Raw genomic sequence first — 113,988 nt, forward strand, 5'->3', positions numbered from 1 at the left:
AGCCCGCCGCGGCGACGAGCGCCCGCGACAGCGGCTGGCGGGTCTTGACGCCGGACTCGGCGCGCGTGGCGCGGCCCAGCTCGACCAGCCGCCGGACCAGCAGCATCTGCTGGGACAGCACCGGGTCCACGAGCGCCGCGTCGGCCTCCGGCCACGAGGTCAGGTGCACCGACTCCGGGGCGTCCGGGCTCACCGGGACGACCATGTCCTGCCAGACCCGCTCCGTGATGAACGGGGTCAGCGGGGCCATCAGGCGGGTGACCGTCTCGACCACGTCGTGGAGGGTGCGCAGCGCAGCCTTGTCACCCTGCCAGAACCGGCGGCGCGACCGGCGCACGTACCAGTTCGAGAGGTCGTCGACGAAGGCCGACAGCAGCTTGCCGGCCCGCTGGGTGTCGTACGCCTCCATGGCCTCGGTGACGTCCCCGACGAGCGTGTGCAGCTCGGAGAGCAGCCACCGGTCGAGCACCGTGCGCTCGGCCGGCGCCGGATCGGCCGCCGACGGCGCCCAGTTGGAGGTGCGGGCGTAGAGGGCCTGGAAGGCCACCGTGTTCCAGTAGGTGAGGAGCGTCTTGCGGACGACCTCCTGGATGGTGCCGTGGCCGACCCGGCGCGCCGCCCACGGCGAACCGCCGGCCGCCATGAACCACCGCACCGCGTCGGCGCCGTGCTGGTCCATCAGCGGGATCGGCTGCAGGATGTTGCCCAGGTGCTTGGACATCTTGCGGCCGTCCTCGGCGAGGATGTGGCCCAGGCAGACCACGTTCTCGTACGAGGACTTGTCGAAGACGAGCGTGCCGACCGCCATCAGCGTGTAGAACCAGCCGCGGGTCTGGTCGATCGCCTCGGAGATGAACTGCGCCGGGTAGCGCTTCTCGAAGAGGTCCTTGTTCTTGTACGGGTAGCCGTACTGGGCGAACGGCATCGAGCCGGAGTCGTACCAGGCGTCGATGACCTCCGGCACGCGGACCGCCGTGTGCGCGCAGCCCTCGGCGGTGCAGGGGAAGGTCACTTCGTCGATGAACGGGCGGTGCGGGTCGAGGCCCGAGTGGTCCCGGCCGGACAGCTCGCTGAGCTCCGCGCGGGAGCCGACGCAGGTGAGGTGGCCCTCCTCGCAGCGCCAGATCGGCAGCGGGGTGCCCCAGTAGCGGTTGCGGGACAGCGCCCAGTCGATGTTGTTGTTCAGCCAGTCGCCGAACCGGCCCTGCTTGACCGACTCCGGGAACCAGTTGGTCTTCTCGTTCTCCCGCAGCATCGCGTCCTTGACGGCGGTGGTGCGGATGTACCAGGACGGCTGCGCGTAGTAGAGCAGCGCGGTGTGGCAGCGCCAGCAGTGCGGGTAGCTGTGCTCGTACGCGATGTGCCTGAACAGCAGGCCGCGGGCGTCGAGGTCGGCGGTCAGCTTCTCGTCGGCCTTCTTGAAGAAGACGCCGCCGACGAGCGGGACCTCCTCGGCGAAGGTGCCGTCGGGGCGGACCGGGTTCACCACCGGCAGGCCGTACGCGCGGCAGACCGCGAGGTCGTCGGCGCCGAAGGCCGGGGCCTGGTGGACCAGACCGGTGCCGTCCTCGGTGGTCACGTACTCGGCGTTGACCACGAAGTGGGCCGGGGCCTCGAAGGGGACCAGCTCGAACGGGCGCCGGTAGGTCCAGCGCTCCATCTCCTTGCCGGTGAAGGTCCGGCCGGTGGACTCCCATCCCTCGCCGAGCGCCTTCTCCAGCAGCGGCTGCGCGACGACGATCTTCTCGTCGCCGTCGCCACCGGCGGGCGTCGCCACGACGTACGTGACCTCGGGGTGGGCGGCCACGGCCGTGTTGGAGACCAGGGTCCACGGGGTGGTCGTCCAGACCAGCAGCGAGGCCTCGCCGGCCAGCGGGCCGGAGGTCAGCGGGAAGCGGACGTAGACGGAGGGGTCGACGACCGTCTCGTAGCCCTGGGCGAGCTCGTGGTCGGAGAGGCCGGTGCCGCAGCGCGGGCACCAGGGGGCGACGCGGTGGTCCTGGACCAGCAGGCCCTTGTTGAAGATCTCCTTCAGCGACCACCACACGGACTCGACGTACTCGGGGTCCATGGTCCGGTAGGCGTCGTCCAGGTCCACCCAGTAGCCCATGCGGGTGGTGAGCTCGGCGAACGCGTCGGTGTGGCGGGTCACGGACTCGCGGCACTTGGCGTTGAACTCGGCGATGCCGTACGCCTCGATGTCCTGCTTGCCGTTGAAGCCGAGCTCCTTCTCGACGGCCAGCTCGACGGGCAGGCCGTGGCAGTCCCAGCCGGCCTTGCGGGCCACGTGGTAGCCGCGCATGGTGCGGAAGCGGGGGAAGACGTCCTTGAAGACGCGGGCCTCGATGTGGTGGGCACCGGGCATGCCGTTGGCGGTCGGCGGGCCCTCGTAGAAGACCCACTCGGGGCGTCCCTCGGACTGCTCCAGGGTCTTGGCGAAGGTCTTGCTCTCGCGCCAGAAGTCGAGGACTGCGTGCTCCAGGGCGGGCAGGTCGACCTGGGCGGGCACCGGGCGGTACTGCGGCGGGTTCGTCATGAGGCTCTTCGTCTTCCTCCGGCGGGCTTCGTCTCTCCGTCCGGAGGGACGAGAGCGCTGGGCTCCCGCGGTACCACCCTCCTTGGCCGCCGGACGGGTCCGGTGGCCCCCTCATTGGGGTGCGAAGCCGGTTCTACTGGCCCGGGCCGGGGCCCTGGGCGTTCTTCCGGCGGCTCCGGGGTGATCCTTCACGACGCGCTCGCCCCCGGGCTCTCACCGTCCCCGGGTCGCTCCTGGCTGCGTACGACGCTACTCGTCCCCATCCATGCCTTTCGCTGGGCTCAGTGTAAGGCCGGGGGGCGGGCCGGCCGACCTGTTTACGGTGACCCGAATGGTCCGATGCGCCCGAATGGTCTCGGTGTGCAGGCGAGTGGCGGAATACCTGGGCCGGGGCTGGGCACAACGGATGCAGGTTGGTCGCGGCGGGCGCGTACCCGTTGCCGCGGGGATGGAGTCGATTTATCGTCCCAGCACGATTTGCGTGCTAGATCACCATATGTGAAGGGGCCGCGGCCATGGTGGCGAAGAAGCAGGCGGTGGCCGCGACTGCGGCCGAGGAACCGGCCCCCGGGAAGGTGACGGCCGGGAAGGCTCCGGCGAAGGCCGCCGCGGCCGACGGGAAGGCGGCGGCCGACGGGAAGGCCGCTCCGGCGAAGGCCCCGGCCCGGAAGGCCGTGGCCAAGAAGGTCGCGGCCAAGAAGGCTGCGACCGGAAAGGCCGCCTCGGCCGCCTCGGCCGACCCTGGCGGCAGGGCGGCGGCGAAGAAGACCGGGTCCACCGCGGCCCCGGCGAAGAAGAACGGCGCCGGCAGGACGACCACGAAGAAGGCCACGGCCCCGACCGGTGCCGTGGCCGAGGGGGCGGCCCAGGCCGCGGAAGAGACGGGAGCCGGAACAGTGGTTGCCAAGAAGAGCACGGGCACGAGCAAGGCCAGGAAGACCGCCACGGCGGCCACCAGCGGGCTGCCCAAGACCCGTACGGTGGCAGCCGGCCGTGCGGCCGCAGCCCCCGGCGAGCTCGCGGTACGCCCCGGCGAGGAGCCCTGGACCCCGGCGGAGGTCGCGGAGGCCCGTACGGAGCTGGAGACGGAGGTGCTGCGGCTGCGGGCCGAGCTGGAGGCCTCCGAGCTGGCCATCACCGGCCTGATGCGGGACGGCGGCGCCGGTGCCGGCGACGACGAGGCCGACACGGGCAGCAAGAACATCACCCGCGAACACGAGATCGCCCTCGCCGCGAACGCCCGCGAGATGCTGGAGCAGACCGAGCGGGCCCTGGAACGACTGGACGCCGGCACCTACGGCGTCTGCGAGAACTGCGGGAACCCCATCGGCAAGGCGCGGATGCAGGCGTTCCCGCGGGCCACCCTGTGCGTGGAGTGCAAGGCGAAGCAGGAGCGGCGCCACTGAGGCGCGTCCGCGGTCGTGTCCGGAGCGGGGGACCTGGGGCCCCCGGTCCGCGCGCGGCTGACGTACTCTCGTCACAGTTGTCGAGCGAGTTCGAGGGACGCACGTGGCAGAGGCGGAGCGCATCATCGGTACGCCGGAGGTCGGGGACGACACGCAGCCGGAGCCCGCGCAGCCCAAGGGGCGGCGGCGGATCACCGCGCTGCTCGTCGTGGCCGTGCTGGCCTACCTGCTCGACCTCGGCAGCAAGATGCTGGTCGTGGCCAAGCTGGAGCACCAGCCCCCCATCGAGATCGTCGGTGATCTGCTGAAGTTCGAGGCGATCCGGAACCCCGGCGCCGCCTTCGGCTTCGGCGAGGCGTTCACGATCATCTTCACCATCATCGCGGCCACCGTGATCGTGGTGATCGTGCGGCTGGCCCGGAAGCTCTACAGCCTGCCCTGGGCCATCGCGCTCGGCCTGCTGCTCGGCGGCGCACTGGGCAACCTCACCGACCGGATCTTCCGCTCGCCGGGCGTCTTCCGCGGTGCCGTCGTGGACTTCATCGCCCCCGCCCACTTCGCGGTCTTCAACCTCGCGGACTCCGCGATCGTGTGCGGCGGCATCCTGATCGTGCTGCTCTCCTTCCGGGGTCTGGACCCCGACGGCACGATCCACAAGGACTGAGCCGGCCCCCCGCGGGTACAGTCGCGGGAACGGGGCGGAACAAGATCGAGAACGGGCCGCCACGCGAGTCCGGCATACTCGACGGGTGAGTACGATTCCCGAGATCCGCACCCTGCCCGTTCCCGACGGCCTCGAAGGCGAGCGCGTAGACGCCGCGATCGCCCGTATGTTCGGGTTCTCCCGGACCAAGGCGGCCGAGCTGGCCGCGGCCGGCAAGGTCGCGGTCGACGGCAGCGTCGTCGGGAAGTCCGAGCGGGTGCACGGCGGCGCCTGGCTCGAGGTCGAGATGCCCGCCCCGCCGCGCCCGGTCGAGATCGTCGCCGAGCCGGTCGAGGGCATGGAGATCGTCCACGACGACGAGGACATCGTCGTGATCATGAAGCCGGTGGGGGTCGCCGCGCACCCCAGCCCCGGCTGGACCGGCACCACCGTGATCGGCGGCCTGGCCGCCGCCGGGTACCGGATCTCCACCTCCGGCGCCGCCGAGCGCCAGGGCATCGTGCACCGCCTGGACGTCGGCACCTCCGGCCTGATGGTGGTGGCCAAGTCCGAGCGCGCGTACACCTCGCTGAAGAACCAGTTCCGCGAGCGCGTCGTGGACAAGCGCTACCACACCCTGGTCCAGGGTCACCCGGACCCGATGAGCGGCACGATCGACGCCCCCATCGGCCGGCACCCCAACCACGACTACAAGTGGGCCGTGATCCAGGACGGCAAGGCCTCCGTCACCCACTACGACCTCATCGAGGCGTTCCGGGCGGCCTCCCTGCTGGACATCAAGCTGGAGACCGGCCGCACCCACCAGATCCGCGTGCACATGTCGGCGCACCGGCACCCCTGCGTGGGCGACCTCACCTACGGCGCCGACCCGACCATCGCCAAGCGCCTGGGCCTCACCCGCCAGTGGCTGCACGCGGTGCGGCTCGGCTTCGAGCACCCGGCGGACGGCCAGTGGGTGGAGTTCGCGAGCCACTACCCGGACGACCTGCAGCACGCGCTGGACATGATCCGCGCGGAGAGCGAGTGACCTCCCCGGCGTCCGCGCCCGGGCCCGCGTCCGAGCCCGGGTCCGCGCCGTACGAGGTCCGGGTCGCCGTCGGCGAGGCCGACCTCGCGGCCTGCTTCGCCGTCCGCACCGAGGTCTTCGTCGTCGAACAGTCCGTGCCCGAGGAGATCGAGTACGACGCCTACGACGCGGACGCCGTGCACGTGCTGGCGACCGGCCCGGACGGCCCCCTGGGCACCGGCCGGCTGCTGCACGGCGAGGCCGCCCTCGGCAAGACCGGCACGCCGGGCGTCGGCTCGCTCGGCCGCCTGGCCGTCCTGAAGTCCGCGCGCGGCCTCGGCGTGGGCGCGGCCCTGGTCCGGGCGCTGGAGGCGGAGGCGGTCCGGCTGGGCCTGACCGCCGTGGACCTGGGCGCGCAGACGCACGCCCTCGGCTTCTACGAGCGGCTCGGCTACGCGGCGTACGGTCCCGAGTTCGAGGACGCGGGCATGCCGCACCGCGCGATGCGACGCACCCTTCCTTAACCGAACGAATCGGGCGCGCCTGGCAGGGTGGGGGAGTGGATCAGCTCCTCCTCCTCTTCGTGCTGCTGCTGGGTGCCGTCGTCAGCGTGCCGGTCGGGGACCGGCTGGGCCTGCCCGCGCCGGTCCTGATGACCCTCGGCGGCATCGTGCTGGCCCTGGTGCCGGTCGTGCCGAACGTGGACATCCCGCCCGAGTTCATCCTCCCGCTGGTGCTGCCGCCGCTGCTGTACGCCTCCGCGCAGCGCACCTCCTGGCGGCAGTTCGCCGCCAACGTACGGCCGATCCTGCTGCTGGCGGTCGCGCTGGTCTTCGTCACCACGGCCGCCGTCGCCGCCGTTGCGAACGCGGTGGTGCCCGGGCTGCCGGTGGCCGCCGCCGTGGCGCTGGGCGCGCTGGTCGCGCCGCCCGACCCGGTCGCGGCCACCGCCGTGGCCGGCTCGCTCGGGCTGCCGCGCCGCCTGGTGTCGATCCTGGAGGGCGAGGGCCTGTTCAACGACGTGACGGCCATCGTGCTGTACCACGTGGCGATCGCCGCCGCCGTCAGCGGCAGCTTCTCCTGGCCGGAGGCCACCCTGGAGTTCGTGCTGTCGGCGGTGGTCGCGGTGGCCGTCGGACTGGCCCTGGGCTGGTTGGCGAAGCTGCTGATCGGGCGGCTCGGCGACGCCACCCTGCAGATCGGTCTGACCCTGCTCCTGCCCTTCGTGGCGTACACGCTGGCGGAGGAGCTGATGGGCTCGGGGGTGCTGGCCGTCCTCACCACCGCCCTGTTCCTGGCGGAGTTCGCGAGCGACGCCGACGACGTCCTGGGCCGGCTGGCCGGGCACACCTTCTGGGAGGTCGTCGACATGCTGGTCACCGGGGTGGCGTTCGGGCTGATCGGGCTGGAACTGCACAACGTGTTCGGCACGGCCGCGGGCCGGTGGGAGCAGATGGCCGGCTGGGCGGCGGCCGTGGTCGCGGTGGTGGTCGGCGTACGGCTGGTGTGGCTGCTCCCCGCCTCGTGGCTGGCCAGACGGCTGCACGGGCGGCGCGACTACGACGAGGAGATCCCGCTGAGCTGGCGGGAGAGCGTGGTGATGTGGTGGGCCGGCATGCGCGGGGTGGCCTCGGTGGCGCTGGCCCTGGCGATCCCGCTCCGCACCGACTCCGGCGAACCCTTCCCGGCCCGCGATGAGATCGTCTTCATCGCCTTCGCGGTCATCATGACCACGCTGATCCTCCAGGGCCTGACCCTGCCCTGGCTGGTACGCCGGCTCGGCGTCCGGGCGGACACGGACGCCGAGCGGGCCTTCCGGCGGGAGTTGGCCCTGCGCGCGGCGAAGGCGGCGAAGCGCCGCCTCAGGGAGATCCAGGAGGTCGAGGAGCTCCCCGAGGACCTCCTCGAACAGCTCCAGCGGCGCGCGTACGACGTGGGCGCCCGGATCAGCCCCGACCTGGTCGACGAGGAACGCCGCGAGGCCTACGCGCAGCGGGTCTCGCGGCTCCGTCACATCCAGCACGTCCAGCGCGAGATGCTGTCCGCCGCCCGTCACGAGGTGCTCGCGGCGCGCAGCGAACCGGGCGCCGACCCGGAGGTCGTGGACCGTGTCCTGCGCCACCTGGACGTCCGCAGCCTGCGCCCGTAGCCCGAGCCCGTGGCGGCAAGGGGTGCGGTCAGAGGCCGGCGCGGGCCGCCAGGGCGCGCAGGAACCGCACGTACGGCGACCAGCGCGCCGGGCGGGCCACCCGTCCGGTGCAGGCGTGTTCGGCGCGGTCGAGGCCGTCCTCCAGGCAGGCGTCGTGCAGCGGCCGCCAGGCCAGCGGCCAGGTGAGGCGGGCCAGGCCGGTGGTGGACATCGTCAGGGTGTGGTGCAGCCGGGTGTGGTCCGCGTCCACCGGCAGCACGGCCAGCTCGTGATGGCCGTGGAAGCCGCGCGGCCCGGTGAACTCGAAGCGGATCCAGCGCCCCGGCGCGTACCCGGCCACGGTGTACCGCACCGGCCCGTGGCCCCCCGCGGCACCGGGTCCCAGCGGGCGGTCGAACTCCATGGGGGACCAGTCGCGGCCGGGCCACAGCAGGTCGCCCTCGCCGGTGGCCAGGCTGTCGATCAGTGCGCCCACCTCGCTCTCTTTCGCGGGCAGCAGGCGCTCGTGCACGTTGTGGACGCCCATGCGTCCTCCCCTCCACAGTATTGGAGACCTCTCTCCAATAAATTGGAGGGTACTCTCTGATTCATGGCGAGACCACCCCGCTTCGACACTGGCAAGCTCCTCGACGCCGCCGTAGCCCTCGCGGCCGCGGGCGGACCGGCGGCCGTGACCATGTCGGCCGTCGCCCAGGCCACCGGCGCGCCCAGCGGCTCGGTCTACCACCGGTTCGCCGGGCGCACGGCCCTGCTCGCCGAGGTGTGGCTGCGCACCGTGGAGCGGTTCCAGCAGGGCTACCTGGCCGTGCTCGACGGCGAGGCCGACCCCCGCCGGGCGGCGCGCGCGGCCTCCCGGCACGTGGTGGCCTGGTGCCGGGAGAACCCGGACGAGGCGACCCTCCTCCTCTACGGTGCCGCCGACTTCGGGCGCGCCGACTGGTCCGGGGAGCACGCCGCACGCGCCGACCTCGGCAACGGGAGGGTCTTCGCCCGGCTGGGCGGGCTCGCCGTATCACTGGGCGCCGGGGACGAACAGGCGCGGGACCGGGTCGCCCTGGCCCTCGTCGACCTGCCGCTGACCGTGGTCCGCCGTCACCTGCGCGCGGGCACCCCCCTGCCTCCGTACGCCGAGGACCTCACCGAGGAGTGCACGGAGGCGCTGCTGGGTTCCATGACGGCACCGTGACCGCCTGGCGGGACCATACCGTGCGGGCCGTCCGGGTGAGGGCGGATCGATTCGGCGGACGCGGGAGGCGGACCCGCGCGGGCGGCAGCTGGCGCGAGCGGCGGGGACGGGCCGTCCCGGCCGCCGGCGCGGCCCGCCCCGGTCAGGCCTGGCCGGATTCCTCGCCGGGGCCGGGGGCCGCCGGGGCGCTGGCGATGCGGGGCAGGGCGTAGGGGTGTTCCGCGGCGAGCCAGGCGATCAGGCGTTCGCGTACCGCGCAGCGCAGGGTCCACAGATCGTCGGAGTCCTTCGCGGTGACCACCGCGCGGACCTGGACGGTGTGCGGGGTGGTGTCGGTGACGACCAGTCCGCTCGACCGTCCGTCCCACTCCGGGAGCTCCTTGAGGATCAGTTCCAGCCTCTCCCGCATCAGCTGTACGGGAGCCCGGTGGTCCAGGTGCAGGAAGACCGTGCCCGTCAGCTGGGCGCCGCCGCGCGACCAGTTCTCGTACGGCTTCGAGGTGAAGTACGAGACGGGCATGGTGATCCGGCGCTCGTCCCAGGTGCGCACCACCAGGAAGGTCAGGGTGATCTCCTCGACCTGTCCCCACTCCTTGTCGACGACCACCGTGTCCCCGATCCGGACGGTGTCGCCGAAGGCGATCTGCAGCCCGGCGAAGAGGTTCCCCAGGGTGGACTGGGCAGCGATGCCCGCCACGATGCCCAGCACGCCGGCGGAGGCCAGCATCGAGGCACCCACCGCTCGCATGGCGGGGAAGGTCAGCAGCATCGCCGCGATGGTCACCACCACCACGACGGCGGTCACCACCCGGTGGATCAGGGTGACCTGGGTGCGGACCCGGCGGACCCTGGCGTCCTGTTCGGGGGCCGCGGCGGCGGCGTAGCGGGCGTACCAGGTGTCGATGACCGCGTCGGCGATCCGGACCAGCAGCCAGGCCGCCGCGCCGATGACCACCAGGGTCAGGGCTCTGCCCCACCAGTCGGCGGGACGCAGGAACGCCTTCAGCCCGACGGCGCAGAGCAGCACCAGGGACGGCGGCAGGCAGCGGCGCAGCAGCAGCGTACGGAGCGCGGTCTCCATGCCTTCGACCGTAGCGGACGGCCGTCGCCGGCCGCACGGTCGCCGGTGGCGGGATTGCCGGTGGCGGCTGGCACGATGGGCGCATGAACATCGTGCTCTTCCACTCCACGTACGGCCTCCGACCCGCGGTGAACGCCGCGGCGGACCGGCTCCGGGCGGCCGGCCACCAGGTCCACGTGCCGGACCTCTTCGAGGGCCGGACCTTCGACACCGTCGAGGAGGGCATGGCGCACCAGGAGGAGATCGGGCGGGACGAACTGCTCAAGCGGGCCGTGCTGGCCGCCGCCCCCTACTCGGACCGGGGCCTGGTCTACGCGGGCTTCTCCTTCGGCGGCTCGATCGCCCAGCACCTGGCCCTGCACGACGAGAAGGCGCGCGGCCTGCTCCTGCTGCACGGCACCTCCGACATCGCCGACGACACCTCGGTGGACGAGCTGCCGGTGCAGCTGCACATCGCCGACCCGGACCCGTTCGAGCCGCACGACTGGCTGAACACCTGGTACCTGCGGATGGGCCGGGCCGGTGCGGACGTGGAGGTGCACCGGTACCCGGGCGCCGGGCACCTGTACACCGACCCCGAGCTCCCGGACTACGACGAGGAGGCCGCCGAGCGGACGTGGACCATCGCGCTCGGCTTCCTGGACTCACTGCGGTAGTTGCCGTCCTCGCCCCGGTTGCCGTGGCTCCCGTCAGGAACGCCGGCAGCGGCCGCCGGGGGAGCCGGCCGGCGGGGTGCACTGGTACGCGTAATCGGCCCGGTCGTCGCTGAGGTAGCGGCCGATGCACCGGTCGGCGGTGGTCCGGCCCTTCTGCGCGCAGAAGGCGAGAGCCGCCCGGCCGTCGGAGAACGGGCCGGGGGCGTACACCACCCAGTAGCCGGGGTTGAGGGAGGCGTGGTCCCGGCTGCGCAGCAGCTGCGCCTCCGGGACCGTGGCGCGGATCTCGGCCAGCCGGCTGTCGCGGGCGGCGGTGCCGGAGCTCTCCGGCTCGGAGTACAGCTGGGCGATCCAGCGGCCGCCTTCGGGTGCCGGGCCGTCGCCGCCGGGGGCGGTGGCCGGAGGGGCGCTCGGCGGCGTGGCGGTCGGCGCGCTCGCCGTGGCCGTCGTCGCCGGAGTGCCGGTGGTGCCCGGGGCCGGGCCCAGTGGGGGTGCCGGGGGTGTCGACGGCGTGGCGGCGGTGCTGCCCGCCGGAGTTGCCGAGGGCGGGCCCGGGGCCGTGGAGAGGGCGGAAGCCGTCGGTGCGGTGGTGCCCTTGCCGTCCGCGCCGCCGTCCGCGCCCGGGTCGAACAGTGCGTAGCCGCCGATGCCGAGCAGTGCCAGGGCCATCACGGCGGCCGCGGCGGCGAGCGGGGTGACCTTCCGGCGGCGGTCCGGTGCGGTTCCGGGGGAGCTGCCGCCGGTCAGGGTGCCGAGGGTGGGCAGGGCGTCCCGGGGCGTGGCCGCGTGCGGCGGGAACGGCACGGGGGTGGCCTGTGGAACGGCCTGCGGTGTGACCGGAGGCGTGGCGGGAGGCGTGGCGGGTGATGCCTGCGCGGCCTGCTCCGGCCGGGGGGCCGGGCCCGGCGGCAGCGGGGGCGGCGGGCCGAACCGGCTCCCGGAGGGCGGGCGTCCGGAGGCGGAGGAGGGGTCGGGAGCCCGGTCGAGGCGGGTGGGTTCCGGCGGTACGGCGTCTCCGGCGTCTCCGGGGTCCCCGGCATCCCCGGTGCGCCGGGTGACGGCCGCCAGCAGCCGGTCCAGCCGCTCCGCGTCGGGCCGCGCCTCCGGGTCGCGGACGAGCAGCTCGGCCAGGACGGCGGCCAGCGGTCCGGCCCGGCGCGGTGCGGGCACCGGCTCGTCGAGGACCGCGGCCAGCGTGGCCAGGGTGGTGGCGCGCCGCATCGGGCTGACGCCTTCCACGCACGCGTAGAGCGTCATGCCCAGCGACCACAGGTCGGAGGCCGGCAGGTCGGCACCGCGGATCCGCTCGGGCGCCAGGTACTCGGGGGTGCCGATGACCTCCCCGGTCATCGTGAGCGAGGCGGCGTCCTGCAGGGCGGCGATGCCGAAGTCGGTGAGCACGGCCGAACCGTCCGTCCGCAGCAGCACGTTGGCGGGCTTCACGTCCCGGTGGTGGATGCCGGCCGCGTGCGCGGCCCGCAGCCCGGCGAGCACCTCGCGGCCGGTCCGGGCCGCCTCGGCCGGCGACAGCGGCCGCTGTTCCAGCCGCTGCTGGAGGGAGTGGCCGGGCAGCAGTTCCATCACCAGCCAGGGGTGTTCCCCCTCGTCCACGATGTGATGGATGGTGACCACGTTGGGATGGTTGATCCGGGCCTGGGCGCGGGCCTCGCGCAGCACCCGCTCGCGCAGTACCCGCCCGCGTTCCGGGTCGTCCCGGCCCGCGGACGCCCGTACCTCCTTGACGGCCACCTCACGGTGAAGGGCACGGTCCAGCGCTCGCCAGACCGTGCCCATCCCCCCGCTGCCGAGCCGTTCCAGCAGCTCGAACCGTCCGTCGATCACGTCCCCCGTGGCGCTCATGGCGCTAGGTTAGGGCAGCGGGGGACACCGTGACTCAGGCTCCGCGGTACGCCGTCCAGTGGCTGTTCATGCGGGCCACCTGGCCGGCGGTGAACTGGTACATGCACGCGTCGTACGTGTAGTCCATGAAGTTGTGGATCGGGTCCGTGCCGGCCTTGCTGGCGCAGGAGTCGCGGCCCTCGGGGCACTCGTACGCGGCGGTCTTCTCGGCCGGGGTGTCGGAGACGGAGTCGCCGCTTCCGTTACAGCCGCCCTGGAAGGTGTGGTACAGGCCCATCCAGTGGCCGACCTCGTGGGTGCCGGTGTCGCCCTCGTTGTAGTTGGCCGCGGCGCCGCCCGGCAGTGAGGAGTCGAGCAGGACCACGCCGTCCATCTTGGGCTTCGAGGCGTAGGAGCTCGGGAAGGTCGCCCAGCCGAGCAGGCCGCCGGACAGGTTGGCGGTGTAGATGTTCAGCGCGTCGGAGCCGCCCTTGCGCAGGGTGGTCTTCATGCTGGTCTCGGCCGCGGAGCCGGAGCCCAGGTTGTACCAGCTCGCGTTGTCCGTGTAGTCGGTCGAGACCAGCTGGAACTGGAAGTTGCTGTTCACGTTGCCGGTGCCCTGGCCGCCGAAGGCGGAGTTCAGGACGGTCATCTGCTTGCTGACGTCGGTTGAGGTCAGCTTGCCGGTGGTGCCGGAGTGGATGACGTGGAAGTAGACCGGGATGGTCTTCACGGCCTCGGCGGCACGCAGGCTGCGCTGCGGCTGGTTCTTGAGGGCCTTGTCCAGCTTCACCTTGAGGTCGGCGTCCATGGCCGCGGCCTGGGCTTCGCTGACCTCGTTCGGCTCGGCGGCCTTCGGGCCCTGCGGCTTGGCCACGCGGGCGTTGGCCGGAGCATCGGCCGCCTCGACACACACCTCGGCCGGGGTCTTGGCCGCGGCGACCGACGTGGGGCCGGCCAGCGGGGACAGTGCCAGGGCACCGGCCAGGGCGGCGGAGCCGATCAGACGGCGGCGGAGAGTGGGGGATATGCGGGCAACGGCGCGCACGTGTGCTCCTCGCGGGTGGTGGGGGGTTACTGGCCGGGAAAGATCTCCCGGTTGGCGCGAAGCTTACGTGTGCATGTCATCGAGACGTCAAGACGTCTGACGTAAAAGAATTGTTGCCGAATCCGCACAGCGGCGCCCGAGATTTTCCGGACGCCGCCGTCGGCCGCAAATTTGACGGGACGTCAGGATCAAGTGCCCGTCATGGGTATGTCAGGTCATTCCGGGTCATCGGACGGGCTGGTATACCCGCTCCACCTTCTGGGTACCGTTCATGGTCCGGTACGAGCGGGACCAGGACGATCCGGCGTCCGCCTTCTTCTTGTCGGACACCACGTAGTAGTCCATCTGGGACCGTTCGGCGGTCACGTCGAGGACGCCGTAGCCGTGGTCGTCCATGTCCAGCCACTTCACGTGCCAGTTCGCCGCCTTGATGGCGGACTCCGCCACCAGCGAGAGGGTGTTCGGCAGCACGTGGAGGAGGTCGTCGATGTTGTCCGAGGTCACCGAGGTCACGACGAACTCGGTGGCGGCGGTGCCCGAGCCCGGGTACGTCGCCATGTTCACCGGGACCTCGTTAGCCCACGCCATGTGGATGTCGCCGGTGAGGAACACGGTGTTCTTGATGTTCCGGCTCTTCAGGTGGCCGAGCAGTTCCTTGCGGTCGTCCGTGTACCCGTCCCACTGGTCCACGTTGATCGCCAGGCCGCCCTCGGGCAGTCCGAGCAGCTTCGCCAGCGGCGCCAGCAGGTGCGCGGGCAGCGAGCCGAAGGCCACCGGCGAGATCATCACCGAGGTGCCGACCAGCTTCCAGGTCGCGTCCGAGGCCGCCAGCCCCGACTTGAGCCAGTCCAGCTGGGCGCGGCCGGTGATGGTGCGCTCGGGGTCGTCCACCGAACCGCTGCCGACCTTGGTCTGCTGCGAGCGGAACGAACGCAGGTCGAGCAGGTGGAGGTCGGCCAGGGTGCCGAAGCGCAGCCGCCGGTAGACGGTGCCCGCGACGGAGGCGCGAACCGGCATCCACTCGAAGTAGGCCTGCTTGGCCGAGGCCGCGCGGGCCGCCCAGTCGCCCTCGGCGCCCGGGGTGTGGTTCTCGGCGCCGCCGGACCACGCGTCGTTCGCGAACTCGTGGTCGTCCCAGATGGCGATGACCGGGTGCGCGGCGTGCAGGGCCTGGAGGTCGGCGTCGGTCTTGTACTTGCCGTGCCGGGTCCGGTAGTCCGCGAGGGTGGTGATCTCGTGCGCGGGCTCGTGCCGGCGGACGGTGTACTTCGCCTCCGGGTAACCCCCGGTCTGGTACTCGTAGATGTAGTCGCCGAGGTGCAGGATCGCGTCCAGGTCGGCGCGGGCCGCCAGGTGGCGGTAGGCCGAGAAGTATCCGGCCTCCCAGTTGGCGCAGGACACCACGCCGAAGCGGACCCCCGGGGTGGTGGCGTCGTGCGCCGGGGTGGTGCGGGTGCGGCCCACCGGGGAGACCGTGGGACCGGCGGTGAACCGGTAGAAGTACGCCGTCCCGGGCCGCAGTCCGCGTACGTCGGCCTTGACGGTGTGGTCCCCGGCGGCGGAGGCGGTCACGCTGCCGCGCGCGACGATCCGGGAGAAGCCCTTGTCCTCGGCCACTTCCCAGAGGACCTGGGTGTCCGGGCCGTTGCCGGAGCCGGGGACCGCCTCGGGTGTGGGTGTGACGCGGGTCCACAGCAGGACCCCGTCCGGGAGCGGGTCGCCGGAGGCGACGCCGTGCAGGAACGCCGGGGCGTTCTCGGCCGCCTGCGCGCTTGCGCCGGTGAAGGCCAGCGGGGCGAGGGCGGCGGTGGCGGCAGCGGCCAGGACGACCGTGCGCCGGCGCGGCGAAGCCGCGGAATCGTGGGGGAGTTGACTGGTCACGGCCGGTCATATTACTGGCCAGTATGACGAATTTAACACCCCCTGAACGGCAACGGGCGGACGAACTCCAGGAGTCCGCCCGCCCGTTGGCAGGGGGTGACTTTTCGGTCCGTCAGGGGCGTACCGCCCCTTCCGGGATCAGCCGGTCAGCCGGTCGACGGGTCAGCCCTTCAGGGCCTTGTCGATGGCCTCGGTGAACGCCGCCGGCGTCTGCGGGATCTCGATCTTCTTGCCGTCCATCATCAGCGTCGGGGTGCCCTTGACGCCCGACGCGTCGAAGGACTTCGACATCTCCAGCGCCCACCGGTCGTAGGTGCCGTTCTTCACGGCCTGCTGGAACCCGGTGTTGCCCTTCAGCGCGGCCACCCCGTCGGCCACCTTGATCAGGTAGTCGTCCTTGGCGAACTTGTCGCTGGTCTCCTCGGGGTGGTTCGCCTTCGAGTACAGCGCCGCCTTGTACTCCAGGAACGCCTCGGGGCTGACGTTCAGCGCCGCGCCCAGCGCGCTCAGCGCGTTCCTCGATCCCTCGCCGGGGACGCCCTTGTCGATGAAGGTCGCGCCGACGTACCGCAGCTTGTACTTGCCGGCGTCCACGTCCTTCTTGACCTGGTCGCCCATGCTCTGTTCGAACGAGGCGCAAGCCGGGCAGCGCGGGTCCTCGTACACGTCCAGGGTCTTCTTGGCCTCGGGCTTGCCGATGACCACGGTGGTGCCCTTGTCCCCGGTGGCGTTCTTCGGCGTGACCAGGGCGGCGGTCTCGGCCTTCTCCCAGGCGTCCGGCTTGGTCATCTCCATGACCATCCAGCCGATGCCGCCGGCCAGCGCCAGCACTCCGGCGACCGAGCCGGCCACGATGGCCTGGCGGCGCGCCTTGTCCTTCTTGGCCTGGGCCTCGAGTTCCTGGCGCAGCCGCTCGCGGGCCGCGGCCTTGTTCGCCTTGTTGTTGCGTGCGCTCATGGTGGTACTCCGTGAATGAGATGTGCGGGGTCTCCCGGCGGGCGGGGCCCGGGGGAGGGTGAGGTGTCCTGCCTTGCGTCGCTCAGGCGCCGGAGGGCGCCGTGGCGAACGCGGGCGGACCCCGCCGTCCCACGGAGTGCACGGGGAACCGGGTCCGGGCCCGCGCGGCGGTACGCGCCGTGCGGACCGCCCGGCGGGCCGGCCGGGACACCGCCGTGACGGCGGCCACCGCCAGTGCCAGCGGACGGAAGGCCAGCACGGCCACCGTCCGGAGCAGTCGGCCCAGCGACCGCTCGCCCTGCCACAGCCAGAGCGCGGCCAGCAGGCCGACCGAGACGTGGGCGGCCAGCAGTAGCCAGGGGGTCCACGGACCCGCGGACGCGAGCAGGGCCGCGGCGCTGCCGGCCGGGCCGGTCACCTCGGCCAGCGGCCCGCCCACGGGGGTGCCGCCGCAGAGCTCCTCCAGCCCCAGGGCGCGCAGCGGCCCGGAGACGGGACCGCCCGCGGGGCCGTAACAGACGTGCTGTCCGGCGGTGAAGACGGTGTCGGCGGCGAGTTCCAGCGGCACCAGCAGCCCGGCGATCGGGCCGAAGCCGCGCTCGCGCCCGGCCAGTGCGTAGGCGATCGCGAACACGGAGACGAAGGCGCCGAGCACCAGGGACGGCGGCAGCGGCACGTGGGACAGCAGGACGTGGGAGCAACTGGAGAGCAGCACGACGAGCGCGCTGAACAGCGCTGCCCGCAGCCCCCTGAGCCGTGCTCCTGATATGTCCATCCCGGCGAGTGTGCCATGCGTTCCTGTGAAAAGAGGATTCGGTGGCGCCCGCGGCCGGATCAGGGGCGCAGATTGGCCAGCGCGCCCGGCGGGAGGTGCCGGGCCAGCACCTCCAGTGCCGCGGTGACCTCGCTCAACGCGGCTGCGTCGGCGGTGCCGAGGGCGGCGGCGAGCGCGGACTCGATCCGGGTGGCGCGCACCTGCTCGACCCGCTCGGAGACCTCCTCGGCCGGCCGGACCAGCAGACGGCGGCCGTCGGCGGGGTCGGGGGAGGTCACCACCGAACCGGCCTTCTTCAGGCGGGCGACCGCGGTGGAGACCTGGCTCTGCGGCAGCCCGGTGCGGCGGGCGATCTCACCGACCGCGCTGCCGGGGTGGGCGGTGACGTCGCTGAGGGCGATGAGCACCGCGCGGGCGCCCTGCGCGGCGGTGGGGCTCCCCCCGGCCCCCTCGGGGGCGGGCAGCGCCTCTTCGCCGATCTTCATCAGGGTCCGGCCGAGCAGGAAGAGCTCGACCGCGCTCAGGCTGTCGCTCACGGGGCCACGGTACATCGCGATGGATTCATCTTTTTCGATTCATCTCTCTTGATGCATCGAGATAGATGGATTACGGTGGTGGCATGACGAAGACGGAGAACACGACGAAGAACGCGAAGGGCGTGGAGGGCGTGCAGGACTGCGGGAGGCTCCCGGTGCCCGGGGCCGAGTTGCACTACGAGGTGCGGGGGAGCGGGCCGCTGCTGCTGATCGCGCAGAGCGGCGAGGGCAACGCCGGCCGCAGCGTCGACCTGGTGGACCGGCTGGCCGAGGACTACACCGTGGTCACCTATGACCGCCGCGGGCTGTCCCGCAGCGCCCTCCCGGCGGGACGGGGCGTGACGATGGAGGAGCACGCCGACGACGTGCACCGGCTGCTGGCCGAGCTGACCGAGGAGCCGGCCATCGTGCTGGGGCTCAGCCTCGGGGCCTCGATCGGACTGCACCTCGCCGTCCGCCACCCCCGACAGGTGTCGGTCCTGGTCGCCCACGAGCCGGTGACCCCCCGGCTGCTGCCCGCCGCGGAGCGGGACCGGCACGAGCAGGAGCTGAGGGACATACAGGAGCGTTACCGGCGCGACGGGCTGCTGCCCGCGCTGGCGGAGGTGGCGCGGGTGCTCGGCATCGACCCCGTCGCCCAGGACCGCGAGCCCGGACTGACCCCGCAGCCCGGCCTCGCGGAGCGCGCCGCCGACTTCGACTTCTTCCTCACCCGCGATCTCACCGCGATCGTCGAGGACACCTTCGACCCGGCGGACCTGCGGGCCCTGGCGGGCCCGGCGGAGCGGGGCGGGGCCGGCCCGCGGATCGTGCCGGTGACCGGCCGGACCACCCCGCGCACCGTCTTCGACCACCGGTGTGCCGAGGAGCTCGCGGCCTCGCTCGGCACGGAGACGGCCGAGTTCCCCGGCGGGCACAACGGCAACCTCACGCACCCGGCGGCCTGGGCCGCGCGGCTGCGCGAGGTGCTCACCGAGGCCACGGGCCGGAGCGAGGAGGCGGGCGGTGCGCGAGCGACTCAGGTCACGACGCGGGCATGATCCGGCCGTTGCGGAAGAGGTCCACGAAGATCTGGTGGTCCGAGCGGGCCCGCGCGCCGTAGGCGTGGGCGAAGTCCACCAGCAGCTCCGCGAAGCCCTCCTCGTCGGCGGCGATCGCCGCGTCGATCGCCCGCTCCGTGGAGAAGGGGACCAGCGACTGGCCGCTCTCGTCCTCGTCGGCGGCCGCGTGCATGGAGGCCGTCGCCCGGCCGAGGTCCGCGACCACCGCCGCGATCTCCTCCGGGTCGTCGATGTCGGACCAGTCCAGGTCCACGGCGTAGGGGGAGACCTCGGCGACCAGCTGCCCGGCACCGTCCAGCTCCGTCCAGCCCAGCCACGGGTCGGCGTGCGCCTGCAGGGCCCGCTGGGAGATCACGGTGCGGTGCCCCTCGTGGTGGAAGTACTCGCGGACCTCCCGGTCGGTGATGTGCCGGGACACCGCCGGGGTCTGCGCCTGCTTGACGTAGATCACGACGTCGTTCTCCAGGGCGTCGCTGTGCCCCTCCAGCAGGATGTTGTACGAGGGCAGGCCGGCGGAGCCGATGCCGATGCCCCGACGGCCCACCACGTCCTTCACCCGGTAGGAGTCCGGGCGCAGCAGGCTCGACTCCGGCAGGGTCTCCAGATAGCCGTCGAAGGCGGCCAGCACCTTGTAGCGGGTCGCGGCGTCCAGTTCTATCGCGCCGCCCCCGGCGGAGAAGCGGCGCTCGTGGTCGCGGATCTCGGTCATGGAGTCCAGCAGCGCGAACCGGGTCCGGGCCCGGGCGGAGCGCAGGGCGTCCAGCAGTGCGCCGTCGGAGGTGTCCAGGGTGAAGGACGGCACCTCGTCATGCTTGGTGCCGGTGGCCAGGAGGTGGATGCGCTCCCGGTAGGCGGCGGCGTAGACCCGCACGATGCGGCTGATCTGCTCGTCGCTGAGCGCCTTGGAATAGCCGATCAGTGCCACCGAGGCGGCGAACCGCTTCAGGTCCCAGGTGAAGGGGCCGACGTAGGCCTCGTCGAAGTCGTTGACGTTGAAGATCAGGCGGCCGGTGGAGTCCATGTACGTGCCGAAGTTCTCGGCGTGGAGATCGCCGTGGATCCACACCCGGCCGGTGCGGTCGTCCAGGTACGGCCCGGCCCCCTGGTTCCTGCCGCCCTCGTGCTCCAGGTCCGCGTAGAAGAGGCAGGCCGTCCCCCGGTAGAAGGCGAACGCCGAGGCCGCCATCTTGCGGAACTTCACCTGGAAGGCGGCCGGGTCCGCGGCCAGCAGCTCACCGAAAGTGGTGTCGAACACGTCGAGGATCTGCTCGGCGCGCTGCTCGTTCGGGGTGTCGGGGACCGCCATGGCGGGTGCCTCCTGGTGGCGCAGGCTTGATCGATTCCAGGACTCTTGTCCTGGCTGTGCAACGGGCGACGCTACTCCCGCGTGCCCGGTTCCCGGCACCCCCTCCGGCCGCTCGGATCGACGTAGGATTCAGAGCTGCCCCCCGCCCCCTCGTGCTCTGGAGCCTCCCGCCGTGACCAAGCCGCCGTTCACGCACCTGCACGTCCACACCCAGTACTCCCTGCTGGACGGTGCCGCGCGGCTGAAGGACATGTTCAACGCGTGCAACGAGATGGGCATGACCCACATCGCCATGTCCGACCACGGCAACCTGCACGGCGCGTACGACTTCTTCCACTCGGCGCAGAAGGCGGGGATCACGCCGATCATCGGGATCGAGGCGTACGTCGCCCCCGAGTCCCGGCGCAACAAGCGCAGGATCCAGTGGGGCCAGCCGCACCAGAAGCGCGACGACGTCTCCGGCTCCGGCGGTTACACCCACAAGACGATCTGGGCGGCGAACAACACCGGCCTGCACAACCTCTACCGGCTGTCCTCCGACGCGTACGCCGAGGGCTGGCTGACCAAGTGGCCCCGGATGGACAAGGAGACCATCGCCCAGTGGTCCGAGGGGCTCATCGCCTCCACCGGCTGTCCCTCCGGCGAGGTGCAGACCCGTCTCCGCCTCGGCCAGTTCGACGAGGCCATCAAGGCCGCCTCGGACTACAAGGACATCTTCGGCGAGGGCCGGTACTTCCTGGAGCTGATGGACCACGGCATCGAGATCGAGCGCCGGGTCCGCGACGGACTGCTGGAGATCGGCAAGAAGCTCGGCATCCCGCCGCTGGTGACGAACGACTCGCACTACACCTACGCGAGCGAGGCCGGCGCGCACGACGCCCTGCTCTGCATCCAGACGGGCAAGAACCTCTCGGACCCCGACCGCTTCCGTTTCGACGGCTCCGGCTACTACCTGAAGTCGACCGACGAGATGTACGCCATCGACTCCTCGGACGCCTGGCAGGAGGGTTGTGCCAACACCCGGCTGGTAGCCGAGCAGGTCGACACCGAGGGCATGTTCAAGTTCCGGAACCTGATGCCGAAGTTCGACATCCCGGAGGGCTACACCGAGGTCACCTGGTTCCGCGAGGAGACCATGAAGGGGATGCACCGCCGCTTCCCCGGCGGCATCCCCGAGGACCGCATGAAGCAGGTCGAGTACGAGATGGACACGATCATCTCGATGGGCTTCCCCGGCTACTTCCTCGTGGTCGCCGACTTCATCATGTGGGCCAAGAACCAGGGCATCGCGGTGGGCCCGGGCCGTGGCTCCGCGGCCGGCTCGATCGTCGCGTACGCCATGGGCATCACCGACCTCGACCCGATCCCGCACGGCCTGATCTTCGAGCGGTTCCTCAACCCCGAGCGCGTCTCCATGCCCGATGTCGACATCGACTTCGACGAGCGCAGGCGCGTCGAGGTGATCAGGTACGTGACCGAGAAGTACGGCGCCGACAAGGTCGCCATGATCGGCACCTACGGCACCATCAAGGCCAAGAACGCGATCAAGGACTCGGCGCGGGTCCTGGGCTACCCGTACGCCATGGGCGACCGGCTCACCAAGGCCATGCCCGCCGACGTCCTCGGCAAGGGCATCCCGCTCTCCGGCATCCTCGACCCGCAGCACCCCCGCTACGGCGAGGCCGGCGAGATCCGCGGCATGTACGAGAACGAGCCGGACGTGAAGAAGGTCATCGACACCGCCCGCGGTGTGGAGGGCCTGGTCCGCCAGATGGGCGTGCACGCCGCCGGCGTGATCATGTCCAGCGAGCGGATCACCGACCACGTGCCGGTCTGGGTGCGGCACACCGACGGCGTCACCATCACCCAGTGGGACTACCCGAGCTGCGAGTCGCTCGGCCTGCTGAAGATGGACTTCCTCGGCCTCCGCAACCTCACGATCATGGACGACGCCGTCAAGATGGTGAAGGCCAACAAGGGGATCGACATCGATCTCCTGGCCCTCCCGCTCGACGACCCCAAGACCTTCGAGCTGCTCCAGCGCGGTGACACCCTCGGCGTGTTCCAGTTCGACGGTGGCCCCATGCGCTCGCTGCTCCGGCTGATGAAGCCCGACAACTTCGAAGACATCTCCGCCGTGTCGGCCCTCTACCGGCCGGGCCCGATGGGCATGAACTCGCACACGAACTACGCCCTGCGCAAGAACCTGCAGCAGGAGATCACCCCGATCCACCCGGAGCTGGAGAAGCCCCTCGAAGAGGTGCTCGCGGTCACCTACGGCCTGATCGTGTACCAGGAGCAGGTGCAGAAGGCCGCCCAGATCATCGCCGGCTACTCGCTCGGCGAGGCCGACATCCTCCGCCGCGTCATGGGCAAGAAGAAGCCCGAGGAGCTGGCCAAGAACTTCACGATCTTCCAGGAGGGCGCCCGGAAGAACGGCTACACCGACCAGGCCATCCAGGCCCTCTGGGACGTCCTGGTCCCCTTCGCCGGCTACGCCTTCAACAAGGCGCACTCCGCCGCGTACGGCCTGGTCTCCTACTGGACCGCCTACCTCAAGGCGAACTTCCCGGCCGAGTACATGGCCGGACTTCTCACCTCGGTCAAGGACGACAAGGACAAGTCCGCGATCTACCTGAACGAGTGCCGGCGCATGGGCATCAAGGTGCTCCCGCCCAACGTGAACGAGTCCGAGTCCAACTTCGCCGCCCAGGGCGACGACGTGATCCTCTTCGGCCTCACCGCGGTGCGCAACGTCGGCCAGAACGTCGTCGACTCGATCATCAAGACCAGGAAGTCCAAGGGGAAGTACAGCTCCTTCCCCGACTTCCTGGACAAGGTCGAGGCCGTGGTCTGCAACAAGCGGACCGTCGAGTCGCTGATCAAGGCCGGCGCGTACGACGAGATGGGCCACACCCGCAAGGGGCTGGTCGCCCACCACGAGTCGATGATCGACACCGTGGTCGCGGTGAAGCGCAAGGAAGCCGAGGGACAGTTCGACCTGTTCGGCGGAATGGGCGACGAGGAGAGCGACGAGCCCGGCTTCGGCCTCGACGTCGAGTTCTCCGACGTGGAGTGGGAGAAGTCCTACCTGCTCGCGCAGGAGCGCGAGATGCTCGGCCTGTACGTCTCCGACCACCCGCTGTTCGGCCTGGAGCACGTCCTCTCCGACAAGACCGACGCCGGCATCTCCCAGCTGACCGGCGGCGAGCACAGCGACGGCGCGGTCGTCACCATCGGCGGCATCATCTCCGGCCTCCAGCGCAAGATGACCAAGCAGGGCAACGCCTGGGCCATCGCCACCGTGGAGGACCTGGCCGGCTCGATCGAGTGCATGTTCTTCCCGGCCACCTACCAGCTGGTCTCCACCCAGCTCGTCGAGGACGCCGTGGTCTTCGTCAAGGGACGCCTCGACAAGCGGGAGGACGTGCCCCGGCTGGTCGCCATGGAGCTGATGGTCCCCGACCTGTCCTCCGCCGGGACCAACGCCCCCGTGGTGCTCACCATCCCGGCCCTGAAGGTCACCCCGCCGATGGTCACCCGCCTCGGCGAGATCCTGCGCCACCACAAGGGCAACACCGAGGTCCGGATCAAGCTCCAGGGGCCGCGGACCACCACCGTGCTCCGGCTCGACCGGCACCGGGTGCAGCCCGACCCCGCGCTGTTCGGCGACCTGAAGGTGCTCCTCGGCCCGAGCTGCCTGGCCGGCTGAGGGCAGGAGCCTCCGTACGGACGCGAGGGCGCCCCCGGCCGTGTGCCGGGGGCGCCCTCGTCGTGGTGAAGCGGCCGCGAACGTCAGTTGTGGCCGAACTTCTTTTCCTTGCGCTTGTGGGCCATGTCCATCGGACTGGGCGCCGAGGTCGATGGCTCGGACGCGCTCGGCTGCGAGCCGGCGGGCTGCTGCGTGGAGCGGTCCTGCTGCTTCGCGGGCTGCTTCTGGTTCTTGTTCTTGGCCATGGTGAAGCCTCCATGTGGGGTGTAGGGGCCAGGGCCGCCTTCACCCTCACACACCCCCGGATACCGCGCATTTTGGATCATTACTGTGCGTAGTGGCCGCCCTTCGCGTGCCGATCGTGAGATCCGCCACGCCGATGATCGAGTTCCGGCCGTCAACACCCTTGCTGTCGGGCAGACTCGGTGGAAAGCCGAGCTCTCCCGGAAGAGGGTGGAAAGCGTGGACCGCTGCGTCGTCCTGGTGGACGCCGGCTATCTGCTGGGCGCCGCCGCGAGCCTTCTCGCAGGGGAGCCGTCCCGCTCCCGCATCACCGTCGACCACGCCGCCCTCATCCAGGGGCTCCGGGAAGGAGCCGAGGCCGACACCGCGCAGCCCCTGCTGCGCATCTACTGGTTCGACGGTGCCCCAGACCGGGTGCCCCAGCCCGAGCACCGCAGGCTCCGCGTGATGCCCCGGGTCACCGTCCGGCTGGGTGCCCTGACCCGCAGCGACGGCCGCTGGGCCCAGAAGGGCGTGGACGCGGCCATGCACGCCGAGCTCACCGAGCTGGCCAGAAACCGCGCATGCTCCGACGTGGTCCTCGTCACCGGCGACGGCGACCTGCTCCCCGGCCTGATGTCCGCCAAGGAGCACGGGGTCGCCGTCCACCTGTGGGCCGTACAGGCCGCCGACGGCGACTACAACCAGTCCGAGGACCTGGTCGCCGAGGCCGACGAACGCCGGGTCCTGGACCGGTCCTGGATCACCCGCGCGGTCCGGGCCAGGGACCTCACCGGGCTCTGTCCGCCGCCGCCCGCCCCTCGCCCCGAGATCGCCGCCATCCTCTCCGCGCCGCTGCCGGAGGCAGCCCTCGCCGAGGCCGCCCGCAACGGCGCCGTGCCGGCCGTGTCCGGCCTGGGCGGCCCCGCGGCCCCCGAGAGCCCCGCCGGGACGGCCACCCCCTCCGCCCCGGCCGTGTCCGGCCGGACCGTCCCCACGCCCAAGGACCTCGCCGGACTCCGCCCGCCCGCCGCTCCCGGCGGCACCGCCACCGTGCCCAGCCCGCTGCCCCCCGCCGGCAGCGCCCTGCGCTGGTCCTCCGACAAGGGCTGGATCGACCGGGGCGGCCCCCTCGGCGAACCCGCCGAGACCGCCTCCCTGCCCACCCTCGCCCAGCTCACCAGCGCCGAGCAGCGCTGGGCGGACCGCGAGGAGGACATCACCACCGTCGGCGGCGACCCCTTCGAGGTGGGCCAGGTCTTCGCCCGCCGCTGGATGGAACGCCTACCGGAGACCGTCCACCTGCAGAAACTCTCCATCATGTACCCGCGGATCCCGCACCGCATCGACGGCGAGCTGCTGCGCTACGCCGCCCGGTTCGGCCTGCTCGCCCACAAGGACGACCAGATCGACGAGCACGACCGGTACGCCATCCGGGCCGGGTTCTGGCGGGAGATCGACGTGCGCGCCGCCGCCTCCCCGGTCGCCGCGCCGGTGACCCCGGGGGTCGGGGAGGCGCCGTAACCCCGTAGGCTGCTCCCTCGTGAGTACGGGCACTGCAGAGGCGGAACACGGCACGGCGGGCGCCGCTGCCGCCGACCCGGTCTGCGTGGTGCGCGACCTCGTCAAGACGTACCCGGCGGTGCGGGGCCGGCGCGGAGCCCCCGCGCTGCCCGCCGTCCGGGCCACCGACGGCATCTCCCTGGACGTGCACCGCGGCGAGGTTTTCGGCCTCCTGGGCCCCAACGGAGCCGGCAAGTCCACGCTCGTACGACAGCTCACCGGTCTTCTGCGGCCCGACTCCGGCACGGTGCGGCTGCTGGGCCACGACCTCGTCGGCCACCCCGAGCGGGCCTCCCGCCTGCTGGCCTACCTCGGGCAGGAGTCCACGGCGCTGGACGAGCTGACGGTCGCGCTGGCGGTGGAGACCACCGCCCGGCTGCGCGGGCTCGCCACCGGCCGGGCCCGCGCCGAGCGGGACGCCGTCCTGACCGAACTGGACCTGACCGGCATCGCCGGACGCCCCCTGAAGAAGCTGTCCGGCGGACAGCGGCGGCTGGCCTGCTTCGCGACCTCCCTCGTGGGAGAGCGCCCGCTGCTGGTGCTGGACGAGCCCACCACCGGCATGGATCCCGTCGCCCGCCGGGCCGTCTGGCAGGCCGTCGACCGGCGGCGCGCCGAGCACGGTACGACGGTGCTGCTGGTCACCCACAACGTGATCGAGGCCGAGACGGTCCTCGACCGGGTCGCCGTCATCGACCGCGGCCGGGTGATCGCCTGTGACACCCCCGCGGGGCTGAAGGCACAGGTCGCCGACGAGGTGCGGCTGGAACTGGTGTGGCGCTCGGTGCCCCCGCTGGACGTGCCCGAGGTGGCCGGGCTGCGGCCGCTGGCCGCCGAGACCGGGCGCAAGTGGGTGCTGCGGATGGGCCCGGACGAGGCGCGGGCGGCCGTCGCGGCCGTGACCAGCGGTCCGGCCTTCGCTGCCCTCGACGATTTCACGCTCGCCACGCCGAGCCTGGAGGACGTGTACCTGGCCCTCGGCGGGCGGACGAAGGGGCTGGTGAAGGGATGACCGACGGGGCGACGCGGGCGCCGGCGGAACAGGTTCCGCTCGCGCCCCGGGCACGGTTCTTCCCGGCGCTGGCCGCGGTCTACCGGGCACAGCTCAGCCGGGCCCGGGTGGCCCGGATCCCGCTGCTGTTCGTGGCCACCTTCCAGTCCGTCGGGATCATGATCCTGATGCGCGGGGTGGTGGACGGCGGCTCGGAGGCCCGCGCCGTGGTCGCCGGTTCCTCGGTGCTGGTGGTCGCCTTCGTCGCGCTCAACCTGCTGGCCCAGTACTTCGGCCAGCTGCGGGCGAGCGGCGGGCTCGACCACTACGCCACCCTGCCGGTGCCGCCCGCTTCGGTGGTGCTCGGCGCCGCCGCCGCGTATGCCTCCTTCACCCTGCCGGGCACCCTGGTCACGGCGGTGTTCGGCTGCGTGCTCTTCGGGCTGCCGATGGGCGGCCTGTGGATCCTCGCCGCGGTGGTCCCGCTGGCCGGGGCGGCCCTGGCCGGACTGGGCGCGGCCCTGGGTCTGCTGGCGCCCCGACAGGAGCTGGCCACGCTGGCCGGGCAGCTGGGCATGTCGGCGGCCCTGCTGCTGGGGGTGCTGCCGCCGGAGCGGATGCCCGGGGTGATCGTGTGGGCGCGGGACCTGCTGCCGTCCACGTACGGGGTCGAGGCGTTCGCGCACACCTTCGCCCCGCACCCGGACTGGTCCACCGTCGCGGCCGACCTGGCCGTGTGCGGGGCGGTCGGGGTGCTGTCGCTGGCCGTGGCCACCCTGGCGTACCGGCGGGCAGCGGTCCGCTGAGACCGGCCTTCGCCCCGGCGCCCGCCCCGGCCGTACCGCCCGGCGGTGGTCCGGCGCGGCCCCGGCCGGTGCCACCTGGCACGATGTGAGGGTGACCGAAGCCGTGACCCCGCCGCCGCCCGCCGATCCGTTCGCGCCCGATCCGGAGCCCGGCCCCGACCCCGCAGGCCCGAAGAGCGGCATCACCGCCGCCGACGTCCGGGACGCGGCGGCCGTGACCCTGCTGGTGGGCGTGGCCGGGGTGCTGCTCGGCCTGCTGTGGGTGTGGCTGGCGCCGCGCGTGCAGTACGTGTCCAACGGTGAGGCGGTGTTCCTGCGGGACACCGAGAGCGAGGCCCGGATCGGCTCGGACGGCACCTTCTTCCTGCTGTCCCTGGGGCTCGGTGCGCTGAGCGCCCTCGCCGTCTTCCTGTGGCGGCGCGGGGGCGGCGTGCCGCTGGTGATCGGGCTGGCCGTCGGGTCGGTGTTCGCGGCGCTGGTGGGGTGGCGGCTGGGGCTGTGGCTCGGGCCGTCGCGGGACCTGGTGGCGGCGGCGAAGGCGGCGGGCAAGGGCGTGCCCTTCGACGCGCCGCTGCAGTTGCTGGCGCACGGGGCGCTGCTGGCCTGGGCGGCGGCCGCGGTGGCGGTCCACCTCGCCCTGACGGCGCTCTGGGGTCCACGGGACCCCGCCCCGGAGCCGTGGATCCCGGGGGCCCAGCCTCCTGCCCCACCGGGCCCCGCGGCGTAGCGGAGCCTGCGAGCGGCGCTCCGGCTGCGCCCCGCCAGGGGCGCGGGGAACTGCGCGACCGGCCACGGACGGCCGACAGACCCGGTACGACGGGGCCGCCCCGGACCGGGGCGGGGTCTGGGGCCGCAGGCCACAGTTTCGGGAAAGGGCGGGGTGGGGAAAGGCTCCGCGCAGCGGTCAGACGCGGGCCACCGGGGCGAGGACGGCCGAGGTGAGGGACGCCAGGTCGGCGGGGGCCAGCTCGACCTCCAGGCCGCGGCGCCCGGCCGAAACGCAGATCGTCGCGTGCGCCGAAGCCGACGCGTCCAGCACCGTACGGAGGCGGCGGCGCTGGCCCAGCGGGGAGATGCCGCCGCGCACGTAGCCGGTGGTGCGCTCCGCCAGCACCGGGTCCGCCATCGCGGCCCGCTTGCCGCCCACCGCCGCGGCCAGCGCCTTGAGGTCCAGCGAGCCGGACACCGGCAGGACCGCCACCGTCAGCGCTCCGTCGACGTCCGCGACCAGGGTCTTGAACACCCGGTCGGGCGACACCCCGAGGGCCTCGGCCGCCTCCTCGCCGTACGAGGGGTGCGCCGGGTCGTGGTCGTAGCTGTGCACCGTGTGCGGGACCCCGGCGCCCGTCACCACCGTCAGGGCGGGGGTGCCGGCACCGGCACCCGCGGCGGCCTTGCCGGCCTTGTTCTTCTTCGCCATGGCAGCGGCGGCCTCAGTTCGGGCTGGTCGGAGAGAATGTCAGGTCCACCGCCGGCAGCGACGGCAGGTGCCGGATCACCGCGGACTCCGTCCGCAGCAGCTTCAGCTCCTCCGACAGCCGGGTCGCCGTGTCCGGCGCCTGCAGCAGCCGCTGCTTCGACGGCACGTCCAGCACCGCCGCCGCCGCGACCAGGTACGAGACCACGGACGGGTCGTCCGGCAGTTCCGCACCCGTGTGGGCCAGCGACCGCTCCCGGGCGCCCGCGAGCCGCTTCTGGTAGTTCCGGAACGCCCGCAGCACCCCGTCCGCCAGTGCCCCGGCGCCCTCGCCCGGGTCCTCCGGCAGCTCCTCCAGCTCCGCCACCAGGAACGGGCCGGTGGCGTCGACCGACAGCAGCCGGACCCGGATGGTGCCGGTCGCCAGCACCTCGAAGCTGCCGTCCTCCCGCTCCCGGATGGTCGCCGCGTCCGCGATGCAGCCCACCCGGTGGAACGCCTGGATCGGGTCCGCCCCGAAGCCGGCCGCCGGTCCACGCTCCGGCAGGGCGGTCTCGTCCGGCATCCCCGGCGCGGTCGCGGCCACCTCCCGCCCGTCGCGGATGGCGACGACGGCGAAGCGGCGCGGTTCCTCGTCGCCGGCCTTCAGCAGCTCGCGCATCATGGCGCGATACCGCTCCTCGAAGACGTTGAGCGGCAGCACGAGCCCGGGGAACAGCACCGTGTTCAGCGGGAACAGCGGCAGGCGAACGGTGGTCACGAGCCACAGGGTAATGGCCCGGAGCCCGCCACCGTCACCCGCGGCGCAGCAGCCGGGAGGCCCCCGCCGCCACCGTCGTCGCCAGGATCCAGCCCAGCATCACCAGCGCGGCCGCCCCCCACTGCCAGCCGCCCTGCACCTTCCAGTGGCCCTGCTGGCCCAGATCCACCACCGGCAGCAGCAGGTCCAGGGCGTACAGCACCGCGTTCCACTGCGGGGACTCGCCCGCCTTCACCGGCGCCGGCTCGTGCCGGGAGAACACCGCGGCACCCGCCGCCCACAGCACCAGCATCCACACCGCCGCCCGCCCCGGCCGGTAGCCGTACGCCACCGTCCAGTCCTGCAGGTACCCCCACGCCCTGGCAGCGGGCGGCAGGGTCGCCCGGCGCCGCCGCTGCTTGGCCAGCAGCACCTCCCGGGCGTCCGCGTCCTCCCCGCCGGTCCGCAGTACCGCCGCCAGCCGCTCGTACGGCTCCGGGGAGTACTCCACGGTGGCCGCCGCCACCCACTCCAGCCGCCGGACCAGCGGGAAGTGCCCGCGCGGAGCCAGGTTCCCGTAGACGAACCCCTCCATGGAGAGGCGTCCCGGGCCCGGCCAGCTGGTGGACCGGTCGACCAGCTTGTCCACGCGCGCACCGGAGACCACCACCCGCCCGCGCTCAGGACGCTCCCCGACGAAGCGGAACTCCGGGGTCTGTATCCGGCGCAGCGACACCTCCTGCTCGTCCGCCAGCAGGAACCGCGCCCCGTAGAAATCCACCGCGTCCCCGAACCGGCCGTCGTCCAGCCGCAGTCCTCCCCGGCACTCGAAGTGCTGCGCCCGCCCGCCCCGGGTCGGGGTCTGGCCCATGCCGTACGGGGGAGTGGAGCCGCCGTCCACCCCGTAGTCCATGGAGATCGAGGTCAGGTAGAGGGTGCGCTCCACCGTCAGCTGCGGGGCGTTCAGCGCGCGCCGCCCCGTGGGATTGACCAGCTTCGCCCCGCGCATGCTCATGGACACGCCGATCTTGGCACCGCGCAGGCTGACCTCCCCGTACGCCTCCAGCAACTCCGCCTGGAGGTCCTGGGCCACCGACATCCCGTCGGCCGCGATCGCCCGCCCCTTGCTGTCCCGCTGCACCACCGCCTGGCTGATCAGCAGGTCCGTGCCGATCTGCGCGTCGGTGAGCCGGATGCCCCTGGCCACCCGGCAGCGCGGCAGGTGCAGGTCCCCCTCGGTGTGCAGCCGGGCCGCCTCCAGCCGGGGGACCGCGCACCGCACCAGCCGCAGGGTGCCGAACCGGGCCTCGGACAGCTGCACCTCGCTGTCGAAGCGGCACGCCTGGAGCTCCACGTACGGCTCCACCGTGCCGCCGGAGAGGTCCAGCCGCCCGGTGATCCGTACGCCCCGCAGCTTCAGCGAGGGCACCCGGCCCGGCACCGGCGGCGGGCCGTGCAGCAGCAACAGGGCGACCACCCGGGCGCGGACGCTGCGCTCCGGGCCCCACGCGCGCTCCCCGAACGGGTCGTCCTGCCCGGCGGCACGGGCACTCAGATCACAGACGCTGCCGGTGCGGAACGCCTGCCACATCCGCCGTTCGGCCGTGGTCAGGTCGTCCGGTTCCGTCTCGGCGCGCACCTCCGTCATGCGGTCCCCCTCCGCTCGCCCGTCCGCCCGTACCGGAACGCTATCGGCCGGGTGTGACATCCGGGACGTGTATCAGCCAGTGATACGGGCGGACGGCGGCGGGAGCGGGTCTGAGAGAATTGGGACGTGATCTCTCGAATCGACCTGCGCGGTGACGCCCTCCCCGAGGGTGCCGCCCTGCGCGATCTGCTTCCCCGTGCCGAGTTCGACGTCGCGGCCGCCCTGGACAAGGTCCGGCCGATCTGCGAGGACGTCCATCATCGTGGCACGGCGGCGCTGATCGAGTACGCGCAGAAGTTCGACGGGGTCACCCTGGAGCGCATCCGGGTACCCGCCGAGGCCCTGGAGAAGGCCCTCGCCGACCTCGACCCGGACGTCCGCGCCGCCCTCGAGGAGTCGATCCGGCGCGCCCGGATCGTGCACGCGGCCCAGCGCCGCACCGAGCACACCACCCAGGTGGTGCGCGGCGGCACCGTGACCGAGAAGTGGGTCCCGGTCGAGCGCGTCGGCCTCTACGCGCCGGGCGGCCGTTCCGTCTACCCGTCCTCCGTCGTGATGAACGTGGTCCCGGCCCAGGAGGCGGGCGTGGAGTCCGTCGCCCTGGCCTCCCCGCCGCAGAAGGAGTTCGGCGGGCTGCCGCACCCGACCATCCTGGCCGCGTGCGCGCTGCTCGGCGTGGACGAGGTGTACGCGGCCGGCGGCGCCCAGGCCGTCGCGATGTTCGCGTACGGCACCGACGAGTGCGCCCCGGCGAACATGGTGACCGGCCCCGGCAACATCTGGGTGGCCGCCGCCAAGCGCTACTTCACCGGGAAGATCGGCATCGACACCGAGGCCGGCCCGACCGAGATCGCGATCCTCGCGGACGCCGGCGCCGACCCGGTGCACGTCGCCGCCGACCTGATCAGCCAGGCCGAGCACGACCCGCTGGCCGCCGCCGTCCTCGTCACCGACTCCGCGGAGCTGGCCGAGGCCGTCGAGCGGGAGCTGGAGACTCAGGTCGCCGCGTCCAAGCACGTCGAGGACCGGATCAAGCCGGCCCTGGAGGGCAAGCAGTCCGCGATCGTGCTCGTACGGGACCTGGAGGACGGCCTGAAGGTGGTCGACGCGTACGGCGCCGAGCACCTGGAGGTGCAGACCGCCGACGCCGCGGCGCTGGCCGCCCGGGTCCGCAACGCCGGCGCGATCTTCGTCGGCCCCTGGGCCCCGGTCTCCCTCGGCGACTACTGCGCCGGGTCCAACCACGTCCTGCCCACCGGCGGCTGCGCCTGCCACTCCTCGGGCCTGTCCGTGCAGTCCTTCCTGCGCGGCATCCACATCGTCGACTACACGCGCGACGCCCTGGCCGAGGTCACCCACCACGTGGTGACGCTGGCCGAGGCCGAGGACCTGCCCGCGCACGGGGCGGCCCTCAAGGCGAGGTTCGGATGGAAGGTGCCCGGCAAGTGAGCAACACCAGCAACACCGGCAACATCGGCAGCACCGGCAGCATCGGCAACGCCCGCACCGTCGGCATCGACGACCTCCCCATCCGGGAGGAGCTCCGCGGCAAGACCCCCTACGGCGCCCCGCAGCTCGACGTCCCCGTCCAGCTGAACACCAACGAGAACCCGTACCCGCTCCCCGAGGAGCTCGTACGGCGGATCGCCGAACGGGTCGCCGAGGCCGCCCGCAACCTCAACCGCTACCCCGACCGGGACGCGGTCGAGCTGCGCACCGAGCTCGCGAAGTACCTCACCCGGACGGCCGGCCACCGGGTCGCCAAGGAGAACGTCTGGGCCGCCAACGGCTCCAACGAAGTGCTCCAGCAGCTGCTGCAGACCTTCGGCGGCCCCGGCCGCACCGCGATCGGCTTCGAGCCCTCGTACTCGATGCACGCCCTGATCGCCCGTGGCACCGGCACCGGCTGGATCTCCGGCCCCCGCAACGAGGACTTCACCATCGACCTCGCCGCGGCCGAGCGGGCGATCGCCGAGCACGCCCCCGACGTCGTCTTCATCGCCTCGCCCAACAACCCCACCGGCACGGCCGTCGAGGCCGCGACCGTCCTCGCCGTGTACGAGGCGGCGCAGGCGGCGAAGCCCTCCCTGGTGATCGTCGACGAGGCGTACGTGGAGTTCTCCCACCGGGACTCCCTCCTCCCGCTGATCGAGGGCCGCCCCAACCTGGTGATCTCCCGGACCATGTCCAAGGCCTTCGGCGCGGCCGGCCTGCGCCTGGGCTACCTGGCCGCCCACCCCGCCGTGGTCGACGCCGTCCAGCTGGTGCGCCTGCCGTACCACCTGTCCGCCGTCACCCAGGCCACGGCACTGGCCGCCCTGGAGCACACCGACACCCTGCTCGGCTACGTCGAGCAGCTCAAGGCCGAGCGGGACCGGCTGGTCGACGAACTGCGGGCGATCGGCTACGAGGTCACCGACTCGGACGCGAACTTCGTCCAGTTCGGCAAGTTCGCCGATTCCCACACCGCCTGGCAGCAGATCCTCGACCGGGGCGTCCTGGTCCGGGACAACGGCGTACCGGGCCGGCTGCGGGTCACCGCCGGCACCCCGGCAGAGAACGACGCGTTCCTGGAAGCGGTTCGCGCACTGAAGAAGGAGCAGCAGGCATGAGCCGCATCGGACGGGTCGAACGCACCACCAAGGAGACCTCGGTCCTGGTCGAGATAGACCTCGACGGCACCGGCAAGGTCGACGTGTCCACCGGCGTGGGCTTCTACGACCACATGCTCGACCAGCTCGGCCGCCACGGTCTCTTCGACCTCACCGTCAAGACCGACGGCGACCTGCACATCGACTCCCACCACACCATCGAGGACACCGCCCTCGCGCTCGGCGCCGCCTTCAAGCAGGCGCTCGGCGACAAGGTCGGCATCTACCGGTTCGGCAACTGCACCGTGCCGCTGGACGAGTCCCTCGCCCAGGTCACCGTCGACCTCTCCGGCCGCCCGTACCTCGTGCACACCGAGCCCGAGAACATGGCGCCGATGATCGGCGAGTACGACACCACGATGACGCGCCACATCCTGGAGTCCTTCGTGGCCCAGGCCCAGATCGCGCTGCACGTGCACGTGCCGTACGGCCGCAACGCCCACCACATCGTCGAGTGCCAGTTCAAGGCCCTGGCCCGCGCCCTGCGCTACGCCTCCGAGCGCGACCCGCGCGCCGCGGGCATCCTTCCCTCCACGAAGGGCGCCCTGTAGCCGTGACCGGCCTGTCCACCATCCTGATCGTCGTCGGCCTCTTCCTGGCCGGCGGCGTCTACTCGTTCCAGAAGCAGAAAATGCCGAAATCGGTGATTTTCCTGCTCGCCATCGGCTCCGCGATGTGTCTGCTCGCCGGAGTCCTGCGAATCCAAGGAATCTGGGGATGAGCAAGAAGAACGTCGTCGTCTTCGACTACGGCTTCGGCAACGTCCGCTCCGCCGAGCGGGCGCTCGCCCGGGTCGGCGCGGACGTCGAGATCACCCGCGACTACGACAAGGCCATGGACGCCGACGGACTCCTCGTCCCCGGCGTCGGCGCCTTCGCCGCCTGCATGCAGGGCCTCCGGGACGTCCGCGGCGACTGGATCGTCGGCCGCCGGCTCTCCGGCGGACGCCCCGTCATGGGCATCTGCGTCGGCATGCAGATCCTCTTCGAGCGGGGCATCGAGCACGGAGTCGAGACCGAGGGGCTCGACCAGTGGCCCGGCACCGTCGAACCGCTGAAGGCCCCCGTCGTCCCGCACATGGGCTGGAACACCGTCGACGCCCCGGCCGACAGCCAGGCGTTCGCCGGCCTGGACACCGACGCCCGGTTCTACTTCGTGCACTCCTACGCCGTCCGCGAATGGACCCTCGAAGTCGGCAACCCGAACATCCGAGCTCCCAAGGTCACCTGGGCCACCCACGGCGAACCGTTCGTGGCGGCGGTGGAGAACGGGGCCCTGTGGGCCACCCAGTTCCACCCCGAGAAGTCCGGCGACGCCGGAGCCCAGCTCCTCACCAACTGGATCGAGACCCTCTGATGCCGAACAAGCTCGAACTCCTGCCCGCGGTGGACGTCCGCGACGGCCAGGCCGTCCGCCTCGTCCACGGCGAGTCCGGCACCGAGACCTCCTACGGGTCCCCGCTCCAGGCCGCCCTCGCCTGGCAGGCCGCCGGAGCCGAATGGCTCCACCTGGTCGACCTGGACGCCGCCTTCGGCACCGGCGACAACCGCGATCTGGTCGCCGAGATCACCGGAGCCATGGACATCAAGGTCGAACTGTCCGGCGGCATCCGCGACGACGCCACCCTCGCCAAGGCCCTGGCCACCGGCTGCACCCGGGTCAACCTGGGCACCGCCGCCCTGGAGACCCCCGAGTGGGTCGCCAAGGTCATCGCCGAGCACGGCGACAGGATCGCCGTCGGCCTCGACGTGGTCGGCACCACCCTCAAGGGCCGCGGCTGGACCAGCGAGGGCGGCGACCTGTACGAGACCCTGGCCCGCCTCGACTCCGAGGGCTGCGCCCGGTACGTGGTCACCGACATCGGCAAGGACGGCACCCTCACCGGCCCCAACCTGGAGCTGCTGAAGAACGTCTGCGCCGCCACCGACAGGCCGGTCGTCGCCTCCGGCGGGGTCTCCTCGCTCGACGACCTGCGCGCCCTGTCCGGCCTGGTGCCGGCGGGCGTCGAGGGCGCCATCGTCGGCAAGGCCCTCTACGCCAAGGCGTTCACCCTGCAGGAGGCGCTGGAGGTGGTCTCCGCATGAGCGAGCGCACCGGCGAGGTCAGGCGCATCTCCTCCGGCGGCCCCTGGGAGGACGCGATCGCGTACTCCCGCGCCGTCGAGCTCCCCAACGGCATGGTCCTGGTCTCCGGCTGCACCTCCGTCGTCGACGGGGCCGTCGTCTACGGCAACCCCTACGAGCAGACGGTCAACTCCTTCGACGTGGCCCTCAAGGCCCTGGCGCAGGTCGGGCTGGGCGCACAGGACGTGGTCCGCACCCGCATGTACCTCACCCACGCGCGGGACGTCGACGAGGTGGGCCGCGCCCACAAGGAACTCTTCGACACCGCCCGCCCCGCCAGCACCATGGTCATCGTGGCCGGCCTGGTCGACCCCAACCTCGTCGTCGAGGTCGAGGTCGAGGCGTACCGGGGAGGTGCGGCATGACCCTCGCCGTACGCGTGATCCCCTGCCTGGACGTGGACAACGGCCGGGTGGTGAAGGGGGTCAACTTCCAGAACCTGCGTGACGCGGGCGACCCGGTCGAGATGGCCAAGCTCTACGACGCCGAGGGCGCCGACGAGCTGACCTTCCTCGACATCACGGCCTCCTCGGGCAACCGGGAGACCACCTACGACGTGGTGCGCCGCACCGCCGAGCAGGTCTTCATCCCGCTCACGGTGGGCGGCGGCGTCCGCACCGCCGACGACGTGGACAAGCTGCTGCGGGCCGGGGCGGACAAGGTCGGGGTCAACACCGCGGCCATCGCCCGGCCCGAGCTGATCCAGGAGATCGCCGAGCGGTTCGGCCGCCAGGTGCTCGTCCTGTCCGTCGACGCGCGGCGCACCCCGTCCGGCTCCTTCGAGGTCACCACGCACGGCGGCCGCAAGGGCACCGGCATCGACGCCGTCGAGTGGGCGCACCGGGCGGCCGACCTCGGCGCCGGCGAGATCCTGCTCAACTCCATGGACGCCGACGGCACCAAGGACGGCTACGACATCGAGATGATCGCGGCCGTGCGCAAGCACGTCACCGTGCCGGTGATCGCCTCCGGCGGCGCCGGCAGGCTCGCCGACTTCCCGCCGGCCATCGAGGCGGGCGCGGACGCGGTACTGGCCGCCTCCGTGTTCCACTTCGGCGACCTGCGCATCGGGCAGGTCAAGGACACCCTCCGGGAAGCCGGCCACCCGGTCCGCTGACCCGCTGCGCGGCGCCGCAGGTCCCCTGTCCCGTCGGGCGGGACACCCGCCCCGGCCCGGGACGCGGGTACGGCCGTTTCCGGGTCTGCGGCGCCGTCGTGGCCGGTCGCGCAGTTCCCCGCGCCCCTGGACATGCCGGCTCGGCCGGCGTCCGGGGCGAGGGGGCGCTCGGCGCAGCAGACCCGGGCCCGCGGCCGGTCAGAGGCCGAGCTTCGCCGTCGTCAGGGCGGCGATGGCCGGCTTCTCGCCCTCCAGGTCGATCTGCGCGGCGTCCTGCCGCCCGAAACAGAACAGGGTCAGCTCGCCGGGCTCCCCGGTCACGGTGACCACCGGCGTGCCCTTGCGGGCGACCGCCGTCCGCCCGTCCGGCCGCCGCAGCACCAGCCCGACCGGGGAACGGCGGCCGGTCAGCCGCGCCATCCTCTCCAGCCGGTTCCACAGCGCGTCCGAGAACACCGGGTCCAGCGCACGCGGCGACCAGTCCGGCTGGGCACGCCGGACGTCCTCCGCGTGGACGTAGAACTCCACCGCGTTCGCCGCCTCGTCGATCTGCTTCAGCGCGTACGGCGACATCTTCGGCGGCCCGGTGCGGATCAGCTGGATCAGCTCCTCGTACGGCTTGGCCGTGTACTCGGCCATCACCCGCTCCAGCCGCTCCTTCAGCAGGCCCAGCACCAGGCCCCCCGCGGCATCCGGCCGGCGCTCCCTCACCACCACGTGCGCGGCCAGATCGCGGCAGGCCCAGCCCTCGCACAGGGTGGGGGCCTCCGGTCCCGCAGCCTCCAACAGGTCCGCCAGCAAAAGACGTTCACGCTTCGCATGCGTCGACATGCGGCAAGACTACGGCGCGAACCTGACAGATGCCCGCCCATCAGGCGGACGGCCCGCCCGGCCCCGCCGACGCGCGCGGCACAATGGCACGCATGAGTACCGCCCCCCGCCCCAGCGACCTCGACCCGGCCATCGCGGCCCGCCTCAAGCGGTCCCCGGACGGCCTGGTGCCCGCCATCGCCCAGCAGTACGACACCGGTGAGGTGCTCATGCTCGGCTGGATGGACGACGAGGCCCTGCACCGCACCCTGACCACCGGACGCTGCACCTACTGGTCCCGCAGCCGCCAGGAGTACTGGGTCAAGGGGGACACCTCCGGCCACTTCCAGCACGTGAAGTCGGTGGCACTCGACTGCGACGCCGACACCGTCCTCGTCAAGGTCGACCAGGTCGGCGCCGCCTGCCACACCGGCGCCCGCACCTGCTTCGACGCCGACGTCCTGCCGCTCTCGCACAGGTAAGGTCCCAGAACATGGATCTTGAGACGTTCCGCAAGCTCGCGGACGACCGCCGTGTCATTCCCGTCAGCCGCCGCCTGCTGGCCGACGGTGACACCCCCGTCGGCCTCTACCGGAAGCTGGCCGCCGAACGACCGGGCACCTTCCTCCTGGAGTCCGCCGAGAACGGACGCTCTTGGTCCCGCTACTCCTTCGTCGGAGTCCGGTCCGACGCCACCCTGACGGTCCGCGACGGCCAGGCGCACTGGATCGGCACGCCGCCGGTCGGCGTACCCGTGGACGGCGACCCGCTGGAGGCGCTGCGCCGCACGGTCGACACCCTGCACACCCCGCGCGACCTCGCCACGGGTATGCCCCCCTTCACCGGCGGCATGGTCGGCTACCTCGGCTACGACATCGTCCGCCGCCTGGAGCGCATCGGCGAGCACGGCACCGACGACCTGAAGCTCCCCGAGCTGACCATGCTGCTCACCTCCGACCTGGCGGTCCTCGACCACTGGGACGGCACGGTCCTGCTGATCGCCAACGCCATCAACCACAACGACCTCGACTCCGGGGTCGACGAGGCCTACGCGGACGCCGTGGCCCGGCTCGACGCCATGGAGGCCGACCTCGCCCGGCCCGCGCCGTACGCGCCCGCCCCCCTGCCCGCCTCCGAGCTGCCGGAGTTCTCCGGCCTGTGGGGCGGCGAGAAGTACCGGGAGGCCGTCGAGGACATCAAGGAGCGGATCCGGGCCGGCGAGGCCTTCCAGGTGGTGCCCTCGCAGCGGTTCGAGACGCACTGCGACGCGAGCGCCCTGGACGTGTACCGGGTGCTGCGGGCCACCAACCCCTCGCCGTACATGTACCTCTTCCGGTTCGACGGCTTCGACGTGGTCGGCTCCAGCCCGGAGGCACTGGTCAAGGTCGAGGACCGGCAGGCGATGGTCCACCCGATCGCCGGCACCCGCCACCGCGGGGCCACCCCGCAGGCCGACCACGAGCTCGCCGAGGAACTGCTCGCCGACCCCAAGGAGCGGGCCGAGCACCTGATGCTCGTCGACCTGGCCCGCAACGACCTGGGCCGGGTCTGCGAGCCCGGGTCCGTCGAGGTCGTCGACTTCATGTCGATCGAGCGGTACTCCCACGTCATGCACATCGTCTCGACGGTCACCGGCCGGGTGGCCGAGGACAAGACCGCCTTCGACGTGCTGACCGCCTGCTTCCCCGCCGGCACCCTGTCCGGTGCGCCCAAGCCGCGCGCCATGCAGATCATCGAGGAGCTGGAGCCCACCCGCCGCGGGCTGTACGGCGGCTGCGTCGGCTACCTCGACTTCGCCGGGGACTCCGACACCGCGATCGCCATCCGCACCGCGGTGCTGCGCGACGGCACGGCGTACGTGCAGGCCGGGGCGGGCGTGGTCGCCGACTCGGTGCCCGAGGCGGAGGACAACGAGTGCCGCAACAAGGCGGCCGCGGTGCTCCGGGCCGTGGGAGCGGCCAACCGCCTCCACGGCTGAGACGGGCGTAGGGGATAGTGGGGTACGTGAGTGCCGTACCCCCACCTCGTTCCGATGCCTCCGACGCCGCCGGTGCCGACGCCCCGGCTGCCGACGGCCCCGGCCGTGCCGCCGGCCGCCGCAGCGTGGCGATCGCGCTGCTGCTCGGCGCCCTCGGCGCCACCGTCGTGCTGCTGGCCTCCGGCCGGGTCTGGGCCCGGGGCACCGCCGCGATCGCGGACTCCTCGCTGGCGCTGAGCGCCGAGGGCCGCGAGGTCACCGGTGTGCCGGCCGCCCTGGCCATCGTCGGCCTGGCGGCCCTGGTGGCCGTGTTCGCCGTACGGAGCAAGGGCCGGCTGGCGGTGGCCGCGCTGCTGGCACTGAGCGGCCTGGGCGCCGCCGCGTCCGCGCTGGCCGGTGCCTCGGACCGGGCGGCCCTGGACGACGAGGCCGCCCGTACCACCGCGGACACCGCGGCGCGGGTGGCCGGGCTCACCCACACCGCCTGGCCGTACGTCACCGCCGCGGGCGGGCTGCTGATCCTCCTCGCGGGGCTGCTGGCCCTGCGCTACGGGCGGACCTGGCCCGCGATGGGCGGCCGGTACGAGCGGGAGGGCACCGCCCGGCCCCGTCCGCGCCGCGCGTCCGCCGCGCCGGCGCCGGACCCCGACCGGCCCGAGGACCTCTGGAAGGCGCTGGACCGCGGCGAGGACCCGACCGGCTGAACCGGCCTCCCGCGGGGTCACCGGCCCTGCCGGGCCACCGCACCGGCCCCGGCGCGTCAACCGCGACCCGCGAACCCGGACCCGCTGAGGCCGGGTCACGCCCGGTGCGGGAGAATGATTCCCGAGCGTTCTACACAGCGCGTTCGGACAGAGCAACGAGGAGCAACTCATGGCGGGCAGCAGCCACGGACACACCCCGGCCGCCTGGACCGGTGTCACCATCGCCTTCATCGGTTTCTGCGTCTCCGGCGCCTTCATGGTGCTGGCCAACCCGCTCGGATTCTGGGCCGGCATGGTGATCGTCGCGATCGGTGGTGTCGTCGGCATGGCGATGCGTGCGGCCGGCATGGGCCAGAAGAAGCCGGAGCACGACGACCTGGCCGAGGTCATCGCCGCCAAGACCGCCTGAGCCTTCACGGCCCCGCGCAGGGCGCAGCCTCCCCGGGCTGCGCCCTTCGTCGTACCCACCCCTTGTGTGCGCAGGCGTGCCGCCCCGCCCCCCCGGTGTGGGCAGGCGTCCCGCAGGGCGATGGGGGTCCCCCCTGCTCGAGCGGAGTCGAGAGCTTGGGGGAGGGTGGGCACACCGGGACACCCGGCGCGGCTTCGTACCCCGCCCAGCCGGACGCGGCTGTGCGGGGGCAGCGGGATGCGGCGCGGCGGCTCCGGTGCCGTGTGCCCACCCGTGCCGCCCTGCGGCACGACTGCCCACACGGCGGCGCAGTGGCGCCTGCCCACGCCGCAGCCCTGCGGGACGCCTGCCCACGCCGCAGCCCCGCGGCACCGCCTGCCCTGCGGGACGACTGCCCGGGCCCGGGGGACAATCGGCGCATGGACGCTCTGCACCCGACCGCGCCGACGCCGGCGCCGGGGCCACGGCCCGGCCCGCTCCACCGGCGCCTCGCGGCGCCGGTCGTCACCGCCGCCGGGGTCGTCGCCGCCTTCGCCTACGTCGGCGCCGTCGACCCGAACGAGCCGGGCCACTACCCCGTCTGCCCCCTCTTCCGGCTGACCGGAATTCTCTGCCCCGGCTGCGGCGGACTTCGCAGCGCCCACGCCTTCGCACACGCCGACCTGATCACCGCGACGAGCGCGAACGCCCTCGCCGTGGCCGGCTATCTGGTCTTCGCGGCCTACATGGCCGTGTGGCTGAAACGTGCCGTCCAGGGTGCCCCCACCCCGCGCATCGCCTTGAAATCGCAGGCCTGGTGGGCCATCGGTATCCTTGCTCTGGCCTTCGCCGTTGTCCGGAATCTGCCCATCGGCACATGGTTCGCGCCGTGATCCGTCAGGTGCGCCTTGGATTCCGAATGTCCGGGTGGTGGGATGGCATCAACCGCATGCCGGGCGAGACGGCAGCTGCGGATACCATTTGATTGCTGACCATGAGGCAGTCGAACCGACCCTGAACCAGCCATCCGACCCGGAAGGGGGCCGCTCGCGTGAGTGTGCTCGACGAGATCATCGAAGGGGTCCGCGAAGACCTTGCCGAACGGCAGGCTCGCGTCAGCCTCGACGAGCTCAAGGAGCGTGCCGCCAAGGCGCCCCGCGCGAAGGACGGCGTCGCGGCCCTCCGCGGCGACGGCGTCAAGGTGATCTGCGAGGTCAAGCGCTCCAGCCCGTCCAAGGGCGCGCTGGCCGCGATCGCCGACCCGGCGGGGCTCGCCGCGGACTACGAGGCGGGCGGTGCCGCGGTCATCTCGGTCCTCACCGAGCAGCGCCGTTTCGGCGGCTCGCTGGCGGACCTCGAGGCCGTCCGTGCCCGCGTGGACATCCCGATCCTCCGCAAGGACTTCATCGTCACGGCGTACCAGCTGTGGGAGGCCCGCGCCTACGGCGCCGACCTTGCCCTGCTGATCGTCGCGGCCCTGGAGCAGGAGGCCCTGGTCTCCCTCATCGAGCGTGCCGAGTCCATCGGCCTGACCCCGCTGGTCGAGGTCCACGACGAGGAAGAGGTCGAGCGGGCCGTCGCCGCCGGCGCCAAGATCATCGGCGTCAACGCGCGCAACCTGAAGGACCTGAAGGTGGACCGCTCCACCTTCGAGCGGGTCGCTCCGGAGATCCCGGCGCACATCGTCAAGGTCGCCGAGTCCGGCATCCGCGGGCCGCACGACCTGATCGCGTACGCCAACGAGGGCGCCGACGCCGTCCTCGTCGGTGAGTCCCTGGTCACCGGCCGCGACCCGAAGGCGGCCGTCGCCGACCTGGTCGCCGCCGGCGCCCACCCCGCTCTGCGCCACGGCCGGAGCTGAACCACCACCGTGACCGCCACCAGCCCGCGCACCCGCCGCCGTCCCGAGGGCCGTTTCCGCCCCGGGCCGCGCGCCGGCGTGCCCGGGACGGCGGCGCAGGCCCGTGATCCGCACGCCCGCCTGGCCCGGGGCCGCAAGCCCCGCGGCTGCCGGGCCCCGGCCCGGCGGGTGCTCGGCCGCCGGGTGCGGTACGTGATCGGCTCCGAGCCGGGACAGGTCAACGGCATGCGATGGCACGCCGGGGGCGCGTCGTAGCGCACCCCCGGCAGGTACGCCCCCGCCGCGCGCCCTCCGCGCACGCCGGGCGCCCGTACCGTCCGCGGTGCCCTCCACTTGCCGCCGGGGCCGACCGGCCCGGCCGCAAGCTGCTCCGCCCATTCCGGCATGCCGGCGTACCCGCCGCGCCTGCCGCACCCACATCCCGTGACATCCGTTTACGGTGGTTTCACCCCGGTGTGGGCCGTTTGGGCCGACGGCGCAATACGTTGTTCCCAACCGTCGCTTCCGTAGGAGTTCTGGCCATGTCCAGCGAGCAGTTCTTCATCCCGGACCCGGAGGGTCACGTCCCCAACGCCGAGGGCTATTTCGGCGACTTCGGCGGCAAGTTCATCCCGGAGGCGCTGGTCGCCGCCGTGGACGAGGTCGCCGTCGAGTACGAGAAGGCCAAGGGCGACCCGGCCTTCGCGGCCGAGCTCAACGACCTGCTCGTCAACTACACGGGCCGGCCCAGCGCCCTCACCGAGGTGCCCCGGTTCGCCGAGCACGCCGGCGGCGCACGGATCTTCCTCAAGCGCGAGGACCTGAACCACACCGGCTCGCACAAGATCAACAACGTGCTGGGCCAGGCGCTGCTCACCAAGCGCATGGGCAAGACCCGCGTCATCGCCGAGACCGGCGCCGGCCAGCACGGCGTGGCCACCGCCACCGCCTGTGCCCTGTTCGGCCTCGACTGCACCATCTACATGGGCGAGATCGACACCCAGCGACAGGCCCTCAACGTGGCCCGCATGCGCATGCTGGGCGCCGAGGTCATCGCGGTGAAGTCCGGCTCCCGCACCCTCAAGGACGCCATCAACGAGGCGTTCCGCGACTGGGTCGCCAACGTCGACCAGACCCACTACCTCTTCGGCACGGTCGCCGGCCCGCACCCCTTCCCCGCCATGGTCCGCGACTTCCACCGGGTCATCGGCGTCGAGGCCCGCCGCCAGATCCTGGAGCGCGCCGGCCGCCTGCCCGACGCCGTAGCGGCCTGCGTCGGCGGCGGCTCCAACGCCATCGGCCTGTTCCACGCCTTCATCCCGGACGCCGACGTCCGCCTGGTCGGCTTCGAGCCCGCCGGACACGGCGTCGAGACCGGCGAGCACGCGGCCACCCTGACCGCCGGCGAGCCCGGCATCCTGCACGGCTCCCGCTCCTACGTCCTCCAGGACGAGGAGGGCCAGATCACCGAGCCGTACTCCATCTCGGCCGGCCTGGACTACCCCGGCATCGGCCCGGAGCACTCCTACCTCAAGGACTCCGGCCGCGGCGAGTACCGTGCCGTCACCGACGACGCGGCGATGCAGGCCCTGCGCCTGCTCTCCCGCACCGAGGGCATCATCCCGGCCATCGAGTCGGCACACGCCCTCGCCGGCGCGCTGGACCTCGGCAAGGAGCTGGGCAAGGACGGCCTGCTGGTCGTCAACCTGTCCGGCCGCGGTGACAAGGACATGGACACGGCAGCCCGCTACTTCGGGCTGTACGACGGCGAGAACGCTGAGGGGGAGTCGAAGTGAGCAACGGCAAGATCCAGCTGCTGAGCGACACGCTCGCCAAGGCCAAGTCCGAGGACCGCGCCGCCCTCGTCGCCTACCTCCCGGCCGGCTTCCCGACCGTCGACGGCGCCATCGAGGCGGTCAAGGCCGTCCTCGCGGGCGGCGCGGACGTCGTCGAGATCGGCCTCCCGCACAGCGACCCCGTCCTGGACGGCGCGATCATCCAGACCGCCGACGACATCGCCCTGCGCGGCGGCGTGAAGATCGCCGACGTGCTGCGCACCGTCCGCGAGGCGTACGAGGCGACCGGCGCGCCGATCCTCGTCATGACCTACTGGAACCCGATCGACCGCTACGGCGTCGAGCGGTTCACGCAGGAGCTCGCGGCGGCCGGCGGGGCCGGCTGCATCCTGCCCGACCTGCCGGTCCAGGAGTCCGCGCTGTGGCGCGAGCACGCAGCGAAGCACGGTCTGGCGACCGTGTTCGTGGTCGCCCCGTCCAGCAAGGACGAGCGCCTGGCCACCATCACGGCGGCCGGCAGCGGCTTCGTCTACGCGGCCTCGCTGATGGGCGTCACCGGCACCCGCGAGTCCGTCGGCAACCAGGCGCAGGAGCTGGTCGAGCGCACCCGCCGCACCACCGACCTGCCGGTCTGCGTGGGCCTCGGCGTCTCCAACGCCGTCCAGGCCAAGGAGGTCGCCGCCTTCGCCGACGGCGTCATCGTCGGCTCCGCCTTCGTGAAGCTGCTGCTGGACGCGCCGGACCTGCCGGCCGGGCTGGCCGCCGTACGCGCCCTGGCGGGCGAGCTCGCGGACGGCGTCCGCCGCGGCTGACGCACGCGTGTTCACACGACCGGGCACGGACGTGGTTCTGTAGCCCGATCGGGTGGAACCGGTCGCGGGGAGGCACTGGGGTGCCTCCCCGCTTCGTTTGCCGGGACGTGAGCGAGAAGAACGACGGTGCGAACCGCGATGCGAAACGATCGGCCCGGGAACGACTCCAGGTGGAGCGGGAACGGGAGAGGGGCCGGGAGAAGCGCCGGCGGACCCTCCTGGTGACCGCCGCGGTGGTCGGCGTGCTCGGCCTGGCGGCCGTCGTCGGCGTGATCGCCGCCAATGCCGGCAAGGACGACGGGGGCGCCGGGGCGGGCCCGGTCGTCGCACCGTCCGGGGCCGTCGGCAAGGACGCGCTCGCCATCCAGACCGGCCAGGACCCGGCCAAGTCCACCCTCACGGTGTGGGAGGACTTCCGCTGCCCGGCCTGCAAGTCCTTCGAGAACAACTACCGCGCGGTCGTCCACGAGCTGGAGAACAAGGGCCTGCTCAAGGCCGAGTACCACCTGGTCACGCTGATCGACAACAACATGGGCGGCAGCGGCTCGCTCAAGGCCGCCAACGCGGCGGCCTGCGCCCAGGACGCCGGCAAGTTCTCCCCCTACCACGACGTGCTCTTCGTCAACCAGCCGTCGGAGGTCGACGACGCCTACGGCAAGGACGCCAGGCTGCTGGAGCTCGCGGGGAAGGTGCCGGGGCTGGACACCGACGAGTTCCGCGCCTGCGTGGAGAAGGGGACCCACAACAGCTGGGTGGCCAAGTCCTACGACGCCTTCAAGGCGGGGAACTTCCGGGGCACCCCCACCGTCCTGCTCAACGGCAAGGACATCTTCGCCGACCAGGCGAACCCGATGACCCCGCAGAAGCTCAAGGCCGCCGTGGAACAGGCTGCCAAGGGCTGACCGCGGCGGAGCGGGGCCCCGCTCCGTGCGACGGTTTGGTTTCGGCTTGCCGGGCGGGTTGCGGTGCGTACCGCCCGGCAAGGTAGCGTCGGACCTGCCATGGACCTTGCTTACATCCCCAGCCCGTCGACCGGCGTGATCCATCTCGGACCGATCCCGCTGCGCGGCTACGCGTTCTGCATCATCATCGGCGTCTTCGTCGCCGTCTGGCTCGGCAACAAGCGCTGGATCGCGCGCGGCGGAAGGTCGGGCACGGTGGCCGACATCGCCGTCTGGGCCGTGCCGTTCGGCCTGGTCGGCGGCCGCCTCTACCACGTGATCACCGACTACCAGCTCTACTTCGGCGAGGGCCGGGACTGGGTCGACGCCTTCAAGATCTGGGAAGGCGGCCTGGGCATCTGGGGCGCCATCGCCCTGGGCGCGGTCGGTGCGTGGATCGGCTGCCGCCGCCGCGGGATCCCGCTGCCCGCCTGGGCCGACGCCCTCGCCCCGGGCATCGCGCTGGCCCAGGCGCTGGGCCGCTGGGGCAACTGGTTCAACCAGGAGCTGTACGGCCGGGCGACCGACCTGCCGTGGGCGCTGGAGATCAGCGAGGGCCCGAACCGGGTCGCGGGCACCTACCACCCGACGTTCCTGTACGAGTCCCTGTGGTGCGTCGGCGTGGCCCTGCTGGTGATCTGGGCGGACCGCCGCTTCCGGCTGGGCCACGGCCGGGCCTTCGCCCTCTACGTGGCGGCGTACTGCGCGGGCCGTGGCTGGATCGAGTACATGCGGGTCGACGACGCCCACCACATCCTCGGCGTACGCCTGAACGTGTGGACCGCGATCGTGGTCTTCGTCCTCGCGGTGGCCTACTTCGTGCTGTCGGCGAAGTTCCGGCCGGGCCGCGAGCTGGTGGTCGAGCCGAACGCGGGCGCGGACGCGGACGCCAAGCCGGCGGACACGGACACGACCGCGGAGGCGGAGGACATCAAGGCCGTGGTGGCGGCTGCGAAGGCGGCGAGTGCCGCCAAGAGCAGCGCGGTCAAGGGGGGCGCCGCCAAGCTGGAGAAGGCGGCGCCGGCCGGGCGCGCGGACGCGGCGCCGGCCGACGCGGCTCCCGCCGAAGCCAAGACCCCTGCCGAGGCCAAGGCCCCTGCGGAGGCCGAGGCCGAGGAAGCCGACGGCTCCGCCGAGGCGAAGAAGGCCTGACACACGTCCCGAAGGGGGTGCCGCCGACGCGGCACCCCTTCGGCGTGCTCCCCGCCCTCCTTCGCCGCCGGTGTCGCCCTCCTCAGGACGCCGGGGTGCAGTGCGGTGCCGCGGGCTCCCGCCGGGTGAGGGAGAGCGTCCGTTTGGCGGCGGCCACCACCGCCGGGTCGACGAAGCGGCCGTCCGGCAGGGCCAGTGCGCCCGGGGCGGCCGCCGCGGCCGTGACCACCTCGCGGGCCGCCGTGATCTCCTCGGCGGTCGGGAGGTACGCCCGTTCGATCACCGGCAGCTGGCGCGGGTGGATCGCCGCCCGCCCCAGGAACCCCAGGGCGCGGCCCCGGGCGCAGGACACTGCCAGGGCCTCCAGGTCGCGGATGTCCGGGAAGACCGACTGCGCGGGAGGGGCCAGGCCCGCAGCCCGGGCCGCGACGACCACGCGGGACCGCGGCCAGTCCAGGCCCGCGTCGGCGAGGGGGCCCGACAGGCAGAGGTCCGCGCGGAGGTCCGCCTCGCCGAGCGACAGCCCGCGCAGGGCCGGGTGCGCGCGGGCGATCTCGTACGCCCGTTCCACACCCAGCGCCGACTCCAGCAACGCGTACAGGGCCACCCCGCCGGTGCGGTGCGCGACCTGGACGATCTGCTCGGGTGCGGTCACCTTCGGCAGCCGCAGGCCCGCCAGGCCGTGCAGGCCCGCCAGGGCGGCGAGGTCCGCGCCCGCCCACGGCGAGTCCAGGGCGTTGACCCGGACGTGGACCGGCACCGGCGGCCGGGCCGTCAGCAGCTCCGCCGTCGCGGCCCGCGCGTACTCCTTGCGCGAGGCCGGCACCGCGTCCTCCAGGTCCACGATCACCGCGTCCGCGCCGGAGCCGAGCGCCTTCGTCACCACCTCCGGGCGGTCCCCGGGTGCGTAGAGCCAGGTCAGGATCACAGTGCTCCCTCATCCCGGAGGCGGGTCACGTCCGCCTCGGACAGACCGAGCTCGGCGAGCACGGCCCCGGTGTCCGCGCCGTGCGGGCGGCCCGCCCAGCGGATGCCGCCCGGGGTCTCCGACAGCCGGAACAGGATGTTCTGCATGCGCAGCGGGCCGAGTTCCGGGTCGTCGACCTCCGTGACCGTGTCCAGGGCCGCGTACTGCGGGTCGGTCATCACGTCCCGGACGTCGTACACCAGCGCCACCGCGGCCTCCGCCTCCTCGAAGGCGGCGAGGACCTCGTCCGCCTTGTGCCGGGCGATCCATCCGCCGACAGCCTCGTCGAGCAGCGGGGCGTGCTCGGCCCGCCCGGAGCCCGTCGCGAACCAGGGCTCGTCGACCAGCTCCGGCCGGCCCACCAGGCGCATCACCCGCTCCGCGACGGACTGGGCCGAGGTGGACACCGCCAGCCAGCGCCCGTCGGCGCTGCGGTAGGTGTTGCGGGGCGCGTTGTTCGTGGACCGGTTGCCGGTGCGCGGCTGGACGTAGCCAAGCTGGTCGTACCAGAGCGGGTGCGGGCCGAGCACGGTCAGGATCGGCTCGATGATCGCCAGGTCCACGACCTGGCCGCGGCCGGTCCGGTCCCGCCCTGCCAGGGCCGTCATCACGGCGTACGCGGTGGTCAGCGCGGCGATCGAGTCGGCGAGCCCGAAGGGCGGCAGGGTGGGCGGGCCGTCCGGCTCCCCGGTGATCGCGGCGAAACCGCTCATCGCCTCGGCGAGCGTGCCGAAGCCGGGGCGATGAGCGTACGGGCCGGTCTGGCCGAAGCCGGTCACCCGGGCCAGCACCAGCCGGGGGTTGGCCGCGCTCAGCTCCGCCCAGCCCAGACCCCATTTCTCCAGGGTCCCGGGCCGGAAGTTCTCGACGATCACGTCCGCGGTCGCGGCCAGCCTGAGCAGGGTGTCCCGGCCGCCGGACACGGACAGGTCGAGGGTCATGGTCCGCTTGTTCCGCCCGAGCAGCTTCCACCACAGCCCGACCCCGTCCTTGGCCGGCCCGTGGCCGCGGGACGGGTCGGGCCGGCGCGGATGCTCGACCTTGATCACCTCGGCGCCGAAGTCCCCGAGCAGGGTGGCCGCGAGGGGACCGGCGAAGAGCGTGGCGAGATCCAGGACGCGCAGGCCCTGGAGCGGGCCGGGGGAGGGCTCCGTGCCGGTGCCGGCGGGCAGGGTCGTGTTCACGAGGCGGTGTCCCGTCCCGACGGGGTCCCGGCGCCGTCCTGTTCCGCGAACGCGGTCGCGGCGGCGTCGATCTCGGGCCGCGACGGCATCGAGTCCTGGGCACCCGGCCGCTGCACGGACAGCGCGGCCGCGGCCGAGGCCCAGGCCAGCGCCCCGGGCACCGGCCGGCCCTCGCCGAGGGCGACGGCGAGGGCACCGGCGAAGGTGTCGCCCGCCGCGGTCGTGTCCACGGCCCGGACCCGCGGGGCCGGCACGGAGAGCGGCTCCCGGCCGCGCGCCGCGTAGAGCACCCCCGCCGCACCCAGGGTGATCACCACCTCCGGGACGTCCTGCAGCAGCGCACGGGCCGCCTGCCGGACGTCGGTCAGCCCGGTGAGCGCGGCCGCCTCGTGCTCGTTGGGCACCAACAGGTCGACGGCGGCGAGCAGTTCGGGTGGCAGCGGCTGCGCCGGCGCCGGCGTCAGCACGGTCCGTACGCCGTGCGCCCGCGCGGCCCGGGCGGCGGCGGTGACCGCGGACAGCGGCACCTCCAGCTGCAGCAGCAGGGAGCCGGCCGCCGCGATCCGCGCCTCGTCGCCCGCCTCCAGGCCGGTGACGCGGCCGTTGGCGCCGGGGATCACCACGATCGAGTTGCCGCCCTCGTCGTCGACCGTGATCTGCGCGGTGCCGCTGGCTCCCTCGACGGTGCGCAGGGCGTCCGTGTCCACTCCGGCCGAGGAGAGCGCCGCACGCAGCCGTACGCCGAACTCGTCGGCGCCGACTGCCCCGATCATCGTCACCGAGCCGCCGGCCCGGGCCGCGGCGACGGCCTGGTTGGCGCCTTTGCCGCCGGGGACGGTACGGAACTCCCGGCCGGTCACGGTCTCCCCGAGGCGCGGGGCCTTCGCGACGTAGGCCACGAGGTCCATGTTGGTGCTGCCGAGCACGGCGATGCCCGTGCGGGTGCCGTTGGCGTTGCCCGTCATGAGGGGGCTTCCTCCTGTGGGTTGACTGGTCCTGCGAGGGGTTCCGCGAGGGCCGCGGTGAGCCGGGCCAGGGCGTCGAATCCGATGCCGTCGAAGCCCGGCACGGTGGTGGCCAGCCGGTTCTTCAGGGGCGCGGTCCAGCGGTGCGGCAGCCGGTCCGGTGCGCCGGCCAGCAGCCCGGCGACACTGCCGGCGGTGGCCCCGTTGGAATCGGTGTCCCAGCCGCCGGACACCGCCCCGCACACGGAGCGGGTGAAGTCCCCGTCGGCGTGCGTGAGGGCGGCGGCGATCAGTGCGGCGTTGGGCACGGCGTGCACCCAGTGATAGTGCCCGTACCGCCGGTGCAACTCGTCCACGACCGGGCCGAAGTCCAGGTCCACACGGCGCGTCGCGGCCCCGATCCCGTACCGGACGGCCTCGGCGAGGCGCGACCCGGCCGGTACGACGGCCAGGCCGGCCCGGAGCGCGCCGTGCACGTCGGCTCTGCCGGAGGCCGCCTCGGCGATCGTCGCGGCGGCGAACCGGGCGGCGTGCAGACCGTTGCCGGTGTGGCTGAGCGCCGCGTCGCGGGCCGCCTGGGCGGCCGCGCGGGCCGGATCACCGGGGTTGGTCCAGCCGTGGACGTCGGCGCGGATGAGGGCGCCGATCCACTCGCGGAACGGGTTCCGGTGGGTGGCGGTGAGCGGGGGTTCCAGGCCGAGGAGCAGATTGCGGTAGGCGATGCGCTCGGCGGTGAAGGTCCGCCCGGCGGGCAGCTCGTCGAGCCACAGCCGGCCGACGTCGGCGGTGCCGAAGTCCCTGCCGTACCGCTGCAGCAGGAGGAGGTTGAGGAGGGGGTAGTTGAGGTCGTCGTCCTCGGGCATCCCGTCGATGTTCTCGGCGAGGGAGCAGGCGGCGGAACGGCGGTTCCAGGGGTGTGCGGCGAGCAGTTCCGGCGGGACGCCGCGCGCGGTGAACCAGTCGTCGAGCGGCCAGTTGCCCGCGGCGGCCGCCAGCGCCCGGATGCCGTGCAGCGGCAGTTTCTCGACGGGCTTCCCGAGCAGACAGCCCACGGCCCGCCCCACCCACGCGGCCTCGATGCGCGCGGCGAATGCTTCCCGGGCGCAGAGCCCGGCGCCGCCCTGCGGCCCGATGCCCTCGCATGCGGCGCCTCGGGCCGGGCGGTCCCCGGGCAGCCGGCCCGCCGGGCGGTCCTGCCGACGGCCTCCGCCCGGGCGGCGCTCCGGCGTAAGACCCGGGGCGGGCCCTGCGGGGGTTTCCCCCGGCCCGCCCCTTCCCGCTGTGCCGATGTGCGGCTCCGCCGCCTGGCGGGGCTGTGCCCCCGGCCCCCCGGCCACTCCGGCGGACCGGCCCGGGCCGGTGTCCCGGTCGCCCACGGGCCCGGCCGCGCCGCCGGGGCTGCGGCCCGGGGCAGGCTGCCCGGCCTCGGGGCGGAGCCCGGCACGGGGTTCGGGGCGGAGCCCCGGTGGGGGTGTGGGGGTGCCGTCCCCACAGGGGGCCGGGGGCGCAGCCCCCGTTCCGGGAACGCGCGGGGTGGGGGAAGGCCCCGCGGGGACCGGGAGGGCGGCCAGCTCGTCCAGGAGGCGTTCTGCGAGCGCGCGGAGGTGCGGCGGGGCCGGGTCGGGCGAGGCACCGGCCCGCTCCGGCGGGAGGCGGCCGCCCGCCGCGAGCCAGGCCCGCAGCTGCGCTCCGGCGTCCCGGCCGTCTTCCTCCGCCTGCCGCAGCTCGTGGCCCACCAGGTCCTCCGGCTGGACCCAGGTGAGCCGTACCCCCTGCGGGGCGCCCGGGGGGCCGGCCGCCGGAGGCGCCGCCGGGGCCGGGGACCCGCCGGATCCTGCCGGGGCAGGGGAGCTGCTGGATGCTGCCGGGGCCGGGGACCCGCCGGATCCTGCCGGGGCAGGAGAGCTTCTGGATCCTGTCGGGGCCGGGGAGCCGCCGGACCCCGCCGGGGCCGGGGCGTCGGCCGGTGGAGCCGGGGAGGAGGCGGGCCGTGCGGGGCCGCGAACCGTCATCGGGGCTCCGTCAGGGCCGCGAACGCGGCTTCGTGCCGGCGCCGCCGTGCACGGTCACGGGCGAACACCTCGCGCGCGACCCCCGCGACCGCCGCCGCCGGCGCGTGCAGGTCGAGCCGGCTGGCCTCGGCGACCTGCTTCACCCAGCCCGCCGGGACCACGGACTCTCCGCCCAGCGCTCCCGCGAGCGCCCCGGCCATCGTCGCGATCGAGTCGCAGTCCCGGCCGTAGTTCACGGATCCCAGCACCGCCGTGGTGTAGTCCCCGCCCGCGACGAGCAGCATGCCCAGCGCCACCGGCAGCTCCTCGATCGAGTGCAGCCGCGAGGGCCGCCGCGCTCCGAGCGAGGGGTTCCGGTAGTCCGGCCCGACCGAGTCGTACGGTTCCACCGCCGCCCGCAGTGGACCGATCGCCGACTCGAAGTCCCGGTACCCGGCGGAGACCCGGCCCGCCGCCGCCTCACGCACCGCCGCGATCGCCGCCCGCGTGCCGTCCTTCGCCAGCGCCAGCGCCTCCTCCGTCACCGACTCCGCCGTCGCGCCCGGCGCGCACGCCGCCGCGACCGCCGCCGCGAACACCCCCGCGGCCTCCCGCCCGTAGGAGGACTGGTGGGCGCCCGCGATCTCGATGGCCTCCTCGTACGCGCCCCGCGGATTGCCCGCGTTGACGATCCCGACCGGAGCCATGTACATCGCCGCGCCGCAGTTGACGATGTTCCCGGTGCCCGCCTCCCGCGGATCCGCGTGCCCGTAGTGCAGCCGGGCCACGATCCACTTCTCGGCCAGGAAGATCCGCTGCAGGGGCAGCGCCTCGGCCTCCAGCTCCGGGATCCAGCGGGGCGTGCCCATCAGGTCCGGGACCAGGTGGTCGGCGATGGCGTACGCGTCCAGGTGGTCCCGTACGGCCTGGTAGACCCGGACCAGCGCGTGGGTCATCAGGGTGTCGTCGGTGACGTGCCCGTCGCCCTTGTGGTACGGGGCGATGGGGCGGGCCGTGCGCCAGTCCTCGTACCAGGGACCGACGATGCCGTGCACCCGGCCGCCGTGCCGCTCCACGATCCGGTCCGGGGGCCAGCCCTCCACCGGGCCGCCGAGCGCGTCACCGACGGCGGCTCCGACCAGGCAGCCGGTCGCCTTGTCCTCCAGAGTGGGCGTCATGTGCGAAGGACTCCTTGTTCCTTGGGCGCGACGGGCGCGGGCGGTGTTTTGGGCGAGGTCAGTTCCGTACGGGCGAGCAGTGCGGCCAGCTCCACCAGGTCGGTGCCGGCCAGCCGCGGAAGCGCGCAGCCGGAGAGGGTCCGGCACGCCTGGCGCCAGGCGGAGGGGATGGCGCCGCCACCGCCGAGCGCGCCGGTGAGCGCACCGGCGAGGGCGGGGGCGGAGTCCGCGACCCGGGACAGACAGGCGGCGGCCGGCACGGCCTCGGCGGCCCGGCCGCGGGCGGCGGTCGCCAGGGCGAGGGCGACGGGCACGGTTTCGGCGGCGGCGATGCCGTAGCTGTAGACGTGGTCGACGATCTCGTGCTCGAGGGTGGGGACGAGGCCGAAGGCGCCCTCGGTGGCGTCGCGGGCGAGTTTCACCGCGTGCCGGGCGTTCCGGCCGATCTCGGTGGGGCCGGGGAGCTGCCCGAGGGCTTCGTCGACGGCGGTGTCGACATCGGCCCCGCCGAGCGCGGCGGCGACGGCGGCGGCCATGGCGCGGGCGCCGTGGACGCCGTCGCCGTCCTGGGTGTAGCGGGCGTCGAACTCGGCGAGGTCCGCCGCCGCGGCGGGGTCCCCGGGGTGGACGACGGCCAGTACGGCGGCGCGCACGCAGGCGGCGTCGTCGAAGTAGTGCGGGTTGTCGTGGCCGGTGGCGGGCGGGCGCAGGCCGGCGGCGAGGTTGCCGAGGCCGGCCCGTACGGAGATCCGGGCGCGCAGGGGGAGCACGGCGGACTCGACCTCGGGGGCGCGTTCCGCCGCCGCGGCGACCTCGGAGGCGAGGGCGTTCCAGGCCAGGTCGATGGCGGCCCGCATGCGGCGGGACCGGCTGAGGTCGCTGAGCAGGACGCCGGCGGCGGTCAGCACCGACTCGGCGGCGAAGGCCGCCCACTCGGCGTCGTCGGACGGGCCGAGGCGGAGCGGCTCGGGGGGCTGGTTGAGGGCGATGGGGACGGGGAGGGTGGTGGTGGCGTTCTGCTCGGCGAAGGTGTCGAGTTCGCGGGTGAGCCGGCGGGTCCACTCGGGCATGCGGATCGCCCGGTGGCGGGCGGCGGGCCATCCGGCGGCGTCCCCGGCCGCGAGGCCGAGGAGCAGGCCTTCGATCCGGCGCGATCCGGTGGCCTGCTCCGCGGCCGGTTCCGCCGGCCTGGCGGGCGCGGTACGGGACCGGTCGGTCCGTCCCGGGGCCGGGGGCGGGCTCCCGGACCGGCCGGCGCGCGGTGCCGTGCCCGCCGGGGTTTCCGGCCGGGGGCCGGTCACAGGCACGAAGGGCCGGCCGCCGCCCGCACCGCCGGCGGCCTCCGGCCGGGCCGTCTTCGCACCGGGTCGCAGCCCGTGCGCGCCCGCGGCGGCCTCCGGCCCTTCGGGCCGGGCTCGGTCCGGGCCTCCGGCGGGTTCCGGTTCGGTTGCCGTGCCCGGCTGCACCCGGTGCGCGTCCGGGGTGCTCTCCGGTCCGTCGGGTCGGGTGCCGTGCGGGTTTCCGGGGGATTCCGGCCCGGCCGCAGGTGCGGCCGCCGGTCCGGGGCGCGCCCCGTGCACGGTCAGGCCGGCATCCGGTCCGGCGGGCTCCGGCCGGGAGGCCGTCGGGGCGGGACGGGGCCGCAGGGGCGGTTCGGCGGGGTCGTGGAGAGCGGTCATGCGCGCGGCTCGCTTTCCGGGGTCAGGAGGTCCGCGACGTCCAGGACGTGGTAGCCGCGCATGGCCGGGAGGCAGGTGCCGCGGACCGGGCCGATGGCGGCGGCCCAGTCGGCCGGGATGGAGGCGCTGCCGGACAGGGCGCCGGACAGGGCGCCGGCGACCGCCGCCGTGGTGTCCGCGTCGCGGCCCATGTTGACCGCGGTCAGGACGGACGCGCGGAAGTCGCCGCCGGAGGCGGCGAACGCGCCGAAGGCCAGGCCGACGGCCTCCGGGGCCAGGTCCGTCCACGGATAGCCGCCGATGACCACCGCCGAGCGGACCGCCCGCTCGCCGCGCGGGGCGGCCGTCACCGCGCGGCGCAGGGAGCGGGCCGTCCACGAGTCGGAGGGGATGACCGACAGGGCGGCCGAGACCACCGAGGCGGGCGAACCGCCCGCCATCGCGGCGGCCACCCCCGCCGCCACCGCCTGGCCGCCGTAGATGCCCTCGCCGTCGTGGCTGACCGTCCCGTCGATCGCGACCAGCCGCGCCGCCTCGGCGGGCCGCCCGGCCGCGAAGACCCCGAACGGGGCGGCCCGCATCGCCAGCCCGTCGGACCACGCGTGCCGGTGCTGTGCGGAGATGGGGGCGGCGAGACCGCGCCGGAGGTTCTCCAGGGTGCCGCGCTCGCTGAAGCCCGCGCCGCGGAAGGGGCCCTCGTCGAGGTCCGCGATCCAGTGGTGCCAGGCGCGTTCGACGTGCGCGACGGTGAGCGCACTGCCGTGCCGGGCGAGCAACAGGCCCGAGAAGATGGCGTACTCGGTGTCGTCCGTGCCCGCCGGGTCGTCCTCCACGAACCCCTCGATACGGCCCCAGCGCGCACGGATCTCGGACGGCTTCATGTTCTCCGCGGGCGCCCCCAGCGCGTCACCGACCGCGAGGCCCAGGAGCGCGCCCCGGGCCCGTTCCAGAAGGACCTGCGGATCGCATGCAATCAGCTCCATGGCGCGCCTCTCCGACGTGTTGGGACCCATCATGAGCCCTTGGGGGATTTGTGCCATGGCATGTCGTTTGTCGGTTGTCGCGAAACACCCCCCGAAGCCGCCCGTCACCCGGTCGCCGAAGCGCAAAACCGCAGGTAAGTACGGCCTTCCTTGCTGGCGGCCGCCGGAAATCGTGCGTAGTTTCGAGGTGTTCAGGGGGGCCGGTCGGCCCGCACCGGGGCCGCGCACTTCGCGTGGTATGCCCGTATTTTGCCGTGCCCGTGTCCGGCGCGCCCGCATCCGGTCACGCATCCGAGGGAACCCGGGGGGAATCCGGGGGAAGGGGAGCAGGGCATGTCCATCATCACCACCGAGGCGCCGCTGCACGAGGCGCACCGCGACAACCACACCCACCGTGACGTCAACGGCGGATGGCTGCGGCCGGCGGTCTTCGGCGCGATGGACGGACTGGTCTCCAACCTCGCCCTGATGACCGGAGTGGCGGGCGGCGCCGTCGCCCCGCAGACCGTCGTGATCACCGGCCTCGCCGGACTCGCGGCCGGCGCCTTCTCCATGGCGGCGGGGGAGTACACCTCCGTCGCGTCCCAGCGGGAACTGGTCCTCGCGGAACTCGAGGTCGAGCGCCAGCAGTTGCGCAAGCACCCGGTCGACGAGATGGAGGAGCTCGCCGAGCTCTACGTGTCCCGGGGCGTCGAGCCCGCGCTGGCCCGCGAGGTCGCCATGCAGCTCTCCCGGGACCCCGAGCAGGCGCTGGGGATCCACGCCCGTGAGGAGCTCGGCATAGACCCGGACGACCTGCCGTCGCCGCTGGTCGCCGCCGTGTCCTCGTTCGGCTCGTTCGCGCTGGGCGCGCTGGTGCCCGTACTGCCGTACCTGCTCGGGGCGACCGCCCTGTGGCCGGCCGTGCTGATGGCCCTGGCGGGACTGTTCCTGTGCGGCGCGGTGGTCGCCAAGGTCACCGCGGCCTCGGCGTGGTACAGCGGGCTGCGCCAGCTCCTGCTGGGTGGCGCGGCGGCCGGTGTGACGTACATCCTGGGAACCTGGATCGGTTCGGCCGTAGGCTGACGCTTCCGGGAGTGAGACACTATGCGTGACCCCACATAAATAAAAGGTCGCATCTCGTCTGTTTCCCGGTGGTTTCGGTTCCGTGTCCACCGGGCATGAGACCGTGGCGGCGCGGGCAAGGATGCCCGCCCCGCGCCAGGGACCCTCCGGCCGTCGCCAACGACCCGCCGACACTCCCCGCGAAGGTCCCCTTTCTTTCTGCTTCGTGCAGTGTCCGCATGGTGAAACGTGATATCCGGTTCGCGGGATTGCCGTCATCATGTAACCTGCACGAAATTTCGCAGAGGGCCAACGTCGTCCCTCGGCACGCACCTATGCCACGACGACGACGGGAGAGCCGATGCGTTCCGCGTCCACGCACTCCGCGACCGGCCCCAGCAGCACCGCCTGGTCGCCCATGGACGGTCGCCCCGCCCCCCAGGGCATGTACGACCCGCGCAACGAGAAGGACGCCTGCGGCGTCGGCTTCGTGGCGAACCTCACCGGCGAGGCGACCCACACGCTCGTCGAGCAGGCACTGACCGTCCTGCGGAACCTCGAACACCGCGGAGCCACCGGCTCCGAGCCCGACTCCGGCGACGGCGCGGGCATCCTCTCCCAGGTCCCGGACGCCTTCCTCCGCGAGGTCGCCGGGTTCGAGCTCCCCGAGGCCGGCGCCTACGCCGTCGGCATCGCCTTCCTCGCCGGCGACGACAACGCACAGGTCGTCGCCGTCGAGCAGATCGAGGCGATCGCCGCCGAGGAGGGCCTCACCGTCCTCGGCTGGCGCGAGGTCCCCGTCACCCCCGACCTGCTCGGCAACGGCGCCCGCACCACCATGCCCGCCTTCCGCCAGCTGTTCGTGAGCAACGGCAACTCGGGCATCGAGCTGGACCGCAAGGCCTTCGTGCTGCGCAAGCGCGCCGAGCGCGAGGCCGGCACCTACTTCCCGTCGCTGTCGTCGCGCACCATCGTCTACAAGGGCATGCTGACCACCGGCCAGCTGGAGCCCTTCTTCCCGGACCTCTCCGACCGCCGCTTCGCCTCGGCGATCGCCCTGGTCCACTCCCGGTTCTCCACGAACACCTTCCCGTCGTGGCCGCTCGCCCACCCGTACCGCTTCGTCGCGCACAACGGCGAGATCAACACGGTCAAGGGCAACCGCAACTGGATGCGCGCCCGCGAGTCCCAGCTCGCCTCCGAGCTCTTCGGCGGCAAGGACGGCAAGGACCTCTCGCGGATCTTCCCGATCTGCACCCCGGACGCCTCCGACTCGGCCTCCTTCGACGAGGTCCTGGAGCTCCTCCACCTCGGCGGCCGCTCGCTGCCGCACAGCGTGCTGATGATGATCCCCGAGGCGTGGGAGAACCACACCTCCATGGACCCGGCGCGCAAGGCGTTCTACCAGTACCACGCGACGATGATGGAGCCGTGGGACGGCCCCGCCTGCGTCACCTTCACCGACGGCACCCAGGTCGGCGCGGTCCTCGACCGCAACGGTCTGCGCCCGGGCCGCTACTGGGTCACCGACGACGGCCTCGTCGTCCTCGGCTCCGAGGTCGGCGTCCTCGACATCGACCCGGCCAAGGTCGTCCGCAAGGGCCGCCTGCAGCCCGGCCGCATGTTCCTCGTCGACACCGCCCAGAAGCGGATCATCGAGGACGACGAGATCAAGGCGCAGCTCGCGGCCGAGGCCCCGTACGCCGAATGGCTGGAGTCCGGCGAGATCGAGCTCGAGGACCTCCCCGAGCGCGAGCACATCGTCCACACCCACGCCTCGGTCACCCGCCGCCAGCAGACCTTCGGCTACACCGAGGAAGAGCTCCGCGTCCTCCTCGCGCCGATGGCCCGCACCGGCGCCGAGCCGATCGGCTCCATGGGCACCGACTCGCCGATCGCCGCGCTCTCCGAGCGCCCCCGGCTGCTGTTCGACTACTTCACCCAGCTGTTCGCGCAGGTCACCAACCCGCCGCTGGACGCCATCCGCGAGGAGCTCGTCACCTCGCTGCGCTCCCACATCGGTCCCCAGGCGAACCTGCTGGAGCCGAGCGCCGCGTCCTGCCGCAACGTGATGCTGCCGTTCCCGGTGATCGACAACGACGAGCTCGCCAAGCTCATCCACATCAACGCCGACGGCGACATGCCGGGCATGAAGGCCGCGACCCTGTCCGGCCTGTACCGGGTCTCCGGCGGCGGCGAGGCCCTCGCCGCCCGCATCGAGGCCATCTGCGCCGAGGCCGACGCCGCCATCGAGGACGGCGCCCGCCTGATCGTCCTCTCGGACCGCCACTCGGACGCCGAGCACGCGCCGATCCCGTCGCTGCTGCTCACCTCCGCGGTGCACCACCACCTCATCCGCACCAAGCAGCGCACCCACGTGGGCCTGCTGGTCGAGGCCGGCGACGTCCGCGAGGTCCACCACGTGGCCCTCCTCATCGGTTACGGTGCCGCGGCCGTCAACCCGTACCTGGCCATGGAGTCGGTCGAGGACCTGCTGCGCGCAGGCACCTTCCTCTCCGGCCTGGAGCCCGAGAAGGCCATCAAGAACCTGATCTACTCCCTCGGCAAGGGCGTACTGAAGGTCATGTCCAAGATGGGCATCTCCACCGTCGCCTCCTACCGCGGCGCGCAGGTCTTCGAGGCCATCGGCCTGAACGACGAGTTCGTCGCGAAGTACTTCCAGGGCACCGCCACCAAGATCGGCGGCGCCGGCCTGGACGTCATCGCCAAGGAGGTGGCCGCCCGCCACGCCAAGGCGTACCCGGCCTCCGGCATCGCCCCGGCGCACCGCGCGCTGGAGATCGGCGGCGAGTACCAGTGGCGCCGCGAGGGCGAGCCGCACCTGTTCGACCCGGACACGGTCTTCCGCCTCCAGCACGCCACCCGGCAGCGCCGCTACGACATCTTCAAGCAGTACACGGACCGGGTGAACGAGCAGTCCGAGCGCCTCATGACGCTCCGCGGCCTGTTCGGCCTCACCTCCGACCGCCCGTCGATCTCCATCGACGAGGTCGAGCCGGTCTCCGAGATCGTCAAGCGCTTCTCCACCGGCGCCATGTCGTACGGCTCCATCTCCAAGGAGGCGCACGAGACCCTCGCCATCGCCATGAACCAGCTGGGCGGCAAGTCCAACACCGGTGAGGGCGGCGAGGACCCGGAGCGCCTGTACGACCCGGCGCGCCGTTCGTCGATCAAGCAGGTCGCCTCCGGCCGCTTCGGCGTCACCTCCGAGTACCTGGTCAACGCGGACGACATCCAGATCAAGATGGCGCAGGGTGCCAAGCCCGGCGAGGGCGGCCAGCTGCCCGGCCACAAGGTCTACCCGTGGGTCGCCAAGACCCGGCACTCCACCCCGGGCGTCGGCCTGATCTCCCCGCCGCCGCACCACGACATCTACTCCATCGAGGACCTGGCTCAGCTGATCCACGACCTCAAGAACGCCAACCCGGGCGCGCGCATCCACGTGAAGCTCGTCTCCGAGGTCGGCGTCGGCACGGTCGCCGCGGGTGTCTCCAAGGCGCACGCGGACGTGGTCCTGATCTCCGGCCACGACGGCGGCACGGGTGCCTCCCCGCTGACCTCGCTGAAGCACGCGGGCGGCCCCTGGGAGCTCGGCCTGGCCGAGACCCAGCAGACCCTGCTGCTCAACGGCCTGCGCGACCGGATCGTCGTCCAGACCGACGGCCAGCTCAAGACCGGCCGCGACGTGGTCATCGCCGCGCTGCTCGGCGCCGAGGAGTTCGGTTTCGCGACCGCGCCGCTCGTCGTCTCCGGCTGCGTCATGATGCGCGTCTGCCACCTGGACACCTGCCCGGTCGGCATCGCCACCCAGAACCCGGTGCTCCGCGACCGCTTCTCCGGCAAGCCGGAGTTCGTGGTGAACTTCTTCGAGTTCATCGCGGAGGAGGTGCGCGAGCTCCTCGCCGAGCTGGGCTTCCGCACGATCGAGGAGGCCGTCGGTCACGCCGAGCTGCTCGACACCTCGCGTGCCGTCACCCACTGGAAGGCGCAGGGTCTCGACCTGGAGCCGCTGTTCCACGTGCCGGACCTGCCGGAGGGCGCGGTCCGCCACGCCCTGGTCGCCCAGGACCACGGCCTGGAGAAGGCGCTCGACAACGAGCTGATCGAGCTCGCCGCCGACGCGCTGACCGCCGCCACCGCGCAGGAGGCGCAGCCGGTCCGGGCCCGGGTCGCGATCCGGAACATCAACCGGACCGTCGGCACCATGCTCGGCCACGAGGTCACCAAGAAGTTCGGCGGTGCGGGCCTGCCCGACGACACCATCGACCTGACCTTCACCGGCAGCGCCGGCCAGTCCTTCGGCGCCTTCGTGCCGAAGGGTGTCACCCTCCGCCTGGAGGGCGACGCCAACGACTACGTCGGCAAGGGCCTCTCCGGCGGCCGGGTCGTGGTCCGCCCGGACCTCGGCGCCGACCACCTGGCCGAGTACTCGGTCATCGCCGGCAACACCATCGGCTACGGCGCGACCAGCGGTGAGATGTTCCTCCGCGGTCGCACCGGCGAGCGCTTCTGCGTCCGCAACTCCGGTGCGCTGGTGGTCTCGGAGGGCGTGGGCGACCACGGCTGCGAGTACATGACCGGCGGTACGGCGGTCGTCCTCGGCGAGACCGGGCGCAACTTCGCGGCCGGCATGTCCGGTGGCGTCGCGTACGTCATCGACCTCGACCGCGACAACGTCAACGTCGGCAACCTCGACGCCGTCGAGGCCCCGTCCGACGAGGACAAGCAGTGGCTGCACGACGTGGTGCGCCGCCACGAGGAGGAGACCGGCTCGACGGTGGCCGCGAAGCTCCTCGCCGACTGGGACGCCGCGGCGGCCCGGTTCAGCAAGATCATCCCGACCACGTACAAGGCAGTGCTCGCCGCCAAGGACGCCGCTGAGCTGGCCGGTCTCTCCGAGGCCGAGACCACCGAGAAGATGATGGAGGCGGCGACCCATGGCTGACCCGAAGGGCTTCCTCACCACCACCCGCCAGACCGCCTGCTCGCGTCCCGTCGAGGAGCGGCTCCAGGACTGGAACGAGGTCTACGTCCCCGGCTCCCTGCTGCCGATCATCAGCAAGCAGGCCGGCCGCTGCATGGACTGCGGCATCCCGTTCTGCCACAACGGCTGCCCGCTGGGGAACCTGATCCCCGAGTGGAACGACTTCGCCTACCGCGAGGACTGGTCGGCGGCGTCGGAGCGGCTGCACGCGACGAACAACTTCCCGGAGTTCACGGGCCGTCTGTGCCCGGCCCCGTGTGAGTCGGCGTGCGTGCTCGGCATCAACCAGCCGGCCGTCACCATCAAGAACGTCGAGGTCTCGATCATCGACAAGGCGTGGGACAACGGGGACGTCACCCCGCAGGCCCCGGAGCGCCTGTCCGGCAAGACCGTCGCCGTCATCGGCTCGGGCCCGGCGGGTCTGGCCGCGGCCCAGCAGCTGACCCGGGCCGGCCACACCGTGGTGGTGTACGAGCGCGCGGACCGCATCGGCGGCCTGCTCCGCTACGGCATCCCCGAGTTCAAGATGGAGAAGGTGCACATCAACCGCCGCATCGAGCAGATGCGCGCGGAGGGCACCAAGTTCCGCACCGGCATCGAGGTCGGCCGCGACATCACGGCGACCGACCTGCGGAAGCGGTTCGACGCGGTGGTCGTGGCCGCCGGCGCCACCGTCTCCCGCGACCTGCCGGTACCTGGCCGGGAGCTGAACGGCATCCACTTCGCGATGGAGTACCTGCCACTCGCGAACAAGGTCCAGGAGGGCGACTTCCTCGCCCCGCCGATCACCGCCGAGGGCAAGCACGTGGTGGTCATCGGCGGCGGCGACACCGGCGCGGACTGCGTGGGCACCGCCCACCGCCAGGGCGCGGCCTCGGTCACCCAGCTGGAGATCATGCCCCGCCCGAACGAGGAGCGGAACGCGGTCTCCCAGCCCTGGCCGACCTTCCCGATGCTGTACAAGGTCACCTCGGCCCACGAGGAGGGCGGCGAGCGGATCTACTCCGTCAACACCACCCGCTTCGAGGGCGACGAGGACGGCAACGTCCAGGCGCTGCACCTGGTCGAGGTCGAGTTCGTGGACGGCAAGCTGACCACGAAGCCGGGCACCGAGCGGGTCATCCCGGCCCAGCTGGTCACCCTGGCCATGGGCTTCACCGGCACGGACCAGGCCAACGGTCTGGTCGAGCAGTTCGGCGTGGACCTGGACGCGCGGGGCAACATCGCCCGCGACGCCTCGTACGCGACCAACGTCGACGGCGTCTTCGTCGCCGGCGACGCCGGCCGCGGCCAGTCCCTGATCGTGTGGGCCATCGCGGAAGGCCGCTCGGCCGCCCGCGGCGTGGACCGCTACCTGACGGGCGCGAGCACCCTCCCGTACCCGGTCAAGCCGACCGACCGCGCGATCGCGGTCTGACGCACAGCACTTTCGGTGCCCCGGGGCCTCCCGCCCCGGGCACCGGGATCTTGCAGTAGCCCTCCGGCTCCGGCCGGGGACCCCTCATACGGTCCGTACAACGGCGTGCGGAACTCCGACACGGCGCCCGTCATGACACCAGTCCTGGACGCCGCACTCGCACCGCTCGGCCGCAGGCGGCCTCCCGGGCTTCGCCCGGCTGCGCCGGCCTCCGGCCGTCGGGTGGGGGTTGAGGTCTTGCAGTAGCCCTCCGGCTCCGGCCGGGGACCCCTCATACGGTCCGTACAACGGCGTGCGGAACTCCGACACGGCGCCCGTCATGTCCCCGACCAGGGATGACGGGCGCCGTGGCGTGTTCCGGGGGCGGGTGCCACCCGGGTGTCACGAGTGCCGCTGCCCGCACTAGCCTCCGTACCGTGACCGACCTCCTCAGCCGGAACGGCGACGCGCAGGGCGCCGAACTCCCGCATCACCAAACGCTCCTGGACGGTACGGACTGGGGTTCGCTGGCCACCCCGGCCGGGACGGGAGAGGATCTGCCCGGGGCTCTGGCACTCCTCCTCGACGCCGACCCGGACATCAGGGCGGTCGCCGTCAGGGATGCGCTCGGAGCCGTCACCCACCAGAACAGCATCTACGAAGCCACCGTGCCGGTGGCGTTGTACGTCGCCGCGATCCTCGGCCACCCGGCCATCGCAACGGGGGAAAACGGGCAGGGAGACGCCCGGGCGCCGTACCGCCGCCCCACCCGTGCGGCACTGCTGGACTGGCTCAGGGAAACCGCCGACGACGCCGACGACGCGACCGTCGCCGCAGGCGAACGCTTCTTCGGCAAGACGTTCCTCGACGAATGCCCCGAGATCCGGGCGTTCCGGGACCTGCGCCCCGCGCTCTACTCCGGGGTCCGGCCCCTCCTCGACCACGAGGATGCGAAGGTGCGGCATGCCGCCCTCGTCGCAGCCGTCCCCCTGGCGGAACACCCCGACCTCGCGCCGCACAAGGGCGAACTCGTTTCCCATGCCAACGACTTGCTGACCACGAGCACGGACCGCCGCACACGCGATCGTACTCTGGAGGCGCTCAAGGCATGGGGCCACGACATCCGCGAGCTGGAGACCGCGGAGGACATCGCGGCCCGCGTGCTCCGCGCCCGCCTGGCCGCCGAATGGGACGCCCGGACGCGTGGTGGCTATTCGGAAGAGCCTCCGTTCTGAGAACGCTCGCTGCCCGTCCCGCCGCCGCGCCGCGACCCGCAGATGTCGCCGGGTGCGGCGCGGCTGTCCGCAGGGCGGGCCGGCGCTACCGCTTCAGGAGCTCGGCCGCGACCGCCGCCGGGGCCGGGGCGAGGCCCGAGGGGCGGGTGGTGAAGGTGCCGCGGCCCTGGGTGCGGCTGCGGAGGCGGGAGGCGTAGCCGAAGAGTTCGGCCAGCGGGACCTCCGCCGTGATCACCGAGGTGCCGGAGCGGGAGGTGGAGCCGGAGACGCGGCCCCGGCGGGAGGCGAGGTCACCGAGGACTCCGCCGACCGCGTCCTCCGGGACGGTGACCGTGACCTCCGCGACGGGTTCCAGAAGTTCGAGGGTGCTCGCGCGGAGTGCCTCGCGCAGGCCGAAGCGGCCCGCCGCCCGGAACGCCATCTCCGAGGAGTCCTTGGTGTGGGTCGCGCCGTCGGTGAGCGTGACCCTGAGGCCCGTCACCGGGTGGCCGCCCAGCGGGCCCTCCGCCAGGGCGTCCCGGCAGCCGGCCTCCACCGCGCGCACGAACTCCTGCGGCACCCGGCCGCCGGTCACCGTCGAGCGGAACACGAAGGTCTCCTCTTCTCCGGTGAGCGGTTCCACGTCGAGGACGATGTGCGCGAACTGGCCCGCGCCGCCGTCCTGTTTGACGTGCCGGTGGACGAAGCCCGCCACCCCGCGGACCACCGTCTCCCGGTACGAGACCTGGGGGCGGCCGACCGTGACCTCCACCCCGCGGTCGCGGCGGATCTTCTCCACCGCCACCTCCAGGTGCAGTTCTCCCATCCCGGAGAGCAGGGTCTGGCCGGTCTCGCCGTCCGTGCGGACGACCAGGGACGGGTCCTCCTCCATCAGATGGGCCAGGGCGGACGCCAGCCGGCCGGTGTCGGTGCTCCGGCGGGCCTCGACGGCCACCGACACCACCGGCTCGGCCGCCGACGGCGGTTCGAGCACCAGGGGGGCCGACGGCGCGCAGAGCGTGGTGCCGGCGCGGGCCGACTTCAGCCCGATGACCGCGACGATGTCACCCGCCACCGCCTCCTCCCTTTCCTGGTGGCGGTCGGCCTGCACCCGCAGGATGCGGCCGATGCGTTCGGTCCGGCCGGTGACAGGGTCCAGCACCGACTCGCCCTTGCGGAGCGTGCCCGCGTAGACGCGTACGTACGTGAGCCTGCCCGTCGGGGTCGCCGCGACCTTGAAGGCCAGGGCGGTGAAGGGGGCGGAGGGGTCCGCTTCCCGTTCCTGTTCCGTTTCCGCCAGGGTGCCGCGTACCGGCGGGACGTCGGCGGGGGAGGGCAGGTACGCCAGGACCGCGTCCAGCAGCGGTTCGACGCCACGGTTCTTGTACGCCGATCCGCACAGCACCACCACGCCGTCCCCGGACAGGGTCAGTTCGCGAAGGGCCGTGGAAAGGGTCCCGGCGGTCAGGGTGCCCGCCGTGCAGAACTCCTCCAGCGCGGCCGGATGGAGGCCGGCGACCGTCTCCTCCAGGAGGCGGCGCCGTCGGCCCGCTTCCTCACGGAGTTCCGGCGGGACCGCGCCGACGGTGTGTGCGTCGGAGGTGCCGTCCCAGGTCAGGGCCTCCATGCGGAGGAGGTCCACGAGGCCGGTGAAGCCGGACTCCCCGCCGATCGGCAGCTGCACCACCAGCGGTACGGCGCCCAGCCGGTCCCGGATCGAGGCGACCGCCCGGTCGAGGTCGGCGCCCGCCCGGTCCAGCTTGTTGACGAACGCGATCCGCGGGACGCCGTGCCGGTCGGCCTGCCGCCACACCGATTCGCTCTGCGGTTCCACCCCGGCGACGGCGTCGAACACGGCGACCGCCCCGTCCAGCACCCGCAGGGAGCGTTCGACCTCGTCGGAGAAGTCGACGTGGCCGGGGGTGTCGATCAGGTTGACCCGGTGCCCGTCCCAGGTGCAGCTGACGGCCGCGGCGAAGATGGTGATGCCGCGGGCGCGTTCCTGCGCGTCGAAGTCGGTGACGGTGGTGCCGTCGTGGACCTCGCCCCGTTTGTGGATGGTGCCGGTCGCGAACAGGACGCGTTCGGTGAGGGTGGTCTTGCCGGCGTCGACGTGGGCGAGGATGCCGATGTTGCGGACGGTGCTCAGGGGGTTGACGAGGTGCGTGCGCATGGCCGATGGCCTTTCGAAGAATGCGTGCGTGCGAGCAGGGCAGCGCGATTCCCCGGACGGCGGAGCGCGTGAGGGCGACTCAGGCTCAGAAGTGCGTCACGGGCATGCGGTGACGGCCGCGCAGCCGGCACCGCATGCACGAGGACACCCGGATCACGTCGTACCGGGCGGGGGGAACGAAGGCGACGGCGGCAGCGGCGGCGATGACACGGCTGCGGCACATGACCTGTTCCCCTTCTCTTCGGTTCGGTACGGGACGACGGCGCGAGCGGGTACTCGCCCGTTCGCCACCGCGAGTGTAGGGAGCGGTGCCGGTCCCGGGCACCGCATTTTCCGTGCCTGCCCGTCAGGCCCCGTACCACGGGCTCGGATCAGCGGGCGGCGGCGGGGCGCGCCCGGCGGCGGAGGCGGAGTGTGACCAGTGCCGCGGTCGCCGCCAGGAGGACGGAGGCCGTGGTGAGCAGCCAGGCCGGGATGCCGGGGCCGACGGTGAGGAGCGCGTTGGTGTACGTGGCGCGGCGGTACGGGGTGTCCTTCGGGCTGCGGACGAGTTCGTGGTCGGAGGTGATGGCGGACGGCCGCGGGAAGTCCTGCTCGACGGCGGTCAGGAAGACCGGTCGGCCGTTGGTCAGGGAGGCCAGGGGGGCGTCGGAGTCAGGCTCGACGCGTCCCGCGAAGGTGACCTCGGGGGCTTCGCCGCCGATCGCGTCACGGGGCTCCATGCGGTGGTCGGCCAGCACGTACAGGCCGAGTGCCTGCGGCGTACGGGCCAGCCTGGACAGGCGCATCGGATAGACCAGGCGGTCGCTGGCGAAGCGGATCCGCAGCGGGTCCAGGGTGCCGTACAGCTTCCGGCCCGGCTCGCGCGGGGCGAGGCGTACGGCGACGTACTCCCAGCGCTGTTCCACGTACGGGCGCAGTTCCGAGGCCAGGCCGGGCGGCAGCTCGAAGCCGTTGGAGGCGAGCCAGTTCCGCAGCGCTTCGGGGTCCGTGGCGGTCAGCCGGGCCACGTCGAAGTCGCCGAGCTGCTCGCGCCCGACCACGCCGACCGGCGCGCCCGCGCCTGGCGCGGCGGCGGCTGCGCCGTCGCTCGTACCGCTGGAGAACGGCCAGTCGTTCCCCCGGGGCCAGAAGTAGTGGCGGGTCTTCCGCTCCGGCCTGGTCAGCCAGGCCAGATCGGCGAACAGGGCCGGGTCGCCGAGCTCCACCGTCGCCCGGCTCGGCACCGGCATGATCCACGCGGCCCGCGGTGCGTCCCCGTTCACGGTGAAGCTCATGACGATCTGCTCGGTGCGCCCGTCCCAATGGACCGCCGACGTCTCCTTCTCCACGCCCAGCCGCGCGGTGCGGTCGGTGACCATGGCCCCGCAGCCGCACGCGTACGCCGGAGCGACCAGGGTGGCGCCCTGCAGGGCCAGGAGTACGGCGGCCAGGGTCAGGAATCTGCTTTTCCTCTTCTGCACGCGGTATCCGACGCGGCCGGAACCCCGGGTGGTTCCCCGGGCGGGCGCGCCCGGGCGCTGAGGGTGGTCAATTGGGCTCCAAGGAAGACGTTCCGCATTATCGTCGCTGCGACGATAATGGGTTATCGTCGCTCCATGGACGAAGCATCGAACGAGAACACCGGCTCCACGGACGGTGCGGCGACCGCCCATGCGCGGCGGGTGGCGGCGATGGTCACCGCCGAGGCCGCGGGCGAGGAGTGGGCGAGGAGTCACCACGTGACCTTGGCCTCCTTTCTGGCCGGCGCCCGGTCGGCGCGCGAGGAGAGCCATCGCGCCCGGCAGCTGGACGACTGGAGGAAGCGGCTCGTCGACTGCCTGGAGGCGGATGCCTATGCCGAGGTCGCCGAGCTGCAGGAACAGCTCCAGGGCTGGCTCCTGGACGAGCTCCGGCGGCGCGACGGCGCCCTGGGCGCGCTGCTGCACGCGTACGCCCCGCCCAGGCCGCGGCGCGAACCGCGTTCCGTCTTCCCCGCGCCGGCCTCGGACGCCGCCCCCGGTGACGAGCCCGCGTTCTACTTCGCCGACGTCTTCGAGTTCGTCACCGCCTACCTGGCCCACGTCATCCGCCGCCCGCTGGACGGGACGTCGGCGACATGGTGCCCGCGCTGGTGGGACCACCCCGAGGCCGGGGCCCGGCTCTCCGCGCTCTGGCTGGCCTGGGAGCACCTGCGCCATGACCCGGCCCTCGGCATGACCACGTGGTGGATCCAGCATGCCGACCCGCACCTGCGCGTTCTGATGGACCCCGGGCAGGGCCCGTTCGCCGGCTGCTCACCCGAGGGGCACACGCGGACACCGTTCGCACCGCTCCCCAACGACCCGTACGACCCGGACCACTGACCCGGACCACTGACCCGGGCCTTCGGCTCGGCCCCTCCCCGGCGCCCTTGCCGTCCGCGGACGGTGACGGCCTAGCCGAGGGAGGTGTCGCCGAGCGACTCCAGGAGGGTGCGGAGGGTGGCTCCGGCGGCCTCGGCCTCCTCGCGGGGCAGGCCCCCGAGGATGTCGGCGAGGTTCCGGAAGTGGCCCTCCATCACCTCGTCGATGAGGGTGCGGCCGTGCGGGGTGAGCCGGATCAGTACCTGGCGGCGGTCCTCCGGGTCGCGGACGCGTTCGACCAGGCCCTTGGCCTCCATGCGGTCGATCCGGTTGGTGATCGCGCCCGAGGTGACCATGGAGGCCTTCAGGAAGGCGCCGGCCGTCATCGCGTACGGCGGACCGGAGCGCCGCAGGGTGGTCAGCACGTCGAACTCGCCGAGTTCCAGGCCGTGCCCGCCGAGGAAGGCCTTGTACTCGCGGTCGATGACGCGGGACAGGCGCTGGACCCGGCCCAGCAGCTGGACGGGCCACATCTCCGCTTCCAGATCGGGTCGTTCCGCACCCCACTGGCCGATGATCGCGTCGATCGCGTCGCTCACCGCACTCTCCTCTCAACGTAGACCTTCTCAATGTTAAGAGACTTGACGGGCAGCGAATCACGGGCCATTCTCTTAACGTTGAGATAGTGAATGTTGAGAGGTGGGGGTCGTCATGGGCGTGCGGCTGGGGACGCGGACGGTGCGAAGGGGCTCGGGTGCGGGTCCGGGTGCGGCTGCGGCTGCGGGTCCGGCGGTGGAAGCGGGCCGCGGGGCGGCGCCCGTCCACCCCCTGTGGCTGGCCCTGCTCGCCACCCCGGCCGCCGCCGGGGCCAACGCACCCGTGCTGACCCTGCCCGACATCGCCGCCGCCTGGGGGACCGGGACCGCCTCCGCCGCCTGGTTCGTACAGCTCTATGCCTGGGGCATGGCGATCGGCACCCCGCTGATGGCCGGCCTGGTGCGGCAGCGCGGCGCCCGCCCGGCGCTGTGGACCGGCGCCCTGCTGGTCCTCGGTGGGACGGTGGTGCTCGCCGCGGCCCCCTGGCTGCCCCTGGCCCTGGCGGGCCGGACCGCGCAGGCGCTCGGCGCGGCCGGGCTGATCGCGGTCGCCCTCGGCCTGGCCGGATCCGCCCGCCGGATGGGCGTGGTCAGCGCCGGGTTCGGTGTGCTCGGAGCCACCGGGCCCCTCCTGGGCTCCTGGATCGAGGGGGCCCTGTCGTGGCGGGTCGCGCTCTCGGTGTCCGTCCTCGCGCTGGTCGCCGTACCGGCCGTCGCCCGGCACACCCGCGCGGGGCGGCCCGACCCGGCCACCCCCTTCGACGGGCGCGGCGCCGGGCTGCTCCTCGCCCTGGTCACCGCCCTGGTGCTGGTACCCCGCCACCCGCTGCCCGCCCTGGCCCTCGCCCTCCCGCTGGGCGCCCTGCTCGCCGCCCACGTCCGCGCCCGTTCCACGGGCTTCGTGCCCGTCGCCGTGCTGCGCGCCCCCGGCTTCCTCTCCTCCGCGCTGATCGCCGGCGCGCTGTCCACCTCGTACTTCACCCTGCTGTTCGCCGTCCCGCGGTGGCTGGGCGAGCGCACCGACTGGTCCGCCGGAGCCATCGGCGCCGGGCAGCTGGCAGCCCTGCTGACCGGCTCCGTCCTGTCCTGGCTGCTGGCGGCGGCCTCCGTCCGGCTCGGCCACGGCCGGGTGCTCGCCGTGCTGCTCACGGCCGGCGGCCTGGCCCTGGCGATGGCCGTGGCCGGCCCGTGGGCCGCGCTGCTGCTGCCCGCCGCCGGCCTGGCCGTGTTCGCGACCACCGGTGGCCAGGCCACCCTCGGGGTGCGGGCCGCCGCCCGGGTCGACGCGGGACAGCGGCCCGCCGCCCTCGGCCTCTTCACCCTCTGCTACCAGCTCGGCGGGGCCTTCGGGCCGGCCCTCGCCGTCCTCCTCGTCTCCTGAGAATCCCGGGCCCGCCTCCCGGAGGCGCCCCTCAGGAGGCCGCTCCGGGCGGGTCCTCCCTCACCGGCTCGTCGTCGTCGCCCCGGCGCAGGGTGTGCAGGCCCTTCGCCGGGGTCCAGGCCCGGACCACCAGCTCGTCGCCCTCCACGCTGATCCGCACCACCTCCGTCAGCTCCACGCGGAACAGGTGGAACGGGTGCTCCGTCCCGGTCTCCTCCGCGAACCGGTGCTGCTCCGGCGGGTCCACGACCTCGATCGCCCGGCCCGAGATCCGCACGTCCCCGTCCGGCATGGTCTCGTCCGCGCCCGGGTTGCTGTGCAGCGAGAACCGCGGGTCGTGCCGGAGGTCCAGCGCCTTCATCGAGCCGGGCATCATCCCCAGCCACAGCTCCCCGCCGCGGAACTCGGTGTTCAGGCCGCTCACCCGGGGCGAGCCGTCCCGGCGCAGGGTGGCCAGGACGTGGTGCTTGTACTGCCCGAAGCGCTTCTGCACCTGGTCCGCGAACTCCGGCTCGGCCTTCTCGAACGCTGCCCAGTTGTTCGTCGTCATAGCTCCATCAAAGCGCCAGGCGGGCCGACGGCCGGTGCGGCGCTCCGTGACCTCTAGAGGCGCCCGTCGGCTTCCGCGCCGAGCCGCTCGATGTCGGAGAGCATGGCGGTCGCGAGGTCGCGCTCGGAGGCGTAGTACCGCTCGGCCCACTTGAGCGTGAGCGCCGGGTACGCCCCCGCGGCCCCGTCCCGGACCTCCTGCGTGTCCCGCTCGTCCTGCGCACCCTCTGCGTCCTCTGCGTCCTGTGCGTCCCGCGCGTCGGCCGCCGCGCGCAGCCGCATCGACTCGGCGAACTCCTCTTGCCGGCGCAGGACTTCGCGCATCTGTCCCGGCTCCAGCAGGTGCCCCAGCCAGAGCCGGAGCATCGGGCCGTGCTTGAGCACCGGCGCGTCGACCGGGGTCTCGCGTGCCCAGTCCCGTACGGCGGCCAGGCCCTCGTCGGTGATCCGGTACACCCGCTTGTCGCGGGTCCCGGTCTCCTGGGCGACCATCCGCGAGGCGGCGTAGCCGGCCTTCTCCAGCCGCTTGAGCTCGCTGTAGATCTGGCTGAAGGACGGGCTCCAGTAGAAGAAGCACAGGGACCGGTCCGACCACTTCTTCAGGTCGTAGCCGGAGAGTTCGCCGCCGAAGGACAGCAGGCCGAGCACGGCCCAGCCGGTCGCGGGGAGGCCGCGCCGGTTCCCGGGGTCCCGTGCCGTGTCCGTCGTGTCGTCTGCCACGGTGCGCAGTCTAGGCCGGGGCGCGCACCGCCGTCCGGCCGTCTTCCTCTCTGCGGCCACGCCTGCTACATGTATGCCTATTAGAAATAGCCGGGTTTCCCGGCGTGACTGTTCGGAGGGTGGGGGAGTGACCGCACTCGACGGCAAGGTGGTGCTGATCACCGGCGCGGGACGCGGCCAGGGCGCGGCCGAGGCCCGGTTGTGCGCGGAGGCGGGGGCGCGGGTCGTCCTCACCGACCTGAGGGAGGAGGAGGGCCGGGCGGTCGCCGCCGAACTCGGCGGCCAGGGCGTGTTCGTCCGTCACGACGTGGCCGACCCGGTGGGCTGGGACGCGGCGGTACGCGCGGCGGTCGACGCCTTCGGCACGGTCTCGGCGCTGGTCAACAACGCGGCGCTGTGGCGCACCGCGCACGTGGAGCAGCAGAGCCTGGAGGGCTTCGAGGAGCTGATCCGGGTCAACCTGCTCGGCCCCTTCCTCGGCATCCGGGCGGTCGCCCCGGTGCTGCGGGCGGCCGGCGGCGGGTCGATCGTCAACATCTCCTCCACCGCCGGCCTGGTCGGCATCCCCGGCCACGCGGCCTACGGGTCCACCAAGTCCGGGCTGCGCGGCCTGACCCGCTCGGCCGCGCTCGACCTGGGCGCGGACCGGATCCGGGTCAACTCGGTGCACCCCGGGGCGGTCGACACCCCGATGGTCGCCGGGGCGGTCGCCGGGCGGGACTGGGCGCACCTGGCGCTGGGCCGGATGGGCCGCCCCGAGGAGGTCGGCGGGCTGGTGCTGTTCCTGTGCTCGGACGCCTCCTCGTACATCACCGGCGCGGAATTCACGGTGGACGGCGGCATGACCGCGGCCTGAGATCCCCACTGCGCCGCCCGCCCGCCCGCCCGCCCGCGCCCGCCCCGCACGGTGGACACTCCCTATGCCCTGGCGTCCGCCATCCGGCCGGCCGGCCGCGGGCCGCGGGCCGGGTGTGCGGACGGGAAAGCCCGCCGGTACTCCGTCGGGGACACGCCCAGGTGCAGGGCGAACAGGCGGCGCAGGTTGTTCGCCGTCCCGAGCCCGCTCCGCTCCCCGACGTGGTCGATCGGGAGGTCGGTCGTCTCCAGCAGTTCCTGTGCCCTGTTCAGGCGTTGGGCCAGCAGCCATTGCAGCGGTGTGATGCCGACCGCCGACCGCATCCGGCGGTGGAAGGTCCGCGGGCTCATGCCGGCACGTGCGGCGAGATCGTCGACCGGGAGCGTCCGGTGGAGGTTGTCGGCAGCCCAGGCCAGGACCGGCATGAGGCTGTCGTCGTCGGTCTCGGGAACCGGGCGCTCGACGAACTGGGCCTGTCCGCCCGGCCGGTGGGCCGGCACGACGAGGACGCGAGCCAGCTGGTTCGCGACCTGCGCGCCGAGGTCCCGGCGCACCAGGTGCAGGCACAGGTCCAGGCCGCCGCTCATGCCGGCGCTGGTCAGCACGTTACCGTCGTCGATGTAGAGGACCTGGTCGTCGACGTCGACCTTCGGGTAGCGGCGGGCGAGGGTCGCGGTGTGCGCCCAGTGCGCGGTGGCCGGGCGGCCGTCCAGCAGTCCGGCGGCGGCGAGCGCGAACGCGCCGTTGCAGAGCGAGGCGATCCGCTTCCCCGCGTCGGCGGCCTCGCGCAGCGCGGCGATCAGCTCGGCCGGGACCTCACGGGTGCCGTCGATGCACTCCTCCGGCACCGCCGGGACGAGGACGGTGTCGGCGCGGGCCAGTTCGTCGAGCCCGTAGGGCGCGTTCAGCGCGAACCCCGGCGCGCCGTCCGCCGCTTCCGGTGATACGCCGCACAGTCGCAGGTCGTACCAGGGGTCGAAGAGTCCGTCGTGCCGGACGCCGAACACGGCGCAGGCCAGCCCGATCTCGAACATGTCCCACGGCGGGAGAGCCCGGTCGTTGAAGACCACCAGGGCGACGGACCCGGGGCGCCTCGGGTCGCTCGGCTCACTCGGGGCGCTGGGTTCGCTCACATCGGAAGCCTATGGCAGGAATCTGGTGAATGTCGTCAGTCCTGCCCATGTCGTGACGGTTCGCCGCTTGCGAGGCTTCTTCACGAACGCAGACGCACACCTCAAGGAGCACAACTCATGGGCGGCACCCGTACCGACGCCGGCACCGACTCCGGCACCAGCACCGTCACCGTCTTCGGCCTCGGCCTGATGGGCCAGGCGCTGGCCTCGGCGATGCTCGTCGGCGACCGCGAGACGACCGTCTGGAACCGCACCCCGGGCAGGGCGGACGCCCTGGTGGAACGCGGCGCACGCGAAGCCGCCGACGTCCGGCGCGCCGTAGAGGCCGGCGATCTGCTGATCGTCTGCGTCCGCGACTACCGCGCGGTGCGCGAGTTCCTCGACCCGGTCGCCGACGCCCTCTCCGGTCGCACCGTCGTGAACCTGACATCGGGCTCGTCGGCCGAGGCGCGCGAGATGGCGGCCTGGGCCGCCGGGCACGGCGCGGCCTACCTGGACGGCGCCATCATGATGACGCCGCCCGGCATCGGTCTGCCGGACACCGTCCTGCTGTACGCCGGGCCCGCCGACGTGTTCGCGGCGCACGAGGACACCCTGCGGCTGCTCGGAGGCGGCACCACACACCTGAGTGAGGACACCGGCATCGCCTCCCTGTACGACGTGGCGCTGCTCGGCATCATGTGGGGCAGCCTGAACGGCTTCGTGCACGCGGCGGCGCTGCTGGCCGCCGACGGCGTCACCGCCAAGGAGTTCCTGCCGTTCGCCACCTCGTGGCTCGGCGCCATCGGCGTGTTCACCGGGGTGGTCGCCGACCAGGTCGACAGCGGTGACTTCGCGGCCGTCGACGCGTCGCTCGCCTCCCATCTGTCGCCTGTCGAGCACCTGATCGACGAGAGCCGCGCCCGCGGCATCGACGCGTCGCTGCCGGAGTTCACCCGGGGCCTGCTGACCGCAGCCATCGCCCGCGGCCAGTCAGGGGACGGATACGCCCGGCTGATCGAGCACTTCCGCCCCGGGCAGGCCTGACCCGCACCGGCGGCGCCGTTTCAGGCCGGGTCGTCCCGGACGCCCAGGAGCAGGGTGACCGCGTAGTGCTCGTCGATCTCGCCGGAGGGGAACCGGGCGGCGAGCAGGGCCCGTTCGGCCGCGAGGAACTCCTCGCCCGCCGGGCCCACGGTCAGGAACAGCGAGTGCGTCGACAGCTTCGCGAGGTGGACGTCGAGGGGGACCCGGCGGACCCAGTGCAGCACCCGGCTGGTGAAGCCGAGGCCGAGGCGGGCGGGCGGGACGGTGTGGTCGGCGACGTACCAGCCCTCGCCGAAGCGGGACTTGAGCCGGGCGTCCTGCTCGGCGATCCAGGGGACGGACACGTCCGGCTCGTTCCAGAACAGCGCGAGGGCGCCGCCGGGACGGAGGACCCGCGCGGCCTCGGGGACGGAGCGGGCGGGGTCGGTCCAGTGGAAGGACTGCGCGTAGGTGAGGAAGTCGAGGCAATGGGCGGCGAACGGCAGCCGGTTGCCGTCCCCGCGCACCACGGGTACGTCCGGCAGCCGGCGCCGGAACTCGGCGGCCATGCCCTCGCCGGGCTCCACCCCGATCACCTCGGCCCCGCGCTCCCGGAGCCGCTCGGTGGCGAGCCCGGTGCCGGCGCCGACGTCGGCGACGCGGGCGCCGCGGAGCGGGCGCCCGGTGATCTCCTCGACGGCGTCGAACAGGGCGGGCGGATAGCTCGGGCGGTACGTCCCGTAGCGGCCGGCGGCCGAGCTGAAGGACCGGGCGCGGGTCTCGGCGGAAGCGCGCTGCTCTGTCATGCCCCCATCCTGCCCACCGCTCGCGCGCTCGCGCCACGCCCCCGTACCCCGCAGCCGCACCCCGCGGCCGTGTGGGCAGTCGTGCCTTTCACGTGGCCGTGTGGGCGGGCGTGCCTTTCACGTGGCCGTGTGGGCGGGCGTGCCGTTCACGTGGCCGTGTGGGCGGGCGTGCCGTTCACGCGGCCGTGTGGGCGGGCGTGCCTTTCACGCGGCCGTGTGGGCAGGCGTGCCGCAGGGCGGCACGGGTGGGCACACGGCACACCGGCCCGCGCCGGACGCGCAGCGTGTGCCTGCACCCCGACCCGCTCGCGGGGTCGGACCCCGTCCGGGCGGAGCTCCGCTCCGGGGCGGTGCCGGGCCTGGCGGAGCCCCGCCCGGGCCGTGGGGCAGCGGCTGCGGCCGGGCCCGGCCATCGCTTCGGTGGGGCGGGAGCGAGCCTGCGGAGCGGCGTTCCGGTGTGCCCACCCTCCCCCAAGCTCTCGACTTCGCTCGAGCAGGGGGGACCCCCATCGCCCTGCGGAACGCCTGCCCACACCTCCGGCGGAGCCGCGCCCCGGCCAGGGTGGGGCAGAGCCCTGCGGAACGCCTGCCCACACCTTCGGTGGAGCCGCCGCCCACACCTCCGGCGGGGTGGGGCAGAGCCCTGCGGGACCGCTGTCCGCAGTTCGGCGGAGGCGCCGCTCACAGCCCAGCCGGGCGCCGCCTGCACCTCGGCGGAGCTGCGGTCAGAGCCCCGCGGAGCCGGGCAGGAGCGCCGCACGGCACGTCGCGGGGGAGCCCCACGCGTCCCGCAGCGGGCGGGCCTTGCGCAGCCAGAGGGAGAGGTCGAGTTCCTCGGTGTAGCCGATGGCACCGTGCAGCTGGAGCGCGGCCCGGGCCGCGGTGTACGCCGCCTCCCCGGCCATCAGCTTCGCCGCCGCCACGTCATCGACCGCCGGGACTTCACCGCGCGCCGCGCCGGGCAGGGCGGCCCCCGGCCCTCGGCCCGGCAGGGCAGCAGCCCCGCCCGCCGGGCCGGCACCGCCCGTCAGGGCGAGCGCTCCCGCCCACACCACCGGTTTCGCGAACTCCAGGCCGAGCAGTACGTCCGCCAGGCGGTGTTTGACCGCCTGGAAGCCGCCGATCGGGGTGCCGAACTGGGTGCGCTGCTTCGCGTACTCCACGGTCCGGGCCAGCAGCGCCTCGCCCAGCCCGACGCACTGCGCGGCCGTCAGCAGCCGCGCCCAGCGCAGGGCGGTGGCCGCCGCCGTGAGCACCGACGGGCCGGAGGCGAGCAGCTCGCCGCCGGACGGCAGGCCGGCGAGCCGACGCGCCGGGTCCGTGGAGACCCGTACCGCGCGGGGACCCGGTGCCGCCGCCAGTCGTAGCTCCCCGTCCTGCGACACCGTGAAGCGGTGGTCCGCGGTGTCCGCGTCCAGCGCGTACGGCCCCCCGCCGGGCAGGACCAGCGTGGCCCGGGCCTCGCCCGCGACCAGCGCCGGCAGGAAGCGCTTCGCGATCCCGGCCGAAGCCGCCCCTGCCCCGGCCCCCGCCCCGGATCCGCCCCCGCCGTCCGCCCCGTCCAGCGCCGCGAGCAGTACGCACACCGCCGCCGTCTCCACCACCGGCCCCGGCATCCCGGCCCGGCCCAGCTCCACGAAGCCCAGGGCGAGTTCCACGGGCAGCGGGCCCAGCCCGTCGTACGCCTCCGGCACCGGCAGGGCGAACAGACCGGTGTCGGCCGCCTTCCGCCACACCGCCGTCCCCGGCCCGGTGTCGCCGGCCTGCCACGCGCGCACCGCCCCCGGCAGGTCCGAGGCGCCGAGCAGCCGGCGCAGCGTACGGGCGAACTCCGACTGCTCGCCGGTCGGCAGGAATCGCATCAGCGGCGGCCCTTCGGGAGGCCGAGCAGCCGCTCGGCGATGATGTCGCGCTGGATCTCGTTCGTGCCCGCGTAGATCGGGCCGGCCAGGGAGAACACCCACGGTTCGGCCCACTCGCCTTCGGCCAGTTCGCCGTCCGGGCCGAGCAGGTCCAGCGCGGTCTCGTGCAGCGCGATGTCGTACTCGCTCCAGAACACCTTGTTCAGGCTGGACTCGGCGCCGATCGACTCCCCCGCCGCGAACCGCGCGGCGTTCGCCCAGGTGAACAGCTCGTAGGCCCGGGCTCCGGCCAGCGCGTCCGCCACCCGGTCTCCGAGCGCGCCCCCGTCCGGCCCGCCGCCCGCCCGCCACAGTGCCGCCAGCCGGTTCGCCGCCGCCAGGAAGCGGCCGGGGGAGCGCAGCATGAGCCCGCGCTCGTTGCCGGTGGTGGACATCGCGATCCGCCACCCCTGCCCCGGCTCCCCGATCACGTCCTCGTCCGGCACGAAGACCCCGTCGAGGAAGAGCTCCGCGAAGGCCGGCTTGCCGTCGAGGCGCCCGATCGGCCGGACCGTGACGCCCGGCGCCCGCAGGTCGAACATCAGGTAGGTCAGCCCGTGGTGCGGCCGGGCCGCCTCCGGGTCGGTGCGGAAGATCCCGAAGGCGCGGTCGGCGAACGCGGCCCGCGAGGACCAGGTCTTCTGGCCGTACAGCAGCCAGCCGCCGTCCGTCCGCACCGCCTTCGAGGTCAGCGAGGCCAGGTCGGAACCGGCCTCCGGCTCGGACCACGCCTGCGCCCAGATCACCTCCCCGCTCGCCATGGCCGGCAGCACCCGGGCCCGCTGCTCCTCCGTCCCGTGGTCGAAGAGGGTGGGGGCGAGCAGGTTGATGCCGTTCTGCGAGACCCGGCCCGGCGCGCCGGCGGCGTAGTACTCCTCCTCGAAGACCAGCCACCCGAAGATGTCCGCCCCCCGGCCGCCGTACTCCTCCGGCCAGGACACCACCGACCAGCGGTCCGCGTGGAGTACGGCCTCCCACTCCCGGTGCGCGGCGAAGCCCTCGGCGGTCTCCAGGGAGGGCAGCGGGACGGCCGGCACGTGCGTGCGCAGCCAGTCCCGGGCGCCGGCACGGAGGGCCTCGGCGCCGGGCGTGTGCGTCAGGTCCACTGCGGGCACTCCTCCACTGCGGAAACTGTTCCCTAACAAGTGTTTGGTAGGTTAACGTACGCCCGGGAGCGGCGTCGAGGAGCCGGGACCCGGCAGCCGGAGGAGGCACCCGCATGAGCGCACCGGAGTACGTCCCCGGACACGGGCTGCTGCGCGGCCGGGCGGCCGTCATCACGGCCGCCGCCGGCGCCGGCATCGGCGGGGCCACCGCCCGCCGCTTCCTGGAGGAAGGCGCCCGCATCGTCATCGGCGACGCCCACACCCGCCGGCTGAAGGAGACCGAACAGGCGCTCGCCGCCGAGTTCGGCGCCGAAAACGTCGCCGCACTGCCCTGCGACGTCACCGACGAGGAACAGGTCCAGGCCCTGTTCGCACGCGCCGAACAGGCCCACGGCGGCCTCGACATCGTCGTCAACAACGCCGGACTCGGCGGCACCGCCGCACTCGCCGACATGACCGACGAGCAGTGGTCCACCGTCCTCGACGTCACCCTCAACGGCACCTTCCGCTGCACCCGCGCCGCCCTGCGCTCACTGCGCGCGGCCGGCCGGGGCGGGGTCGTCGTCAACAACGCCTCGGTCATCGGCTGGCGCGCCCAGACCGGCCAGGCCCACTACGCCGCCGCCAAGGCGGGGGTGATGGCACTGACCCGGTGCGCGGCCCTGGAGGCCGCCGAGTTCGGGGTCCGGGTCAACGCGGTCGCACCCAGCCTCGCCATGCACCCGCACCTGGTGAAGGTCACCAGCCAGGAGCTCCTCGACGAACTGACGGCCCGCGAGGCGTTCGGCCGGTACGCCGAACCCTGGGAGGTCGCCAACGTCATCGTCTTCCTGGCCAGCGGCTACTCCTCGTACATGACCGGGGAGACCGTCTCCGTCAGCAGCCAGCATGCCTAGCCGCTGCCCGGCGGGGTGCCCGGCCGATCATGGCCCGGCATCCCCTGGACCACAATGGGCGGGTGCCAACCGACAAGTCCGTGAACCAGCCGGCCCGGAAGCAGGCCCCGAAGCCGGAGCAGCAGCCCGGGCGGAAGCCCGCGCGCAAGCCGACGACCCAGAAGAAGACGCAGGTGGCAGCCTCTCCGGAACGCCGCCGCGAACTCCTGAGCACCGCCGCCGAGGTGTTCGCCGCCCAGGGCTACAACGCCACCACCGTCCGCAAGATCGCAGACGCCGCCGGCATGCTCGCCGGCAGCCTCTACTACCACTTCGATTCCAAGGAATCGATGCTCGACGAGATCCTCTCCGCCTTCCTCAGCGAACTCTGGGAGGGCTACGACGCGGTCCTCGCGGCAGGCCTCGGCCCGCGCGAGACCATCGAGGCGCTCGTCACCGAGTCCTTCCGGGAGATCGACCGGCACCGCGCCGCCGTCGCGATCTACCAGAAGGAGGCCCGCACCCTGTCCGCACAGCCCCGCTTCCACTACCTCTCCGACTCGCAGGTGAAGTTCGAGCAGGCGTGGCTGGGGACGCTGGAGCGCGGGGTGACCGCCGAGGTGTTCCGGGCCGACCTGGACATCCGCCTCACCTACCGGTTCGTGCGCGACACGGTGTGGGTCGCGGCGTCCTGGTACCGGCCGGGCGGACAGCACAGCCCCGAGGAGATCGCCCGCCAGTACCTGTCGATGGTGCTGGACGGCATCGCCGTACGCACGTGACCGAGGCGCTCCACGCCGTCCGGGCACGTGACGCGCACGACCCACGCGACCACCCGTGATCCGGTGAAGGAGCTCCAGCCATGCCCGAGGCGTACATAGTCGAAGCGGTGCGCACCCCCGTCGGCCGGCGCAAAGGGGGCCTGGCCGGCGTCCACCCCGCAGACCTCGGAGCGCACGTCCTGAGGGCGCTCGTCGAGCGCTCGGCCGTCGACCCGGCGGCCGTGGAGGACGTGGTCTTCGGATGCCTGGACACCGTGGGCCCGCAGGCCGGGGACATCGCCCGGACGGCATGGCTGGCCGCGGGACTGCCGGAGGAGGTGCCCGGGGTCACCGTCGACCGCCAGTGCGGCTCCTCGCAGCAGGCCGTCCACTTCGCGGCGCAGGGCGTCATGTCCGGCACCCAGGACCTGGTCGTGGCCGGCGGCACCCAGAACATGTCGATGATCCCCATCGCCTTCGCCTCCCGCCAGGCCGCCGAACCGCTCGGCCTCACGGAGGGCCCGTACGCCGGCTCCACGGGCTGGCGCGCCCGGTACGGGGACGCACCGGTGAACCAGTTCCACGGAGCCCAGCTGATCGCGCGGAAGTGGGGCATCTCCCGGACGGACATGGAGGAGTTCGCGCTCCGCTCGCACCGGCGGGCGGTCCGCGCCATCGACGAGGGCCGCTTCGACCGGGAGATCGTGCCCTTCGGCGAGGTCCGCACCGACGAGGGGCCGCGCCGGGACACCAGCCTGGAGAAGATGGCCGCCCTCGCCCCCGTGGCGGAGGGCGGCACCATCACCGCCGCGGTCTCCTCCCAGGTCTCCGACGGCGCGGCGGCCATGCTGCTCGCCTCGGAACGAGCGGTCCGGGAACACGGCCTGCGTCCACGCGCCCGCATCCACCACCTCTCGGTGCGCGGCGAGGACCCGATCCGGATGCTCTCCGCCCCGATCCCGGCCACGGCCCACGCCCTGAAGAAGACCGGGCTGACCCTGGACGAGATCGACCTGGTGGAGATCAACGAGGCGTTCGCCCCGGTGGTCCTGGCCTGGCTGAAGGAGACCGGCGCGGACCCGGACCGGGTGAACGTCAACGGCGGCGCGATCGCCCTGGGCCACCCGCTGGGTGCGACCGGCGTGAAGCTGATGACCACCCTGCTCCACGAACTGGAGCGCACCGGCGGCCGCTACGGCCTGCAGACCATGTGCGAGGGCGGCGGTCAGGCCAACGTCACCATCATCGAGCGGCTGTAGCCGAGGGTGTTTCCCCTGCCACCGCAGGGGTTGAACAGCCGGACGGCTTGGCTTTCGCCGCCCGATGGCACCCAACCTGCCGGCAGCAGCGACATCCGATGACGTCTGCCGAGATGACGCGCGGCAGTTGCCAGCCCCCGGGGCTCCTTGATCGCTGTCCGGGGATTGGCCATCAACGGCGCGTGATCGGGCGGCATATGTCATACGGGCCGGGGCCACGACCGGATCGCGCCAAACCGGTCGGCCGACCGGACGGCGCCGGCCCGGGACGTCGTCCGGACCGGCGGGGCCCGCCCTGATCGGCCGGTGCGCGGACATGGCGGGAAACCACTCCTGCTGCCGAAAACCTCCCCTAGCGTGTCCGGCTCCTGAGATCAGGGCACCAACCAGCGTGGAGGTAAGGCGAGTTGGACGTTACCCGGCAGGTCGAATGGGCACGGTCGATGTTTCCCTTCCCGGACGGGGCCACGTACCCCAGCCCCGATGTGTGCGCCACCGATGCACGCCGGGCGGCCCGGAACCTCGCGGTCGCCTACAACCTCCACCGGAAGGGCAAGCCCGTCGACGACGTCCGCCACTACCTCGGTGCGGGTCTCAAGGGCATGGGCGGCGAACTGGAGAAACTGGGGAGGACGGAACACGCCGTGCTCGCCTACCAGGCCGGACACCTGGTCCTGGCCGGCGACCCCGAGACCTTCGGCCAGCGCGGTGCGGACATCTGGCGCAACCGCGAGGCCTGCTCCGAGCGGCTGCGGGACCTGGGGGCCCCGCAGCTCGACGACCTGCCGCCGCGCGCGGACGGGCCGGTCTGGGACCTCACCGAGATCCTGACCCCGGACCTGGTGGACGGAGCGCCCCCGCGGCCCCCCGTGCCCGCCGCGTTCCAGGTGTCCGTCCAGGCCCCCGTCCCCGCCCCCGCCTTCCCCATGGCCCCGGCCTCCGCCTCCGCTCCCGCCTCCGTACCTGCCTCCGCTCCCGCTCCCGTCTCCGCCTCCGTACCCGCGCAGGCCTCCGCCCCCGGCTCCGTCCCCGTCACGGCCGCCGTACGCCCGCGGCCCGCACGGTTCGACGAGATCGAGGATTCCGACGAGGGGCCGGATCAGGAGGAGAACGAGGACGACGAGGACGCCACCAGCCACGAACGCTTCACCCCCCGCTACCTGCAGGGCGCCGGTACCGCCGAGGATCTCGTGGCCGAACTGGCCGCGCACTGGTCGGCAGACCGGGTACCCGCCGAGGACCGCGTGGAGGAGACACTCGCCTACTTCCGCGAGGTGAGCGGACATCACGGAGCCTTCGACCGGGAACTCGGCAAGCGCCTGGAGGAGGACGCGGACACGGTCCTCGAGTACTTCCCCCACGGCTTCCCCTCCGACCTCCGGGACCTGCAGAACCTGGCCCGTTCGATGCGCGCCTTCGCCACCCGCACCAAGGCCCTGGACGAACGCCGCCTCCGCTGGGTGATCTCCGCCACCGCCAACCACTGGATGTGGAAGGTGGACAACGGCCTCCCCACCAACCGGCCGCACGTCCTCCACGACCTGATGGGCTACCTGACGGCCTTCCTCAGCAGCAACCTGAGGTTCATGGACCCCGCCCGCGACCTGATCCTCGACTGCGCGGAGATCCAGCTCCGCGTCGCGCACCAGGTCCCGCCGGTGTTCTTCGAGCGCTACCCCACCCTCCGGTTCAACGTCCTGGCCTCCGTCGGGACGTACCTCATGCTCTCCGGCCCGAACCCCGCCCTCCCGCAGGAGAGCAACCGCGACCCGCGCGTCTACACCCCCGGCGGGAAGACCGACCGGTCGACCTGGCCGGAGATGCTGCTCCGGCACTGGCAGGAGGAGGGCAGCCGCAACGGCGCCTGCTTCGCCCTCGCCTGCGTCGCCGGATGGGACGAGACCTGCGCGCACTGGGCCATCGACACCGTCTTCGACCACTCGGGGGACCCCGGGTGGCAGGGCGAGCGGCGCACCTGGAAGGAGGACGTCAGCACGCTGCTGGAAGCGGCGGGCAAGGTACGCGTCGCCAGCAACCCGTGGACGTACGACAGCGCGGTCACCCCGCGCGGCACCTCCCTCGTCACCGGTGCCGGCGGGGCCGTCCGCATCCCCACGCCCGTGCTGCGCGCCGCGGTGGCCCAGGGGCTGTCCCACGGCGAGGTGGTCACCGTGCACGGCCGCCTCTTCAAGGACCGCCGGATGCCCACCTACCTGCTGACCACGCGCTACGGACCCCGCTCGGTCCTCAAGATCGACCAGCGGGACAAGGTGCTGCGGGAGGAGAGCAACTTCCGGACGTACGCCAAGCGTCTCCACCCCAACAACCGGCCGAGCGAATGCGATGCCCGGGCCATGGAGATGTATCTCGGTGACAACGGCGACCCGCTGCGGGCCATCGAGACGGCCTACGCCTTCGAGGAGGGGGAGACGCCGCGCACACTCACCACCTGGATGCGCACGGCATCCGCGGAGACCGCGGTCGAGACGATCGAGAAGCTGCTGCTGACCAACATGAGGCCGTGGCTGGCCCACAGCCACCGCGACCGCATCGACCTCCGGTCGGAGTACCCCGTCTTCCGGCCCGCGCCCGCCCCGCGGAAGCAGTCCCCCGGGAGCTGGGCCAGGACGGAACTGAAGGCGCTCACGACCGCCGCCGTGAAGGCCGACCTCGGCATGGAACTCACCCCCGAGGTGCAGGACACCGCCGCCTGGGGCGAGTCCGCGCCGGGACTGCGGGCGGCCCTGGAACGGCTGCCCGGGGTGGAGGCGGTCAACCCGCTCTGGTTCGCCGCCGAGATCTCCGAGACCGGGCACGGCCGGTTCGAGGACATCATCAACTCCTTCGAGATCGGACTGCTCGACTTCGACACCACCCTGGTCCTGGCCCACGGCGACCTGCACCTCGACAACGTGCTGTGCACCCTCAGCAACGAGCAGCCCAAGCCCGTGCTCATCGACTTCGAGAGTGCCCACGACGGCCACGTGTGCAAGGACTTCGCCCGGCTGGAGGCGAGCCTGCTGTGCCAGGTCTTCACCTGGGACGAGGAGGCCGCGGGACGGGTGGCGTCGTGGATCGCCGGAGTCCTCGCCGGCGAACCCGAGGAACTCGTGCCCGGTCCGGCCGACCCGGACGCCAAGCTCACCGCAGAGGAGCAGCTCGTCCTGCAGGTCACCCGCCGGATCCGGGAGATCTCGGGCGGCTGCGGGCAGGGCCACTGGCCCGTGAAGGTCGACGAGTACCACCTGGCGCTCGCCGGCGCGCTGCTGCCGATGGTGCGCTACTCCACGCTCTCGGTGGAACAGCGGAAGTTCGCCCTCACGCTCAGTACGGTGATCACGTCAGCGCTGTACCACAAGTGGAACGCGGCCGTGCCGAAGGAGAGTTGATTTGTGAACGCATGGATAGGCACCGCGATCGCGCTCTGCGCCCTCGGGCTGTCGGCGGTCACCGCCTACGTCCAGCACCGCGCGCGCAAGCGTGAGAAGCTCGCCGCCGAGGTGACCGCCTACTTCCACCGCACGTCCGAGTTCGCCAAGATCAAGCTGCCGGACGGGACCGTCCGGCAGGCCGGGTACCACCTGGTGGTCTGGAACCACGGCCCCGGAACGGCCGAGCACGTGCGGCTTGAGGTCAAGGACACCGGCGGCGGCGCGGTGGAACTGGCCGACTCCCCGCCGGACGAGTTCCCGCTGCTGCGGCTCGACAAGGGGGCCCGCTACCCCGTGCCGTGGCTCCCCGTCGCAGACGCGCACCGCGGAGCGCGCCGCTTCACCGTGCACCTGCGGTGGAAGGACGGGAACGGGACGCAGGAGCGGGTCCTGCCGATGCGGCGGGGCCAGACCAACGTCTGACCGGGCCCCGGGAAGGCCCGTGGAAGGCCCGTGGGGAGGCACGTGGGGAAGCCCGTGGGAAGGCCCCGGCCGGCACGCTCCGGCCGGGGCCTTCCCCACACGGCCCCGCGCAGGGGCCGGAACCCGATCCTCATGGCGGGGCAGCCCGATCGCCGCGTGCTAGCGTGAACTCTCATATGACCAGCTCCAGCTCCATACCCGCCGCTCGCCGCCCCGCCCGCCGCCGGGGATCCGCCGCCCAGGGCGCCGGGGGGCGCTCCAGGAAGAACTCCGCTCCCGCCCAGCCGGCGAGGCCGCAGGAGTTCACCATGCCCGAGACGCTGACCCCCGGGCTGCCGCCCGTGGCGGCGTTCGAGGACCTCGACATGCCCGAGGCCCTGCTGAAGACCCTCGCCGAGCAGGGGGTGACCGAGCCGTTCCCGATCCAGGCCGCGACGCTGCCGAACTCGCTGGCCGGCCGTGACCTGCTCGGCCGCGGCCGCACCGGCTCGGGCAAGACCCTCGCCTTCGGGCTCGCCCTGCTGGCCCGCACCGCCGGCCGCCGGGCCGAGCCGAAGGCCCCGCTCGCCCTGGTCCTCGTACCGACCAGGGAACTCGCGCAGCAGGTCACCGACGCCCTGACGCCGTACGCGCAGGCCCTGCGGCTGCGGATCGCCACCGTGGTCGGCGGCATGTCCATCAACCGGCAGGCGGGCGCGCTGGCGCGCGGCGCGGAGGTGCTGGTGGCCACCCCCGGGCGGCTCGCGGACCTCATCGACCGGGGCGACGTGACGCTGGAACGCGTGGCCGTCACGGTCCTGGACGAGGCCGACCAGATGACCGACATGGGCTTCCTGCCGCAGGTCACCCGGCTGCTGAAGCAGGTGGAGGAGGGCGGCCAGCGGCTGCTGTTCTCCGCGACGCTCGACAAGAACATCGACAAGCTCGTCAAGGCGTTCCTGACCGACCCGGTCACGCACTCCGTCGACCCGTCGGCGGGCGCGGTCACCACGATGGAACACCACGTCCTCTACGTGCTGGACGAGACCGACAAGAAGGCAGTGGCCACGCGGATCGCCGCGCGGGACGGCCGGGTCATCCTCTTCCTCGACACCAAGCGGTCGGTGGACCGCATGGTCAAGCGGCTCCTGGCCAGTGGCGTACGGGCCTCCGGCCTGCACGGCGGGCGGTCGCAGCCGCAGCGCAACCGCACCCTGGACTGGTTCAAGACGGGCGAGGTCACGGCACTGGTCGCGACCAACGTCGCGGCCCGCGGCATCCACATCGACGACCTGGACCTGGTGGTGAACGTCGACCCGCCGACGGACCACAAGGACTACCTGCACCGGGGCGGGCGCACCGCCCGGGCGGGGGAGTCGGGCAGCGTGGTGACGCTGGTCCTGCCGGACCAGAAGCGCGAGATGACCCGGCTGATGTCGGACGCGGGGATCAGCCCGCGCACGGCCCAGATCAAGTCCTCCGACGAGGAGCTGAGCCGGCTGACCGGGGCGCGCGAGCCCTCGGGCGTCCCGGTGGTCCTGGAGGTCCCGCAGCCCGCGCAGCCCAAGGCCTCGAACCCGGCCAAGGGCGGCGCCGGACGCTCGCGCCGCCGCGGCGGTGGCGGCGGGGCGGCAGCCGCGGGCGCCGACGGTGACCGGCAGACCGCCGCGTCCGGCTCCCGCGGCCGCTCCCGTGGCACGCGCCAGGCTTCCGGCAAGGGCTCCGGCTCCGGTGCCGCATCCGGCTCGGCCTCCGGTACGGGCGCCAGGTCCGGCTCCGGCACGGGTACCCGGTCCGGCTCCGGTGCCGCGTCCGGCTCGGGCTCCCGCTCCGGCGGGCGCGGCCGGCGTACCGGCACGGCGGGCTCCGGCACGGGAGGCTCCGGCGGAGCCGCCGCCGCCTCGTCCCGCAGCCGCATCGGCTCCGGCCGCCCCGGCCGCCGTACCTCTGGCTCCTAGCCCACCCGGATCACCGGCCCTGACGGCCGCCGCCCCGCTCACGGGGCGGCGGCCGTCCGCGTATCCGCCGCCCGCCCCTGCCCGCCGGCGCCGACCGGCCCCCCGCCGGCCCGCCCGCGCAACCTGCGCGGGTGGGGCGGACCGGAAATATGATGAGCCGTGGGTCTTTCGCACAGCGGAAGCAGAGGGCTTATGGACGAAGCTCGGAGCGGGCCGTGACCAGGCGCCGAGCCCCGCACGCGGCCAGTGCCGAACTCCTGGACACGCTCGGGCGGCTCACCGCGCAGGCGCGGGAGGGCGCGGAGCTGCACCACGCCCGCGTCGAGCTGGCCGAGGTGCTCCAGCGCGAGATGCTGCCCGCCGAGCTGCCCCGCCTGCCCGGCCTGCGGACCGCGGCCCGGTACGCGCCCGCCCGGGACGGCCTGGACATCGGCGGCGACTGGTACGACGGCTTCCGGCTGCCCGAGGGCGCGCTCGCCTTCTCCATAGGCGACGTCCAGGGACACGACGTGGAGGCCGCCGCCTTCATGGGCCAGGTCCGGATCTGCCTGCGCGCGGTGTCCGCCATCGTCGACGACCCCGGCGAGGTGCTGAGCCGGGCCAACGACGTACTGCTCTCGATGGACTCCCGGCTCTTCGCGACCTGCAGCCTGCTCCGCTTCGACCCCGAGACCTGGGAGATCGAGACGGCCCGGGCCGGCCACGTCCCCGCGGTCTGGGCCACGGTCGACGGCCGCTGCGGCATCGCCGACGACGACGGCGGCCTGCCGCTGGGCCTGCTGCCCGGAGCGGGGTACGGCGTCACGCGGCGCCGGCTGACCGAGGCGGGCGCCATCGTGCTGGTCACCGACGGGGTGGTCGAGGGACCGCCGTTCCCGATCGACGAGGGCCTGCGGCGGGTCGCCCGGGTGGTCCGGGACGGCGTGGCCGCCGAGCCCGACGAGCTGGCCGCCGAGGTGATGAAGGTGGCCGACTCCACCGGCCACCTCGACGACGCCGCGGTCCTGGTCATCAGCCACGACGCGGCCGCCGCCGAGCCCGCATAGGCCCGGCCGCCCCGCCGGAACGGGCCGGAGCCACCGGGTCCGGTTGGCCCGCCCGAGAGCGTGTCGCGCTCCGGCCCGGGGGAGCGGCTGGTGTCTGATGCTGGGGTGCGCACCACGGAATGGCGACGTGTCCTCCTGGACCTCCTGCTGATCGTGGTCGTCGCCGTCGCCTACCACGGGTCCGGCTGGATCGGCCTGCTGCAGCGCGTCGTCGTCGAGGGTGCCCAGGTCACGCCGCTCTGGCCGCCCACCGGCATCGCACTGGCCTGTCTGCTCTGGGGCGGACTGCGGGTCTGGCCGGGCATCGCCCTGGGCACCTACCTGGCCATCGAGCAGCTCAGCTCGTTCGACCCGGAGGACCTGGCCATCGTCGCGGGGAACACCCTCGCCCCGGTGTGCGCCTTTCTCCTCCTCCGCCGCACGGGCTTCCGCACCGAGCTGGACCGGCTGCGGGACGGGCTGCTCCTGGTCTTCCTGGGCGGCCTGCTGCCGATGCTGATCAGCGCCACCATCGGCACCGCCACCCTGGTGCTCACCGGTGACATGCCGTCCTCCGAGGCCTGGGGGGTCTGGGCGGCCTGGTGGGCCGGGGACACCATGGGCGTCCTCCTGGTCACCCCGCTGCTGCTGGTCCTGCCCACGGTCCGGCTCACCCGGGACCCCTACCGGGCCGTCGAGGCGGTGGCCCTGGGCGCCACCGCCGTCGTGGTCACCCTGGCCGCCACCCGCAGCTCGCTCTCCCTGCTCTTCCTCGTCTTCCCGCTGATCATCTGGGCGGCCGTCCGGTTCCAGCTGCTCGGCAGCGCACCCTGCGCCCTGGCGGTGTCCGTGCTGTCCATCTCCGCGGCGATCGACCGCGCCGGCCCGTTCGCCGACCACACCCTCCTGGAGATCATGGTCAACCTGCAGGCCCTCAACGGGGCGGCGGCCCTGACCGGCCTGCTGCTGTCGGCCCTGGTCACCGAGCAGAACAACATCCGCCTGCAGATCGAGCAGGCGTGCGAGGACCTGGTCGAAGTGGTGGCCCACCTCACCGCCGGCGGCCGCCCGGACCACGGCGACGGCCGGCCCCCGGCCCGCCCCGACCAGGGGTGAGCCGGGGGTCGTCCCCCGTCGGGAGCGGCCCGGGCGCCGGCCCCGAACGGGAGCGGCCCGGGAGCCGCCCGCGTCCATCAGCGGTCCGGAAGCCGCCCCCGGGCATCAGCCCTCCCGGGGCCCGCCCGTCAGCGGACCAGCTTCTTCTGGAGGTCCGCCAGGACCCGCAGGTCCAGGCCGAGCCCCTGGGTCAGGTACCCGTAGAAGCTGCCGTAGTCGGCCGCCAGCTGCGCCGTCGCCGCGTCCAGGTAGTCCTGCCGGACCTCCTGCAGCGGGATCAGCAGATCCGGGTTCTGCATCCGGCCGGACAGCTTCAGCCCCTCCCGCACCTTCGCGTCGTAGGCGCCCCGGTACGTGTTCGAGGCCAGGTAGTCCCGCGCTGCCGAGCCCTCCGGCACGCCGAGCGCCCGCAGCAGGACGTAACTCATCCAGCCCGTCCGGTCCTTGCCCGAGGTGCAGTGGTACAGCAGCGGTCCCTGCCCGCCCGCCGCGATGTCCCGCAGGGTCGCCGCGAACTGCGCCCGGTTCTCGGGGCTGGTCACGAACGTGCGGTAGATGTCGCGCATGTACGCCTCGGCGCGGCCGCCGCCGAGCATCTGCTCCTGCTTGACCGGGTCGCCGCTGGAGATCGCCGCGACCAGGGTCCCGTACAGGCCGAGGTCGCTGACGGCGCGCGAGGTGGGGGTGAGCCCGGACGGCAGCCGGTCGGCGCCGTCGTACTGGACCTCCATCGGGATCCGGAAGTCCACGACCTTCGTGAGGCCGAGACCGGAGACGGTGGTGATGTCCGCCTCGGTCAGCTTGCCGAGCGCGTCGGACCGGTAGACCAGGCCCTGACGCACCCGGCCGCCGGTGTAAGTGGAGTAGCCGCCCAGGTCGCGGAGGTTGACCGCGCCCTGGAGGGGGATCTGGCGAATCGTTTCCGCCCCGTACCGGCGGTGGTTCTGCCGCCCGTCGGCGCGGTCGGACGCGGACGCGGACACGGACGCGGACCCGGACGCCGCCGGCGCCTGCCGGCCGGCGCTCGCGTGGGCGGGAACGGTCCCGATGGCGAGCGCGGACAACAGCACCGCGGACGCCAGGCGGATTCGGGCACGGCTCATGGTGTGCGACTCCTCGCGGAGAAGGGGGATCACCCTGGTGGAGGCAGGGCGTCGAGCGAACGCAGGCGCTCCAGCACCGCGTGTGCCTCGGCCATGACGCGGTCGACGAGCTCCGCACACGAGGGCAGATCCTCGATCACGCCCGCGACCTGGCCGGATGCCATGATTCCGAGGTCGGTGCGGCCCTCGACCATGGACGCCTTCAGGAGCATGGGGGTGTTGGCGGCGAGCAGGACCTGGCTCCAGGACAGGTCCTTGCCGTGTTTCATCGCCAGCCCGTCCCGGACCATCCGGGACCAGGACAGACCGGAGACCTTCCGGAACCCGGCCGCGTGCCGGACCGCCCGGGCCAGCGCCCTGACACGGCCCGCCCGTTCCAGGGACGCGACCAGCTCGGTCCGGAGCATCCGGTGCGGCAGCCCGTCCACCGCGGTGGTGACGGTGACGTCCTTCACCGCGGCCGCCAGGTAGCGGGCCTTCACCGGACCGGGGACGGTGGAGTCCGAGGTCAGCAGGAAACGGGTGCCCATGGCCACCCCGGCCGCGCCGTAGCAGAGCGCCGCGGCCACCCCGCGCCCGTCGTGGAAGCCGCCCGCCGCGACCACCGGGATGTCCACGGCGTCCACGACCTGCGGCAGCAGCACGGTCGTGGCGACCTCGCCGGTGTGCCCGCCGCCCTCGCCGCCCTGCACGATCACCGCGTCGGCGCCCCAGGCGGCGACCTTCTCGGCGTGCCGCCGGGCCCCGATCGACGGGATCACCACCACCCCCGCCGCCTTCAGCTCCCCGATCAGCTCCTTCGACGGCGCGAGCGCGAAGGACGCGACCTTCACCCCCTCGTCGATGATCAGCCGCACCCGGTCGCCGGCGTCCCCGGCATCGGCCCGCAGGTTGACCCCGAACGGCGCGTCCGTACGGGACTTGACCTCGCGGACCGCCGAACGCAGCTGGTCCGTGGTCATGGTGGCCGACGCCAGGATGCCCAGCGCACCGGCGTTCGCCGCGGCCGACACCAGCCGGGGACCGGCCACCCAGCCCATCCCCGTCTGCACCAGCGGATACCGGACACCGGTCAGCTTCGTCAGCGCCGTGTTCAGCACGACCCCGGCCATCAGGACCGCACTTCCTTCTCCCGCAGCCCGTCCGGATCGATCACCTCGCGGATCAGGCGGAGTTCCTCCGCCGTGGGTTCACGGGTGTACGGCACCTCCCGCGGCACCACCGGCTCGAACCCGGTGGCCGCCAGGACCTGCTCGACGGTGACGCCCGGGTGGAGGGAGGCCAGCCGCATCGACCGGTCCGGCGTCTCGAAGTCGAACACGCCCAGGTCGGAGACCACGCGCGGGATCCGGTGGAACCGCGTCGCGGACGGGCCCGCCGCCGCCGCCCGGTCGTGGCCCACCCCGCTGACCATGTCCACCCGCTCCACGAACACCCGGGGGGAGTGCTTGGGGACCCAGTAGCTCACCGGATTGTTGAGCGTGTTGACGGGAGCTCCGCGTACGCCCAGCAACTGCCGGGCGGGCCGCTCCCAGTCGCCGATGCAGGAGATGTTCTGGTTGCCGTACCGGTCGATCTGACTGGCACCCATCATCACGTGCCGCCGCCCGCCGGTGACCATGGTCAGGTGCCGCCGGTACGGCAGCCAGCCCTCGACCGCGCCGTCCGGCCCGACCAGCATCGCCTCCCCGTCCGTGAGCAGCAGCTCGGGGGAGAAGGTGCGCCGGGCCAGCCGGGCGCCGACGGAGGGGACCACCCCCATCGGGCTGGCGAGCACCTCCCCGTTGCCGCGCCAGGCCTCGGCGCAGGCGATCACGCAGTACTCGGCACGGGTGACGGCCTGCGCCGTGGCGGCCGTGGTGGCTGTGGCGGCCGTTGAGGGGGTCGTGGCCGTCGCGGGGGTCGGGCTGCTCGTCACTGCTGCTCCTTGTGCCAGGCCTGGACGGCGGACTGGTAGTCCTCCTCGCTCGCGCCGGAGAGGAAGCGCGCGGAGAACTCGGGCCAGGGGGTGCTCGCGTAGAGCTTCTGGAAGGGCTCGTCCCGGCCGTAGTCGGGCTCGCAGGAGGTGAAGTGCGCCCCGTTCGGGGTCTCCACGACGCCCGTCACCGCATGCCGGCTGACCAGCAGCGTCTGCGGGGCCGCCGCCCGGGTCAGCTCCGCGGTGTCCACGATCGCCTCGCAGGAGACGTACGCGGAGTCCGCGGCCTCGCAGAACAGGTCGTCGAAGTACGGGTCGGGGCCCAGGTACTGGCCGTTGCCGAAACGGTCGGCGCGGTTGAGGTGGACCAGGGCCGCGTCCATGCGCAGCGCGGGCACGGCGACGAACTCCTCGCCGTCCGCGTACGGGGACCGCACGGTCCGCAGCTCCGGGTTGACCCGCATCACGTCGGAGCCGAGCCCCGCTCGCACCGGCAGGAACGGCAGCCGGTTCGCCGCCGCGTGCAGCCCCCACATGAACATGGCCTCGTCCAGCTCGGTCAGCTCCAGCGCACCGCTCTCCCGCGCGGCCCGGAAGCGGGGCTCCAGCGGAATGGAGTCGAGCGTGACGAACGGCGCGACGAGCCGGCGGATCCGTCCGGCCGCCGCCAGCAGCCCCACGTCCGGCCCGCCGTAGGAGACCACGGTCAGGTCGGTGACGCCGGACCTCAGCAGGGCCCGCACCAGGGCCATCGGCTTGCGCCGCGACCCCCAGCCGCCGATGCCGACGGTCATGCCGCTGCGGATCCGACCGGCCACCTCGTCGGGGGTCATCACCTTGTCCGTCACCGCGTCCGTCCCCGCGTCCGTCCCCGCGTCCGTCATCGGTCCTCTCCCGCCTTCCCGAAGCTGTCGCGGACCCGGTCGGCCACGCCGCTGAGGTTGGCCTCGAAGGTGAAGCCCTGCTCGAAGCGGTAGCTGCGGCGCACGTCCACCGGGTCGATCCCGTTGATGGCGGCCTTCGCCAGCCGGATCAGGTAGCCGTCCTTCAGCGCGATCTCCCGCGCCAGGTCGAGGGCCGCCGTGCGCAGCCCCTCCCTCGGCACCACCTGCCACACCGAGCCGTGGGCGTGCAGCTCGGCGGCGGTCGCGGTCCGTGAGGTGTAGTACAGGGCCCGCATCAGGTGCTGCGGCACCAGCCGGGCCAGATGGGTGGCCGCGCCCAGCGCGCCCCGGTCCAGTTCCGGCAGCCCGAAGACGGCGTCCTCGCTCGCCACGATGGCATCGGCGTTGCCGGCCAGCCCGATGCCGCCGCCCAGGCAGAACCCGTGCACCGCCGCCACGACGGGCACCTCGCACTCGTACACCGCGGCGAACGCCTCGTAGCAGCCGCGGTTGGCGCCGATCAGGGAGTCGTGGCCGGCGTCCCGCTGCATCTCCTTGATGTCCACCCCGGCGTTGAAGCCGCGCCCCTCCGCGGCCAGGACCACGCACCGGGTGCCGGGATCGCGCCCGGCGGCGCGCAGGGCGTCGGCCAGGTCGAACCACCCCTGCACGGGCAGGGCGTTGACCGGCGGGTAATCGACGGTGACCAGTGCGACGCCCTTGTCCGGGCCGGAAGTGGAGACACCCATGAGCGAATCAGCTACCTTTCCACCAAACGTTTGTTAGGTCAGGTGTTGGTCAGGAAGGTAGCAGCCCATGGAGCTGGACGGGAGGGTTGTCGTCGTCACCGGCGGAACCCGGGGCGTCGGCGCCGGCATCGCCCGGTCGTTCCTCGCGGCCGGCGCGCAGGTCGTCGTCTGCGCGCGCCGGCCGCCGGACGAACCCGTGACGCACGACGGCCGCAAGGCCGTGTACCACCCGCTCGACCTGCGCGACCCCGCCGCCGTACCGGAGTTCTTCGACGCCCTCGCCGCCGAGTACGGGCGGCTGGACACCCTCGTCAACAACGCCGGCGGCACCCCGTACCGCCTCCTGGCGGACGGCGGACCGGAACGGCACGCACGCGTCCTGGAACTCAACCTCCTGGCCCCGCTGACCGCATCCCTGGCCGCCCGTCCCCACCTCGGCGCGGCACGCGGCTCGATCGTCATGATCGGCAGCGTCAGCGGCACCCGCCCCTCACCCGGCAGCGCGGCGTACGGGGCCGCCAAGGCGGGACTGGAGAACCTGGCCCGCTCGATGGCCGTGGAATGGGCCCCCGAGATCCGGGTGAACACCCTGCTCCTCGGCATGGTCCGGACCGAACTCGCCCATCTGCACTACGGGGACGAGGCCGGCGTCGCGGCCGTCGGCGCCACCGTGCCGGCCGGCCGCCTGGCCGAACCCTCCGAGGTCGGCGCGGCCGCGGTGTTCCTCGCCTCCGACCGGGCGGCCTACGTCAGCGGCGCGAGCCTGCTGGTGCACGGGGGCGGGGAACGCCCGGCGTTCCTGGACGCGGCGACGGTCAACCGGCACGCCCACGCCCACGCCGACACCGAGACCGACACCGACACCGAGACCGACACCGAGACCGACACCGACACCGAGACCGACACCGAGACCGAGACCGACGTTGCCAAGGAGACATGACATGGCAGGACTGTGCGAGGGCCGGGTGGCGGTCGTCACCGGCGGGGGACGGGGCCTGGGGCGCGCCCACGCGCTGGCGTTCGCCGCGGAGGGCGCCCAGGTCGTTGTCAACGACCTGGGCGTGGGCCTGGACGGGGCGGGCGCTTCGGCCTCGCCCGCCGAGCAGGTGGCCGCGGAGATCCGCGCCGCCGGCGGCGAGGCCATCACCCACACCGGGGACATCGCCACCACCCGGGGCGCGGCCTCCCTGGTCACCTGCGCGCTGGACACGTACGGGCGGCTGGACACCCTCGTCAACAACGCGGGCTTCCTGCGCGACCGGATGCTGGTCAACCTCGACGAGGACGACTGGGACGCGGTCATGCGGGTCCACCTCAAAGGCCACTTCCTTCCCCTCAAGCACGCGGCGGCCTGGTGGCGGGCCGAGGCCAAGGCGGGACGCGCCGCGGCGGCCCGGGTGATCAACACCTCCTCGGGCGCCGGGCTGCTGGGCTCGGTCGGGCAGGGCAACTACAGCGCCGCGAAGGCCGGCATCGTCGGCCTGACCCTGGTCTCGGCGGCGGAGATGGGACGCTACGGGGTCCAGGTCAACGCCATCGCCCCGGCCGCCCGCACCCGCATGACCGAACAGACCTTCGCCGAGACCATGGCGGCCCCGCAGGCCGGCGCCTTCGACGCCATGGCCCCGGAGAACGTCTCCCCGCTGGTCGTCTGGCTCGGCTCGGCGGCCTCCGCGGGGGTCACCGGCCGGGTCTTCGAGACCGAGGGCGGCCGCATCACGGTGATGGAGGGCTGGCGCCCGGGCCCCACCACGGACCGGGGCTCCCGGTGGACCCCCGCCGAAGCCGGCGAGGCCGCACTGAAACTCCTCGCCGCGTCCGAAACCCCGCACCCGGTCTACGGCGCGAACTGAACGGCGGCCGCGAGGCCGGGCGCGGGTGAACGGGTGTCGGGCGCAACCCCGAGCGAATCGTTACCGCTTGCGCCGTACGGGGGGCGGCGGCGCGTGCCCTGCGCAGCCGCCCCGCGCCCCGCCGGTAGACCCCCAGTGCACGAGCACCGCACCCGGAGGTCACCATGCCCCACCAGCGCGTCCGTATCGCCGCCGTCACCGCCGCCACCGTCCTCACCCTGGCCGGCGCCGCCACCGCGGCCCCCCACCCGGGCCCGGACCGCCCCGCCGCCACGGCGTTGGCCCCGCACACCCAGCACGTCTCCGCCACCGTCACCGTCCCCGCGTTCGGCACCGCCGAGGCGACCGTGCCCTGTCCCGCCGGCACGCGCCTCTCCGGCGGGGGCGGGCGGTCCAGCGACGGGGCCTTCCTGATCCGGTCGCAACCGGGAGCGGGCACCACCTGGGTCGCCGGGGCGCACAACCGCTACAGCGTGCCGGGGACGGTGTCCGCCTTCGTCATCTGCACCACGGCCGGCGACCAGACGTGGGGCACCACCGGGTCCGGCGTGCAGCCCGGCCGGGAAGGAGCCCACCGCGGCTCCTGCTTCCAGGACGAGGTGGCCACCGGGATCGGCTGGCGCGCGGCCCCCCTGATGTACGTCAGCTCGGCAGGCGTCTTCGGAGGCAAGAGCGCGGTCGAGGTACTCAACGAGGACACGACCAGCCCCCACGACCTGCAGCTCACCCCGGTGTGCGCCACGACGCCCCACTCGCAGCACACCGGACCCCAGATCCTGATGCAGGGCTACCAGACCGCCACCGCCAGGGTCAGCTGCCCGGTCGGCGAAGTACCCACCGGGGGCGGCGGATCCACCGGCTTCCGCACCTACCTGGTCACGTCGGCGGGGACCGCCGACGGCCGGGGCTGGGAGGTCCGGGCCACCAACACGACCGCCTACCCGAGGTCCTTGACCGCCCAGGTCATCTGCACGCGGCCGTAGTCCCGCGCCGCAGCCGGAAACCGGGCACCGCCCCATGGAAACGGGCCCGGCCTCCTGGCGGGGAGGTCGGGCCCGGACCGTGACTCGTGCGACACGGGTTTCCTACCCACTACAGCCCTTCGTTGAACCGAAGCCAGTCCAACATGTTCTCGCCGGGCCCGACCCCCGTCGCCCCGGCAGCCCCCGCCGTGACCCCGTACAGCTCCCGCCACACCGCCCTCGCGCACCACCCCACCACCGGGGCCAGCCGCACCGGTTCGTGTTCCCGTTCGCCGCGACGCGTCCACAGCGAGACCGCCGCGACGGCCCGCTCCGCCCCGCGCACCGGCGCCGCCACGCCCTCCGGCCCGCCGCCCCGTTCATAGGCCACTCCGCACCGCCGCGCGGCCGCCAGCTCGGCACGCAGGCCGCACGGGCCGGGCCGCGCCTGCCTCAGGACCTGCTCCACCGTCCCCGGTTCGCCGAAGGCCAGGATCGCCCGCCCGGCAGCCGTCCGGTACGCCGGCAGCCGCCCGCCCACCCGCGGCGTCCCGCCTCCCGCCGCGCCCACACGTTCCAGACACACCACCTCCGGCCCGTCCAGCACCGACAGCTGCACCGGCCGCCCGGTCCGCTCGTGCAGCGCCCCCAGCAGCGGCAGCGCGGCCCGGCGCAGCCGGTTGTGGTGCGAGGCGAGCGCGCCCAGCTCCAGCATCCGCAGACCCAGGCGGTAGTCCCGGCCCTCCCGCTCCAGCCAGCGCAGCCGTACCAGCTGGTCCAGGATCCGGTGCGCGGACGAGCGCGGAATGCCCGAACGGCGCACCACCTCGGTCAGCGAGAGCCGCGGCTCGGCCCGCTCGAAGGCGCCCAGCACCCTCGCGGCCTTCTCCAGCAACGACAGCGGAACCGGACCCGAAACCTGCTCAAGCACGGAGGAACCCCCTGCGGTGAGGCGTCGGCGCCGACCCTCCCACGCCCTCCCGCCGACCGGAAGCGCCCGGCGGCAAATATTTCACTCAGGAATACTTCGATTAGTCATGTAACAGCCATGCGGCCGGCCACGGAGGCGACGACGTCCACGGCTGCGGCTGCGGCTGCGGCTGCGTCTGCGGCTGCGAGGCGTAAGCGGCCGCCGCACGGGCATCCGCGGTCGCTGTCCGCGTGGGGGTGCGGAAAGAAAGGACCGGATACGGAAAGCCGTGATTCTGCGCCACGGCGTCCACCATCCCGGAAACCTTCCACCGGATTGGCCGAAAACGAGGTCTTGTTCCCCCGGCACGCACTGTTGTGACATGGACAGGTCATTCACCCGATGACGCGCACCGCCCAACCCCCCACGAAAGGCAGCGTGTTCACCGTGTCCGTGAAGTCGCACCTCAAGCGCGCCCTGAAGCGCACCGCAGCCGCCGGCGCCGTCGTCCTGGCCGCCGCCAGCCTGCAGACCCTCTCCGCCCCGACCGCGAACGCCGCCCCCGCACCCGTCGTCGGCGGCACCCGCGCCGCCCAGGGCGAATTCCCCTGGATGGTCCGCCTCTCCATGGGCTGCGGCGGCTCCCTGCTCACCCCGCAGGTCGTGCTCACCGCCGCCCACTGCGTCGGCGCCTCCGGCAACAACACCTCGATCACCGCCACCGCCGGCGTGGTCGACCTCAACAGCTCGAGCGCCATCAAGGTCCGCTCCACCAAGATCTACCGCGCCCCCGGCTACAACGGCTCCGGCAAGGACTGGGCCCTGATCAAGCTCGCCCAGCCCATCAACCTGCCCACCCTCAAGATCGCCGAGAACACGCAGTACAACAACGGCACCTTCACCGTCGCCGGCTGGGGAGCCACCCGCGAAGGCGGCGCCCAGCAGCGCTACCTGATGAAGGCCACCGTGCCCTTCGTCTCCGACGCCGACTGCCAGGCCGCCTACGGCGGCGACATCATCCCCGGCGAGGAGATCTGCGCCGGCCGCCTCAACGTCGGCGGCGTCGACACCTGCCAGGGCGACTCCGGCGGCCCGATGTTCCGCCGCGACAGCGCCGGCGCCTGGATCCAGGTCGGCATCGTCAGCTGGGGCATCGGCTGCGCCCGCCCGGACTACCCGGGCGTCTACACCGAGGTCTCGACCTTCGCCACGGCCATCAAGAACGCGGCCGCGACCCTGTAGCGGGGCCACAGGCGCAGCCCCGTACGGACGCGCGGCCCACGTCCCGTACGGGGCTGCACCCTGCACCCCGGTGCCCCCCAGACTCCGTCCGGGGGAGGACCCCCATCGCCCTGCGGAACGCCTGCCCACACCGAGGTAGCGCGCCTGCCCCCACTCACGGGCGGTGTAGCGGGAGGGGGACGGGGGTGGAGGCTGGGGGTGTCCGGGACACTCAAGCGTGATGTGTGGCGCGCCCCCCGCCCAGCAGCCAAACCCCGCTCAGCGCGCCGTAAATCATGCCGTCCCGGACACCCCCAGCCGGAGCCCCCGGCCCCCGCACCCGAAGCCGGCCCTGCCCCGGGCTCCGGCGCGCCCGGCAGCCCGACGTGCCGGACCCGAAGCCGACCTGAACCGGGGCCCGGCCCGGCAGCCATCGCCCCCGCACCCGAAGCCGCCGCCCCCCGCCCCACCAGGACCGGAAATCGCCCGGAACGTCGTCTCACAGACCGGTCGCCCCGAGGAAACCTCCCACCCCGCCACGTAAGCTCAATGACCATGAACGCCAGCGACATCGACGAGAACGTCCCCGGGAACGCCCCCGCCGACGACGTGATCGCCGAAGCCCTCACCGCCGAGGACCCCACCGCCCAGGCGGTCGCCGCCGAGCTCACCCGCCTCCGCGACAGCATCGACAACATCGACGCGGCCGTCGTCTACATGCTCGCCGAACGCTTCAAGTGCACCCAGCAGGTCGGTCACCTCAAGGCCCGCCACCAGCTGCCCCCCGCAGACCCCGGCCGCGAGTCCCGCCAGATCGCCCGCCTCCGCCAGCTCGCCGAGAACGCCAAGCTCGACCCGGCCTTCGCCGAGAAGCTCCTCAATTTCATCATCGCCGAGGTCATCCGCCACCACGAGACCATCGCCGCGGCCGAAGACTGACCCCGCCGGGCGCTTCCCCGGCTGACGCCGCCGCCCGCTTCGCCGGCTGACCCCGCCGCCCGCTTCCCCGGCTGACCCCGCCGCGCAATTCCCCGGCAGCCCCTGGGGCAAAACCGCCAGGTGAGGCAGCATGGCCCCATGCCCGTACTGACGCGCGACGAAGCGCAGACCCGCGCCCGCCTCCTCGACGTCCACCGCTACACGGTCACACTCGACCTCACCGGCGGCGACGACACCTTCGACTCCACCACCCTCATCCGCTTCACCACACGCACAGCGGGTGACACCTTCGTCGAACTGAAACCCGAGGATCTGCGCTCCGCCACCCTCGACGGCCACCCCGTCGACCCGGCCGCGCTCACCGACAACCGGCTCCCCCTCACCGGCCTCACCGAGGGCAGCCACGAGCTCCGCGTCGACACCCGGATGCGCTACTCCCGCACCGGCGAGGGCATGCACCGCTTCACCGACCCCGCCGACGGCCGGACGTACGTCTACACCCAGATGTTCATGGACGACGTCCAGCGCGTCTTCGCGGCCTTCGACCAGCCCGACCTCAAGGCCGTCTTCGAGTTCACCGTCACCGCACCCGCCGACTGGACCGTCCTCGCCAACGGCATCGCCGAACGCACCGGCACCCGCGACACCGACGGCGCCGGCATCTGGCAGACCGCCGCCACCCCCGTCATCTCCACCTACCTCGCCGCCGTCGCCGCAGGCCCCTGGCACTCGGTGACCACCGAACACGCCGGCCTCCCCTTCGGCATCCACTGCCGGCAGTCCCTCGCACCCCACATGGACGCCGACGCCGACGAGATCCTCACCGTCACCCGGCAGTGCTTCGACCGCTACCAGGAGAAGTTCACCGAGCCGTACCCCTTTGACTCCTACGACCAGGCGTTCGTCCCCGAATTCAACGCCGGCGCCATGGAGAACCCCGGCCTGGTCACCTTCCGCGACGAGTTCATCTACCGCTCCGCCGTCACCGACACCGAACGCCAGACCCGCGCCATGGTCATCTCCCACGAGATGGCCCACATGTGGTTCGGCGACCTCGTCACCCTCCGCTGGTGGGACGACATCTGGCTGAACGAGTCCTTCGCCGAATACATGGGCTACCAGACCGCCGCCGAAGCCACCCGCTTCACCGACACCTGGACCGAGTTCGCCGTCGCCCGCAAGGCCTGGGGCTACGACGCGGACCAGCGCCCCTCCACCCACCCCGTCGCCCCGGACCCCGACGGCGTCCCCGACACCGCCTCGGCCCTCCTCAACTTCGACGGCATCTCCTACGCCAAGGGCGCCTCCGCCCTCCGTCAGCTCGTCGCCTGGCTCGGCGAGACCGACTTCCTGGCCGGCATCAACACCCACTTCGCCCGCCACAAGTTCGCCAACGCCTCCCTCGCCGACTTCGTCGACTCCCTCGCCGCCCACACCGACCGCGACGTCCACGCCTGGGCCGACACCTGGCTGCGCACCACCGGCATCGACACCCTCAGGCCCGCCGTCCAGGAGAGCCCCGGCGGCTGGACCCTCACCGTCGACCGCACCGGCAGCCGCCCTCACCACATCGTGGCCGGCCTCTACGACCGCGCGGCCGACGGCACCCTCGAACTCCGCGAACACCTTCCCCTCGACATCCCCTCCGACGAGGTCGTCTCCGTCACCGGACCGCGTCCCGCCCTCCTCCTCCTCAACGACGGCGACATCAGCTACGCCAAGGTCCGCCTCGACGAGACCTCCGGGGAAGCGGCGATCCGAGGCCTCTCCAGCATCCCCTCCCCGCTCACCCGGGCCGTCGTCTGGAACGCCCTCCGCGACATGGTCCGCGACGGCGAACTCGACCCCGCCTCCTACCTGGAGACCGCCCACGTGCACCTCCCCGAGGAGACCGACCTCGCCATCGTGCAGGGCGTCCTCGGCTTCGCCCGCAACCAGATCGCCGACCGCTACGTCCCGGCCGGGGACCGCGCCGCCGCCCTCACCCTCATCACCTCGGTGACCCGCGCCCTGATCCGCCGCACCGAGGACGGCTCCGACCCCGGCATGCGCCTGGCCGCCGTACGCACCTACATCGACAGCGCCACCCAGCCCGACACCATCGCCGCCTGGCTCGCCGACGGCACCGTCACCGGCGGCCCCGAACTCGACCCCGAACTGCGCTGGCGCATCCTCGCCCGCCTCGCCGTCCTCGGCGCGGTCGGCGACCCCGAGATCGCCGCGGAACTCGCCGCCGACCCCAGCGCCAGCGGCCAGGAAGGCGCCGCCCGCTGCCGGGCCGCCCTGCCCGACCCGGAGGCCAAGGCCACCGCCTGGCAGCGCATGTTCCACGACGAGACCCTCTCCAACTACCTCTTCTCCGCCACCGCCCAGGGCTTCTGGCAGCCTGAACAGGCCGAACTGGTCCGGGGCTACGTCACCCGCTTCTACGAGGACGCCGTCGCCGTCGCGGCCCGCCGCGGCCCGGCCATCGCCGAAGCGGCCGGCCGCTACGCGTTCCCGGCTCACGCCGTCGACGAGGACAACCTCCAGGCCGGCCGGGCCTGCCTCAAGTCGGACGACCTCATCCCCCTCCTCCGCCGCAAACTCGTCGACCAGCTCGACGACCTGGCCCGCGCGATCCGCGTCCGCGAGGCGTGACCCGGCGGGTCCGGGGTGGCTTCGGGTCCGGGACGTCATGCTGCCGGGCCGAGACCGGCCCGGGGTGAGGTCGGCTTCGGGTCCGGCACGTCGGGCTGCCGGGCGGGGCCGGGGCCCGGGCCAGGGCGGGGCTTCGGGTGCGGGGGCCGGGGGCTCCGGCTGGGGGTGTCCGGGACGGCATGATTTACGGCGCGCTGAGCGGGATCCGGCTGCTGAGCGGGGGCGCGCCACAAATCACGCTTGAGTGTCCCGGACACCCCCAGCCTCCACCCCCGTCCCCCTCCGGTACCCCGCGTGAGTGGGGGCAGGCGCGCTACCGCGGTGTGGGCAGGCGTCCCGCAGGGCGATGGGGGTGCCCCCTGCTCGAGCGGAGTCGAGAGCTTGGGGGAGGGTGGGCACACCGGGACACCGCCGCGCAACGTCCGTACCCCGCCCAACCCGAAGCCCCGCTCACGGGGCCCGGGGCCGGCCCCGGCTCACGGGACCCGGGGCGCAGCTCCGGCTCACGGGCCGCGGGGCCCAGCCCCACAGTGGGGTCGGGGCGGAGCCCGGACGGGGGCCGGGGCGCAGCCCCGGTTTCGGGATGGGGGTCCCCCCGGACGAAGTCTGGGGGAGGGCGGGGTGGGGGAGAGGGTGCCGCGCAGCGGGGGAGCCGGAGCCCCGCTGGGTTCGGGGCCGGCTTCGTTCAGGGGGCTCGGGGCTTCGCCCCGCTCATGGGGGTCGGGGCCTCGCCCCGCTCAAGGGGCGAGGCGCCGACCCGAACGGGGTCGGGCGGAGCCATGCCACGGCGAGGCGCGGCGCGCTCCGGCCCGAAGCGGGGGTTACCGCAGGCGGGGTCCGCTCGTTGGGCTGGCCGGGTGGCGCACCGGCCACCCGGCCAGCACCCGAGGACCCCATGCCCGCGCAGCCCGCCCCCGGCACCGACCCCGCCCCCGGTAAGGGCACCGGCACCGCCCTCCCGCCCCTCGCCGGCGGAGCCGACGGCGCCACCGCCCTGCGCCCCCTCCTCGACACCGTCCTCGCCGCCCTGCAGCAAGGCGCAGCCGCCCGCCGCGGCCCCCTGCCCTCCGGCGGCCCCGAAGCAGTCACCGCCCGAGTGCGGGCCGCGCTGAACGACCCCGGCGTACTGCCGGAACAGGGCACCGGCCCCACGGAAGCCCTGACCACCCTGGTCCGCCTCCTCGCGGAAGGCGCCGCCGACCCCGCCGACCCCCGCTGCGCCGCCCACCTGCACACCCCGCCGCTGGCCCTCGCCACCGCCGCCGACCTGGCCGCCTCCGCCCTCAACCCGTCCCTCGACTCCTGGGACCAGGCCCCCGCCGCATCGGCGCTCGAAGCCCACCTCACCCGCGCCCTCGCCGCCGGCCTCTACCCCGGGCGCGCGGGCGCCGACGCCGTCGTCACCACCGGCGGCACCGAGTCCAACCAGGTCGCCGTCCTCCTCGCCCGCGAACGCCACACCCGACCCGTACAGGTCCTCCACGGCGCCAACGCCCACCACTCCATCCCCCGCGCGGCCTGGCTCCTCGGCCTCCCCCCGGCCATCGCCCTGCCCACCCCGGGCGGCATCCTCGACCCCGCCGCCCTCGACGAAGCCCTCAGCAGCCTCACCGGGCCCGTCCTCGTCACGGCCACCGCCGGCACCACCGACGCCGGACTCATCGACCCGCTCCCCGCCCTCGCCGACACCTGCGACAGGCACCACGCCGACCTCCACGTCGACGCCGCATACGGCGGACTCCTCGCCCTCAGCGGCAACCCCCGCCACCGAGCCCTCCTCACCGGCCTCGAACGTGCCCGCTCCCTCACCCTCGACCTGCACAAACTCGGCTGGCAACCCGTCGCCGCCGGCCTCCTCGCCGTCCCCGACGCCGCCCTCCTCACCCCCCTCGGCCACCAGGCCGACTACCTCAACCCCGCCGACGACACCGAAGCCGGCCTCCCCGACCTCCTCGGCCGTTCCCTCCGCACCACCCGCCGCGCCGACGCCCTGAAGATCGCCGCCACCTTCCGCGCCCTCGGCCGCGACGGCCTCACCCAGCTCCTCGACCGAACCCTCGAAGCCGCCCACCGGCTCGCCACACTCCTCGAAGCCCACCCCCGCTTCGAACTCCACGCTGCGCCCACCCTCAGCACAGTCCTCTTCCGCCCCACCGGCACCACCGACGAAGACCTCGCCGCCCTCCGCCGCACCCTCCTGCACGGCGGCCACGCCGTCCTCGGCCGCGCCACCGCGGCCGGGCGCCTCTGGCTCAAGGCCACCCTGCTCAACCCCCACACCACGCAGGCAGACCTCCACGCCCTCGTGACCCTCCTGGAAGGCAGCACCCACCGATGACCGCCCAGCTCGATGCACCCCACGACCTCGTCGGAATCGGCATCGGCCCCTGCAACCTCGCCCTGGCCGCCCTGGCCGACGGCACCCCCGGCGGCCTCGCCACCGCCTTCTACGACCAGGCCCGCGACTTCCACTGGCACCCCGGCCTGCTCCTCGACGGCGCCACCCTCCAAGTCCCCTTCCTCGCCGACCTCGTCACCCTCGCCGACCCCACCAGCCCCTGGACGTTCCTCAACTACCTCAAGCACAAGGAACGCCTCTTCCCCTTCTACTTCGCCGAGCGGTTCCACATCCACCGCGCCGAATACGACGCCTACTGCCGCTGGGTCGCCGGCCGCCTCCCCGGACTCCACTTCGGCCACCAGGTCGACGCCGTCCGCTGGAACCCCGAACGCGACCTCTTCGAAATCGACTACACCCAACTCGACGCCGACGGCGAAGCCGAAGCCCTCGGCCGCACCCACACCCGCCACCTCGCGCTCGGCATCGGCACCGCCCCCAACATCCCCGAACCCCTCCGCCCCCTCGCCGACGCCCCCACCGTTCCCGTCATCCACTCCGCCGACTACCTCGACAACCGCGCGCGCATCCTCGCCGCCGAACACGTCACCGTCATCGGCTCCGGCCAGTCGGGCGCCGAAATCTTCCTCGACCTCCTCCGCGCCCGCCCCACCGGCCGCGAACGCCTCCACTGGCTCGCCAGAACCCCCGCCTTCGCCCCCATGGAGTACTCCAAGCTCGGCCTGGAACACTTCACCCCCGACTACACCCGCTTCTTCCACGCCCTGCCCGAACCCGTCCGCGACCACCTCGTCCCCGCCCAATGGCAGCTCCACAAGGGCATCGACGCCACCACCATCGCCGCCATCCACGACGAGCTCTACCGGCGCACCCTCCACGGCGGCTGGCCCGACACCGTCCTCACCCCCGGAGTCACCGTCCGCACCGCCGGCCGCCTCGCCACCACCAAAGTCGAACTCCACCTCGAACACACCCAGCAAGGCACCCGCTCCCGCCTCACCACCGACGCCGTCGTCCTCGCCACCGGCTACAAGGAACGCCCCCTCGACGCACTCCTCGCCGGCCTGGGCCCCTACCTCCGCAAGGACTCCGCCGGCCGCCCCCGCATCGACGAACACCACCGCATGGTCCTCGACCCCGCCATCACCGGATCCGTCTTCGTCCAGAACGGCGAACGCCACACCCACGGCGTCGGCGCCCCCGACCTCGGCCTCGCCGCCTGGCGCGCCGCCACCATCCTCAACACCCTCACCGGCAAGAACCCCTACCCCCAGCCGGCCCGCACCGCCTTCACCACCTTCGGGCTCGACCAGCGGGAACACACCCGCCCCCACATCCCGGGCGACCTGCTCCCGCTGGTCGAACAACCCTGATGGCTACACGAACACAGGCACACCCGCCCGCGTCAGCCGCCAGTCCACCGAAGCGAACTGCGCCGGGTCCACCGTCCCCTTCGCCTTCACCCACGAAATGATCGTGTTGCGGATCTCATCCGAGTTCGCCCACAGCTGCCGGGCACCGGGCACGTGCGGGAAGTTGCCGCCACCCGCAGCCCGGTAGTTGTTCACCGCCAGCACGAACTGCGCCGCCGGATCCACCGGCTTCCCCTGGAACGACAGCCCCACGATCCGCGAACCCGCCGGCTGCGCGATGTCGATCTCGTACGACAACCCGTACAGGGCGTCGTAGTTGTAATCCGGCGTGCCCTCCGCGTTCGTCAGCTTCGCCGGATCCACCACATCACCCGGCGCGGTCCGCACGTAGTACTTCGCCGAGTACTCCAGATAGTCCTTGAGCTGCGCACCCGTCAGGAGTCGTGCCTCCAGGGTGTTCTCGAACGGATACAGACCCGCAGCATCCCGGATCGTCACCTGACCGGCCGGGATCACCGCCGACCGCGAGAAACACGAAGCCTGCGACAACACCGGCAGCGCCGCCCACTCCGTACCCGCCAGCGCCCCCCTCACCGTGTCCGCCTGCACATGGTTGATCAGATCGATGATCGGCACGTCCTTCACCGGACCCTCCACCGAGGACATCGCCTGCGTCGAGGTGCCGATGACCTGGTTCACATACGCGACCACCTTGCGGTGCTCGTCACCCAGCAGCCGGGTGATCTTCGGGTCCTCCTCCACCTCGTTCGAGTTCAGCACCTTCGCCGACACCGACGACACCGTCCAACGGCCCCGCTCCCAGGTCAGCCCGAAGTCGAACAGCGTCAGCCGCTGCCCCCACTTCAGCGGCTCCGACAGCACCACGTCCTTGCCGGTCGCCTTGTTCTTCACCCGGTACTCCGGGATCTCCGTGTGCGCGTGCCCCACCAGGATCGCGTCGATCCCCGGCACCTGCTCCGCCACCAGACCCGCCGCGTTCTCGATGTACGGCAGCTGATCCCCGTACGAGGACGTACCACTCGACCCCGAGTGCGCCGAGACGATCACCACGTCCGCACCCATCGACCGCAGCCGCGGCACGTACTTCGCCGCCTGCTCCTCCAGACCCGGGAACGTCATCTTCCCCTGGACGTTCTGCTTGTCCCAGATCGCGATGCCCGGGTTCGTCAGACCCAGCACCGCCACCTTCACGTCCCGACCACACGGCGTCCGCAGCCGGTGCATGCTGTACGGCGGGAACGCCGGCAGCAGCGACTTCGCGTCCAGCGCGTTCGCACCCAGCAGCGGGAAGTCACACTGCTCCTCGAACTTCCGCAGCACCGGTATGCCGTAGTTGAACTCGTGGTTCCCCAGCGCCGCCGCGTCGTACCCGATCGCGTTCATCGCCTGCGCCATCGGATGCACCGGCCCGCGCCGGGCCGTGATCGGATCCACCTTCGCGTAGTAGTACGACAGCTGCGTGCCCTGGATCGTGTCACCCGCATCGATCAGCAGGGTGTTGCCCCGGCCCTTCTCCGCACGCACCCGCTCCACCAGCGTGGAGATCTTCGCCAGACCGACGTCGTTGTGCGCCTTGTCGTCGAACTCCTTGTCCGTGAAATAGTCCCAGTTGAAGACATTCCCGTGCAGATCGGTCGTCCCCATCACGGTGAACGCGTACGTCCGCGGCTTCGCGGCCCGCTGCGACTCCACGGCGGCAGCCGGGGAGCCCGTGGCCCCCGCCAGCGCCACGGCCGCACCGGTAGCGGCCGAAGTGCCCAGAAACGTCCTACGGTCGAACGCCATGCCATCTCCCCTTTGAGGCTCATCAGTGAGGCGTCGTCAGTGAGGCGTGAACAACGCGCGTAGATTCTGCCCCCGAACGGGCGACGGTGCGAGAGTGACCTTCATGACTCTGGACACGGCACCCCAGCCCTACGGAACCCCCGAAGTGCCCCGCGTCGCCGTACGGGGAGAAGCACGCCTCGAAGTCGACCCCGAAATCGCCCGCATCGGCATCACCGTCAGCGCCCGCGGCACCGACCGGCGCACCGCCCTCGAAGACCTCACCCGACGCAACAACACCGTCCTCGAACTCATCAAGAGCTACGGCGACCCCGTCGAAAAAGTCGAAACCGGCGCCTTCTCCATCACCCCCGAACTCACCCGCCACGGCCGCGGCGAACGCATCCGCGCCTACCACGGCCGCGTCCACATCACCGCCGAACTCAACGACTTCACCACCCTCGGCGAACTCACCACCCGGCTCGCCGACCTCGAACTCACCCGCGTCGACGGCCCCTGGTGGGCACTCCGCCCCGACTCCCCGGCCCACGGCCAGGCCCGCCGCCAAGCCGTCCTCGAAGCCGTCCAACGCGCCCGCGAATACGCCGAAGCCCTCGGCGCCCGCCTCGCCGCCCTCGTCGAACTCGCCGACCTCGGAGCCGAGGACGCAACCCCCTACCCGCCCCGACCCGGCGGCGCCGGCATGCGCACCATGGCCTTCGCCGCCGCCGAAGAAGCAGCCGCCCCACCCCTCGACCTCGAACCCCAGCGCCAGACCGTCTACGCCCAGGTCAACGCACGCTTCACCATGACCCCGCCACAGCTCTGAAAAACCCCACCCGAACCCACCCCCGGGGGTGCTCATCAGAGCACCCCCGCGCCCATTCAACAATTGTCAACAAGCTTTCGCCCAAAGGTTGTTGGGCGGACACCCGCACCCCATTTCCTACCCCCCGGTAGGGCATACGCTCGGCTCATGCGCCGAGCGAAAATCGTATGTACCCTGGGCCCCGCCACCGACTCATACGACCAGATCAAAGCCCTGGTCGAAGCCGGAATGGACATCGCCCGCCTCAACCTCAGCCACGGCACCTACGCCGAACACGAGGAGCGCTACCAGCGCGTACGCAAAGCATCCGACGAAGCCGGCCGCAGCGTCGGCGTCCTCGCCGACCTTCAAGGCCCGAAGATCCGCCTCGGCCGCTTCCTCGAAGGCCCCGTACTCCTTGAACGCGGCGACGAATTCACCATCACCGTCGAAGACACCGAAGGCGACCGCCACACCTGCGGCACCACCTACAAGGGCCTCGCCGCCGACGTCACCACCGGCGAACGCATCCTCGTCGACGACGGCCGCGTCACCCTCGAAGTCACCGCCATCGACGGCCCCCGCGTCCACACCACCGTCATCGAAGGCGGCATGGTCTCCGACCACAAAGGCCTCAACCTCCCCGGCGTCGCAGTCTCCGTCCCCGCCCTCTCCGACAAGGACATCGACGACCTCCGCTGGGCCCTCCGCACCGGCGCCGACGTCATCGCCCTCTCCTTCGTCCGCAACGGCCGCGACATCGAAGACGTCCACCGCATCATGGACGAAGAAGGCCGTCGCCTCCCCGTCATCGCCAAGATCGAAAAGCCTCAGGCCGTCGACAACATCGACGAAATCGTCGCCGCCTTCGACGGCATCATGGTCGCCCGCGGCGACCTCGGCGTCGAAATGCCCCTGGAACAAGTGCCCATCGTCCAAAAGCGCGCCGTCAAACTCGCCAAGCGCAACGCCAAACCCGTCATCGTCGCCACCCAGATGCTCGACTCGATGATCGACAACTCCCGCCCCACCCGCGCCGAAGCCTCCGACGTCGCCAACGCCATCATCGACGGCACCGACGCCGTCATGCTTTCGGGCGAAACCAGCGTCGGCAAATACCCCATCGAAACCGTCCGCACCATGTCCCGCATCGTCGAAGCCGCCGAAGAGGACATCCTCGCCAAGGGCCTCCCCCCACTCACCGACCGCAACAAGCCCCGCACCCAAGGCGGCGCCGTCGCCCGAGCCGCCGCCGAAATGGGCGACTTCCTCGGCGCCAAATTCCTCGTCGCCTTCACCCAGAGCGGAGACACCGTCCGCCGGCTCTCCCGCTACCGCTCACCCATCCCCCTCCTCGCCTTCACCCCCGACCCCGCCACCCGCTCCCAGCTCAACCTCACCTGGGGCGTCGAAACCTTCCTCGGCCCCCACGTCGACTCCACCGACGCCATGGTCGCCCAGGTCGACGAAGAACTCCTCCGCATCGGCCGCTGCGCCCCCGGCGACACCGTCGTCATCACCGCCGGCTCCCCGCCCGGCGTCCCCGGCTCCACCAACCTCGTCCGCGTCCACCACATCGGCGACGCCGTCCGCTGACCCACCGGACCCCGGCACACCTGGCCACCCCGGCCATCCGGCCCCACCTCCCCCCGGCGAACCCGGGACCATGCGGGGCCGGGGGCCGACGGCCGGACCCGGGCCAGGATCAGCCCGGGACCTGGACCGGGGCCGGGCGGCCCGCGCCGCCTGCTACAGCACCTCGCGTATCAGACGCACCGCCTCGGGCAGCTCCAACCGGCTCTCACCCGTACTCGGAAAATGCCCGCCCGACGCCGTCACCGTCGCCGTCGCCCCCAACTCCGTCACGAACCGCATCACATGCTCCGCCGTCCGCGCACCCGTGACCGGATCATCCGCCGCATGCAGCACCCGGAACTCCCGCGCCGCCGCACGAATCCGCACCCAGTCGAACTCCGGCTCGAAGAACGCCGCCAGCGCGTCATACCCCACCTCGCCGGACATCGACGCCACGAACACCACCCCGGCGAACGGCCCCTCCGCCTCCGTGTCGTGCCGCTGCAGCAACCGCAGCACATTCACCCCGCCCAGACTGTGCCCCACCAGCACCGTCTCCCCGGCGGGCGCACCCCCGGCCTCCGCCTCCAGCGCCTTCAGCCAGACATCCGCCTCCGGCGCGAACGGCTCCGGGAAGTCCGGCACCCGCACCTCGTGCCCCCCGGCCGACAGCTCACCCGCCACCGAGCCGTACCAGTGCTCACCACCGGCCATCCCGTACCCGTGATTGATCACGACCTTGCCCATGACTCATCCCCCTTGAGCTCACACAGCAACTAATCGAAACGCTACGCAGCGTTTCGATTTCACGGTAGGGCTATCGTGATCGCGTGTCAACCAACCCGGAAAAGTCACACAACCGGCCCCGCACCGGAGGCCGCCACCGCAACGAAGACGCCCACCACTCCGTCCTCGAAGCCACCACCGCACTTCTCCTCGAGAACGGCTACGGCTCACTCACCATCGAAGGCGTCGCCAAACGAGCCGGCGTCGCCAAGAGCACCATCTACCGCTGGTGGAAGACCAAACCCGACCTCGTCATGGACGCCTACGCCCACGAAACCGCCACCCGCGTCCCCGAACCCGACACCGGCACCCTCGCAGGCGACCTCACCACCTTCCTCACCGACCTCTACCGCATCGGCACCGACCCCACCCGCACCAAAGCCCTCACCGGCCTCATGGCCGAAGCCCAACTCGACCCCGCCTTCGCCCAGCCCTTCCGCGCCTGGATCGCCACCCGCCGCGACATCGTCACCAACCTCCTCACCCGCGCCACCACCCGCGGCGAAATCCCCCCCACCACCGACCTCACCCACGCCACCGACCTCGTCTTCGGCCCCTTCTGGTACCGCCTCCTCGCCGGCCACGCCCCCCTCGACCCCGCCGACGCCGAAGCCCATGCCGCCACCCTCCTGCACGGCCTCAAGGCACACTCCACCGAACAGCATTGACCTCAACCCCACTTGAGCCCCTACCGTCCAACCCATGACGATCAAGAACTACCCCCAGGACCAGCTCGCCGCCCAGCCCATCGGCTACTGGAGCGGCGAAACCTACCGACTCGCCGTCGGCGGCCTCCGCGCCGCCCTCGCCGAAGAAGACCTCACCCAACCCCACTGGTGGACCCTCAACCACCTCGCCGGCGCCCCCGCCACCTGGACCCGCCCCGCCCTCACCGCCAGACTCACCAGCTTCGACGACCAGGACACCGACTTCGAAGCCGTCTACGCCGACCTCGCCACCCGCGGCTGGACCACCGAAGCCCCCGACGGCACCCTCACCCTCACCGACGCGGGCGAAGCCGGCCGCGAGCGCGCCCGCGCCCGCAATGCCGCGGTCCACGACCGCATGCACGAGGGCGTCGATCCCACCGACTACGCCGCTGCCCTCAACGTCCTTCGCCGCATCATCCACAACCTCGGCGGCGACGCGGACCTGCCGTAGGACTCGGTACTTCGGTCCGATGCGGGCATCCGTGGCCGCGACGGACGGCAGCCGTCCGTCGCGGATCGGCCCTCGGACGAAATTCCACGGGTGGGCGTCCGCGATGTCCTGCTGCCGGGGCTCAAGCGTGATGTGCCGCCCATGCTTCTTGCATTTGAGGCTGCGCCCCTGAGTGACACGGTTCAGTGCATTGTGGCGAGTGGTGATGTCCTACATGATGCGGACGCTTCTACTGCCCTGAAGTGGGCGCTGGAATTCCGCTCAGGTTCGCTCAATTGAGCTAATGCGGACGATTCTCTCGCGACCTTGGAATCAAAGGAAATGTGCCCCAGGTGGGATTCGAACCCACACTGTCGGTGGTTTGAGCACCGTCTCTCTAACCCTTGGAGTACTGGGGCCTTAGGAATGCAAGGTTTGCAGGGTCCCTGCGCAAGACCACCATACAGGAGCTCGATAGGCTCTTGGGAGCAGTAACGCCCGCA

Annotated in this window: 101 protein-coding genes and 1 tRNA gene (1 of these 102 only partly in view); 60 read left to right on the forward strand and 42 right to left on the reverse strand. The window is 72.9% G+C overall.

The annotated features are described in order from the left end of the window. Positions 1 to 2,536, reverse strand: the 5' portion of a protein-coding gene (gene ileS / locus ACGFQ9_RS25890; protein WP_393576906.1) for an isoleucine--tRNA ligase. It extends 623 nt beyond the left edge of the window; 2,536 of the gene's 3,159 nt are visible here — the first part of the coding sequence; its start codon is at positions 2,534 to 2,536; its stop codon lies beyond the left edge, outside the window. A 515-nt stretch (positions 2,537 to 3,051) separates the two neighbouring features. On the opposite strand from ileS, the gene ACGFQ9_RS25895 reads away from it, so the two are divergent. The 5 genes from ACGFQ9_RS25895 (at position 3,052) to ACGFQ9_RS25915 (ending at position 7,761) form a co-directional block, all read left to right on the forward strand. Further along, entirely contained in the window at positions 3,052 to 3,942 is an 891-nt protein-coding gene (locus ACGFQ9_RS25895; protein WP_393576907.1) for a TraR/DksA family transcriptional regulator, read from the forward strand. A 103-nt stretch (positions 3,943 to 4,045) separates the two neighbouring features. Next, complete coding sequence (gene lspA, locus ACGFQ9_RS25900) at positions 4,046 to 4,606, forward strand: signal peptidase II (RefSeq protein WP_393576908.1); 561 nt, start codon at positions 4,046 to 4,048, stop codon at positions 4,604 to 4,606. 85 nt (positions 4,607 to 4,691) lie between these two features. Further along, on the forward strand, positions 4,692 to 5,633 hold the full coding sequence (locus ACGFQ9_RS25905) for an RluA family pseudouridine synthase (protein ID WP_393576910.1): 942 nt from the start codon (positions 4,692 to 4,694) through the stop codon (positions 5,631 to 5,633). Then, complete coding sequence (locus ACGFQ9_RS25910; protein WP_393576912.1) at positions 5,630 to 6,136, forward strand: GNAT family N-acetyltransferase; 507 nt, start codon at positions 5,630 to 5,632, stop codon at positions 6,134 to 6,136. The genes ACGFQ9_RS25905 and ACGFQ9_RS25910 overlap by 4 nt, the downstream gene beginning before the upstream one ends. A 35-nt stretch (positions 6,137 to 6,171) precedes the next feature. Then, the gene (locus ACGFQ9_RS25915; RefSeq protein WP_393576914.1) at positions 6,172 to 7,761 is read left to right on the forward strand and encodes a Na+/H+ antiporter; all 1,590 of its coding nucleotides are present in this window, start codon (positions 6,172 to 6,174) and stop codon (positions 7,759 to 7,761) included. A gap of 28 nt (positions 7,762 to 7,789) precedes the next feature. Here the strand turns inward: ACGFQ9_RS25915 and ACGFQ9_RS25920 are convergent, their stop codons facing one another. Beyond that, positions 7,790 to 8,287, reverse strand: a complete 498-nt coding sequence (locus tag ACGFQ9_RS25920) for an SRPBCC family protein (RefSeq protein WP_393576916.1) — start codon at positions 8,285 to 8,287, stop codon at positions 7,790 to 7,792. 63 nt (positions 8,288 to 8,350) lie between these two features. Here ACGFQ9_RS25920 and ACGFQ9_RS25925 point away from each other — a divergent pair, with 63 nt between their 5' ends. Continuing rightward, complete coding sequence (locus ACGFQ9_RS25925; protein ID WP_393576918.1) at positions 8,351 to 8,947, forward strand: TetR/AcrR family transcriptional regulator; 597 nt, start codon at positions 8,351 to 8,353, stop codon at positions 8,945 to 8,947. Between the two features lie 142 nt (positions 8,948 to 9,089). On the opposite strand, the gene ACGFQ9_RS25930 is transcribed toward ACGFQ9_RS25925, so the two are convergent. Further along, on the reverse strand, positions 9,090 to 10,028 hold the full coding sequence (locus ACGFQ9_RS25930) for a mechanosensitive ion channel family protein (RefSeq protein ID WP_393576920.1): 939 nt from the start codon (positions 10,026 to 10,028) through the stop codon (positions 9,090 to 9,092). Between the two features lie 83 nt (positions 10,029 to 10,111). Between ACGFQ9_RS25930 and ACGFQ9_RS25935 the strand changes: the two genes are divergently transcribed. After that, positions 10,112 to 10,684, forward strand: coding sequence for a dienelactone hydrolase family protein (locus ACGFQ9_RS25935; protein WP_393576921.1), 573 nt, complete (start codon positions 10,112 to 10,114; stop codon positions 10,682 to 10,684). 33 nt (positions 10,685 to 10,717) lie between these two features. On the opposite strand, the gene ACGFQ9_RS25940 is transcribed toward ACGFQ9_RS25935, so the two are convergent. The 6 genes from ACGFQ9_RS25940 to ACGFQ9_RS25965 form a co-directional block, all read right to left on the reverse strand. Further along, complete coding sequence (locus tag ACGFQ9_RS25940; RefSeq protein WP_393576923.1) at positions 10,718 to 12,544, reverse strand: protein kinase; 1,827 nt, start codon at positions 12,542 to 12,544, stop codon at positions 10,718 to 10,720. 34 nt (positions 12,545 to 12,578) lie between these two features. Then, entirely contained in the window at positions 12,579 to 13,571 is a 993-nt protein-coding gene (locus ACGFQ9_RS25945; protein WP_393576925.1) for a zinc metalloprotease, read from the reverse strand. Between the two features lie 225 nt (positions 13,572 to 13,796). Next, positions 13,797 to 15,452 carry an alkaline phosphatase D family protein gene (locus ACGFQ9_RS25950; protein ID WP_393576926.1) on the reverse strand — a complete coding sequence of 552 codons (1,656 nt, stop codon included), beginning with the start codon at positions 15,450 to 15,452 and terminating at the stop codon, positions 13,797 to 13,799. 162 nt (positions 15,453 to 15,614) lie between these two features. Then, positions 15,615 to 16,409: a DsbA family protein gene (locus ACGFQ9_RS25955; protein WP_393576928.1), complete on the reverse strand. Its 795-nt coding sequence runs from the start codon at positions 16,407 to 16,409 to the stop codon at positions 15,615 to 15,617. Between the two features lie 82 nt (positions 16,410 to 16,491). Then, positions 16,492 to 17,184, reverse strand: coding sequence for a hypothetical protein (locus tag ACGFQ9_RS25960; protein ID WP_393576930.1), 693 nt, complete (start codon positions 17,182 to 17,184; stop codon positions 16,492 to 16,494). A gap of 59 nt (positions 17,185 to 17,243) precedes the next feature. Next, positions 17,244 to 17,669 carry a MarR family transcriptional regulator gene (locus ACGFQ9_RS25965; RefSeq protein WP_393577102.1) on the reverse strand — a complete coding sequence of 142 codons (426 nt, stop codon included), beginning with the start codon at positions 17,667 to 17,669 and terminating at the stop codon, positions 17,244 to 17,246. A gap of 134 nt (positions 17,670 to 17,803) precedes the next feature. Between ACGFQ9_RS25965 and ACGFQ9_RS25970 the strand changes: the two genes are divergently transcribed. Then, positions 17,804 to 18,760, forward strand: coding sequence for an alpha/beta fold hydrolase (locus tag ACGFQ9_RS25970; protein WP_393576932.1), 957 nt, complete (start codon positions 17,804 to 17,806; stop codon positions 18,758 to 18,760). Here ACGFQ9_RS25970 and ACGFQ9_RS25975 read toward each other — a convergent pair. Beyond that, positions 18,744 to 20,087 (reverse strand): DUF2252 domain-containing protein, encoded by a 1,344-nt coding sequence (locus tag ACGFQ9_RS25975; protein WP_393576933.1) that lies wholly within the window; start codon positions 20,085 to 20,087, stop codon positions 18,744 to 18,746. The genes ACGFQ9_RS25970 and ACGFQ9_RS25975 overlap by 17 nt on opposite strands. A gap of 172 nt (positions 20,088 to 20,259) precedes the next feature. Here ACGFQ9_RS25975 and dnaE point away from each other — a divergent pair, with 172 nt between their 5' ends. Next, positions 20,260 to 23,799: a DNA polymerase III subunit alpha gene (dnaE, locus tag ACGFQ9_RS25980; RefSeq protein ID WP_393576935.1), complete on the forward strand. Its 3,540-nt coding sequence runs from the start codon at positions 20,260 to 20,262 to the stop codon at positions 23,797 to 23,799. 83 nt (positions 23,800 to 23,882) lie between these two features. On the opposite strand, the gene ACGFQ9_RS25985 is transcribed toward dnaE, so the two are convergent. Further along, positions 23,883 to 24,044 (reverse strand): hypothetical protein, encoded by a 162-nt coding sequence (locus ACGFQ9_RS25985; protein ID WP_393576937.1) that lies wholly within the window; start codon positions 24,042 to 24,044, stop codon positions 23,883 to 23,885. Positions 24,045 to 24,252: 208 nt separating this feature from the next. On the opposite strand from ACGFQ9_RS25985, the gene ACGFQ9_RS25990 reads away from it, so the two are divergent. The 4 genes from ACGFQ9_RS25990 (at position 24,253) to ACGFQ9_RS26005 (ending at position 28,108) form a co-directional block, all read left to right on the forward strand. Further along, complete coding sequence (locus ACGFQ9_RS25990) at positions 24,253 to 25,545, forward strand: NYN domain-containing protein (RefSeq protein ID WP_393576938.1); 1,293 nt, start codon at positions 24,253 to 24,255, stop codon at positions 25,543 to 25,545. A gap of 19 nt (positions 25,546 to 25,564) precedes the next feature. Further along, on the forward strand, positions 25,565 to 26,596 hold the full coding sequence (locus tag ACGFQ9_RS25995) for an ABC transporter ATP-binding protein (RefSeq protein ID WP_393576939.1): 1,032 nt from the start codon (positions 25,565 to 25,567) through the stop codon (positions 26,594 to 26,596). Next, positions 26,593 to 27,381: an ABC transporter permease gene (locus ACGFQ9_RS26000; protein ID WP_393576940.1), complete on the forward strand. Its 789-nt coding sequence runs from the start codon at positions 26,593 to 26,595 to the stop codon at positions 27,379 to 27,381. The genes ACGFQ9_RS25995 and ACGFQ9_RS26000 overlap by 4 nt, the downstream gene beginning before the upstream one ends. 91 nt (positions 27,382 to 27,472) lie before the next feature. Next, on the forward strand, positions 27,473 to 28,108 hold the full coding sequence (locus ACGFQ9_RS26005) for a hypothetical protein (protein WP_393576942.1): 636 nt from the start codon (positions 27,473 to 27,475) through the stop codon (positions 28,106 to 28,108). 177 nt (positions 28,109 to 28,285) lie between these two features. On the opposite strand, the gene ybaK is transcribed toward ACGFQ9_RS26005, so the two are convergent. The 3 genes from ybaK to ACGFQ9_RS26020 are packed head-to-tail and all read right to left on the reverse strand — an operon-like array spanning position 28,286 to position 31,185. Further along, a complete protein-coding gene (ybaK, locus tag ACGFQ9_RS26010; protein ID WP_393576943.1) occupies positions 28,286 to 28,801 on the reverse strand; it encodes a Cys-tRNA(Pro) deacylase in 516 nt (171 codons plus the stop codon). 13 nt (positions 28,802 to 28,814) lie between these two features. Further along, a complete protein-coding gene (locus ACGFQ9_RS26015) occupies positions 28,815 to 29,558 on the reverse strand; it encodes an LON peptidase substrate-binding domain-containing protein (RefSeq protein ID WP_393576945.1) in 744 nt (247 codons plus the stop codon). Between the two features lie 34 nt (positions 29,559 to 29,592). After that, positions 29,593 to 31,185, reverse strand: coding sequence for an oxidoreductase (locus ACGFQ9_RS26020; RefSeq protein WP_393576946.1), 1,593 nt, complete (start codon positions 31,183 to 31,185; stop codon positions 29,593 to 29,595). 126 nt (positions 31,186 to 31,311) lie between these two features. Between ACGFQ9_RS26020 and hisD the strand changes: the two genes are divergently transcribed. From hisD to hisF, 8 genes are read left to right on the forward strand one after another with little or no spacing between them, the layout of a single operon-like run. Further along, positions 31,312 to 32,634, forward strand: coding sequence for a histidinol dehydrogenase (gene hisD / locus ACGFQ9_RS26025; RefSeq protein ID WP_393576948.1), 1,323 nt, complete (start codon positions 31,312 to 31,314; stop codon positions 32,632 to 32,634). Between the two features lie 41 nt (positions 32,635 to 32,675). Beyond that, the gene (locus ACGFQ9_RS26030; protein ID WP_393577103.1) at positions 32,676 to 33,797 is read left to right on the forward strand and encodes a histidinol-phosphate transaminase; all 1,122 of its coding nucleotides are present in this window, start codon (positions 32,676 to 32,678) and stop codon (positions 33,795 to 33,797) included. Then, complete coding sequence (gene hisB / locus ACGFQ9_RS26035; RefSeq protein ID WP_125645881.1) at positions 33,794 to 34,387, forward strand: imidazoleglycerol-phosphate dehydratase HisB; 594 nt, start codon at positions 33,794 to 33,796, stop codon at positions 34,385 to 34,387. The genes ACGFQ9_RS26030 and hisB overlap by 4 nt, the downstream gene beginning before the upstream one ends. A 2-nt stretch (positions 34,388 to 34,389) precedes the next feature. After that, a complete protein-coding gene (locus tag ACGFQ9_RS26040; RefSeq protein WP_393576949.1) occupies positions 34,390 to 34,557 on the forward strand; it encodes a hypothetical protein in 168 nt (55 codons plus the stop codon). Then, positions 34,554 to 35,192, forward strand: coding sequence for an imidazole glycerol phosphate synthase subunit HisH (gene hisH / locus ACGFQ9_RS26045; protein WP_393576950.1), 639 nt, complete (start codon positions 34,554 to 34,556; stop codon positions 35,190 to 35,192). Before ACGFQ9_RS26040 ends, hisH begins: the two co-directional genes overlap by 4 nt. Then, the gene (gene priA / locus ACGFQ9_RS26050; protein ID WP_393576952.1) at positions 35,192 to 35,920 is read left to right on the forward strand and encodes a bifunctional 1-(5-phosphoribosyl)-5-((5-phosphoribosylamino)methylideneamino)imidazole-4-carboxamide isomerase/phosphoribosylanthranilate isomerase PriA; all 729 of its coding nucleotides are present in this window, start codon (positions 35,192 to 35,194) and stop codon (positions 35,918 to 35,920) included. Before hisH ends, priA begins: the two co-directional genes overlap by 1 nt. Beyond that, complete coding sequence (locus ACGFQ9_RS26055; RefSeq protein WP_393576954.1) at positions 35,917 to 36,324, forward strand: RidA family protein; 408 nt, start codon at positions 35,917 to 35,919, stop codon at positions 36,322 to 36,324. The genes priA and ACGFQ9_RS26055 overlap by 4 nt, the downstream gene beginning before the upstream one ends. Next, positions 36,321 to 37,076 carry an imidazole glycerol phosphate synthase subunit HisF gene (hisF, locus tag ACGFQ9_RS26060; protein ID WP_393576955.1) on the forward strand — a complete coding sequence of 252 codons (756 nt, stop codon included), beginning with the start codon at positions 36,321 to 36,323 and terminating at the stop codon, positions 37,074 to 37,076. The genes ACGFQ9_RS26055 and hisF overlap by 4 nt, the downstream gene beginning before the upstream one ends. Positions 37,077 to 37,274: 198 nt before the next feature. Here hisF and ACGFQ9_RS26065 read toward each other — a convergent pair whose 3' ends face one another. Then, positions 37,275 to 37,907: a TIGR03085 family metal-binding protein gene (locus ACGFQ9_RS26065; RefSeq protein ID WP_393576956.1), complete on the reverse strand. Its 633-nt coding sequence runs from the start codon at positions 37,905 to 37,907 to the stop codon at positions 37,275 to 37,277. A 92-nt stretch (positions 37,908 to 37,999) separates the two neighbouring features. Between ACGFQ9_RS26065 and hisI the strand changes: the two genes are divergently transcribed. From hisI to lgt, 11 genes are all read left to right on the forward strand, one after another. Next, positions 38,000 to 38,368: a phosphoribosyl-AMP cyclohydrolase gene (hisI, locus tag ACGFQ9_RS26070; RefSeq protein ID WP_393576957.1), complete on the forward strand. Its 369-nt coding sequence runs from the start codon at positions 38,000 to 38,002 to the stop codon at positions 38,366 to 38,368. An 11-nt stretch (positions 38,369 to 38,379) separates the two neighbouring features. Then, a complete protein-coding gene (locus ACGFQ9_RS26075; protein ID WP_393576959.1) occupies positions 38,380 to 39,864 on the forward strand; it encodes an anthranilate synthase component I in 1,485 nt (494 codons plus the stop codon). Between the two features lie 17 nt (positions 39,865 to 39,881). Then, complete coding sequence (locus ACGFQ9_RS26080; RefSeq protein WP_393576961.1) at positions 39,882 to 40,568, forward strand: TIGR02234 family membrane protein; 687 nt, start codon at positions 39,882 to 39,884, stop codon at positions 40,566 to 40,568. Between the two features lie 169 nt (positions 40,569 to 40,737). Beyond that, complete coding sequence (locus tag ACGFQ9_RS26085; RefSeq protein WP_393576963.1) at positions 40,738 to 40,977, forward strand: HGxxPAAW family protein; 240 nt, start codon at positions 40,738 to 40,740, stop codon at positions 40,975 to 40,977. A 419-nt stretch (positions 40,978 to 41,396) separates the two neighbouring features. Continuing rightward, the gene (locus tag ACGFQ9_RS26090) at positions 41,397 to 41,849 is read left to right on the forward strand and encodes a DUF2752 domain-containing protein (protein ID WP_393576964.1); all 453 of its coding nucleotides are present in this window, start codon (positions 41,397 to 41,399) and stop codon (positions 41,847 to 41,849) included. A gap of 158 nt (positions 41,850 to 42,007) precedes the next feature. Then, positions 42,008 to 42,817, forward strand: a complete 810-nt coding sequence (trpC, locus tag ACGFQ9_RS26095; RefSeq protein ID WP_393576966.1) for an indole-3-glycerol phosphate synthase TrpC — start codon at positions 42,008 to 42,010, stop codon at positions 42,815 to 42,817. Positions 42,818 to 42,895: 78 nt separating this feature from the next. Beyond that, entirely contained in the window at positions 42,896 to 43,072 is a 177-nt protein-coding gene (trpM, locus tag ACGFQ9_RS26100; RefSeq protein ID WP_393577105.1) for a tryptophan biosynthesis modulator TrpM, read from the forward strand. Between the two features lie 266 nt (positions 43,073 to 43,338). Continuing rightward, positions 43,339 to 44,592 carry a tryptophan synthase subunit beta gene (trpB, locus tag ACGFQ9_RS26105; protein WP_393576967.1) on the forward strand — a complete coding sequence of 418 codons (1,254 nt, stop codon included), beginning with the start codon at positions 43,339 to 43,341 and terminating at the stop codon, positions 44,590 to 44,592. Beyond that, complete coding sequence (gene trpA / locus ACGFQ9_RS26110) at positions 44,589 to 45,404, forward strand: tryptophan synthase subunit alpha (RefSeq protein WP_393576969.1); 816 nt, start codon at positions 44,589 to 44,591, stop codon at positions 45,402 to 45,404. The genes trpB and trpA overlap by 4 nt, the downstream gene beginning before the upstream one ends. Before the next feature lie 107 nt (positions 45,405 to 45,511). Then, a complete protein-coding gene (locus tag ACGFQ9_RS26115) occupies positions 45,512 to 46,306 on the forward strand; it encodes a DsbA family protein (protein WP_393576971.1) in 795 nt (264 codons plus the stop codon). 99 nt (positions 46,307 to 46,405) lie between these two features. Then, the gene (gene lgt / locus ACGFQ9_RS26120) at positions 46,406 to 47,497 is read left to right on the forward strand and encodes a prolipoprotein diacylglyceryl transferase (protein ID WP_393576972.1); all 1,092 of its coding nucleotides are present in this window, start codon (positions 46,406 to 46,408) and stop codon (positions 47,495 to 47,497) included. An 82-nt stretch (positions 47,498 to 47,579) separates the two neighbouring features. Here lgt and ACGFQ9_RS26125 read toward each other — a convergent pair whose 3' ends face one another. From ACGFQ9_RS26125 to ACGFQ9_RS26155, 7 genes are all read right to left on the reverse strand, one after another. Beyond that, entirely contained in the window at positions 47,580 to 48,425 is an 846-nt protein-coding gene (locus ACGFQ9_RS26125; RefSeq protein ID WP_393576974.1) for an HpcH/HpaI aldolase/citrate lyase family protein, read from the reverse strand. Then, positions 48,422 to 49,648, reverse strand: a complete 1,227-nt coding sequence (locus ACGFQ9_RS26130; RefSeq protein WP_393576976.1) for a CaiB/BaiF CoA transferase family protein — start codon at positions 49,646 to 49,648, stop codon at positions 48,422 to 48,424. Before ACGFQ9_RS26130 ends, ACGFQ9_RS26125 begins: the two co-directional genes overlap by 4 nt. Continuing rightward, positions 49,645 to 50,556 carry a ribokinase gene (gene rbsK, locus ACGFQ9_RS26135; protein WP_393577106.1) on the reverse strand — a complete coding sequence of 304 codons (912 nt, stop codon included), beginning with the start codon at positions 50,554 to 50,556 and terminating at the stop codon, positions 49,645 to 49,647. Before rbsK ends, ACGFQ9_RS26130 begins: the two co-directional genes overlap by 4 nt. A 53-nt stretch (positions 50,557 to 50,609) precedes the next feature. After that, entirely contained in the window at positions 50,610 to 52,349 is a 1,740-nt protein-coding gene (locus ACGFQ9_RS26140; RefSeq protein ID WP_393576977.1) for an ADP-ribosylglycohydrolase family protein, read from the reverse strand. 272 nt (positions 52,350 to 52,621) lie between these two features. Then, positions 52,622 to 53,782, reverse strand: coding sequence for an ADP-ribosylglycohydrolase family protein (locus tag ACGFQ9_RS26145; protein WP_393576979.1), 1,161 nt, complete (start codon positions 53,780 to 53,782; stop codon positions 52,622 to 52,624). Further along, entirely contained in the window at positions 53,779 to 55,089 is a 1,311-nt protein-coding gene (locus tag ACGFQ9_RS26150) for an ADP-ribosylglycohydrolase family protein (protein ID WP_393577107.1), read from the reverse strand. Before ACGFQ9_RS26150 ends, ACGFQ9_RS26145 begins: the two co-directional genes overlap by 4 nt. Before the next feature lie 368 nt (positions 55,090 to 55,457). Continuing rightward, positions 55,458 to 56,444 (reverse strand): ADP-ribosylglycohydrolase family protein, encoded by a 987-nt coding sequence (locus tag ACGFQ9_RS26155; protein WP_393576980.1) that lies wholly within the window; start codon positions 56,442 to 56,444, stop codon positions 55,458 to 55,460. Positions 56,445 to 56,777: 333 nt separating this feature from the next. Here ACGFQ9_RS26155 and ACGFQ9_RS26160 point away from each other — a divergent pair, with 333 nt between their 5' ends. The 4 genes from ACGFQ9_RS26160 (at position 56,778) to ACGFQ9_RS26175 (ending at position 65,124) form a co-directional block, all read left to right on the forward strand. Beyond that, positions 56,778 to 57,509, forward strand: coding sequence for a VIT1/CCC1 transporter family protein (locus ACGFQ9_RS26160; protein ID WP_393576981.1), 732 nt, complete (start codon positions 56,778 to 56,780; stop codon positions 57,507 to 57,509). 397 nt (positions 57,510 to 57,906) lie between these two features. Next, positions 57,907 to 62,454 carry a glutamate synthase large subunit gene (gltB, locus tag ACGFQ9_RS26165; protein WP_393577109.1) on the forward strand — a complete coding sequence of 1,516 codons (4,548 nt, stop codon included), beginning with the start codon at positions 57,907 to 57,909 and terminating at the stop codon, positions 62,452 to 62,454. Continuing rightward, positions 62,447 to 63,910 carry a glutamate synthase subunit beta gene (locus ACGFQ9_RS26170; RefSeq protein ID WP_393576983.1) on the forward strand — a complete coding sequence of 488 codons (1,464 nt, stop codon included), beginning with the start codon at positions 62,447 to 62,449 and terminating at the stop codon, positions 63,908 to 63,910. The genes gltB and ACGFQ9_RS26170 overlap by 8 nt, the downstream gene beginning before the upstream one ends. A 416-nt stretch (positions 63,911 to 64,326) precedes the next feature. Continuing rightward, the gene (locus ACGFQ9_RS26175) at positions 64,327 to 65,124 is read left to right on the forward strand and encodes a hypothetical protein (RefSeq protein WP_393576984.1); all 798 of its coding nucleotides are present in this window, start codon (positions 64,327 to 64,329) and stop codon (positions 65,122 to 65,124) included. Between the two features lie 85 nt (positions 65,125 to 65,209). On the opposite strand, the gene fusA is transcribed toward ACGFQ9_RS26175, so the two are convergent. From fusA to ACGFQ9_RS26190, 3 genes are all read right to left on the reverse strand, one after another. Continuing rightward, positions 65,210 to 67,276 (reverse strand): elongation factor G, encoded by a 2,067-nt coding sequence (gene fusA, locus ACGFQ9_RS26180; protein ID WP_393576985.1) that lies wholly within the window; start codon positions 67,274 to 67,276, stop codon positions 65,210 to 65,212. A gap of 85 nt (positions 67,277 to 67,361) precedes the next feature. Continuing rightward, entirely contained in the window at positions 67,362 to 67,499 is a 138-nt protein-coding gene (locus tag ACGFQ9_RS26185; RefSeq protein WP_393576986.1) for a hypothetical protein, read from the reverse strand. Between the two features lie 148 nt (positions 67,500 to 67,647). Continuing rightward, positions 67,648 to 68,739: a DUF2330 domain-containing protein gene (locus tag ACGFQ9_RS26190; protein WP_393576987.1), complete on the reverse strand. Its 1,092-nt coding sequence runs from the start codon at positions 68,737 to 68,739 to the stop codon at positions 67,648 to 67,650. A gap of 135 nt (positions 68,740 to 68,874) precedes the next feature. Between ACGFQ9_RS26190 and ACGFQ9_RS26195 the strand changes: the two genes are divergently transcribed. After that, a complete protein-coding gene (locus tag ACGFQ9_RS26195; protein WP_393576989.1) occupies positions 68,875 to 69,621 on the forward strand; it encodes a DUF4913 domain-containing protein in 747 nt (248 codons plus the stop codon). Between the two features lie 71 nt (positions 69,622 to 69,692). Here ACGFQ9_RS26195 and ACGFQ9_RS26200 read toward each other — a convergent pair whose 3' ends face one another. Beyond that, on the reverse strand, positions 69,693 to 70,199 hold the full coding sequence (locus ACGFQ9_RS26200) for a MarR family winged helix-turn-helix transcriptional regulator (RefSeq protein WP_393576990.1): 507 nt from the start codon (positions 70,197 to 70,199) through the stop codon (positions 69,693 to 69,695). Positions 70,200 to 70,392: 193 nt separating this feature from the next. On the opposite strand from ACGFQ9_RS26200, the gene ACGFQ9_RS26205 reads away from it, so the two are divergent. Beyond that, positions 70,393 to 71,577, forward strand: coding sequence for an MFS transporter (locus ACGFQ9_RS26205; RefSeq protein ID WP_393576992.1), 1,185 nt, complete (start codon positions 70,393 to 70,395; stop codon positions 71,575 to 71,577). Positions 71,578 to 71,608: 31 nt separating this feature from the next. On the opposite strand, the gene ACGFQ9_RS26210 is transcribed toward ACGFQ9_RS26205, so the two are convergent. Then, complete coding sequence (locus ACGFQ9_RS26210) at positions 71,609 to 72,127, reverse strand: pyridoxamine 5'-phosphate oxidase family protein (RefSeq protein ID WP_393576994.1); 519 nt, start codon at positions 72,125 to 72,127, stop codon at positions 71,609 to 71,611. Positions 72,128 to 72,180: 53 nt separating this feature from the next. After that, the gene (locus ACGFQ9_RS26215) at positions 72,181 to 72,855 is read right to left on the reverse strand and encodes a PadR family transcriptional regulator (protein WP_393577110.1); all 675 of its coding nucleotides are present in this window, start codon (positions 72,853 to 72,855) and stop codon (positions 72,181 to 72,183) included. Between the two features lie 118 nt (positions 72,856 to 72,973). Between ACGFQ9_RS26215 and ACGFQ9_RS26220 the strand changes: the two genes are divergently transcribed. Then, positions 72,974 to 73,702: an SDR family NAD(P)-dependent oxidoreductase gene (locus ACGFQ9_RS26220; protein ID WP_393576996.1), complete on the forward strand. Its 729-nt coding sequence runs from the start codon at positions 72,974 to 72,976 to the stop codon at positions 73,700 to 73,702. Positions 73,703 to 73,764: 62 nt separating this feature from the next. Here ACGFQ9_RS26220 and ACGFQ9_RS26225 read toward each other — a convergent pair whose 3' ends face one another. Continuing rightward, a complete protein-coding gene (locus tag ACGFQ9_RS26225) occupies positions 73,765 to 74,736 on the reverse strand; it encodes a GlxA family transcriptional regulator (RefSeq protein WP_393577112.1) in 972 nt (323 codons plus the stop codon). 216 nt (positions 74,737 to 74,952) lie between these two features. On the opposite strand from ACGFQ9_RS26225, the gene ACGFQ9_RS26230 reads away from it, so the two are divergent. Continuing rightward, positions 74,953 to 75,861, forward strand: a complete 909-nt coding sequence (locus tag ACGFQ9_RS26230) for an NAD(P)-dependent oxidoreductase (protein WP_393576998.1) — start codon at positions 74,953 to 74,955, stop codon at positions 75,859 to 75,861. A gap of 20 nt (positions 75,862 to 75,881) precedes the next feature. Here ACGFQ9_RS26230 and ACGFQ9_RS26235 read toward each other — a convergent pair whose 3' ends face one another. The 3 genes from ACGFQ9_RS26235 to ACGFQ9_RS26245 form a co-directional block, all read right to left on the reverse strand. Then, positions 75,882 to 76,646: a class I SAM-dependent methyltransferase gene (locus ACGFQ9_RS26235; RefSeq protein ID WP_393577000.1), complete on the reverse strand. Its 765-nt coding sequence runs from the start codon at positions 76,644 to 76,646 to the stop codon at positions 75,882 to 75,884. A gap of 725 nt (positions 76,647 to 77,371) precedes the next feature. Continuing rightward, complete coding sequence (locus ACGFQ9_RS26240) at positions 77,372 to 78,508, reverse strand: acyl-CoA dehydrogenase family protein (RefSeq protein WP_393577002.1); 1,137 nt, start codon at positions 78,506 to 78,508, stop codon at positions 77,372 to 77,374. Further along, positions 78,508 to 79,653, reverse strand: a complete 1,146-nt coding sequence (locus ACGFQ9_RS26245) for an acyl-CoA dehydrogenase family protein (protein ID WP_393577004.1) — start codon at positions 79,651 to 79,653, stop codon at positions 78,508 to 78,510. The genes ACGFQ9_RS26240 and ACGFQ9_RS26245 overlap by 1 nt, the downstream gene beginning before the upstream one ends. Before the next feature lie 113 nt (positions 79,654 to 79,766). Between ACGFQ9_RS26245 and ACGFQ9_RS26250 the strand changes: the two genes are divergently transcribed. The 5 genes from ACGFQ9_RS26250 to ACGFQ9_RS26270 all read left to right on the forward strand — a co-directional run bounded on the left by ACGFQ9_RS26250 (position 79,767) and on the right by ACGFQ9_RS26270 (position 86,402). After that, complete coding sequence (locus ACGFQ9_RS26250) at positions 79,767 to 80,549, forward strand: SDR family oxidoreductase (protein WP_393577006.1); 783 nt, start codon at positions 79,767 to 79,769, stop codon at positions 80,547 to 80,549. Between the two features lie 173 nt (positions 80,550 to 80,722). After that, positions 80,723 to 81,310, forward strand: a complete 588-nt coding sequence (locus tag ACGFQ9_RS26255) for a TetR/AcrR family transcriptional regulator (protein WP_393577114.1) — start codon at positions 80,723 to 80,725, stop codon at positions 81,308 to 81,310. An 80-nt stretch (positions 81,311 to 81,390) separates the two neighbouring features. Further along, positions 81,391 to 82,548: an acetyl-CoA C-acetyltransferase gene (locus ACGFQ9_RS26260; protein ID WP_393577008.1), complete on the forward strand. Its 1,158-nt coding sequence runs from the start codon at positions 81,391 to 81,393 to the stop codon at positions 82,546 to 82,548. 443 nt (positions 82,549 to 82,991) lie between these two features. Continuing rightward, positions 82,992 to 85,937, forward strand: a complete 2,946-nt coding sequence (locus tag ACGFQ9_RS26265; protein ID WP_393577009.1) for a phosphotransferase — start codon at positions 82,992 to 82,994, stop codon at positions 85,935 to 85,937. A 3-nt stretch (positions 85,938 to 85,940) separates the two neighbouring features. Continuing rightward, positions 85,941 to 86,402, forward strand: coding sequence for a hypothetical protein (locus tag ACGFQ9_RS26270; protein ID WP_393577010.1), 462 nt, complete (start codon positions 85,941 to 85,943; stop codon positions 86,400 to 86,402). Positions 86,403 to 86,574: 172 nt separating this feature from the next. Here ACGFQ9_RS26270 and ACGFQ9_RS26275 read toward each other — a convergent pair whose 3' ends face one another. Continuing rightward, the gene (locus ACGFQ9_RS26275) at positions 86,575 to 86,712 is read right to left on the reverse strand and encodes a hypothetical protein (RefSeq protein WP_393577012.1); all 138 of its coding nucleotides are present in this window, start codon (positions 86,710 to 86,712) and stop codon (positions 86,575 to 86,577) included. On the opposite strand from ACGFQ9_RS26275, the gene ACGFQ9_RS26280 reads away from it, so the two are divergent. The 3 genes from ACGFQ9_RS26280 to ACGFQ9_RS26290 all read left to right on the forward strand — a co-directional run bounded on the left by ACGFQ9_RS26280 (position 86,711) and on the right by ACGFQ9_RS26290 (position 90,480). Next, on the forward strand, positions 86,711 to 88,339 hold the full coding sequence (locus tag ACGFQ9_RS26280; RefSeq protein ID WP_393577013.1) for a DEAD/DEAH box helicase: 1,629 nt from the start codon (positions 86,711 to 86,713) through the stop codon (positions 88,337 to 88,339). The genes ACGFQ9_RS26275 and ACGFQ9_RS26280 overlap by 2 nt on opposite strands. Before the next feature lie 215 nt (positions 88,340 to 88,554). Then, complete coding sequence (locus tag ACGFQ9_RS26285; protein ID WP_393577015.1) at positions 88,555 to 89,385, forward strand: PP2C family protein-serine/threonine phosphatase; 831 nt, start codon at positions 88,555 to 88,557, stop codon at positions 89,383 to 89,385. Positions 89,386 to 89,475: 90 nt separating this feature from the next. Then, positions 89,476 to 90,480: an MASE1 domain-containing protein gene (locus ACGFQ9_RS26290; RefSeq protein ID WP_393577016.1), complete on the forward strand. Its 1,005-nt coding sequence runs from the start codon at positions 89,476 to 89,478 to the stop codon at positions 90,478 to 90,480. Positions 90,481 to 90,608: 128 nt separating this feature from the next. Here ACGFQ9_RS26290 and ACGFQ9_RS26295 read toward each other — a convergent pair whose 3' ends face one another. The 5 genes from ACGFQ9_RS26295 to ACGFQ9_RS26315 form a co-directional block, all read right to left on the reverse strand. Further along, the gene (locus ACGFQ9_RS26295; protein ID WP_393577017.1) at positions 90,609 to 91,583 is read right to left on the reverse strand and encodes a tyrosine-protein phosphatase; all 975 of its coding nucleotides are present in this window, start codon (positions 91,581 to 91,583) and stop codon (positions 90,609 to 90,611) included. A 29-nt stretch (positions 91,584 to 91,612) separates the two neighbouring features. After that, entirely contained in the window at positions 91,613 to 92,680 is a 1,068-nt protein-coding gene (locus ACGFQ9_RS26300; protein WP_393577116.1) for an NAD(P)H-dependent flavin oxidoreductase, read from the reverse strand. A 14-nt stretch (positions 92,681 to 92,694) separates the two neighbouring features. Then, entirely contained in the window at positions 92,695 to 93,399 is a 705-nt protein-coding gene (locus tag ACGFQ9_RS26305) for a CoA-transferase subunit beta (RefSeq protein ID WP_393577118.1), read from the reverse strand. Between the two features lie 98 nt (positions 93,400 to 93,497). Then, entirely contained in the window at positions 93,498 to 94,349 is an 852-nt protein-coding gene (locus tag ACGFQ9_RS26310; protein ID WP_393577119.1) for a CoA transferase subunit A, read from the reverse strand. A 32-nt stretch (positions 94,350 to 94,381) separates the two neighbouring features. Beyond that, positions 94,382 to 95,134 (reverse strand): enoyl-CoA hydratase family protein, encoded by a 753-nt coding sequence (locus ACGFQ9_RS26315; RefSeq protein ID WP_393577019.1) that lies wholly within the window; start codon positions 95,132 to 95,134, stop codon positions 94,382 to 94,384. A gap of 67 nt (positions 95,135 to 95,201) precedes the next feature. Here ACGFQ9_RS26315 and ACGFQ9_RS26320 point away from each other — a divergent pair, with 67 nt between their 5' ends. The 3 genes from ACGFQ9_RS26320 to ACGFQ9_RS26330 all read left to right on the forward strand — a co-directional run bounded on the left by ACGFQ9_RS26320 (position 95,202) and on the right by ACGFQ9_RS26330 (position 97,970). After that, positions 95,202 to 96,074: an SDR family oxidoreductase gene (locus tag ACGFQ9_RS26320; RefSeq protein WP_393577020.1), complete on the forward strand. Its 873-nt coding sequence runs from the start codon at positions 95,202 to 95,204 to the stop codon at positions 96,072 to 96,074. 1 nt (position 96,075) lies between these two features. Further along, positions 96,076 to 96,987 carry an SDR family oxidoreductase gene (locus ACGFQ9_RS26325; protein WP_393577022.1) on the forward strand — a complete coding sequence of 304 codons (912 nt, stop codon included), beginning with the start codon at positions 96,076 to 96,078 and terminating at the stop codon, positions 96,985 to 96,987. Positions 96,988 to 97,151: 164 nt separating this feature from the next. Next, positions 97,152 to 97,970: a hypothetical protein gene (locus tag ACGFQ9_RS26330; RefSeq protein WP_393577023.1), complete on the forward strand. Its 819-nt coding sequence runs from the start codon at positions 97,152 to 97,154 to the stop codon at positions 97,968 to 97,970. 109 nt (positions 97,971 to 98,079) lie between these two features. On the opposite strand, the gene ACGFQ9_RS26335 is transcribed toward ACGFQ9_RS26330, so the two are convergent. Next, positions 98,080 to 98,880 carry an IclR family transcriptional regulator gene (locus tag ACGFQ9_RS26335; protein WP_393577024.1) on the reverse strand — a complete coding sequence of 267 codons (801 nt, stop codon included), beginning with the start codon at positions 98,878 to 98,880 and terminating at the stop codon, positions 98,080 to 98,082. Between the two features lie 381 nt (positions 98,881 to 99,261). On the opposite strand from ACGFQ9_RS26335, the gene ACGFQ9_RS26340 reads away from it, so the two are divergent. The 5 genes from ACGFQ9_RS26340 to ACGFQ9_RS26360 all read left to right on the forward strand — a co-directional run bounded on the left by ACGFQ9_RS26340 (position 99,262) and on the right by ACGFQ9_RS26360 (position 107,391). Beyond that, positions 99,262 to 100,101 (forward strand): serine protease, encoded by an 840-nt coding sequence (locus ACGFQ9_RS26340; protein ID WP_393577026.1) that lies wholly within the window; start codon positions 99,262 to 99,264, stop codon positions 100,099 to 100,101. A gap of 534 nt (positions 100,102 to 100,635) precedes the next feature. Further along, entirely contained in the window at positions 100,636 to 101,019 is a 384-nt protein-coding gene (locus tag ACGFQ9_RS26345) for a chorismate mutase (protein WP_393577027.1), read from the forward strand. 138 nt (positions 101,020 to 101,157) lie between these two features. Then, positions 101,158 to 103,659 (forward strand): aminopeptidase N, encoded by a 2,502-nt coding sequence (pepN, locus tag ACGFQ9_RS26350; RefSeq protein ID WP_393577028.1) that lies wholly within the window; start codon positions 101,158 to 101,160, stop codon positions 103,657 to 103,659. Positions 103,660 to 104,554: 895 nt separating this feature from the next. Then, positions 104,555 to 105,997, forward strand: a complete 1,443-nt coding sequence (locus ACGFQ9_RS26355) for a pyridoxal phosphate-dependent decarboxylase family protein (protein WP_393577029.1) — start codon at positions 104,555 to 104,557, stop codon at positions 105,995 to 105,997. Then, entirely contained in the window at positions 105,994 to 107,391 is a 1,398-nt protein-coding gene (locus ACGFQ9_RS26360) for a lysine N(6)-hydroxylase/L-ornithine N(5)-oxygenase family protein (RefSeq protein WP_393577031.1), read from the forward strand. Before ACGFQ9_RS26355 ends, ACGFQ9_RS26360 begins: the two co-directional genes overlap by 4 nt. A 3-nt stretch (positions 107,392 to 107,394) precedes the next feature. Here ACGFQ9_RS26360 and ACGFQ9_RS26365 read toward each other — a convergent pair whose 3' ends face one another. Beyond that, positions 107,395 to 109,197 (reverse strand): bifunctional metallophosphatase/5'-nucleotidase, encoded by a 1,803-nt coding sequence (locus ACGFQ9_RS26365; protein WP_393577033.1) that lies wholly within the window; start codon positions 109,195 to 109,197, stop codon positions 107,395 to 107,397. A 103-nt stretch (positions 109,198 to 109,300) separates the two neighbouring features. Between ACGFQ9_RS26365 and ACGFQ9_RS26370 the strand changes: the two genes are divergently transcribed. Then, positions 109,301 to 110,005: an SIMPL domain-containing protein gene (locus ACGFQ9_RS26370; RefSeq protein ID WP_393577035.1), complete on the forward strand. Its 705-nt coding sequence runs from the start codon at positions 109,301 to 109,303 to the stop codon at positions 110,003 to 110,005. A 147-nt stretch (positions 110,006 to 110,152) separates the two neighbouring features. Further along, a complete protein-coding gene (gene pyk / locus ACGFQ9_RS26375; protein WP_393577037.1) occupies positions 110,153 to 111,580 on the forward strand; it encodes a pyruvate kinase in 1,428 nt (475 codons plus the stop codon). Positions 111,581 to 111,733: 153 nt separating this feature from the next. On the opposite strand, the gene ACGFQ9_RS26380 is transcribed toward pyk, so the two are convergent. Then, positions 111,734 to 112,306 carry an RBBP9/YdeN family alpha/beta hydrolase gene (locus tag ACGFQ9_RS26380; protein ID WP_393577038.1) on the reverse strand — a complete coding sequence of 191 codons (573 nt, stop codon included), beginning with the start codon at positions 112,304 to 112,306 and terminating at the stop codon, positions 111,734 to 111,736. An 83-nt stretch (positions 112,307 to 112,389) separates the two neighbouring features. Here ACGFQ9_RS26380 and ACGFQ9_RS26385 point away from each other — a divergent pair, with 83 nt between their 5' ends. Then, positions 112,390 to 113,013, forward strand: a complete 624-nt coding sequence (locus ACGFQ9_RS26385) for a TetR/AcrR family transcriptional regulator (RefSeq protein WP_393577040.1) — start codon at positions 112,390 to 112,392, stop codon at positions 113,011 to 113,013. A gap of 34 nt (positions 113,014 to 113,047) precedes the next feature. After that, positions 113,048 to 113,506: a MarR family transcriptional regulator gene (locus ACGFQ9_RS26390; RefSeq protein ID WP_393577042.1), complete on the forward strand. Its 459-nt coding sequence runs from the start codon at positions 113,048 to 113,050 to the stop codon at positions 113,504 to 113,506. Positions 113,507 to 113,830: 324 nt separating this feature from the next. Here the strand turns inward: ACGFQ9_RS26390 and ACGFQ9_RS26395 are convergent. Then, positions 113,831 to 113,904 (reverse strand) — tRNA-Leu (locus ACGFQ9_RS26395). Positions 113,905 to 113,988: the final 84 nt, after the last annotated feature.

The organism is Streptomyces sp. NPDC048603 (assembly GCF_043199475.1).
Taxonomy (GTDB): Bacteria; Actinomycetota; Actinomycetes; order Streptomycetales; family Streptomycetaceae; genus Streptomyces.

Coding starts and splice junctions, on each gene's coding strand:
- ACGFQ9_RS25960 (WP_393576930.1), bottom strand. CDS start 17,184: ATGGACATATCAGGAGCACGGCTCAGGGGGCTGCGGGCAGCGCTGTTC.
- ACGFQ9_RS26020 (WP_393576946.1), bottom strand. CDS start 31,185: ATGACGGAGGTGCGCGCCGAGACGGAACCGGACGACCTGACCACGGCC.
- pepN (WP_393577028.1), top strand. CDS start 101,158: ATGCCCGTACTGACGCGCGACGAAGCGCAGACCCGCGCCCGCCTCCTC.
- ACGFQ9_RS26230 (WP_393576998.1), top strand. CDS start 74,953: ATGGGCGGCACCCGTACCGACGCCGGCACCGACTCCGGCACCAGCACC.
- ACGFQ9_RS25985 (WP_393576937.1), bottom strand. CDS start 24,044: ATGGCCAAGAACAAGAACCAGAAGCAGCCCGCGAAGCAGCAGGACCGC.
- ACGFQ9_RS26280 (WP_393577013.1), top strand. CDS start 86,711: ATGCCCGAGACGCTGACCCCCGGGCTGCCGCCCGTGGCGGCGTTCGAG.
- ACGFQ9_RS25920 (WP_393576916.1), bottom strand. CDS start 8,287: ATGGGCGTCCACAACGTGCACGAGCGCCTGCTGCCCGCGAAAGAGAGC.
- rbsK (WP_393577106.1), bottom strand. CDS start 50,556: ATGGACCTCGTGGCCTACGTCGCGAAGGCCCCGCGCCTCGGGGAGACC.
- pyk (WP_393577037.1), top strand. CDS start 110,153: ATGCGCCGAGCGAAAATCGTATGTACCCTGGGCCCCGCCACCGACTCA.
- ACGFQ9_RS25955 (WP_393576928.1), bottom strand. CDS start 16,409: ATGAGCGCACGCAACAACAAGGCGAACAAGGCCGCGGCCCGCGAGCGG.
- ACGFQ9_RS26170 (WP_393576983.1), top strand. CDS start 62,447: ATGGCTGACCCGAAGGGCTTCCTCACCACCACCCGCCAGACCGCCTGC.
- hisF (WP_393576955.1), top strand. CDS start 36,321: ATGACCCTCGCCGTACGCGTGATCCCCTGCCTGGACGTGGACAACGGC.
- ACGFQ9_RS26160 (WP_393576981.1), top strand. CDS start 56,778: ATGTCCATCATCACCACCGAGGCGCCGCTGCACGAGGCGCACCGCGAC.
- ACGFQ9_RS26055 (WP_393576954.1), top strand. CDS start 35,917: ATGAGCGAGCGCACCGGCGAGGTCAGGCGCATCTCCTCCGGCGGCCCC.
- ACGFQ9_RS26370 (WP_393577035.1), top strand. CDS start 109,301: ATGACTCTGGACACGGCACCCCAGCCCTACGGAACCCCCGAAGTGCCC.
- ACGFQ9_RS26340 (WP_393577026.1), top strand. CDS start 99,262: ATGACGCGCACCGCCCAACCCCCCACGAAAGGCAGCGTGTTCACCGTG.
- ACGFQ9_RS26240 (WP_393577002.1), bottom strand. CDS start 78,508: ATGCGATTCCTGCCGACCGGCGAGCAGTCGGAGTTCGCCCGTACGCTG.
- ACGFQ9_RS26325 (WP_393577022.1), top strand. CDS start 96,076: ATGGCAGGACTGTGCGAGGGCCGGGTGGCGGTCGTCACCGGCGGGGGA.
- ACGFQ9_RS26250 (WP_393577006.1), top strand. CDS start 79,767: ATGAGCGCACCGGAGTACGTCCCCGGACACGGGCTGCTGCGCGGCCGG.
- ACGFQ9_RS26075 (WP_393576959.1), top strand. CDS start 38,380: ATGGATCTTGAGACGTTCCGCAAGCTCGCGGACGACCGCCGTGTCATT.
- ACGFQ9_RS26295 (WP_393577017.1), bottom strand. CDS start 91,583: ATGAGCCGTGCCCGAATCCGCCTGGCGTCCGCGGTGCTGTTGTCCGCG.
- ACGFQ9_RS25970 (WP_393576932.1), top strand. CDS start 17,804: ATGACGAAGACGGAGAACACGACGAAGAACGCGAAGGGCGTGGAGGGC.
- ACGFQ9_RS25935 (WP_393576921.1), top strand. CDS start 10,112: ATGAACATCGTGCTCTTCCACTCCACGTACGGCCTCCGACCCGCGGTG.
- ACGFQ9_RS26185 (WP_393576986.1), bottom strand. CDS start 67,499: ATGTGCCGCAGCCGTGTCATCGCCGCCGCTGCCGCCGTCGCCTTCGTT.
- ACGFQ9_RS25895 (WP_393576907.1), top strand. CDS start 3,052: ATGGTGGCGAAGAAGCAGGCGGTGGCCGCGACTGCGGCCGAGGAACCG.
- ACGFQ9_RS26345 (WP_393577027.1), top strand. CDS start 100,636: ATGAACGCCAGCGACATCGACGAGAACGTCCCCGGGAACGCCCCCGCC.
- ACGFQ9_RS25930 (WP_393576920.1), bottom strand. CDS start 10,028: ATGGAGACCGCGCTCCGTACGCTGCTGCTGCGCCGCTGCCTGCCGCCG.
- ACGFQ9_RS26155 (WP_393576980.1), bottom strand. CDS start 56,444: ATGGAGCTGATTGCATGCGATCCGCAGGTCCTTCTGGAACGGGCCCGG.
- ACGFQ9_RS26315 (WP_393577019.1), bottom strand. CDS start 95,134: ATGGGTGTCTCCACTTCCGGCCCGGACAAGGGCGTCGCACTGGTCACC.
- ACGFQ9_RS25940 (WP_393576923.1), bottom strand. CDS start 12,544: ATGAGCGCCACGGGGGACGTGATCGACGGACGGTTCGAGCTGCTGGAA.
- trpB (WP_393576967.1), top strand. CDS start 43,339: ATGTCCAGCGAGCAGTTCTTCATCCCGGACCCGGAGGGTCACGTCCCC.
- ACGFQ9_RS26195 (WP_393576989.1), top strand. CDS start 68,875: ATGGACGAAGCATCGAACGAGAACACCGGCTCCACGGACGGTGCGGCG.
- hisB (WP_125645881.1), top strand. CDS start 33,794: ATGAGCCGCATCGGACGGGTCGAACGCACCACCAAGGAGACCTCGGTC.
- gltB (WP_393577109.1), top strand. CDS start 57,907: ATGGACGGTCGCCCCGCCCCCCAGGGCATGTACGACCCGCGCAACGAG.
- ACGFQ9_RS25975 (WP_393576933.1), bottom strand. CDS start 20,087: ATGGCGGTCCCCGACACCCCGAACGAGCAGCGCGCCGAGCAGATCCTC.
- hisH (WP_393576950.1), top strand. CDS start 34,554: ATGAGCAAGAAGAACGTCGTCGTCTTCGACTACGGCTTCGGCAACGTC.
- ACGFQ9_RS26090 (WP_393576964.1), top strand. CDS start 41,397: ATGGACGCTCTGCACCCGACCGCGCCGACGCCGGCGCCGGGGCCACGG.
- ACGFQ9_RS26260 (WP_393577008.1), top strand. CDS start 81,391: ATGCCCGAGGCGTACATAGTCGAAGCGGTGCGCACCCCCGTCGGCCGG.
- priA (WP_393576952.1), top strand. CDS start 35,192: ATGCCGAACAAGCTCGAACTCCTGCCCGCGGTGGACGTCCGCGACGGC.
- ACGFQ9_RS25965 (WP_393577102.1), bottom strand. CDS start 17,669: ATGAAGATCGGCGAAGAGGCGCTGCCCGCCCCCGAGGGGGCCGGGGGG.
- lgt (WP_393576972.1), top strand. CDS start 46,406: ATGGACCTTGCTTACATCCCCAGCCCGTCGACCGGCGTGATCCATCTC.
- ACGFQ9_RS26365 (WP_393577033.1), bottom strand. CDS start 109,197: ATGGCGTTCGACCGTAGGACGTTTCTGGGCACTTCGGCCGCTACCGGT.
- ACGFQ9_RS26275 (WP_393577012.1), bottom strand. CDS start 86,712: ATGGTGAACTCCTGCGGCCTCGCCGGCTGGGCGGGAGCGGAGTTCTTC.
- ACGFQ9_RS26065 (WP_393576956.1), bottom strand. CDS start 37,907: ATGTCGACGCATGCGAAGCGTGAACGTCTTTTGCTGGCGGACCTGTTG.
- ACGFQ9_RS26225 (WP_393577112.1), bottom strand. CDS start 74,736: ATGTTCGAGATCGGGCTGGCCTGCGCCGTGTTCGGCGTCCGGCACGAC.
- ACGFQ9_RS26235 (WP_393577000.1), bottom strand. CDS start 76,646: ATGACAGAGCAGCGCGCTTCCGCCGAGACCCGCGCCCGGTCCTTCAGC.
- ACGFQ9_RS26320 (WP_393577020.1), top strand. CDS start 95,202: ATGGAGCTGGACGGGAGGGTTGTCGTCGTCACCGGCGGAACCCGGGGC.
- ACGFQ9_RS25925 (WP_393576918.1), top strand. CDS start 8,351: ATGGCGAGACCACCCCGCTTCGACACTGGCAAGCTCCTCGACGCCGCC.
- ybaK (WP_393576943.1), bottom strand. CDS start 28,801: ATGGCGAAGAAGAACAAGGCCGGCAAGGCCGCCGCGGGTGCCGGTGCC.
- ACGFQ9_RS26330 (WP_393577023.1), top strand. CDS start 97,152: ATGCCCCACCAGCGCGTCCGTATCGCCGCCGTCACCGCCGCCACCGTC.
- ACGFQ9_RS26145 (WP_393576979.1), bottom strand. CDS start 53,782: ATGACGCCCACTCTGGAGGACAAGGCGACCGGCTGCCTGGTCGGAGCC.
- ACGFQ9_RS26355 (WP_393577029.1), top strand. CDS start 104,555: ATGCCCGCGCAGCCCGCCCCCGGCACCGACCCCGCCCCCGGTAAGGGC.
- hisI (WP_393576957.1), top strand. CDS start 38,000: ATGAGTACCGCCCCCCGCCCCAGCGACCTCGACCCGGCCATCGCGGCC.
- fusA (WP_393576985.1), bottom strand. CDS start 67,276: ATGCGCACGCACCTCGTCAACCCCCTGAGCACCGTCCGCAACATCGGC.
- ACGFQ9_RS26390 (WP_393577042.1), top strand. CDS start 113,048: ATGACGATCAAGAACTACCCCCAGGACCAGCTCGCCGCCCAGCCCATC.
- ACGFQ9_RS26380 (WP_393577038.1), bottom strand. CDS start 112,306: ATGGGCAAGGTCGTGATCAATCACGGGTACGGGATGGCCGGTGGTGAG.
- ACGFQ9_RS26085 (WP_393576963.1), top strand. CDS start 40,738: ATGGCGGGCAGCAGCCACGGACACACCCCGGCCGCCTGGACCGGTGTC.
- ACGFQ9_RS26000 (WP_393576940.1), top strand. CDS start 26,593: ATGACCGACGGGGCGACGCGGGCGCCGGCGGAACAGGTTCCGCTCGCG.
- ACGFQ9_RS26265 (WP_393577009.1), top strand. CDS start 82,992: ATGTTTCCCTTCCCGGACGGGGCCACGTACCCCAGCCCCGATGTGTGC.
- ACGFQ9_RS26210 (WP_393576994.1), bottom strand. CDS start 72,127: ATGACGACGAACAACTGGGCAGCGTTCGAGAAGGCCGAGCCGGAGTTC.
- ACGFQ9_RS26360 (WP_393577031.1), top strand. CDS start 105,994: ATGACCGCCCAGCTCGATGCACCCCACGACCTCGTCGGAATCGGCATC.